The organism is Rahnella sp. CJA17(1/100) (assembly GCF_963881615.1).
Taxonomy (GTDB): Bacteria; Pseudomonadota; Gammaproteobacteria; order Enterobacterales; family Enterobacteriaceae; genus Rahnella; species Rahnella aceris.
The window spans coordinates 1-115343 of sequence record NZ_CAWOJA010000055.1 but is presented as its reverse complement, the minus strand read 5'-3'; the positions used below and the strand labels follow the sequence as shown (position 1 = coordinate 115343).

General features: G+C 51.1%; 96 protein-coding genes and 2 pseudogenes. 59 read left to right on the top strand and 39 right to left on the bottom strand.

The genetic code is table 11. The features are described 5' to 3' along the window. Nucleotides 1-1451: 1451 nt before the first annotated feature. Nucleotides 1452-2108 carry a carbonate dehydratase gene (can, locus tag AACU55_RS19610; RefSeq protein WP_013576954.1) on the bottom strand — a complete coding sequence of 219 codons (657 nt, stop codon included), beginning with the start codon at nucleotides 2106-2108 and terminating at the stop codon, nucleotides 1452-1454. A 135-nt stretch (nucleotides 2109-2243) separates the two neighbouring features. On the opposite strand from can, the gene AACU55_RS19605 reads away from it, so the two are divergent. Together AACU55_RS19605 and AACU55_RS19600 are read left to right on the top strand one after the other, a co-directional pair. Continuing rightward, on the top strand, nucleotides 2244-3167 hold the full coding sequence (locus AACU55_RS19605; RefSeq protein WP_013576953.1) for an ABC transporter ATP-binding protein: 924 nt from the start codon (nucleotides 2244-2246) through the stop codon (nucleotides 3165-3167). Next, nucleotides 3167-3937 carry an ABC transporter permease gene (locus tag AACU55_RS19600; protein ID WP_013576952.1) on the top strand — a complete coding sequence of 257 codons (771 nt, stop codon included), beginning with the start codon at nucleotides 3167-3169 and terminating at the stop codon, nucleotides 3935-3937. Before AACU55_RS19605 ends, AACU55_RS19600 begins: the two co-directional genes overlap by 1 nt. A 143-nt stretch (nucleotides 3938-4080) precedes the next feature. On the opposite strand, the gene panD is transcribed toward AACU55_RS19600, so the two are convergent. From panD to panB, 3 genes are all read right to left on the bottom strand, one after another. After that, entirely contained in the window at nucleotides 4081-4461 is a 381-nt protein-coding gene (panD, locus tag AACU55_RS19595; protein ID WP_134705961.1) for an aspartate 1-decarboxylase, read from the bottom strand. A gap of 108 nt (nucleotides 4462-4569) precedes the next feature. Beyond that, nucleotides 4570-5424 carry a pantoate--beta-alanine ligase gene (gene panC / locus AACU55_RS19590; protein WP_112150944.1) on the bottom strand — a complete coding sequence of 285 codons (855 nt, stop codon included), beginning with the start codon at nucleotides 5422-5424 and terminating at the stop codon, nucleotides 4570-4572. A gap of 14 nt (nucleotides 5425-5438) precedes the next feature. Then, nucleotides 5439-6233 (bottom strand): 3-methyl-2-oxobutanoate hydroxymethyltransferase, encoded by a 795-nt coding sequence (gene panB / locus AACU55_RS19585; RefSeq protein WP_013576949.1) that lies wholly within the window; start codon nucleotides 6231-6233, stop codon nucleotides 5439-5441. A 158-nt stretch (nucleotides 6234-6391) separates the two neighbouring features. On the opposite strand from panB, the gene qseB reads away from it, so the two are divergent. Next, the gene (qseB, locus tag AACU55_RS19580) at nucleotides 6392-7078 is read left to right on the top strand and encodes a quorum sensing response regulator transcription factor QseB (protein ID WP_121019716.1); all 687 of its coding nucleotides are present in this window, start codon (nucleotides 6392-6394) and stop codon (nucleotides 7076-7078) included. Between the two features lie 23 nt (nucleotides 7079-7101). Further along, nucleotides 7102-8460, top strand: coding sequence for a quorum sensing histidine kinase QseC (gene qseC, locus AACU55_RS19575; protein ID WP_205960130.1), 1359 nt, complete (start codon nucleotides 7102-7104; stop codon nucleotides 8458-8460). A 5-nt stretch (nucleotides 8461-8465) separates the two neighbouring features. On the opposite strand, the gene folK is transcribed toward qseC, so the two are convergent. The 6 genes from folK to thpR form a co-directional block, all read right to left on the bottom strand. After that, entirely contained in the window at nucleotides 8466-8945 is a 480-nt protein-coding gene (gene folK / locus AACU55_RS19570; RefSeq protein WP_037033383.1) for a 2-amino-4-hydroxy-6-hydroxymethyldihydropteridine diphosphokinase, read from the bottom strand. Continuing rightward, entirely contained in the window at nucleotides 8942-10267 is a 1326-nt protein-coding gene (gene pcnB / locus AACU55_RS19565) for a polynucleotide adenylyltransferase PcnB (protein WP_037033568.1), read from the bottom strand. The genes folK and pcnB overlap by 4 nt, the downstream gene beginning before the upstream one ends. Before the next feature lie 513 nt (nucleotides 10268-10780). Beyond that, a complete protein-coding gene (gene gluQRS / locus AACU55_RS19560) occupies nucleotides 10781-11656 on the bottom strand; it encodes a tRNA glutamyl-Q(34) synthetase GluQRS (protein WP_013576944.1) in 876 nt (291 codons plus the stop codon). Nucleotides 11657-11718: 62 nt separating this feature from the next. Next, complete coding sequence (dksA, locus tag AACU55_RS19555; RefSeq protein ID WP_013576943.1) at nucleotides 11719-12174, bottom strand: RNA polymerase-binding protein DksA; 456 nt, start codon at nucleotides 12172-12174, stop codon at nucleotides 11719-11721. Nucleotides 12175-12404: 230 nt separating this feature from the next. After that, nucleotides 12405-13139 carry a DNA/RNA nuclease SfsA gene (gene sfsA, locus AACU55_RS19550; RefSeq protein ID WP_134705959.1) on the bottom strand — a complete coding sequence of 245 codons (735 nt, stop codon included), beginning with the start codon at nucleotides 13137-13139 and terminating at the stop codon, nucleotides 12405-12407. 48 nt (nucleotides 13140-13187) lie between these two features. After that, nucleotides 13188-13730 carry an RNA 2',3'-cyclic phosphodiesterase gene (thpR, locus tag AACU55_RS19545; RefSeq protein WP_112150941.1) on the bottom strand — a complete coding sequence of 181 codons (543 nt, stop codon included), beginning with the start codon at nucleotides 13728-13730 and terminating at the stop codon, nucleotides 13188-13190. Between the two features lie 96 nt (nucleotides 13731-13826). Between thpR and hrpB the strand changes: the two genes are divergently transcribed. The 6 genes from hrpB (at nucleotide 13827) to fhuB (ending at nucleotide 25405) form a co-directional block, all read left to right on the top strand. After that, the gene (gene hrpB / locus AACU55_RS19540) at nucleotides 13827-16271 is read left to right on the top strand and encodes an ATP-dependent helicase HrpB (RefSeq protein WP_134705958.1); all 2445 of its coding nucleotides are present in this window, start codon (nucleotides 13827-13829) and stop codon (nucleotides 16269-16271) included. A 190-nt stretch (nucleotides 16272-16461) separates the two neighbouring features. Next, nucleotides 16462-19089 (top strand): bifunctional glycosyl transferase/transpeptidase, encoded by a 2628-nt coding sequence (gene mrcB / locus AACU55_RS19535; RefSeq protein ID WP_112150939.1) that lies wholly within the window; start codon nucleotides 16462-16464, stop codon nucleotides 19087-19089. A 296-nt stretch (nucleotides 19090-19385) separates the two neighbouring features. Beyond that, on the top strand, nucleotides 19386-21608 hold the full coding sequence (gene fhuA, locus AACU55_RS19530; RefSeq protein WP_015690406.1) for a ferrichrome porin FhuA: 2223 nt from the start codon (nucleotides 19386-19388) through the stop codon (nucleotides 21606-21608). A 95-nt stretch (nucleotides 21609-21703) separates the two neighbouring features. After that, entirely contained in the window at nucleotides 21704-22516 is an 813-nt protein-coding gene (gene fhuC / locus AACU55_RS19525) for a Fe3+-hydroxamate ABC transporter ATP-binding protein FhuC (RefSeq protein ID WP_037033376.1), read from the top strand. Between the two features lies 1 nt (nucleotide 22517). Then, nucleotides 22518-23420, top strand: coding sequence for a Fe(3+)-hydroxamate ABC transporter substrate-binding protein FhuD (gene fhuD, locus AACU55_RS19520; protein WP_134705957.1), 903 nt, complete (start codon nucleotides 22518-22520; stop codon nucleotides 23418-23420). Further along, entirely contained in the window at nucleotides 23417-25405 is a 1989-nt protein-coding gene (gene fhuB, locus AACU55_RS19515; RefSeq protein ID WP_134705956.1) for a Fe(3+)-hydroxamate ABC transporter permease FhuB, read from the top strand. Before fhuD ends, fhuB begins: the two co-directional genes overlap by 4 nt. Before the next feature lie 103 nt (nucleotides 25406-25508). On the opposite strand, the gene hemL is transcribed toward fhuB, so the two are convergent. Then, nucleotides 25509-26789 (bottom strand): glutamate-1-semialdehyde 2,1-aminomutase, encoded by a 1281-nt coding sequence (hemL, locus tag AACU55_RS19510; RefSeq protein ID WP_013576934.1) that lies wholly within the window; start codon nucleotides 26787-26789, stop codon nucleotides 25509-25511. A gap of 186 nt (nucleotides 26790-26975) precedes the next feature. Here hemL and clcA point away from each other — a divergent pair, with 186 nt between their 5' ends. After that, nucleotides 26976-28439 carry a H(+)/Cl(-) exchange transporter ClcA gene (clcA, locus tag AACU55_RS19505; protein ID WP_013576933.1) on the top strand — a complete coding sequence of 488 codons (1464 nt, stop codon included), beginning with the start codon at nucleotides 26976-26978 and terminating at the stop codon, nucleotides 28437-28439. Nucleotides 28440-28527: 88 nt separating this feature from the next. Then, nucleotides 28528-28887 carry an iron-sulfur cluster insertion protein ErpA gene (erpA, locus tag AACU55_RS19500; protein WP_013576932.1) on the top strand — a complete coding sequence of 120 codons (360 nt, stop codon included), beginning with the start codon at nucleotides 28528-28530 and terminating at the stop codon, nucleotides 28885-28887. 107 nt (nucleotides 28888-28994) lie between these two features. On the opposite strand, the gene AACU55_RS19495 is transcribed toward erpA, so the two are convergent. The 3 genes from AACU55_RS19495 to mtnN all read right to left on the bottom strand — a co-directional run bounded on the left by AACU55_RS19495 (nucleotide 28995) and on the right by mtnN (nucleotide 31078). Next, nucleotides 28995-29240: a hypothetical protein gene (locus tag AACU55_RS19495; protein WP_134705955.1), complete on the bottom strand. Its 246-nt coding sequence runs from the start codon at nucleotides 29238-29240 to the stop codon at nucleotides 28995-28997. A gap of 324 nt (nucleotides 29241-29564) precedes the next feature. Further along, a complete protein-coding gene (gene btuF / locus AACU55_RS19490) occupies nucleotides 29565-30374 on the bottom strand; it encodes a vitamin B12 ABC transporter substrate-binding protein BtuF (protein WP_134705954.1) in 810 nt (269 codons plus the stop codon). Then, nucleotides 30374-31078, bottom strand: coding sequence for a 5'-methylthioadenosine/S-adenosylhomocysteine nucleosidase (gene mtnN, locus AACU55_RS19485; RefSeq protein WP_013576929.1), 705 nt, complete (start codon nucleotides 31076-31078; stop codon nucleotides 30374-30376). The genes btuF and mtnN overlap by 1 nt, the downstream gene beginning before the upstream one ends. 183 nt (nucleotides 31079-31261) lie before the next feature. Here mtnN and dgt point away from each other — a divergent pair, with 183 nt between their 5' ends. The 6 genes from dgt (at nucleotide 31262) to gudD (ending at nucleotide 40139) form a co-directional block, all read left to right on the top strand. Further along, a complete protein-coding gene (gene dgt / locus AACU55_RS19480; RefSeq protein ID WP_013576928.1) occupies nucleotides 31262-32776 on the top strand; it encodes a dGTPase in 1515 nt (504 codons plus the stop codon). Between the two features lie 207 nt (nucleotides 32777-32983). Then, entirely contained in the window at nucleotides 32984-34435 is a 1452-nt protein-coding gene (gene degP, locus AACU55_RS19475; RefSeq protein ID WP_134705953.1) for a serine endoprotease DegP, read from the top strand. 237 nt (nucleotides 34436-34672) lie between these two features. After that, complete coding sequence (locus tag AACU55_RS19470) at nucleotides 34673-35833, top strand: CdaR family transcriptional regulator (RefSeq protein ID WP_013576926.1); 1161 nt, start codon at nucleotides 34673-34675, stop codon at nucleotides 35831-35833. 226 nt (nucleotides 35834-36059) lie between these two features. Continuing rightward, nucleotides 36060-37433 (top strand): MFS transporter, encoded by a 1374-nt coding sequence (locus AACU55_RS19465; RefSeq protein WP_013576925.1) that lies wholly within the window; start codon nucleotides 36060-36062, stop codon nucleotides 37431-37433. Continuing rightward, nucleotides 37430-38773 carry an enolase C-terminal domain-like protein gene (locus AACU55_RS19460; protein WP_205960128.1) on the top strand — a complete coding sequence of 448 codons (1344 nt, stop codon included), beginning with the start codon at nucleotides 37430-37432 and terminating at the stop codon, nucleotides 38771-38773. Before AACU55_RS19465 ends, AACU55_RS19460 begins: the two co-directional genes overlap by 4 nt. Before the next feature lie 28 nt (nucleotides 38774-38801). Beyond that, nucleotides 38802-40139, top strand: coding sequence for a glucarate dehydratase (gene gudD / locus AACU55_RS19455; RefSeq protein WP_013576923.1), 1338 nt, complete (start codon nucleotides 38802-38804; stop codon nucleotides 40137-40139). A gap of 61 nt (nucleotides 40140-40200) precedes the next feature. Here the strand turns inward: gudD and AACU55_RS19450 are convergent, their stop codons facing one another. Further along, entirely contained in the window at nucleotides 40201-41019 is an 819-nt protein-coding gene (locus tag AACU55_RS19450) for a shikimate 5-dehydrogenase (protein WP_013576922.1), read from the bottom strand. Between the two features lie 137 nt (nucleotides 41020-41156). On the opposite strand from AACU55_RS19450, the gene alkB reads away from it, so the two are divergent. Together alkB and AACU55_RS19440 are read left to right on the top strand one after the other, a co-directional pair. Then, nucleotides 41157-41810: a DNA oxidative demethylase AlkB gene (gene alkB / locus AACU55_RS19445; protein ID WP_134705951.1), complete on the top strand. Its 654-nt coding sequence runs from the start codon at nucleotides 41157-41159 to the stop codon at nucleotides 41808-41810. 109 nt (nucleotides 41811-41919) lie between these two features. Next, the gene (locus AACU55_RS19440; protein ID WP_013576920.1) at nucleotides 41920-42399 is read left to right on the top strand and encodes a cold-shock protein; all 480 of its coding nucleotides are present in this window, start codon (nucleotides 41920-41922) and stop codon (nucleotides 42397-42399) included. A gap of 56 nt (nucleotides 42400-42455) precedes the next feature. Here the strand turns inward: AACU55_RS19440 and AACU55_RS19435 are convergent, their stop codons facing one another. From AACU55_RS19435 to AACU55_RS19405, 7 genes are all read right to left on the bottom strand, one after another. Next, complete coding sequence (locus AACU55_RS19435; RefSeq protein WP_013576919.1) at nucleotides 42456-43424, bottom strand: Csu type fimbrial protein; 969 nt, start codon at nucleotides 43422-43424, stop codon at nucleotides 42456-42458. Beyond that, the gene (locus AACU55_RS19430; RefSeq protein ID WP_134705950.1) at nucleotides 43421-45868 is read right to left on the bottom strand and encodes a fimbria/pilus outer membrane usher protein; all 2448 of its coding nucleotides are present in this window, start codon (nucleotides 45866-45868) and stop codon (nucleotides 43421-43423) included. Before AACU55_RS19430 ends, AACU55_RS19435 begins: the two co-directional genes overlap by 4 nt. An 18-nt stretch (nucleotides 45869-45886) precedes the next feature. Next, entirely contained in the window at nucleotides 45887-46684 is a 798-nt protein-coding gene (locus AACU55_RS19425) for a fimbrial biogenesis chaperone (RefSeq protein ID WP_134705949.1), read from the bottom strand. A gap of 19 nt (nucleotides 46685-46703) precedes the next feature. After that, entirely contained in the window at nucleotides 46704-47249 is a 546-nt protein-coding gene (locus AACU55_RS19420; protein ID WP_134705948.1) for a Csu type fimbrial protein, read from the bottom strand. Between the two features lie 8 nt (nucleotides 47250-47257). Beyond that, nucleotides 47258-47776: a Csu type fimbrial protein gene (locus tag AACU55_RS19415; RefSeq protein ID WP_134705947.1), complete on the bottom strand. Its 519-nt coding sequence runs from the start codon at nucleotides 47774-47776 to the stop codon at nucleotides 47258-47260. A 62-nt stretch (nucleotides 47777-47838) separates the two neighbouring features. Continuing rightward, the gene (locus AACU55_RS19410; RefSeq protein ID WP_013576914.1) at nucleotides 47839-48384 is read right to left on the bottom strand and encodes a Csu type fimbrial protein; all 546 of its coding nucleotides are present in this window, start codon (nucleotides 48382-48384) and stop codon (nucleotides 47839-47841) included. Nucleotides 48385-48797: 413 nt separating this feature from the next. Then, nucleotides 48798-50294, bottom strand: coding sequence for an MFS transporter (locus AACU55_RS19405; protein WP_037033352.1), 1497 nt, complete (start codon nucleotides 50292-50294; stop codon nucleotides 48798-48800). Between the two features lie 117 nt (nucleotides 50295-50411). Here AACU55_RS19405 and AACU55_RS19400 point away from each other — a divergent pair, with 117 nt between their 5' ends. Continuing rightward, nucleotides 50412-51308, top strand: a complete 897-nt coding sequence (locus tag AACU55_RS19400) for a LysR substrate-binding domain-containing protein (RefSeq protein ID WP_037033351.1) — start codon at nucleotides 50412-50414, stop codon at nucleotides 51306-51308. A gap of 63 nt (nucleotides 51309-51371) precedes the next feature. Here the strand turns inward: AACU55_RS19400 and AACU55_RS19395 are convergent, their stop codons facing one another. After that, a complete protein-coding gene (locus tag AACU55_RS19395) occupies nucleotides 51372-53477 on the bottom strand; it encodes a glycosyl hydrolase family 18 protein (RefSeq protein ID WP_134705946.1) in 2106 nt (701 codons plus the stop codon). Between the two features lie 447 nt (nucleotides 53478-53924). On the opposite strand from AACU55_RS19395, the gene AACU55_RS19390 reads away from it, so the two are divergent. From AACU55_RS19390 to AACU55_RS19370, 5 genes are all read left to right on the top strand, one after another. Further along, the gene (locus AACU55_RS19390; protein ID WP_051930989.1) at nucleotides 53925-54371 is read left to right on the top strand and encodes a winged helix-turn-helix domain-containing protein; all 447 of its coding nucleotides are present in this window, start codon (nucleotides 53925-53927) and stop codon (nucleotides 54369-54371) included. 22 nt (nucleotides 54372-54393) lie between these two features. After that, a complete protein-coding gene (locus AACU55_RS19385; RefSeq protein ID WP_015690389.1) occupies nucleotides 54394-54936 on the top strand; it encodes a glycoside hydrolase family 108 protein in 543 nt (180 codons plus the stop codon). 142 nt (nucleotides 54937-55078) lie between these two features. Next, on the top strand, nucleotides 55079-56020 hold the full coding sequence (locus tag AACU55_RS19380) for a LysR family transcriptional regulator (protein ID WP_013576908.1): 942 nt from the start codon (nucleotides 55079-55081) through the stop codon (nucleotides 56018-56020). A 263-nt stretch (nucleotides 56021-56283) separates the two neighbouring features. After that, a complete protein-coding gene (locus tag AACU55_RS19375) occupies nucleotides 56284-56550 on the top strand; it encodes a phage holin family protein (protein ID WP_134705945.1) in 267 nt (88 codons plus the stop codon). A gap of 289 nt (nucleotides 56551-56839) precedes the next feature. After that, the gene (locus tag AACU55_RS19370; RefSeq protein WP_134705944.1) at nucleotides 56840-58624 is read left to right on the top strand and encodes a chitinase; all 1785 of its coding nucleotides are present in this window, start codon (nucleotides 56840-56842) and stop codon (nucleotides 58622-58624) included. 88 nt (nucleotides 58625-58712) lie between these two features. On the opposite strand, the gene AACU55_RS19365 is transcribed toward AACU55_RS19370, so the two are convergent. From AACU55_RS19365 to AACU55_RS19350, 4 genes are all read right to left on the bottom strand, one after another. Beyond that, a complete protein-coding gene (locus AACU55_RS19365) occupies nucleotides 58713-59855 on the bottom strand; it encodes an aminotransferase class I/II-fold pyridoxal phosphate-dependent enzyme (RefSeq protein ID WP_134705943.1) in 1143 nt (380 codons plus the stop codon). A 44-nt stretch (nucleotides 59856-59899) separates the two neighbouring features. After that, nucleotides 59900-60724 (bottom strand): amino acid ABC transporter permease, encoded by an 825-nt coding sequence (locus AACU55_RS19360; RefSeq protein WP_037033345.1) that lies wholly within the window; start codon nucleotides 60722-60724, stop codon nucleotides 59900-59902. Further along, nucleotides 60724-61542, bottom strand: coding sequence for a transporter substrate-binding domain-containing protein (locus tag AACU55_RS19355; protein WP_015690384.1), 819 nt, complete (start codon nucleotides 61540-61542; stop codon nucleotides 60724-60726). Before AACU55_RS19355 ends, AACU55_RS19360 begins: the two co-directional genes overlap by 1 nt. Nucleotides 61543-61696: 154 nt before the next feature. After that, nucleotides 61697-62356 carry a DUF1345 domain-containing protein gene (locus tag AACU55_RS19350; RefSeq protein WP_013576902.1) on the bottom strand — a complete coding sequence of 220 codons (660 nt, stop codon included), beginning with the start codon at nucleotides 62354-62356 and terminating at the stop codon, nucleotides 61697-61699. A 155-nt stretch (nucleotides 62357-62511) separates the two neighbouring features. Between AACU55_RS19350 and AACU55_RS19345 the strand changes: the two genes are divergently transcribed. After that, a complete protein-coding gene (locus AACU55_RS19345; protein WP_037033341.1) occupies nucleotides 62512-63804 on the top strand; it encodes a hypothetical protein in 1293 nt (430 codons plus the stop codon). Further along, nucleotides 63801-64439 (top strand): LysE family translocator, encoded by a 639-nt coding sequence (locus AACU55_RS19340; RefSeq protein ID WP_013576900.1) that lies wholly within the window; start codon nucleotides 63801-63803, stop codon nucleotides 64437-64439. The genes AACU55_RS19345 and AACU55_RS19340 overlap by 4 nt, the downstream gene beginning before the upstream one ends. Here AACU55_RS19340 and AACU55_RS19335 read toward each other — a convergent pair. Continuing rightward, nucleotides 64426-65232: a helix-turn-helix transcriptional regulator gene (locus AACU55_RS19335; protein WP_013576899.1), complete on the bottom strand. Its 807-nt coding sequence runs from the start codon at nucleotides 65230-65232 to the stop codon at nucleotides 64426-64428. The genes AACU55_RS19340 and AACU55_RS19335 overlap by 14 nt on opposite strands. Nucleotides 65233-65839: 607 nt before the next feature. Here AACU55_RS19335 and AACU55_RS19330 point away from each other — a divergent pair. After that, on the top strand, nucleotides 65840-67201 hold the full coding sequence (locus AACU55_RS19330; RefSeq protein ID WP_013576898.1) for an APC family permease: 1362 nt from the start codon (nucleotides 65840-65842) through the stop codon (nucleotides 67199-67201). Between the two features lie 50 nt (nucleotides 67202-67251). Here AACU55_RS19330 and AACU55_RS19325 read toward each other — a convergent pair whose 3' ends face one another. Further along, complete coding sequence (locus tag AACU55_RS19325; RefSeq protein ID WP_013576897.1) at nucleotides 67252-67575, bottom strand: AzlD domain-containing protein; 324 nt, start codon at nucleotides 67573-67575, stop codon at nucleotides 67252-67254. Beyond that, nucleotides 67572-68240 (bottom strand): AzlC family ABC transporter permease, encoded by a 669-nt coding sequence (locus AACU55_RS19320; RefSeq protein ID WP_134705942.1) that lies wholly within the window; start codon nucleotides 68238-68240, stop codon nucleotides 67572-67574. Before AACU55_RS19320 ends, AACU55_RS19325 begins: the two co-directional genes overlap by 4 nt. Before the next feature lie 98 nt (nucleotides 68241-68338). Between AACU55_RS19320 and AACU55_RS19315 the strand changes: the two genes are divergently transcribed. The 3 genes and pseudogenes from AACU55_RS19315 (at nucleotide 68339) to AACU55_RS19305 (ending at nucleotide 70279) form a co-directional block, all read left to right on the top strand. Further along, nucleotides 68339-68887 carry a helix-turn-helix domain-containing protein gene (locus tag AACU55_RS19315; RefSeq protein ID WP_013576895.1) on the top strand — a complete coding sequence of 183 codons (549 nt, stop codon included), beginning with the start codon at nucleotides 68339-68341 and terminating at the stop codon, nucleotides 68885-68887. Nucleotides 68888-69017: 130 nt separating this feature from the next. Then, nucleotides 69018-69675, top strand: a pseudogene (locus AACU55_RS19310) (hypothetical protein). Between the two features lie 349 nt (nucleotides 69676-70024). Next, nucleotides 70025-70279, top strand: coding sequence for a hypothetical protein (locus AACU55_RS19305; RefSeq protein ID WP_037033333.1), 255 nt, complete (start codon nucleotides 70025-70027; stop codon nucleotides 70277-70279). A 63-nt stretch (nucleotides 70280-70342) separates the two neighbouring features. Here the strand turns inward: AACU55_RS19305 and AACU55_RS19300 are convergent, their stop codons facing one another. Genes AACU55_RS19300 through AACU55_RS19290 form a run of 3 tightly spaced genes read right to left on the bottom strand, consistent with a single transcriptional unit; the run spans nucleotide 70343 to nucleotide 75455 of the window. Continuing rightward, a complete protein-coding gene (locus AACU55_RS19300) occupies nucleotides 70343-71308 on the bottom strand; it encodes an acyltransferase (protein WP_134705941.1) in 966 nt (321 codons plus the stop codon). Then, entirely contained in the window at nucleotides 71305-74370 is a 3066-nt protein-coding gene (locus tag AACU55_RS19295) for an efflux RND transporter permease subunit (protein WP_134705940.1), read from the bottom strand. Before AACU55_RS19295 ends, AACU55_RS19300 begins: the two co-directional genes overlap by 4 nt. Further along, nucleotides 74370-75455 carry an efflux RND transporter periplasmic adaptor subunit gene (locus AACU55_RS19290; RefSeq protein WP_134705939.1) on the bottom strand — a complete coding sequence of 362 codons (1086 nt, stop codon included), beginning with the start codon at nucleotides 75453-75455 and terminating at the stop codon, nucleotides 74370-74372. The genes AACU55_RS19295 and AACU55_RS19290 overlap by 1 nt, the downstream gene beginning before the upstream one ends. Nucleotides 75456-75745: 290 nt before the next feature. Here AACU55_RS19290 and AACU55_RS19285 point away from each other — a divergent pair, with 290 nt between their 5' ends. From AACU55_RS19285 to AACU55_RS19180, 22 genes are all read left to right on the top strand, one after another. After that, on the top strand, nucleotides 75746-78457 hold the full coding sequence (locus tag AACU55_RS19285) for a cation-transporting P-type ATPase (RefSeq protein WP_134705938.1): 2712 nt from the start codon (nucleotides 75746-75748) through the stop codon (nucleotides 78455-78457). 1110 nt (nucleotides 78458-79567) lie between these two features. Continuing rightward, the gene (locus AACU55_RS19280; RefSeq protein ID WP_240785649.1) at nucleotides 79568-80041 is read left to right on the top strand and encodes a helix-turn-helix transcriptional regulator; all 474 of its coding nucleotides are present in this window, start codon (nucleotides 79568-79570) and stop codon (nucleotides 80039-80041) included. Between the two features lie 74 nt (nucleotides 80042-80115). Beyond that, nucleotides 80116-80802 carry an EAL domain-containing protein gene (locus tag AACU55_RS19275; protein ID WP_126124278.1) on the top strand — a complete coding sequence of 229 codons (687 nt, stop codon included), beginning with the start codon at nucleotides 80116-80118 and terminating at the stop codon, nucleotides 80800-80802. Nucleotides 80803-81089: 287 nt separating this feature from the next. Next, the gene (locus AACU55_RS19270) at nucleotides 81090-81305 is read left to right on the top strand and encodes a hypothetical protein (protein WP_126124277.1); all 216 of its coding nucleotides are present in this window, start codon (nucleotides 81090-81092) and stop codon (nucleotides 81303-81305) included. Between the two features lie 74 nt (nucleotides 81306-81379). Further along, a complete protein-coding gene (locus tag AACU55_RS19265; RefSeq protein WP_126125123.1) occupies nucleotides 81380-82036 on the top strand; it encodes a YjbF family lipoprotein in 657 nt (218 codons plus the stop codon). Continuing rightward, nucleotides 82033-82776, top strand: a complete 744-nt coding sequence (locus AACU55_RS19260; RefSeq protein WP_013576882.1) for a capsule biosynthesis GfcC family protein — start codon at nucleotides 82033-82035, stop codon at nucleotides 82774-82776. The genes AACU55_RS19265 and AACU55_RS19260 overlap by 4 nt, the downstream gene beginning before the upstream one ends. Next, complete coding sequence (locus AACU55_RS19255; RefSeq protein ID WP_165497405.1) at nucleotides 82776-84866, top strand: YjbH domain-containing protein; 2091 nt, start codon at nucleotides 82776-82778, stop codon at nucleotides 84864-84866. The genes AACU55_RS19260 and AACU55_RS19255 overlap by 1 nt, the downstream gene beginning before the upstream one ends. A 170-nt stretch (nucleotides 84867-85036) precedes the next feature. Further along, on the top strand, nucleotides 85037-86467 hold the full coding sequence (gene wbaP / locus AACU55_RS19250; RefSeq protein WP_013576880.1) for an undecaprenyl-phosphate galactose phosphotransferase WbaP: 1431 nt from the start codon (nucleotides 85037-85039) through the stop codon (nucleotides 86465-86467). Nucleotides 86468-86564: 97 nt separating this feature from the next. Next, the gene (locus AACU55_RS19245; protein ID WP_126125122.1) at nucleotides 86565-87701 is read left to right on the top strand and encodes a polysaccharide export protein; all 1137 of its coding nucleotides are present in this window, start codon (nucleotides 86565-86567) and stop codon (nucleotides 87699-87701) included. After that, nucleotides 87701-88135: an arsenate reductase/protein-tyrosine-phosphatase family protein gene (locus tag AACU55_RS19240; protein WP_277351350.1), complete on the top strand. Its 435-nt coding sequence runs from the start codon at nucleotides 87701-87703 to the stop codon at nucleotides 88133-88135. Before AACU55_RS19245 ends, AACU55_RS19240 begins: the two co-directional genes overlap by 1 nt. 20 nt (nucleotides 88136-88155) lie before the next feature. Beyond that, on the top strand, nucleotides 88156-90330 hold the full coding sequence (locus AACU55_RS19235; protein WP_134705937.1) for a polysaccharide biosynthesis tyrosine autokinase: 2175 nt from the start codon (nucleotides 88156-88158) through the stop codon (nucleotides 90328-90330). 38 nt (nucleotides 90331-90368) lie between these two features. After that, nucleotides 90369-91580, top strand: coding sequence for a hypothetical protein (locus tag AACU55_RS19230; RefSeq protein WP_126125120.1), 1212 nt, complete (start codon nucleotides 90369-90371; stop codon nucleotides 91578-91580). Nucleotides 91581-91627: 47 nt separating this feature from the next. Next, the gene (locus AACU55_RS19225) at nucleotides 91628-92368 is read left to right on the top strand and encodes a glycosyltransferase family 32 protein (protein ID WP_126125119.1); all 741 of its coding nucleotides are present in this window, start codon (nucleotides 91628-91630) and stop codon (nucleotides 92366-92368) included. A gap of 64 nt (nucleotides 92369-92432) precedes the next feature. After that, complete coding sequence (locus tag AACU55_RS19220) at nucleotides 92433-93731, top strand: flippase (protein ID WP_126125118.1); 1299 nt, start codon at nucleotides 92433-92435, stop codon at nucleotides 93729-93731. Between the two features lie 39 nt (nucleotides 93732-93770). Continuing rightward, nucleotides 93771-94829, top strand: a complete 1059-nt coding sequence (locus tag AACU55_RS19215) for a glycosyltransferase (RefSeq protein WP_240785647.1) — start codon at nucleotides 93771-93773, stop codon at nucleotides 94827-94829. Nucleotides 94830-94871: 42 nt separating this feature from the next. Next, nucleotides 94872-96017, top strand: coding sequence for a cellulase family glycosylhydrolase (locus AACU55_RS19210; RefSeq protein WP_126125117.1), 1146 nt, complete (start codon nucleotides 94872-94874; stop codon nucleotides 96015-96017). 78 nt (nucleotides 96018-96095) lie between these two features. Next, entirely contained in the window at nucleotides 96096-96461 is a 366-nt protein-coding gene (locus AACU55_RS19205; protein WP_126125116.1) for a serine O-acetyltransferase, read from the top strand. An 81-nt stretch (nucleotides 96462-96542) separates the two neighbouring features. Continuing rightward, the gene (locus AACU55_RS19200) at nucleotides 96543-97598 is read left to right on the top strand and encodes a glycosyltransferase family 4 protein (protein WP_126125115.1); all 1056 of its coding nucleotides are present in this window, start codon (nucleotides 96543-96545) and stop codon (nucleotides 97596-97598) included. Between the two features lie 36 nt (nucleotides 97599-97634). Beyond that, a complete protein-coding gene (locus AACU55_RS19195) occupies nucleotides 97635-99056 on the top strand; it encodes a mannose-1-phosphate guanylyltransferase/mannose-6-phosphate isomerase (protein WP_015690363.1) in 1422 nt (473 codons plus the stop codon). 14 nt (nucleotides 99057-99070) lie between these two features. Next, nucleotides 99071-100450: a phosphomannomutase CpsG gene (gene cpsG / locus AACU55_RS19190; protein ID WP_037033310.1), complete on the top strand. Its 1380-nt coding sequence runs from the start codon at nucleotides 99071-99073 to the stop codon at nucleotides 100448-100450. An 85-nt stretch (nucleotides 100451-100535) separates the two neighbouring features. Continuing rightward, a complete protein-coding gene (locus tag AACU55_RS19185; RefSeq protein WP_037033309.1) occupies nucleotides 100536-101690 on the top strand; it encodes a glycosyltransferase family 4 protein in 1155 nt (384 codons plus the stop codon). Nucleotides 101691-101828: 138 nt separating this feature from the next. Then, on the top strand, nucleotides 101829-102899 hold the full coding sequence (locus AACU55_RS19180) for a GDP-mannose 4,6-dehydratase (protein ID WP_015690360.1): 1071 nt from the start codon (nucleotides 101829-101831) through the stop codon (nucleotides 102897-102899). Between the two features lie 87 nt (nucleotides 102900-102986). On the opposite strand, the gene AACU55_RS19175 is transcribed toward AACU55_RS19180, so the two are convergent. From AACU55_RS19175 to AACU55_RS25785, 3 genes and pseudogenes are all read right to left on the bottom strand, one after another. Then, the gene (locus AACU55_RS19175; protein WP_037033306.1) at nucleotides 102987-104000 is read right to left on the bottom strand and encodes a substrate-binding domain-containing protein; all 1014 of its coding nucleotides are present in this window, start codon (nucleotides 103998-104000) and stop codon (nucleotides 102987-102989) included. Between the two features lie 9 nt (nucleotides 104001-104009). After that, the gene (locus tag AACU55_RS25790; RefSeq protein WP_443531897.1) at nucleotides 104010-104621 is read right to left on the bottom strand and encodes a methyl-accepting chemotaxis protein; all 612 of its coding nucleotides are present in this window, start codon (nucleotides 104619-104621) and stop codon (nucleotides 104010-104012) included. A 441-nt stretch (nucleotides 104622-105062) separates the two neighbouring features. Further along, nucleotides 105063-105617, bottom strand: a pseudogene (locus AACU55_RS25785) (MCP four helix bundle domain-containing protein); the annotation flags it as partial. A gap of 551 nt (nucleotides 105618-106168) precedes the next feature. On the opposite strand from AACU55_RS25785, the gene AACU55_RS19165 reads away from it, so the two are divergent. Next, a complete protein-coding gene (locus AACU55_RS19165) occupies nucleotides 106169-107473 on the top strand; it encodes an Nramp family divalent metal transporter (protein WP_013576862.1) in 1305 nt (434 codons plus the stop codon). Between the two features lie 11 nt (nucleotides 107474-107484). Here AACU55_RS19165 and AACU55_RS19160 read toward each other — a convergent pair whose 3' ends face one another. From AACU55_RS19160 to AACU55_RS19150, 3 genes are read right to left on the bottom strand one after another with little or no spacing between them, the layout of a single operon-like run. Further along, the gene (locus AACU55_RS19160) at nucleotides 107485-108447 is read right to left on the bottom strand and encodes a lysylphosphatidylglycerol synthase domain-containing protein (RefSeq protein ID WP_134705936.1); all 963 of its coding nucleotides are present in this window, start codon (nucleotides 108445-108447) and stop codon (nucleotides 107485-107487) included. Next, nucleotides 108447-109694, bottom strand: a complete 1248-nt coding sequence (gene clsB, locus AACU55_RS19155) for a cardiolipin synthase ClsB (RefSeq protein ID WP_134705935.1) — start codon at nucleotides 109692-109694, stop codon at nucleotides 108447-108449. The genes AACU55_RS19160 and clsB overlap by 1 nt, the downstream gene beginning before the upstream one ends. After that, a complete protein-coding gene (locus tag AACU55_RS19150) occupies nucleotides 109691-110452 on the bottom strand; it encodes an endonuclease/exonuclease/phosphatase family protein (RefSeq protein ID WP_134705934.1) in 762 nt (253 codons plus the stop codon). The genes clsB and AACU55_RS19150 overlap by 4 nt, the downstream gene beginning before the upstream one ends. Nucleotides 110453-110737: 285 nt before the next feature. Here AACU55_RS19150 and rbsK point away from each other — a divergent pair, with 285 nt between their 5' ends. The 4 genes from rbsK (at nucleotide 110738) to AACU55_RS19130 (ending at nucleotide 114975) form a co-directional block, all read left to right on the top strand. Beyond that, nucleotides 110738-111952, top strand: a complete 1215-nt coding sequence (rbsK, locus tag AACU55_RS19145; protein ID WP_134705933.1) for a ribokinase — start codon at nucleotides 110738-110740, stop codon at nucleotides 111950-111952. A gap of 94 nt (nucleotides 111953-112046) precedes the next feature. Next, a complete protein-coding gene (locus tag AACU55_RS19140; protein ID WP_134705932.1) occupies nucleotides 112047-112976 on the top strand; it encodes a dihydrodipicolinate synthase family protein in 930 nt (309 codons plus the stop codon). 172 nt (nucleotides 112977-113148) lie between these two features. Further along, complete coding sequence (locus AACU55_RS19135) at nucleotides 113149-113646, top strand: YhcH/YjgK/YiaL family protein (RefSeq protein ID WP_183065363.1); 498 nt, start codon at nucleotides 113149-113151, stop codon at nucleotides 113644-113646. 15 nt (nucleotides 113647-113661) lie between these two features. Then, complete coding sequence (locus tag AACU55_RS19130) at nucleotides 113662-114975, top strand: MFS transporter (protein WP_205960129.1); 1314 nt, start codon at nucleotides 113662-113664, stop codon at nucleotides 114973-114975. Nucleotides 114976-115343 lie beyond the last annotated feature (368 nt).

The window sequence follows — 115343 nt, the reverse complement described above, 5'->3', positions numbered from 1 at the left end:
GGGTACTGCATGCAGTACTCCTCCATAAAGCCGGGGTTGGAATGCAGTGGTTTTCCCAGGAAAATAACTTCAAGTAACCTCCTCATTTACCGTCGTTACGATTTCAGACCCAAAGCGACCTCTGCGTCTGCAAAAATGTTGCCTGGTTGAATAAAGTAAGAGGGTAGAAAGAGGAGGTAACTAAATCATAGTGCTATAACCTCAGTGCCTTATATTACAAAAAATATTTTACACTAAATCAGCGGGTTCTTTTTCCTCCAAATATAGTTATCCTTGTTTTTTATTCTGAAAAATAACCATGGCATAACCCAGGCAAGTAAGAATAAAGGTATCGCTAAAATGACAGATAGATTAACAAAGTCATAGTTTTGGTAGAGTAACAGGATTAAAAGAGCTGAAATAAAAATCAAAATGATCCGTAAATATAAAATTAACTTCCTCGTAGGTCTGTCAATATAGGCCATGATTATTTCAGCACCACAATAAGGACATAGGGTACTGTTTTCCTTTAATTTACTATCACAGAATCCGCATGTAGCATGCTCATCAACATGATTACTTTTCACGTAAACCTCTCGGACTGACTTTTGCTGTGTATGAATTCTTGCTTAATGTTATTTATTTGATTTTATTATCTTAATTACTACTCTTTATCTCGAGTGTACTTTACATAATTTCTTTTGAAATTAGCAAGGGGATTTTTCTTGCAAACCGTAAGTGAATATGTGGGGGTTCTGTTAGTTTTTAGTAATGACTCCTTTTACCAAGATTGTTCTTATTTTGAATTTCTATATACAACCCTTATCTGAACAGGGGATGGGTTTTATAATATAAATTATGGCTAAGACATTTCCTAGTAAGCATGCCATATGAATTTTTATTGAATACCTTGCTGACTGCTTCTTGATGCGGCTGAAATAAAAATCGGCAGGGGTAGCGAAAAGAACAGGCCAGGAATTGGAAAAAGCTCATACGCTAATGTTTCTGACTCCCCATGTGCTGAGAGAACAAGACATTGTTCTTATTTACACATTATTTGGTCGCTTGTCTGGCATCCGGTGTCATTTAAACTCATTTTTGTTTCGTGATACTTACTCAGGGCTTTGTTTATGATTAGATTTTCTGGACAGATACAAGTGATACTAATCTCCTCTCCCTGCGTTGAACACCGACAGGCGTCGATTCTCCGTGACTGAACTTTTAGTCAACCCGCACTTATTGGCAGAACGCCGGGGCGCGCCGGAGACGCTTTTTGCGGTCAAAACCTCCGGAACAGGGGCAGAAGCAACGATGCGCTATTCTGGTGCGTGCTTATATCTCCGTCGACAATTGAGAACATCAGACTGACAGGTTCAGATACTGTTGAACGGCGCTGAGTAATAAAAAGGCACTAAAAAAGGCACATTTTTGTGCCTTTTGTTTTTTGAATTTCTGTAGAGTAGGGCGGCTTGTTATTGCGGGTCGCCGTTGAGCAGGGCGGAGACGCCCTGACGGTAGCGCTGTTCCAGTGTTTCGCGGCTGGTGGCGTCAACTTCCAGGTTGCGCAGACGTCCGTCCAGAATGCCGTAAACCCAGCCGTGCAGCGTGACTTTCTGGCCGCGTTTCCAGGCCGATTGCATCACCGTGGAGTGGCCGAGGTTGTAAACTTGCTCAACCACGTTCAGTTCACATAACTTATCGAGGCGCTTCTCTGGCGACAGTTCGCCCAGCAGGGAACTGTGTTTGTACCAGATGTCCCGGATATGCAACAACCAGTTATTAATCAAACCCAGTTCAGGGTTTTCAACCGCCGACTGCACACCGCCACAGCCGTAGTGACCGCAGATAATCACGTGTTCGACTTCCAGCACGTCGATAGCATATTGCACAACGGACAGGCAGTTAAGGTCGGTGTGGATGACCAGGTTGGCAACGTTACGGTGAACGAACAGTTCGCCTGGCTCAAGCCCTGTCAGGCGCTCGGCGGGAACACGGCTGTCAGAACAGCCAATCCACAGAAAGCGGGGTTTTTGAGATTGGGAAAGCCGCTCAAAGAAACCAGGATCTTCATCAATCATGGTTTTGGACCAGGCTGCGTTATTGCTGATGAGTCTTTCTATGTCATTCATTGATGTTAATAGCCTGTGTTACGAGCTGACTGCGATGGAGTAATATAGGGCAATGCCCCGACTTTTCAAACTGATTCGGCATCTCCGTTTACTCATTCTTACAACAGGGTTTTCACAAGAAGGTACGCTCCCTTTATGAATTATGCATTGGAACTGGAAAAGTTAACCAAAACTTACGCCGGTGGTGTACAGGCTTTGCGTGGAATCGATCTGCGCGTCGAAGCTGGCGATTTTTATGCCCTGCTTGGGCCAAACGGTGCGGGTAAATCCACCACCATTGGCATCATCAGTTCACTGGTCAACAAAACCGCCGGCAAAGTGCAGGTGTTTGGCTATGACATCGATAAAGATATCGTCAACGCTAAACGTCAGCTCGGGCTGGTGCCGCAGGAATTTAACTTCAACCCGTTTGAAACCGTCATGCAGGTGGTGGTTAATCAGGCCGGTTATTACGGCGTGCCACGTCCGCTGGCATTGCAACGTGCTGAAAAATATCTGACGCAGTTGGATCTCTGGGGCAAACGCAACGAGCGTTCGCGCATGCTGTCCGGCGGGATGAAGCGTCGTCTGATGATCGCCCGTGCGCTGATGCACGAGCCAAAATTGCTGATCCTCGATGAGCCAACGGCGGGTGTGGATATCGAATTACGTCGCTCAATGTGGGGTTTCCTGAAAGAGCTGAACGCACAGGGCACGACCATCATTCTGACCACGCACTATCTGGAAGAAGCGGAAATGCTGTGCCGTAACATCGGTATTATTCAGGGCGGCCAGTTGGTGGAAAACACCAGCATGAAGGAACTGCTCTCTAAGCTTAAATCTGAAACTTTCATTCTGGATTTAGGGGCGAAAAGCCCGCTGCCGGTGCTGGAAGGTTATCGCAGTAAGCTGACGGATACGTCAACGCTGGAAGTGGAAGTCATGCGCGAGCAGGGACTGAACTCCCTGTTCAGCCAGCTGAGCAAGCAGGGCGTGCAGGTATTGAGTATGCGTAACAAGGCGAACCGTCTGGAAGAGCTGTTTGTCACGCTGGTGAACGGCAGCGAGGAAAAGAAATAATGTCGCAATTGTATTGGGTGGCACTCAAAAGTATCTGGCTGAAAGAGATCAACCGGTTTGGTCGCATCTGGATCCAAACGCTGGTTCCGCCGGTCATCACCATGACCTTATATTTCATCATCTTTGGTAATCTGATCGGCGCACAGATTGGCAACATGCACGGTTTCACCTACATGCAGTTTATCGTGCCTGGACTTATCATGATGGCGGTGATCACTAACTCCTACGCCAACGTGGCCTCGTCGTTCTTCAGCGCCAAATTCCAGCGCAATATTGAAGAACTGCTGGTGGCTCCGGTGCCGACGCATGTCGTTATTGCCGGTTATGTCGGCGGCGGCGTGGCGCGCGGGATCTGCGTGGGGATCCTGGTCACGGCGATCTCGTTGTTCTTCGTGCCGCTGGTGATCCATTCCTGGTGGATCATTGCGCTGACACTGTTACTGACCGCAATCCTGTTTTCGCTGGGCGGTCTGCTGAACGCCGTGTTTGCAACAACGTTTGATGACATCAGCCTGATCCCGACCTTTGTGCTGACCCCGCTGACCTATCTGGGTGGCGTGTTTTACTCGCTTTCCCTGTTGCCGCCAATCTGGCAGGCGATCTCTAAGCTGAACCCGATCGTCTACATGATCAGCGGTTTCCGCTACGGTTTCCTGGGGATTTCAGACGTGCCGCTGGTGTTTACCATGAGCGTGCTGGTGGCATTTATCGCGGTGTTTTATTGGCTGGCGTGGTATCTGATCGAGCGCGGCAGAGGTTTACGTAGTTGATTTTTCTGTGCTCCCTCCCCTGTGAAGGGGAGGGCTGGGGTGGGGTATCAAGGTCAAAAACTAAATTCAAAGTGTGCTTTAACTCATTACTTTGTATTTAAAACCCCCTCCCATCCTTCCCCTTCGCAGGGGAAGGCTTTTTATCAAGCCACCTGAACCGGCACGGCTTTGGCGGTGCGTTTCAGGTGGTTTTCACCTTCGAAATAGGCCACTTTCGGTTTGTGCTGGCGGGCTTGTTCATCTGACATCTGCACGTAAGAACAGATGATCAGCAGATCGCCGACACAGGCACAACGCGCTGCCGCGCCGTTGACCGAAATAATACGCGAACCGCGTTCTGCCGCGATGGCGTATGTCGAGAAACGCTGACCGTTATCAACGTTATAAATATCAATTGCTTCGTATTCCAGAATGCCTGAGGCATCGAGAAAGTCCTGATCGATGGCGCAGGAGCCTTCGTAATGCAAATCTGCCTGAGTTACGTGAACCCGGTGCAGTTTGCCTTGCAGCATTGTACGTACCATTGCGTGTGACCCTTCGTGCGTAAATAGTCTGGGAACCCGCCGGGCTGACATAGCCAAATACTGATGTTTTCCGGCGGCCAACATAGTTGCCGATTTGACCTGCGCTGTCTACTGCGTCAGATCAACCTCCTGATTATCAATCAGTCTGGCTTTACCCAGCCAGGCCGCCATCAGGATCACCGCAGATGTACTGTCGACGGACAACTCCTGCAAGGTTTTCGCATCACGGATAAACAGTTCGTCCGGCGTGAAACCCGCTTCGCGAAGTTGCTGCGCGGTTTCCTGCAACATTTCATCGACATGGCGCTCGCCCTGGCTCAGCCGTTCAGCCAGCGCATTCATGATTTTGTTAAGCTGGGGCGCGAGTTTACGTTCCTCGGCAGTCAGATAGCCGTTGCGTGAACTCAGTGCCAGACCGTCTTTAGCGCGCACAATTGGCACGCCCACTATCTCAATATCGTAGCCCATGTCTTCCACCATGGTGCGCAGCAGCGCCAGTTGCTGGAAGTCTTTTTGCCCGAAACAGGCCACCTGCGGCTGCACCAGATTGAACAGTTTGCTGACGATGGTGGAGACGCCACGGAAATGTCCCGGACGGCTCGCACCTTCCAGAATGGTGGAAATCACCGGCACATCAACCTGTGTTTGGGTCGCCAGACCTTTCGGATAGACTTCTGCTGGTGACGGTGCAAATACCAGATCCACGCCGCGTTTGTTCAGCTTCTCGCAGTCTTCCTGCAAGGTGCGCGGATAACGCTCGAGGTCATCCGGGCGCTCGAACTGCATCGGGTTGACGAAAATACTCACCACGACCACATCGCCGCGGGCTTTGGCTTCTTCCACCAGCGTCATATGGCCTTCGTGCAGATTGCCCATGGTCGGCACCAGCGCGATACGTTTGTTATTCTTACGAAAATCCCGGATTTCGCGACGCAGCAGCGCCACGCTGTCAATTATCAACACCAGCCTTCTCCCGATTATTTAAAGGAATGTTCTTCACCCGGATACACGCCTTGCGCGACCTGATCAACATACAAACGCACCGCGCCACGAATATCGCCCGCTTCGCTGAGGAAGTCTTTGGCGAATTTTGGCGTATGGCCGCCGGTAATGCCGAATGCGTCGTGCATCACCAGAATCTGGCCGTCGGTCACATTGCCTGCGCCGATGCCGATAACCGGAATACTGAGTTCTTCGGTGACGCGGCGTGCCAGATCGACCGGCACACATTCCAGCACCAGCAACTGCGCACCCGCTTCTTCGAGCATCATCGCATCTTTGATCAGCTGATTGGCGGCGACTTCATCGCGACCCTGAACTTTGTAGCCGCCGAAAATATTCACCGACTGCGGTGTCAGCCCCAGATGGCCACACACCGGCACGGCGCGTTCGGTCAGCATTCTGACCGTATCACACAGCCAGCTTCCGCCTTCGAGTTTGACCATATTGCCGCCCGCGCGCATCAGCACGGCGGCGCTTTCAAACGCCTGCTCCGGCGTGGCGTAACTCATGAACGGCAGGTCAGCGAGCAATAACGCGTGAGGTGCGCCACGACGCACACAGCGCGTATGGTAAGCAATCTCTTCTACCGTCACTGGCAGGGTGGAATCCTGACCCTGAACGACCATGCCCAGAGAATCGCCAATCAGCATGACGCTGATCCCTTGTTCCGCAAACAGCTGCGCAAAACTGGCGTCATACGCGGTAATGGTCGCAAATTTATGTTTTTCCTGCTTCCATTGGCGAAGCTGGCTCAGCGTGGTTGGTTTCATGAACACGTTCCTTTGAATAATTCATCGGATGAATACGATGCCAGTATTCTACTGTATGAGCAGAAAGTCAGACAGCTTGTTTGATAACGGGCAGGATGATCTGTGTCTTAAGAAGTGATTAAGAAGCCTCGGCTATAATGGCAAAAACGGAGGGAACCATGCGAATTCTATTGATTGAAGACGACAAGATGATTGGCGACGGCATCAAAGCCGGGCTGGCGAAACTGGGTTTTACGCTCGACTGGTTTACCGACGGGCTGACCGGCAAGGCCGCGCTCGACAGCGCACCTTACGATGCGGTGATCCTCGATTTAAGCCTGCCGGGTATGGATGGTATGCAGCTTTTGCGTGAATGGCGAAAGGCTGGCCGGGATACGCCAGTGCTTATCCTCACCGCGCGCGATGCGCTGGAGCAGCGCGTCGGCGGGTTGCAGGCCGGTGCTGATGATTATCTGTGTAAGCCGTTCGCGCTGGTGGAAGTCGCAGCACGGTTGCAGGCGCTGATCCGCCGTCGCCACGGCGTGATAACGCCGAAGGTAACCCATGGCGCAGTGGAATTTGATCCCGCAGCCCGCAGTGTGACGCTCAGCGGAGAAGCCGTGACGCTGACCCCGCGTGAAGTGACTGTGCTGGAGTTATTTCTTCGCAACAAAGGTCGTGTGCTGGCGCGTACGCTTATTCAGGAAAAGCTCTACAGCTGGGAAGACGAGGTCAGCAGTAACGCGGTGGAAGTCCATATTCACCATCTGCGCAGCAAACTTGGCAAAGGCTTTATTCGCACCGTGCATGGCGTGGGGTACACGCTCGGGGATGAGATAAAACCGGGTGAAGGAGGGGAAGCGTGAGGCGGCTGAAGAAACTGCAAAAGCTGAACAATCTGAGTCTGCGCCTGCGCCTTATCCTGCTTTTTTCCCTGCTGGCGCTGCTGACCTGGCTGATTGCCAGCGGTGTGGCGTGGCATCAGACCCGCAAACATATCAACGAAGTTTTCGATACCCAGCAGATGCTGTTCGCCAAACGTCTGGCTGCCACCGGCTTAGGCGACCGGCTCAATCTGCAAAAAGACACTGAGCTGCCGGACACTAAAAAAATGGTCCGCAAGGGCTCACGCGGCCATACCGATGACGACGCGCTGACGTTTGCCATCTTCAATCGTCACGGGCAGATGCTGCTCAATGATGGCGAGAACGGCAAACGCATCCGTTTTGACGGTGACACGCAGGGGTTTAACGATGTTGAACTGAGAGGGGACAGAGATGTCTGGCGTATGGTCTGGCTGACTTCGCCGGACGGCCAATATCGCGTCGCGGTCGGGCAGGAACAGGATTACCGCAATGATATGGCCTGGAGCCTGGTGAGTGGTCAGCTGACGCCGTGGCTGGCTTCGTTGCCCATTTTGTTACTGGCGCTGATTGTGATGGTGACGCTTGAACTGCGGCCGCTGCGCCGCGTGGCGGAAGGTTTGCGTCAGCGCTCGCCGGAAGATGCCGCGCCCATCGAGACTCATCAGTTGCCCGGCGAGGTGTTGCCGCTGGCAAATGCGCTCAATTCTCTGTTCGACCGTACGAGTGAGATGCTGGTGCGTGAACGGCGGTTTACGTCTGATGCCGCTCATGAGCTGCGCAGTCCGCTGGCGGCTTTACGTGTGCAAACAGAAGTCGTACAGCTTTCCGGCGATGACGCTGAAATGCGCGACCATGCGCTGGAAAATCTGACGATCAGTATTGATCGCGCTACGCGGCTGGTGGATCAACTGCTGACACTTTCGCGGCTGGAAAGTTTTTCCACGCCTGAAGAGCTGGAACGTATCGACTGGCCTTCGCTGGTCGCTCAAAGTCTGGCGGAACAGGATTACCGCGCGCACGGCAAAGGTATCGAATTACGTTTTGAACAGCAGGGCGTTCCGCCTGAAATGCGTGGTCAGTCGCTGCTGCTTTCGCTGATGGTGCGCAATCTGCTGGATAACGCGATCCGTTATTCTCCGGCCGGAACCTGCGTGACGGTGCGACTGAAACCGTGGGGAATGACGGTTGAAGATCAGGGGCCGGGCATCAGCAATGAACATCTGGCAAGGCTTGGCGAGCGTTTTTACCGGCCACCGGGACAGGAACAAACGGGCAGCGGATTGGGGATTTCGATCGTACAAAGGATCGCGCAGTTACATCATCTGAAAGTGGTTTATCAAAATAGAGCAGAAGGTGGGCTGGAAGTGCGGGTAAGTCGCTGAGCGACTTACCATTGGGTCAGACCGTTAAGCGGCACGCGGGCGAGCAGAGTTTGCAAGGTTTCGCCGTCAGGGAACACCAGTTCTGGTGCCAGATCGGCCAGCGGATACAGCATGAATTCGCGGTTTTTCATGTCGTAATGTGGCACCGTTAAACGCTCGGTGTTAATCACCTGATCGCCATAAATCAGCATATCAAGATCTAACGTCCGCGGCCCCCAGCGTTCGGCTTTGCGAACGCGTCCCTGATTTTGCTCGATCCCTTGTGTGCAATCGAGCAACTCTTCCGGCGGCAGCAGCGTATCGAGCGCCACCACTGCATTCAGATAATCAGGTTGATCCTGTGGCCCCAGCGGTTTACTGCGGTAAAACGGGGATGCGGCCACAAAGCGGGTGCGCGGCAAATGTGCCAGCGCCTCCAGCGCACAGTTTACCTGGTCAAGCGGACGGGCAAGATTACTGCCCAGAGCCAGGTAAACGCGGATCATTGACCGCCATCCTTACGCGGCGCCCGTTTACGCGGACGGCGGGTACGTGCACGGCGTGCAGGTACAGCGTCGTCACCCAGCGTACCGAGCATGCTTTTCTGCGATGCCGGTGTCGCTTCCTGGAACTCGCCCCACCACTGCGCCAGACTCTGCAATTCGCGGTGCTGTTCGACTTCAGCGCGCAGTACCAGTAAATCATACGCCGCGCGGAACTTAGGATGCTCCATCAGCTTGTGCGCACGTTTGCCCTGACGACGTGACAGGCGCAGTTGCAGCGCCCAGATATCACGTACCAGCGTGGTAATACGTTTCGGAATGGCCAGCGTACGGCATTGCTCGTCGAGCACATCGTTCATTGCCAGCGCGAAGGCGTCGTAATAGGTCAGACCGCCTTCCTGCGCCAGCTTCTGTGCATGCTCGATCACCGGATACCACAGCATAGCGGCGAACAGGAACGCCGGATTGACGCGCTGATCGTTATGCAGACGGTGGTCGGTATTTTTCAGCACCTGAATCAGAATGTGTTCCATCGGGCTGTCGCCTTGCTCAGTAAACTGGCGGGCAATCAGCGGGAACAACGGCTGGAACAGCTGGTATTCACAAAGCTTTTTATACGTCTCGTAACCGTAACCGGCCTGCAACAGCTTCAGGGATTCTTCGAACAGACGCGCTGGCGGGATTTCCTGTAACAGCGTCGCCAGACGTGGGATCGGTTCGGCCGTTTCCGGGCTGATTTTCATGTCCAGTTTGGCAGCGAAACGTACTGCACGCAGCATACGCACCGGATCTTCACGATAACGGGTTTCAGGATCACCGATCAGACGGATGATGCCGTTTTCCAGGTCACGCAGACCGCCGGTGTAATCACGTACGGTGAAGTCCGCGACGCCGTAATACAGGCTGTTAATGGTGAAGTCACGGCGCTGTGCGTCGTCTTCAATGGTGCCAAAAATGTTGTCGCGCAGCAGCATGCCGTTCACAGCCTGCTGGGATACGTTTTTATCTTCGGTTTCTTCGTGCTGTTCATGGTGACCGCGGAACGTCGCCACTTCGATGATTTCCGGCCCAAACATCACGTGAGCCAGACGAAAACGACGACCAACCAGACGGCAGTTACGGAACAGCTTGCGTACCTGATCCGGCGTAGCGTTGGTGGTGATGTCGAAATCTTTGGGTTTTTTATCCAGCAGCAAATCACGCACACCGCCGCCGACCAGGAAGGCTTCAAAGCCAGACTTGTTCAGGCGGTACAAGACTTTCAGGGCGTTTTCGCTGATATCACGACGAGAAATATTGTGCTCATCGCGGGGAATAATGGTCATCGCACGGGTTTCACCGGCGTAATCGAATGAGGGGCGCGGTTTCTGTACATGTTCGACAGAAGGGCGCGGAGCGCGCTGTACGTTGCGGTCGGCGCGCGGCTCGTTATTACGATCACCACGGTTATCGCTGCGTTCACCACGCGGCGGATAAGATGAAGAAGAGCGGCGGCTGTTGTTATTGCGGCGTTCGCCTCTGTTCGCGTTGTCTTCCCGACGGCCGCGATTTTCACGACGTTCAGGATTGTTTGCCTTCACATTGCCTTCGGCCACAGGAGACGGATCACGACGGGAATTCTCCTCGCGATTAGGTTCTCCATGAAGCGCGGCTTCGTCATGAACAGCCTTTTCTTCACGAACGACTTTATCTTCACGAACTAGCACCTTACGGCAAAAATTGGCTACTCGGGTAAAAATGGTACACCTCGATAGTGACTGAAAAAATTGACGTGACGCAAAAACAGCGGCTAATCATAGCTCACGACAGGCGCTTTGAGAATGCCGAAGTCACATCTGCTACGCATTAGCGCTCTGACGCGGTATCGCTGATGGTGTCCAGTGCGTTGTCGCCCAGCGTAATAATAAAGGCAAAGTATAATCCTGCCAGTTTTCCGGCAACGTTTGCCCTAAAAATTTCAGCGCCTTAATGATAACTGGCCGCGGATCGCCTGCGGGCAGCGCCGGCGCGTGATTCTGCTTGGAAAGCTTGTTGCCTTCTTCATTGACGGCCAGTGGCAAATGCAGATATCCCGGCTGCGGATAACCCAGATGCCGGTACAGCGAAATCTGGCGCACGGTCGGTTCAATCAGATCCGCGCCGCGCACAATGTGATTCACGCCCTGAAAATGGTCATCGATCACTACTGCCAGATTATAGGCAAACAGCCCGTCGCGGCGACGGATAATAAAATCTTCTTCGGCCAGTTTAGGGCTGGCCTGTAAATGCCCCTGAAAATCATCGTCAAAACCGTACACCGGCAACGTCTGATGCAGACGTATGGCCGCATTTTCCGGGCTGAGTTGCAGGCTGCGGCAGTGGCCGTCATAGGTGCCACCGATTTGCGCAATACGCTGGCGGGTACAGGTGCAGTAATAGCTTTTCTGCTGCTGATACAGCCAGTCCAGCACGTCGCGGTAAGCGCCGTGACGTTTTGACTGCCAGAGCACATCGCCATCCCATTCCAGCCCGTAACGCTCCAGCGTTCTCAGGATACGGTCAGCAGAACCGGGGATTTCACGCGGCGGATCGATATCGTCAATGCGCACTAACCAGATGCCATTTTGTGAGCGGGCGTGCAGATAACTGCCGAGAGCGGCGATCAGGGAACCAAAATGAAGGTCACCGGAAGGTGAGGGGGCGAAACGGCCTGTGTAGTGTTGTTCTTGCGGCATACGAATGGGGACAGCGTTAAAAGGGAACGCGGTGCATGACGCACCGCGTGGAACCCGGGGACTTAGCCAGCCATCTGCTTTTCGCGGATTTCTGCCAGAGTCTTACAGTCGATACACAAATCAGCGGTAGGACGGGCTTCAAGACGGCGGATGCCGATCTCAACACCACAGGAATCGCAATAGCCGAAATCCTCGTCTTCCACTTTTTTCAGTGTTTTTTCAATCTTTTTGATCAGCTTACGTTCACGGTCACGGTTACGCAGTTCGAGGCTGAATTCTTCTTCCTGAGCGGCACGGTCTACCGGATCAGGGAAGTTTGCGGCTTCATCCTGCATGTGTGAAACGGTACGATCGACTTCATCCCTGAGCTGATTGCGCCATGCTTCAAGAATCTTTTTGAAGTGAGCCAGCTGAGCGTCGTTCATATACTCTTCGCCCGGCTTCTCTTGATACGGCTGCACCCCAGCGATAGCGAGAATGCTCAAGGACGACGTCTTACGGGTTTGGCCTTCTTGCATGATGCTTCTCCTACATAACACGCACTATGTTCATCCACTTTTCCCGTTCCGGCACAGCCGCAACGTACAGGCTTCGAACATTTCGATCCCCAACGGGGGAAAAAATCAGGCCGCTATAAATAACAGAAGGCAACGAGGTTGGCAATTATTCATCGCAGGTGCTTGACAAGCCTGTGAGGAAAAGCGTATTCGCGACCTGTTTTTTATGCCGCCGACAGGTTATTACAGGGTTATCCGAACTCTTTATGTTCACTGGCTGATATTGCCAGCAGCGGTAACCTTTTTGTGAGGCGCATACCCTCAGCAGAAAGTTCAGCACTGTAGCACATCACTTCGACACCCTTGTTTTGGACATACTTCAGTAAATCGGTATAACGCGGATCAATATGGTGTGCAGCGGATACGCTTTCAATACCTGAATGTAAAACAGCGAAGAAAAGTACCGCCCGCTGCCCCTGCTCTGCCATCGACTGTAACTCGCGTAAATGCTTCTGACCGCGCAGTGTGACTGCGTCGGGGAAGAATCCCAACCCCTCCTGCAGCAACGTGACAGACTTCACTTCAATATAGCAGTCCGGTTGATTTTCTGCCTGTAACATCAAGTCTATACGGCTGTTTTCGGCGCCGTATTTTACTTCTGTTGTTAATTTACTGTAACCGGATAATTCTGGTATTCGCTGTTCATTGATAGCCTCACGTACCAGTTGATTGGCCCGCAGCGTATTGACGCAAATCCAGTGTTTTTGTTGGGTTTCGGTCAGTTCCCAGCTGTGTGGATATTTACGTTTGAGATTGTCCGAGGTGGAATACCAGACGGTGTCGCCGGGAGTCGCGCAACCGGTCATCGCGCCGGTGTTGGCGCAGTGCAAGGTCAGTTCCGTGCCGTCCGGCGTAATCACGTCAGCGAGAAACCGTTTGTAACGTTTGATCAGCGTAGCCGATTGAAGCGCAGGCTCGAAGTGCATGAAAGTTTCCGTGTGAAATGTTCTTGTTAAAAAGAGGGCTAAAAGAGATCAGGTTGCCTGCGTATCGCCCAGCGGCCAGGTTTGCAGGCAGTGATAACGGGTGCGCCCCCGCTCAAACAGGGATTCGTACAAACTGAATTCTGTGGCGTCCAGTTGCCAGCCAGGTGTGGCCGGAGGAACCGCGACCGGACGGGTCGCATTGCGGTACAGCGACACATGCGGATGAAACGGCAGTGTACTCTGATGACAACCGTTGCGCGCAGCGTGAGATCGCAATACGGAGGCCAGTTGCAACAAGGCATTGGGCGCGCGTTTTGTGCCAATCCAGACCACGCCGGAGCCCGGCCAGTGGCCGATATCATCCAGCACTACGCTGAATTTCTGTCCCTGAATGCGCCCGGCGACGCGGGTCAGCGCGGCCTCTTTGAGGGCGCTGACTTCACCGAGAAACGCCAGCGTAATATGCAGATTAGCGGCTGTGACGGGGCGGCCAGTGTCCGCCGGGAAGTGGTCCGCGCGCCACTTAATCACCTGCTTTTGCATTTTTGCGGGCAGCGATAAGGCGAAAAACAGGCGGCGTTCGGCAGACATAGAGATTCCTGTGAAGACAAATCACGGCAACATGCCGGATGTGGGGCTAAATGCTACAATGCCCGCCGTTTAAAGTTAACTCTCATGGAGCATTCATTGTCTTCTTTGCCGGTCAGCGCCGTACTCGAACCGCTTTTAGCTGCACTGCAACAGGCTCAGCAGGTGCTGTTGCTTGCGCCAACCGGTGCCGGTAAATCCACCTGGCTGCCGTTGCAGTTGCTGAAACAGGCCAACCTGCCGGGTAAGATCCTGCTGCTTGAACCGCGCCGTCTGGCGGCGAAAAACGTCGCTTTCCGTCTGGCGCAGCAACTGAATGAAACGCCGGGGCAGACAGTGGGGTATCGCATGCGTGCAGAAAGCAAAACCAGTGCGGCGACCCGTCTTGAAGTGGTGACCGAAGGCATTCTGACCCGCATGGTACAGGCTGATCCCGAACTGACCGGCGTGTCGATGGTGATCCTTGATGAATTCCATGAGCGCAGTTTGCAGGCCGATCTGGCGCTGGCATTGTTGCTCGACGTGCAGAATGCGCTGCGCGATGATTTAAAAATTCTGATTATGTCGGCCACGCTCGACAACCTGCGCCTGTCTTCTTTACTGCCGGATGCGCCGGTGATTGAATCCGCAGGCCGCAGTTTTCCGGTCGACAGGCAGTATCTTTCTCTCGCGACACACGAACGGCTGGATGAAGGCGTGGCGCGGGTAGTCAGCCGTCTGATGAGTGAAAATCACGGCTCGATGCTGCTGTTTTTACCCGGTGTGGCGGAAATCACCCGTGTACAGAATTTGCTGACCGGCAGACTGGCGGACGACGTCGATCTCTGCCCGCTGTACGGTGCGCTGTCGCTGGAACAACAGCAAAAAGCCATTCAGCCCTCACCGGCCGGACGCCGCAAAGTGGTGCTGGCGACGAATATTGCTGAAACCAGTCTGACCATCGAAGGTATCCGTCTGGTGGTCGACAGTGGTCTGGAGCGCAGCGCGCAGTTTGACCCGCGCAGCGGCCTGACGCGGCTGGTAACACAACGCATCAGCCAGGCGTCGATGACCCAACGTGCGGGCCGTGCCGGTCGTCTGGAGCCGGGCTTGTGCTGGCATCTTTTCAGCAAAGAGCAGGCGGAACGCGCCAGTGCTCAGGCGGAAGCCGAAATTCTGCAAAGCGACCTGAGCAGTTTCTGGCTGGAGTTGTTGCAGTGGGGCTGTCAGGATCCGGCGCAACTTCAGTGGCTGGATGCGCCGCCTCCCGCTTCGCTGTCCGCCGCAAAAAATCTTTTACAGCAGCTTGGCGCAACCGATGCGCAGGGCAAACTCACCGCTGCCGGACAACGCATGGCCCGGCTTGGCTGTGAGCCGCGGCTGGCGGCGATGCTGATTGCTGCCACAGCACAAAGTCCCGATGCGCTGGCAACGTCGGCGCTGCTGGCGGCAATGCTTGAAGAACCGCCACGCGGCGGATTACCGGATATGGATTACTGGTTCAGCCGTCCGCAGGGAAACTGGCAGCGGCGGGCAAAACAACTGGCGCAGCGTACCGGCGCGAAAAACGGTGAGCCGGATGCTTCGCTCGCGCCGTGGTTACTGGCGCGGGCGTTCAGCGACCGTATTGCCCAGCGTCGCGGCGAAGATGGCCGTTATCTGCTGGCGAACGGACTGGGGGCATCCTTGCCGCAGGATGACGGATTAACCCGCGCACCGTGGCTGGTCGCGCCGCAGTTATTACAGGGCAACAACAGCCCGGATGCCCGTATTTTGCTGGCGATCACGCTGGATATTTCGCAACTTCCGTCGCGCCTGCCGGATGTCGTCAAAGAACAGACGGCGGTAGAATGGGATGAAGAAAAAGGCACGCTGCGCGCCTGGCGCCGCTGGCAGATCGGGCGTCTGGTGCTGAAAGCCAATCCGCTGGCAAAGCCGGACGACGGAGAGCTGCAACAGGCGCTGATCGACTGGATCCGCACGCAGGGTTTGCAGGCGCTGAACTGGTCGGTCGCCGCGGAGCAATTGCGCGTGCGGCTTCTTTGTGCCGCAAAATGGTTGCCGGAAGCCGACTGGCCTTCGGTTGACGATCAGGCTTTGCTCGACGGTCTGGAACGCTGGTTACAGCCTTCTTTACAGGGTGTTCGTTCGCTGAAATCGTTGCAGCAGGTTGATTTACATGATGCCTTGCTAAGGCTGCTTGACTGGCAACAGCGTCAGCGTCTGGACAGCGCATTGCCGACTCATTACACCGTGCCGACTGGCAGTCGTCTGCCAATCCGTTATCATGCAGACCAGCCACCGGCGCTCTCGGTGAGAATGCAGGAGATGTTCGGCGAGCAGCGTAGCCCGCAACTGGCGGAAGGGCGTGTTGCTGTGGTGCTGGAACTGCTGTCACCGGCACAGAGGCCGTTGCAGATCACCGCCGATCTGGCGGCATTCTGGCAGGGTTCTTATCGCGAAGTGCAGAAAGAAATGAAAGGGCGCTATCCGAAACATCCGTGGCCGGACAATCCGGCGCAGGCATTGCCGACGCGCCGTACCAAGAAGTCTTCAGCGCCATGATGAAATGTGCATGGAAAGAACAATTTTTCAGACATTTCTTCTGGGCGAAACATAAAGCGGGGCACAGAGTAAGCGCCTTGCGGCCTGAACTTCAGGCCAGATAGACTATCCATTTGAAATCAAAAATGAAAATGACTCAGCTAAGCAGAATCATTATGACGAACACAGCAGCACGTTGGGAGATTGACTGATGTCTGGCGATGATCGCGAGCCGATTGGCCGTAAAGGTAAACCTGCCGGGCGCAAGCCTGCGCGGGCTCGTCCCGTTCGCCGTAGCCGCCGGGATGACGACTACGAAGAATACGAAGAGGAAATCGATGACGAGTATGAGGATGATGATGACTACGAAGAAGAACGGGAGTCACGCATGAGCCGTAAAGCCCCGCCGCGTAAAGCGAACAAAGGCGGGAAGAAAAGCGCCAGGCGCCGTCTGTTCTGGTTATTAGTCAAACTGTTTGTCGTCTTCCTGATTTTGCTGGGGATTTACGCGGTTTATCTCAACAAGCAAATTCATGACCGCATCGATGGCGGCAAAGTCTGGCAGTTACCTGCGGCGGTGTATGGCCGTCAGGTCAATCTTGAGCCGGACATGCAAATCAGCAAAGCTGAAATGGTCGGATTGCTGGAAGGCACGCAGTATCGCGAAGTGACGCGCATCACCCGTCCGGGCGAGTTTACGGTTCACGCGAATTACATTGATTTGCTGCGCCGTCCGTTTGATTTTCCGGAAGGAAAAGAAGGGCAGGTCAACGCCCGCCTGATGTTTGACGGCAACAGTCTTTCCGAGATTAAAAACCTGGATAACCAGCGTGATTTCGGTCTGTTCCGCCTCGATCCGCGTCTGATCACTATGTTGCAGGCGTCTAACGCCAACGGTGAACAGCGTCTGTTCGTGCCACGTTCCGGCTTCCCTGATTTGCTGGTCGATACGCTGCTGGCCACGGAAGACCGTCATTTCTATGAGCATGACGGTATCAACTTCTATTCCATCGGTCGTGCCGTGGTGGCTAACCTCACCGCCGGTCATGCGGTGCAGGGGGGATCAACGCTGACGCAACAGTTGGTGAAAAACCTGTTCCTGACCAACGAACGTTCGCTGAGCCGTAAAGCGCGTGAAGCGGTGATGGCGATCCTGCTGGATGCAGATTACAGCAAAGACCGCATTCTTGAGCTGTATCTGAACGAAGTGTATCTCGGCCAGAGCGGTTCTGATCAAATCCGCGGTTTCCCGCTGGCAAGCCTGTATTACTTTGGCCGTCCGGTGAACGAACTGAGTCTGGATCAGCAGGCATTGCTGGTGGGTATGGTGAAAGGTGCCTCGCTGTACAACCCGTGGCGTAATCCGCAAATGGCCTTGCAGCGTCGTAATCTGGTGCTGCGTTTGCTGGTTGATCAGAAAGTTATCGATCAGGAACTGTATGACATGCTCAGCGCGCGTCCGCTGGGCGTGCAGCCGAAAGGCGGGGTGATTTCGCCGCAGCCTGCGTTTATGCAGATGGTGCGTCAGGAACTGCAGGCTAAACTGGGCGATAAAGTTCAGGATATGTCCGGGGTGAAAATCTTCACCACGCTGGATCCGATTTCTCAGGATGCGGCGGAAAAAGCGGTCGAGGAAGGCATTCCGTTACTGCGTAAGAAAAGCGGTTTGAATGATATCGAGACGGCGATGGTGGTGGTTGACCGTTATACCGGTGAAGTGCGGGCGATGGTCGGTGGCGCGGAAACGCAGTTCGCGGGCTTCAACCGTGCGATGCAGGCGCGACGTCAGGTTGGCTCGCTGGCGAAACCGGCGACCTATCTGACCGCGTTGTCTCAGCCGGATAAATACCGTCTCAATACCATCCTTGCCGATCAGCCGCTGACGTTGAAACTGGCGAATGGTCAGACATGGTCGCCGAAAAACGATGACCATCAGTTCCGCGGTCAGGTTCTGTTGGTGGATGCCCTGGCGCGCTCGATGAACGTCCCGACAGTCAATCTGGGGATGGCCGTTGGTCTCGACAACATCACCAAAACGCTGATTGATCTGGGGATCCCTAAAGAGTCGCTGAACCAGACGCCATCAATGTTGCTGGGTGCGATTGCGTTAACGCCAATGGAAGTTGCGCAGGAATACCAGACCATTGCCAGTGGCGGCAACAAAGCGCCACTGTCTGCGGTGCGCTCGGTAATTGCGGAAGACGGCACCGTGCTCTATCAGAGCTTCCCGCAGGCTGTGCGCGTGATCCCTTCTCAGGCAGCGTATCTGACGTTGTATGCCATGCAGCAGGTCGTGCAGGAAGGGACCTCGCGCGCGCTGGCGAACAAGTTCCCGAAACTGCATCTGGCGGCGAAAACCGGTACGTCGAACGAACTGCGTGACAGCTGGTTTGCCGGTATCGATGGCAATCAGGTAGCGATCACCTGGGTAGGCCGCGACAACAACGGCCCGTCCAAACTGTGGGGTTCTACCGGTGCGCTGGTGCTTTACGGACGGTATCTGGAAAACGGCACACCTCAGCCCCTGGATCTGCAAATGCCGGAAGGCATCAGTACGATGAATATTGATGGCAGCGGTAACTTTGTTTGTGGCAACAGCGGTGGCTTGCTGGGCGGCAGTGGCGCGGTGCGTTCAATCCCGGTCTGGACTGATTCGCCGGACGCCATGTGTCAGGCTTCTGTGAGCGCTGTTCAGCAACAGCAACAACAGATCCAGCAGCAACAGCAACAACAACAGCAGCAATCCGGACAGCAGCAACAGCCACAATCTCAGGATGAGAAGAAAGACAGCAACGGCGTGGCGGGCTGGATCAAGGATATGTTTGGTTCAGGCAACTGATAATTAATTGATTCCGTAAAGCTTAAAAGGGCGCAATGAAAATTGCGCCCTTTTTTATTTGTCATTCTTAATCCAAATTTACCCACCCCATTTCACATTTCCAGCAAGCAAGTCACATTCATTCCCGTTTAATTTATAAGCGTTTTTACCCACGTTTAACATGAGGATACTTTTTATTCATTCGGAAAAGCCATGCATTAAATAGGCTTGCAGCCGCGTAAGCATTGAGCATAATATGCAACGTTCATAATAATAATTATCGTTTACATTCCCATTACTCTTCCAGAGATTATGCAATGGCTTCTCAATGCTCGCTTTCAACTTCAGTCCAAAAAGGTGCATTTAAGCGCCGGACGTTAGCTTTAACCCTCGCCGCTGCGCTCGGCTCTGCCGCGTTTTATGCGAGTGCAGCCACCACAGCCCCGGCAAAAGAAGACACTATAAACGTGACCAGCTCGGCAATGGCCGAAGCGGCACCCGAATCTGCGTGGGGGCCGGCGGCCACTATCGCGGCAAAACACAGCGCGACCGGCACAAAAACCGACACGCCACTGGTGAAAACGCCACAATCTATTTCCGTGGTGACCCGTGAAGAAATGGACATGAAACAGCCTGCTTCAGTAAAAGAAGCCTTAGGCTACACGCCGGGCGTTTTCGCCAGCCGTGGCAGTTCCTCCACCTATGATGCGATCGCTATCCGCGGTTTCACATCGGTGAACACCAACCAGTATCTCGATGGCATCAAACTTCAGGGTGACAACTATTCTGAAGTGTCGATGGATCCGTACATGCTCGAGCGTGTTGAAGTGCTGCGCGGGCCGTCTTCCGTTCTGTACGGTAAGAGTAATCCGGGCGGCGTAGTCAGCATGGTCAGTAAACGCCCGACCACTGAACCGCTGAAAGAAGTGCAGTTCAAAATGGGTACAGACAACCTGTACCAGACCGGTTTTGATTTCAGCGACGCCATCGACGACGCGGGCGTGTATTCCTACCGTCTGACCGGCGTGGCGCACAGCCAGGATACTCAGCAGGAGATGGCGAAAGAGAAACGCTACGGTATCGCGCCGTCTTTCACCTGGCGTCCTGATGATAAAACCAGCTTCACTTTCCTGAGCAATTTCCAGAACGATCCGGATACCGGTTTCTACGGCTGGTTACCGCGTCAGGGCACCGTGGTGCCGTATTACGACGCCAACGGAAAAGCACACAAGTTGCCGACCGACTTCAACGAAGGCGAAGAAAGCAACAAGATGTCCCGCAACCAGAAAATGGTCGGTTACAGCTTCGAACACGGCTTTAACGACACCTGGACCGTGCGTCAGAACCTGCGTTACACCAAACTTGATACCCAATACAAAGGCGTTTACGGCACCGGTTATGTCGGGAATGGCGTGATGAGCCGTGCGTACGTTCAGTCAAAAGAGAAACTGGCTAACTTCGATGTGGATACCCAGGCGCAGGCTAAATTTGCCACCGCAGATGTCGATCACACCTTGCTGATGGGTGTGGATTACATGCGTATGCGTAACGACATTGATGCCGATTATGGTTCCGCCAGTAATCTGAACATGAGCAACCCGCAGTACGGCAACAGTAATGTGTCCTTGTACTTCCCGTATGAAGTTCTCAACCGTCAGGAGCAAACCGGTCTGTACGCACAGGATCAGGCGGAATGGAACAAGTGGATCCTGACCGTCGGCGGTCGTTACGATTTCGCAAAAAGCTCGACGTTTACCCGTTCAAGCAACAGCGCTACGCAAATTAATGACCAACAGTTCACCTGGCGCGGCGGTCTGAATTACCTGTTTGATAACGGTATCTCCCCGTACTTCAGCTACAGCGAATCCTTTGAACCGACAGCGGGTTCTAACAAGGATGGGAAGCCGTTTGATCCATCAATCGGTAAACAGTACGAAGCGGGTGTGAAATACATTCCGAACGATCGTCCGATCAGTCTGACGGCGGCCGTATATCAGCTGACGAAAACCAAAAACCTGACCAACGATCCTACCGATCAGACGAATACTTTCAGCGTTCAGTCAGGTGAGATTCGTTCCCGTGGTCTGGAACTGGAAGCGAAAGCCGCACTCAACGCCAACATCAACATGACGGCGTCTTACACCTATACCGATGCGAAGTACACGCACGACCTTGCTTATGAAGGCAAGCGTCCTGCTGAAGTGCCTGCGAACATGGCATCACTGTGGGCGGATTACACCTTCCACGAAACTGCACTGAGCGGTCTGACTGTGGGTTCCGGCGTTCGTTACTTCGGTTCAACCTCCAGCTTCTACACGACGGGCGATAAGACTAACGAAGCCTTTAATGTTGCCGGTTACACACTGGTTGATGCGACGATCAAATACGATCTCGCACGCTTTGGTCTGCCGGGCTCTTCCGTTGGCGTGAACGTCAATAACCTGCTGGATCGTGAGTATGTGGCAAGCTGCTACCGCGATTACGCCTGTTACTGGGGCGCGGAGCGTCAGGTGGTTGCCACCGCAACCTTCCGTTTTTAAGAGTCTTCGAATAGTCAGTATGTAAGCACTAAAATCCGGGCACGCAGGTCGTGCCCGTTTCCTGTTCTCAACCCGATGTCGACGTAGAAAATCTTATGCCTGATAACAACGTACATCCGTCTTCCCCGCTGCCAGACAGCGTCTTCCGCCTGCAGGACGTGAGTTTCAGCGTCCCGGGACGCACGCTTCTCGCGCCATTATCCCTGACCTTTGCGCAGGGGAAAGTGTGTGGCCTGATTGGTCACAACGGGTCAGGAAAGTCGACGTTATTAAAAATGCTCGGGCGGCATCAGTCTGCGACATCCGGAACGATTTACCTCAATGAAACGCCGCTGGCGCAGTGGGACAGCAAAGCCTTTGCGCGTCAGGTTGCCTATTTGCCGCAGCAGCTCCCCGCCGCAGAAGGCATGACAGTGCAGGAACTGGTGGCGATTGGCCGCTATCCGTGGCACGGCGCACTGGGTCGTTTCAAACATCAGGATAAAGAAAAGGTCGAAGAAGCCATTGCGCTGGTCGGCCTCAAACCGTTCGCCCGGCGTCTGGTGGACAGCCTCTCCGGCGGCGAACGTCAGCGTGCCTGGCTGGCGATGATGGTGGCGCAGGACAGCCGTTGCCTGCTGCTCGATGAACCGACTTCTGCGCTGGATATCGCCCATCAGAAAGATGTGCTGGCCTTGATCCAGCGTCTGAGCCGTGAGAAGGGCTTAACCGTGATCGCCGTGCTGCATGATCTGAACATGGCTGCCCGCTATTGCGATCAACTGATGGCGCTGCGCGGTGGCGAAATGATTGCCCAGGGCGCGCCGGAAGAGATGATGCGCGGCGAGGTACTGGAACAGATTTACGGCATTCCGATGGGTATTCTGCCGCATCCTGCGGGTGGCGCGCCGGTGAGCTTCGTATACTGATATGTCTGATATTTCAAATTTTTCCGGAATCACCCGTCGTCGTCTGTTGCAGATGATGGCGCTTTCTCCGTTGCTGACCTCGGTGCCTGCGCTGTCGGCATCGCGTCCCGATCTCAGCCGCATTATTGCTCTCGAATGGTTACCGGCTGAACTGCTGATCGCACTCGGCGTGATGCCCCTGGCAATTGCCGATATCCGTAATTACAACACCTGGGTGGTTGAACCACCGCTGGCACCGGGCGTGATTGATGTCGGTCAGCGTACCGAACCCAATATGGAACTTATCCAGCAGCTAAAACCTTCGCTGCTGCTGATCACCGCCGGTTATGGTCCGACGACCAGTCAGCTCGAATCCATCGCGCCGGTTCTGGGTGTCAAAGCCAATGACGGTTCGGCAAAACCGCTCAATCTGGCCATCAGTTCCCTGCATAAACTGGCGGATCGTCTCGGTTTACAGGATCGCGCCGAAACGCATTTGCAGCTGTACCGTGACACGCTGCTGCAAACCCGCGAACAGCTGAAGCCGTTCGCGCAGCAGCCGCTGCTGTTAATCACCTTTATTGATACGCGCCACGTTCTGGTGTTTGGCATGGGCAGCATGTTCCATGAAGTGATGGGTGAGCTCGGGCTGACCAACGCCTGGGCCGGGGAAGGCAGTTTCTGGGGCAGCGTATCGGTCGGCGTCGAGCGCCTGACCAGCATTAAAAACGCCCGCGTATTGTGTTTCGAACACGACAACGCCGACATGATGGAGGCAGTAGCAAAAACGCCGCTGTGGAAATCCATGCCGTTTGTGCGCGCGAACCAGTTCAGCATCGTGCCCGCCGTCTGGTATTACGGTGCAACCTTCAGCGCGATGAATTTCTGCAAAATTCTCACCAGCACTCTGGGGAAACCGGTATGAACCGCCGTTCATTCAGCGTTTCGCTGACTCTCCTGATTCTGCTGGCGCTGGCCGCCGGTGCGCTCAGTCTCTACAACCTGAATCAGCAACTGCCTTATGCGCAGTGGCGCGGGGCGTTGTGGCAGCCTGATATCAATAATGTCCAGCAGATGCTTTTCCATTACAGCCTGCTGCCGCGCGTCGCTGTGGCCTTGCTGGCTGGCGCCGGGCTGGGGCTGGTTGGTTTGCTGTTCCAGCAGGTATTACGTAATCCGCTGGCAGAGCCCGCGACGCTGGGTGTTTCGGCAGGCGCGCAGCTCGGCCTGACGGTCGCCACGTTGTGGGCGCTGCCGGGCGGGATGATTACCCAGCAGTTTGCTGCCATGGCTGGTGCGGTGGTGATTGGTGCACTGGTGTTCGGCATCGCCTGGGGCAAACGCATGTCACCGGTCACGCTGATCCTCGCCGGTCTGGTGCTGGGCTTGTATTGCGGAGCGGTGAATGGCCTGATTGGCATCTTCAACTACCAGAACCTGCAAAGTCTGTACATGTGGAGCAGCGGGGCGCTGAACCAGCAGGACTGGGATATCGCGAACTTCCTGCTGCCGCGGGTGATTATCGTCTGGCTGCTGGCGTTTCTGTTGCAGCGTCCGATGACGCTCCTGGGGCTGGATGATGGCATCGCCAAAAATCTTGGCCTCGGCCTGTCAGCGGCGCGTCTTGCTGTGCTGACGCTGGCGATTTTAATGAGTGCGCAACTGGTCAATGCGGTTGGGATCATCGGTTTTATCGGCCTGTTTGCACCGCTTCTGGCGAAAATGCTCGGTGCACGTCGTCTGGCTGCACGGCTGATCATTGCGCCGGTTATCGGTGCGCTGCTGCTTTGGCTTACCGATCAGGTGATGCAAACCATTACCACATTTTGGATGGAGATTCCGACCGGTGCCGCGACAGCGCTGGTGGGCGCGCCGCTGCTGTTATGGCTGCTGCCGCGTTTGCGCAATAACATGACACCGCCGCCAATGGATCAGGGCGATCACGTACCGGTTGAACGTCAGCATCTGGTGCGCTGGATGTCACTGGCGCTCGCCGTGCTGTTACTCGGGCTGATGGTTGCACTGATGGCCGGACGCAACGCCACTGGCTGGAGCTGGTCCACCGGTGCAGATTTACAGGCGCTGCTGCCGTGGCGTTTGCCGCGCGTGATGGCGGCGCTGGCTGCGGGTATTATGCTGGCGTCATCCGGTGTGCTGATCCAAAAACTGACCGGTAATGCGATGGCCAGCCCGGAAGTGCTGGGGATCAGTTCCGGTGCGGCGACCGGCGTGGTGGTGATGATGTTTATCGTCCCGGGCGATGCCTTTGTCTGGCTGCTGCCTGCGGGCAGTGCGGGTGCGGCGCTGACGTTGCTGGTGATTATGGTGGCCTCGGGGCTGCGAAGTTTTTCGGCCGAACGTATGTTACTGACCGGTATCGCGCTCAGTACCGCTTTCACCACGCTGATGACGTTGCTGCTGGCGAGCGGCGATCCGCGAATGGGCGGCCTGCTGACCTGGCTTTCAGGTTCAACCTATTCCGTATCCGCTGAAGCCGCCTGGCGAACGCTGATTCTGGCCGGGGTGCTGATGGTTCTTGTGCCATTCTGCCGCCGCTGGATAAATATTTTACCGCTGGGGAGCGTGACCGCAAAATCAGTCGGACTGGCGCTGACGCCCACCCGTCTGGCGATTTTACTGCTGGCGGCGGTGATGACGGCGGCGGCAACGCTGACTGTCGGGCCGCTGAGTTTTGTCGGGCTGATGGCACCCCATATGGCGCGCATGATGGGCTTTCGCCGGGCGGTTCCGCAGTGGATGGTCGCCAGTATTCTCGGCGGGTTGCTGATGGTCTTTGCGGACTGGTGCGGACGGATGATCATCTTCCCGGATCAGATCCCGGCTGGTCTGCTCGCCACCTTTATCGGTGCGCCGTACTTTATTTATCTGCTGAGAAAGCAGGCGGGATAGAGAATTTCAGCCAATAGAAAATAGGGATGTTAGAGCAGATTTTTCTTTGGACGCGGCCTTAGTTCCTCCCCTTCGCAGGGGAGGGAGCGGACTTGACTGGCGCTTAAAGCTTAGCGAAACAACGACGTGCGGCATCAATCGTGCGCTGAATATCTTCCGGCGTATGCGCGAGAGACATAAAGCCTGCTTCGAAGGCGGACGGCGCCAGATAGACGCCTTCTTCCAGCATCAGATGGAAGAACTTCTTAAAGCGCTCAACGTCGCATTTCATCACGTCCTGATAGCAGGTCACGGTTTCTGCATCGGTGAAGAACAGCCCGAACATGCCGCCTACGTGGTTCACCACGAACGGAATATTTTCTTTTTGGGCCGCGTCCAGCAAGCCTTCGGCCAGTTGGGTGGTGCGTTCGGTCAGGGTCTGATGTACGCCCGGTTGCGCGACCTGCGTCAGGCAGGCAATACCGGCCGCCATGGCAATCGGGTTACCGGAAAGCGTGCCTGCCTGATAAACCGGACCGGTCGGTGCCAGCGCTTCCATCACGTCGCGGCGTCCGCCAAATGCGCCCACCGGCATGCCGCCACCGATGATTTTACCCAGACAGGTCAGGTCAGGCATCACATCGTAATACTCCTGAGCACCACCCAGTGCGACGCGGAAACCGGTCATCACTTCGTCGATGATCAACAGTGCGCCAAATTCATCACAAATTGCGCGCAGACCCGGCAGGAATTCCGGTAATGGCGGCACGCAGTTCATGTTGCCTGCGACCGGCTCAACGATGATGCAGGCGATGTCGTCAGGGAATTGCTCGAATGCAGCACGGACGGAATCGAGATCGTTATAGGTACAGGTCAGCGTATGTTTGGCGAAATCAGCCGGGACACCGGGCGAGTTCGGCTGGCCGAGGGTCAGCGCGCCGGAACCGGCTTTCACCAGCAGGCAGTCGGCGTGGCCGTGATAGCAGCCTTCGAATTTAACGATTTTATCGCGATGGGTGAAACCACGCGCCAGACGGATCGCGCTCATCGTCGCTTCGGTGCCGGAGTTCACCATACGCACCATGTCCATGCTAGGCACCAGGCCGGTCACCAGCTCGGCCATTTTCACTTCCATCTCGGTCGGTGCACCAAAGCTCAGGCCGCGCTCAGCCGCCTCAATCACCGCATTACGGATTTCGGCGTTGTTATGGCCAAGCACCATCGGTCCCCATGAACCCACGTAGTCAATGTAGGCTTTACCATCGGCATCAAACAGGAAAGCGCCGTCAGCGCGCGCGATGAATAAGGGGACGCCGCCAACGCCGGAGAAGGCACGTACCGGCGAGTTAACACCGCCCGGGATTAGCGCTTGCGCCTGCGTGAACAGACTTTCTGACTTACTCATTATTCGGCTCCTGAATTGCTGGGTTCAATATGTCACGGAAAGATTAATGCGCCCATTCTAGTGAACTGAGCGGCGTTATCAAACCGCTAACCGTGCGGCATTTTGTTGCAGATCCTGTCAGGACGCCAATTTGTATGATTAAATCCATCCATCTTCCATAACATTTTTTATATTTCCCTTTCTGAGATGAATGAATCAGACACTGAAATTTTAGCGGATGCGCCCGTGCGCGGCCCGCGTAAACGCAGCGAAATCCTGCGCCTTTTACTGCGTCGTGATAAAACGCCGGTCACCATTTTGCTGGTCGCCGCAGTGGTCGGTACGGTTGCCGGCTTACTCGGCGTGGCTTTTGAGAAAGCAGTGAACTGGGTGATGGCGGTCCGGCTTGCCGGGCTGGGCGTCTTCAATGATTACTGGATCCTGCTGTGGCCGCTGACATTTGTGTTTTCTGCCGCGCTGGCGATGGTCGGCTATTATCTGGTCCGGTGTTATGCGCCTGAAGCGGGCGGTTCAGGGATCCCTGAAATCGAAGGCGCACTGGAGGAATTACGGCCGGTGCGCTGGTGGCGGGTGATCCCGGTGAAATTCTTTGGCGGCATGGGCACGCTGGGTGCGGGTATGGTGCTGGGAAGGGAAGGGCCAACCGTGCAGATGGGCGCGAATGTCGGGAAAATGATGGTCGATATTTTCCGGCTGCGCAGCGCGGAGGCGCGGCATTCGTTGCTGGCTACCGGCGCGGCGGCCGGGCTTTCTGCGGCATTTAACGCACCGCTCGCCGGTATCCTGTTCATTCTCGAAGAGATGCGCCTGCAGTTCCGTTACAGCCTGATCTCGATAAAAGCGGTGTTTATCGGCGTGATCATGTCGAGTATCGTTTTCCGTATTTTTAACGGCGACGGCGCGGTGATTGAAGTCGGCAGGCTGGCGAGTGCGCCGCTCAATACGCTGTGGTTGTATCTGGTGCTGGGCATGGTCTTTGGTGTGGTCGGCGTCAGTTTCAATGCGCTGATTTTCCGCACACAGGATATGTTTGCCCGTGTGCATGGCGGAAATCTGCGAAAAATCCTGATCATCGGCGGCATGTTGGGCGGATTCTGCGGCCTGCTCGGGCTGGTGCATCAGGAAGTCACCGGCGGCGGATTTGCGTTGATCCCGCTGGCGGCGGCAGGAAAATACAGCCTGATGATGTTGCTGGTGATCTTTGTTGTCCGGGTGGTGACTACGCTGCTGTGCTTCGCCTCCGGCGCACCGGGCGGGATTTTCGCTCCGATGCTGGCGCTGGGCACTTTGCTCGGCACCGCATTCGGCACCGCCGCGCTGGCGTGGTTCCCGCAATATGGTATTCAGCCTGCCACCTTTGCCATCGCCGGGATGGGCGCGTTATTTGCCGCCAGCGTGCGTGCACCGCTGACAGGTATCGTGCTGGTACTGGAGATGACCGATAATTATCAGCTGATTTTACCGATGATCATTACCTGCCTGGGCGCGACCCTGCTGGCGCAGTTTCTGGGGGGTAAACCCTTGTATTCCGCCATATTGACCCGCACCTTACAGAGGCAGGAACGTGAGAACGCGGAAAAAGCGCAGGGTGAGATCGCCGCTGAAGGCATCAATAAGCAGGACAGCGCAGCCAAAAATGCCCATACTTGAAGCATTAACTCAGGTATAAGATAATGAGTATATTATTCAGACAGTCAATCCGGCGGCCTGAACAAATGCGGATTGGGAGTGAGAAATTATGAGTGAAGCATTGTTGAATGAAACAACCGCGTTGCCGTTACAGTTTACTGAGGCCGCGGCGCGTAAGGTGAAAAACCTGATTTCCGACGAAGAAAACCCGAACCTGAAACTGCGCGTGTACATCACCGGCGGCGGTTGCAGCGGATTCCAGTACGGTTTCACCTTTGACGACAAAATTAATGACGGCGACATGACCATCGAAAAAGCCGGTGTGGCGCTGGTGGTTGACCCGATGAGCCTGCAATATCTGGTTGGCGGTTCGGTGGATTATACCGAAGGTCTGGAAGGTTCACGTTTTGTGGTGACCAACCCGAATGCAAAAACGACATGCGGTTGCGGTTCTTCCTTTAGTATCTAAATATCCGTCTTAAAGAAAAAGCCCGTTTGCTATGCAGACGGGCTTTTTTTATGTTGAAACCGTCGGTGTGAACAGGGTGCTCAGGTAAGTGAGCATTCACAAGGGGGTTACCACTCGACAGTCACCAGCTTCGAACCGATGCTAATTCCCGGCACGGCATTAAGCATGATTTCGCTGATATGCGGTTGCATCATCGTGTGGCTGGCGCAGATGACGGAAGTGCCTGTGCGCGCAGCATCAATCTTGCAACCCGGCAGGATGGTCAGGCTGACGCCAATCTGACCGCCCGCCATGCCCGCAATAGCCGACAGCGGGATCAGTGCGAGCAGCGCACTGAGTAAAAGAGCTTTCATTATTGTTATTCCTGCTGGTGTAGTTCAACAAAATCAGCCTGGCTGAAAAGGTTATCGGTCTAAATTTTACGGCCTTTAATCCAGATTTCTTATGATCGGGAAATAAGTCACGTTTTATCGTGTATCGCGCCGTTATTCTTATTATTTCGTTTGTAATACAAAGAGATAATGTTAAATCGAGGGCTGGCAACGTACGTAGGATTTTACGCCGGACATGTTACCAGATGACAGGGCAGAATTATTGATTTCGGTTAATAAAGCAACAATTCGGAAAAGTGCCATGCCGGTACTTCGCGGGGGCATGGCTAAATAATTAGTGAGCACTCACCCCTGAGGCAAGGCTGCAAGCTGCGGGCAAAGTTGTTGTGCGGCAAGAAGAATACGCGGCCCGGCGCGGCTGAACCAGTCAGGATCCAGTGCGATAACCTGCGCGCTGAGCATGGAACGCCAGTAATCCTCGATCACCTGTTTTTGTGATTTTCCGCCCGATATAACAATAACCTGAGGATGACGGCTTAAAACCTGTTCCCGGCTGACCTGAGGCCAGGGCACACGACTGTCGGCGAAAATATTTTTTGCACCACAGACGTTAAGCACTTCACTTTGCATTGTGGTCGCGGCGGCAGTAAACAGCGGCTGGGTGCCGAACTGAATAAAGGCAGAAACCGGCTTTTGGCGATGATATTTCAGCTTCAGCGCCTGCCATTGCTGGCGAAAATCAGCAGCGGCGCGTTTTGCGCTTTCCGGAGAAGGGCTGTACACCGCAAGTTGTTCCAGCGCTTGTGCCACCTGTTCCGCATTTTGCGGATCAAGATAGATAACGTGGATACCCAGCGAAATCAGCTGATCCAGCGGACGTTGCGGGTTACCGCCACGCCAGGCGAGGACTACATCAGGTTTCAGCGTCACAATACGTTCGACGTTGATTCCCTGCCAGTTCGCCACCTGCTCAAGCTTGCTGGCCTGTGGCGGGTAATCGGAGTAAGCACTAACTCCGATTATCCGGTCGCCCAGACCGGCGGCAAATGCCAGTTCTGTCAGATTGGGTGCCAGACTGATCACCCGTTGGGCCGGCGCCGCAGTTGCTGCCACAGGCAGCAGGCAACTCAGTATGAGGCAGAACCGGCGCATCATTATTCTTCGCCAGCCGCCAGCGCTGTCAGCATCGCATCTACCATCAGGGTGGATTGCTGTGCGGCAACCACCAGGAATTCTTCAAAGCTCAGGTGGGATTCACCATCAGCAACATCAGAAATTGCGCGAACGACCACGAACGGGGTACCGAACAGGTGGCAAACGTGACCGATAGCCGCGGCTTCCATTTCGACAGCAGCAACATTCGGGAAGGTTGCGCGGATACGTGCCAGAGGCGCTGCGCCATTGATGAACGCATCGCCACTGCAAACCAGACCGCGTACGGCGTTCAGGTTGAGTTCACGGATACAGTTTTCTGCCAGTTCAATCAGCGCCGGATCAGCAGTGAACGCAGGCGGGCAACCGGCCATCTGGCCCGGTTCATAGCCAAACGCGGTGACGTCAGCATCGTGATAACGCACTTCATCAGACACGACGATATCACCGACTTTCAGGGTTTTCGCCAGCCCGCCTGCGGAACCGGTATTGATCACCACGTCAGGACGGCAATGTTCCAGCAGCAATGTGGTGCCCATGGCGGCAGACACTTTACCAATGCCGGATTTAAGCAGCGCCACGTCCACACCGTTTAACTGGCCAGTATAGATTTCGCAGCCTGCGCGTTCGATAGTCTGACGGTTGATAATCTTGTCGCGCAACAGGGTCACTTCCTGCTCCATTGCACCGATAATGCCTACTTTCATATGAATACTCGCAGATGTGGTTGGAATGAGCCGCAGCGTGTGCGGAATTGACGGTTTAATCACGAAAACAATGTGCGATAGTCTATCATGGCTAAAGGTAAGAAATAATCCGTTTGGGGTGCAGGTTGTTACTGCAAAAAGCGCGTCGGTTTGATGTGTGAGTGGCTGAAAAGGTGGGAAATCATGTCCGGGATCGATTTTAAAACGAAATTCAATTTTCAGCGTCCTTTCAGCGCCCCGATCGAGGCACGCGATGACTATGATGTCGTCCGTCAGTTCGAAAGCGATCGCGGGCGCATTATCAACTCGGCTGCCATCCGCCGTCTGCAACAAAAGACTCAGGTTTTTCCGCTGGAGAAAAATGCTGCCGTCCGCAGTCGTCTGACCCATTCCCTTGAAGTTCAGCAGGTTGGTCGTCACATCGCCAAAGAGATCCTCCATCGTTTGCGCAGGCAGAACAAGCTTGAGGCTTACGGGCTGGACGAGGTGACCGATCCCTTTGAAAGCGTGGTTGAAATGGCCTGCCTGATGCACGACATCGGTAATCCGCCATTTGGCCACTTTGGTGAATCCGCCATTAACAACTGGTTTGCTAAGCGGATGGACACCGCCGGTTGCGGCGAAACACCACAGGAAACGGATGCCTGTCTGGTGACGTGTTTGCGCCTGACGCCAGACGATGCTGAACTGAACCAGCTGCGCAGTAAAATCCGCTACGACCTGTCTAATTTTGAAGGCAATGCGCAGGCCATCCGGCTGGTCTTCACCTTGCTGAAACTCAATCTGACTTACAGCCAGACCGCCTGCATTCTGAAATATACCCGCCCTGCGTATTCAATGACTAAACTTCCTTCGCATGATTACCTGATGAAAAAACCGGGTTTTTATCTGGCGGAAGAGCCGTTCATCAAAAAACTGCGCAGTGAACTCGGGCTGGGTGAATTTAACCGCTTTCCGCTTACCTACATTATGGAAGCGGCCGATGATATTTCTTACTGCATTGCCGATCTGGAAGATGCGGTTGAGAAAAGTATTTTCAGCGTGGAACAGCTTTATAATTATCTGTGCCGTGAGTGGGGCGCGATAGAGAAAAATGACTTCTTCGATAAAGTGGTTCGCACTGCTTACGAGAAAATGGATAAAGCGAAAACGTTCCGTAATCCGGTGGATTACTTCTTTATGGAACTGCGCGTTCAGACAGTAAAACAACTGGTGCCGCATGCTGCCCGCCGGTTCATTGATAATATAGAAGATATTTATCAGGGCACCTTTAATCATGCGTTGCTGGAAGATGACAGCCAGGCCAACCGGTTGTTAGAGATTTATAAAGCGGTGGCCTTCAAACAGGTATTCAATCATCACGAAGTGGAGGAGCTGGAATTACAAGGCTATCGGGTGATCAGCGGATTACTTGATATTTATAGCCCGTTGCTGGATATGCCTTTGACCGATTTTAACCAGCTAGTTCAGGAGGATACGCACAGGAAATATCCGATTGAAACCCGTCTGCTGCATAAGATTTCAGCCAAACATCGTCTGGCTTACAACAATGCCGTGGCGGCGCTGGAAGGATTACCGGTCGCGGAACATGCCGCGCAGGAGTTTTATTACCGTGCGCGAATGATTCAGGATTATATCAGCGGAATGACTGACCTTTATGCATACGATGAATACAGAAGACTCATGGCGGCTGAGTAATTTGTTTTAAAAAGACAAATTGAACTCTCTTTAATTTTCTTTACGGAACTGTTTGAAAAAACGCCATTTGTAAATGCTGACAATAATTTTTTACCATTGTCATTTCGACCCTGATGAACTTCACGCTATTAATACCATCTCAGTATCACGACTACCAAGCAATGCGACTATTTTGGTTGCCACAATAATTTTAAGAGATCCTGAAAAATGAAAAAATCGAGTTTATTCCTCAGCGCATTAGCGTTAAGCATCGGTATGGCAATGGCCCCGGTTTCTTCTGCACTGGCTGCTGAAACTGCGTCTTCCAGCACCAGCACCACTCAGCTTCCCAGCCTGGCACCTATGCTTGAAAAAGTGATGCCATCGGTGGTGAGCGTCAATGTTGAAGGCAGTGCGCCGGTAAAAACACCGCGCATGGGTCAGCAGTTCCAGCAATTCTTTGGTCAGAATTCGCCGCTGTGCCAGGACGGTTCGCCGTTCCAGGGGTCTCCGGTGTGTCAGGGCGGCGGTCAGGGGTCTGACGGTCAGCCTGCGCCTGAACAGAAAGAAGATTTCCGCGCGCTGGGTTCCGGCGTCATCATTGATGCCGACAAAGGTTATGTGGTTACCAACAACCACGTTGTTGATAACGCAACCAAAATCAGCGTACAGCTGAACGATGGCCGTAAGTTCGACGCCAAAGTCATCGGCAAGGACCCGCGTTCTGATATCGCGGTGATTCAGTTACAGAATGCGAAAAACCTGACGGCCATTAAGATGGCGGATTCCGAACAACTGCGTGTGGGCGATTACACCGTGGCTATCGGTAACCCGTATGGTCTGGGCGAAACCGTGACTTCCGGTATCGTTTCTGCATTGGGTCGTTCTGGCCTGAATATTGAGAACTACGAAAACTTCATCCAGACGGATGCCGCGATCAACCGCGGTAACTCCGGTGGTGCGCTGGTGAACCTGAATGGTGAACTGATTGGCCTTAACACGGCGATCCTGGCACCGGACGGCGGCAACATCGGTATCGGTTTTGCGATCCCAAGTAACATGGTGAAAAACCTGTCCAAACAAATGATCGAATTCGGTCAGGTGAAACGCGGCGAACTGGGCATCATGGGGACCGAGCTGAACTCTGAACTGGCGAAAGCCATGAAAGTTGACGCACAGCGCGGTGCATTCATCAGTCAGGTCATGCCGAAATCTGCCGCAGAGAAAGCGGGCATTAAAGCCGGTGACGTGATCCTGAGCATGAACGGTAAACCGATCAGCAGCTTCGCCTCGTTCCGTGCTGATATCGGCACCCTGCCAATCGGCACCAAAGTGACGCTCGGCCTGCTGCGTGAAGGCAAACCGATGAACGTTGACGTGACCATTGAGCAAAGCACTCAGACATCGAAAATCGAATCCGGCAACATTTATACCGGCATCGAAGGGGCTGAACTGAGTAACGGTGCGGCAGGTGATCAGAAAGGCGTGAAAGTCGATGAAGTGAAGCCGGGTTCAACGGCGGCGCGCATCGGCCTGAAAAAAGGCGACGTCATTTTGGGTGTGAACCAGCAGAAAGTGACCAATCTGGGCGAGCTGCGTAAAATTCTCGACACCAAACCAAACGTTCTGGCGCTGGATATTCAGCGTGGTGATACCTCAATTTACCTGCTGGCGCAGTAATTTCCGCCTGCTATACCTCACACAAAGCACGCTCCGGCGTGCTTTTTTTTGCCTGTCTTTCAGTGACTCTCATCAATCATGTGGATTTTGCCGGGCCGGTTGGGCATTTGCTTAAAAATGTGATATTCCCCGCAACTTCAATAGGTGCTTTCGCTCTTTGGGCATTTGCATAATGTATGGGCATCGCGGCCTGAGTATGCTGTTTTAACAACGATAAAACAGCAAGGCAGGGGTTCCATGTCGGCATATCATCTCGATGCAAAGCTGGCGCAACAAATTGTTGCCCGCACAATGCAAATTATTGATAGTAATGTGAATGTCATGGATGGTCGCGGACGGATTATCGGCAGCGGCGATGATCAGCGTCTTGGTGAATTGCACGAAGGCGCACTGCTGGCGATTTCGCAGGAGCGCATTGTCGACATCGACGAGGGCGTTGCACGGCATTTGCACGGTGTACGTCCGGGCATCAACCTGCCGTTGCGTATTGACGGTCAGATCGTGGGCGTTATCGGCCTGACGGGCAATCCGTCCCAGTTGCGTCAGTATGGCGAGCTGGTGTGTATGACCGCCGAAATGATGCTCGAACAGGCGCGTCTGCTGCACATGCTGGCGCAGGACAGCCGTCTGCGGGAAGAACTGGTGCTTAACCTGATTCGTGTGGATGAACTCTCTCCGGCGCTGATGGAGTGGGCGCAGCGTCTGGGCATCGACCTCAACCGGCCACGTGTCGCGGCGGTGGTGGAAGTCGACAGCGGCCAGCTCGGCGTCGACTCTGCCATGGCAGAACTGCAACAACTGCAAACTTTACTGACCACGCCGGAGCGTGACAACCTGATCGCTATCGTTTCCCTCACCGAAATGGTGGTGCTGAAACCGGCCCTGAACAGCTACGATCGCTGGGATCCGGAGGGCCACCGCCAGCGCATTGATCATCTGCTGTCGCGCATGACCGAAACCGGTCGTCTGCGCGTGCGCATTTCCCTTGGCAACTTTTTTACCGGCCCTGGCAGCATCGCCCGTTCTTATCGCACCGCACGTACCACCATGAGTGTGGGCAAACAGCGGATGCCGGAACAGCGGTGTTACTTCTATCAGGATCTGATCTTACCCGTGCTGCTCGACAGCCTGCGCGGTGGCTGGCAGGCCGATGAACTGGTGCGTCCGCTGGCGCGTCTGAAAGCGACGGATGGCAACGGATTACTGCGCCGCACGCTGACGTCGTGGTTCCACCATAATGTTCAGCCGACCGCTACGTCTAAGGCACTGTATATTCATCGTAATACGCTGGAATATCGCCTCAACCGTATCTCGGAATTAACCGGCCTGGATCTGGGGAACTTCGACGATCGTTTATTGCTGTACGTGGCCCTGCAATTAGATAACAACCATCTGTGACCGCCATCACAGCCGTTTCATTTTTTGTGAAACAACTCGCACGTCGCTGGGCATTTGCCTCAGGATAAATGCAAAGGGCTATTTATGCTTGGTTGATTGCCCAATGAGTAAAGGGAATGTTGTTCATATACTGGCTGCGTTCCTTCCTCTCTGAACCCTACAGTTCTGTGAATGGAATGACTTTTATCTCTGTTTAGAGGCGTTGTCATTAATTCCGGAGAACACCATGGAAACTACCGTTTCAGCAGCCAGTGCCGTCAAAAAAAGAACTAACGCGCGCTACTGGATAGTGGTGATGTTATTTATTGTCACCTCATTTAATTACGGCGATCGTGCCACGTTATCCATTGCCGGTTCGGCGATGGCCAAAGATATCGGGCTGGATTCCGTCGGGATGGGTTATATCTTCTCGGCATTTTCCTGGGCATATGTCATCGGGCAAATACCCGGTGGCTGGCTGCTCGATAAATTCGGTTCGAAAAAAGTTTATTTCTACAGCATTTTCATCTGGTCGTTATTCACCCTGCTGCAAGGCTTTGTCGATGTCTTCAGCGGCTTCGGCATTGTGGTATCGCTGTTTGCTTTACGTTTTCTGGTTGGCCTGGCCGAAGCGCCGTCCTTCCCCGGCAACAGCCGTATCGTCGCAGCCTGGTTCCCGGCTCAGGAACGTGGCACCGCAGTCTCTATTTTTAACTCAGCGCAGTACTTCGCCACGGTTATTTTCGCCCCGATCATGGGCTGGCTGACGCACGAAGTGGGCTGGTCACACGTCTTCTTCTTCATGGGCGGTCTGGGGATCGTGCTGAGTTTCATCTGGCTGAAAGTGATCCACGATCCTAAAGATCATCCGGGCGTAAATCAGGCCGAACTTGATTACATGGAAGCCGGTGGTGCGCTGATCAATATGGATCAGAAAATCACCAAAAAAGCCGTCGTAAAAGGTGAAAAAACCTTCCAGATGAAACAGTTACTGAAATCCCGCATGATGATTGGCATTTACATCGGCCAGTACTGCATCAACGCGCTGACCTATTTCTTCATCACCTGGTTCCCGGTGTATCTGGTTCAGGCGCGCGGTATGTCGATACTTAAAGCAGGCATGGTGGCCTCAGTACCGGCGATTTGCGGATTCCTCGGCGGCGTACTGGGTGGAATTATCTCCGACTGGCTGATGCGCAGAACCAGCAACCTGACACTGTCGCGCAAGGCTCCGATTGTGATCGGTATGCTCTTGTCGATGTCGATGATTTTCTGCAACTACGTCGATACCGAATGGATGGTGGTTGGCATTATGGCATTCGCCTTCTTCGGTAAAGGTCTGGGTGCGCTGGGCTGGGCGGTGATGGCCGATACCGCACCGAAAGAAATCAGCGGGCTGAGCGGCGGATTGTTCAACATGTTCGGTAACGTCTCCGGCATCATCACGCCGATCGCTATCGGCTACATTATCGGGACCACCGGTTCCTTCAATGGCGCGCTGATTTATGTCGGCATCCACGCACTGCTCGCCGTCGTCAGTTACGTGTTTATTGTCGGAAAAATCGAACGTATTCAGCTTCGCCCGTACCACGGTACAGGCACAGTAAAAGGGGAAAGATGATGAGTACGCAATCCTCACCGGTTATCACGGATATGCAGGTCATTCCTGTGGCAGGGCATGACAGCATGCTGATGAATATTGGTGGCGCGCACGGTGCTTACTTCACCCGCAATATCGTTATCCTCAAGGACAGCGCCGGGAACATCGGTGTCGGCGAAGCGCCGGGCGGGGAGGTGATTTACAACACGCTGGTGGAGGCCATTGCTCAGGTGAAAGGCCAGGAAGTGGCGCGCATGAACCGGCTGGTGCATCAGATCCACGTCGGCAATCAGTCATCGGATTTTGACTCTTTCGGTAAAGGTGCGTGGACGTTCGAACTGCGCGTTAACGCCGTCGCCGCACTGGAAGCCGCGCTGCTGGATCTGATGGGCAAATTCCTCGGCGTGCCGGTGTGTGAACTGCTCGGGCCGGGCAAACAGCGCGACGAAGTCACGGTGCTCGGTTATCTGTTTTATATCGGTGACCGGCAGAAAACCGATTTGCCGTATCAGGAAGGGGAACGCAGCCATCACGACTGGTATCACCTGCGTCATCAGGAAGCGATGAACAGTGAGGCGGTGGTGCGGCTGGCCGAAGCGGCGCAGGATCGCTATGGCTTCAAAGATTTCAAACTCAAAGGCGGCGTGCTGCCGGGCGAGCAGGAGATCGAGGCGGTTAAAGCACTGGCAAAACGCTTCCCTGATGCGCGGATCACGGTTGATCCGAACGGCGCGTGGCTGCTGGATGAAGCAATCGACCTGTGCAAAGACCTGCACGGTATCCTCAGTTATGCCGAAGATCCGTGCGGTGCGGAGCAGGGTTTTTCCGGCCGCGAAGTGATGGCGGAATTCCGCCGTGCCACCGGTTTGCCGGTCGCCACAAACATGATTGCCACTAACTGGCGCGAGATGCAGCACGCGGTGATGTTGCAGTCGGTGGATATTCCGCTGGCGGATCCGCATTTCTGGACCATGCATGGCGCGGTGCGGGTCGCACAACTTTGTGATGAGTGGGGCCTGACGTGGGGCTGCCATTCGAATAACCATTTCGACATTTCGCTGGCGATGTTTACCCATGTCGGTGCAGCCGTACCGGGTAAACCGACAGCGATAGATACGCACTGGATCTGGCAGGAAGGCAACCAGCGCCTGACCAAAGAGCCGCTGCAAATTGTGAACGGGAAAATCAAAGTGCCTGAAAAACCGGGGCTGGGCGTGGAGATCGACATGGATCAAATCCATCGCGCCCACGAGCTGCACCGGAAACTGCCGACCGGTGCGCGCAACGATGCCGCCGCGATGCAGTATCTGATCCCCGGCTGGACATTCGATCGCAAGCGCCCGGCACTGGGGCGTGGTTAACGGAATCTGAATTCACTAAGGAGTAAGCATGACCTCTTCATCTACACCTAAAATTGTCTCCATGCAGGTGATCCCGGTGGCCGGGCACGACAGCATGTTGCTTAATCTCAGCGGCGCACATGCCCCTTTCTTCACCCGCAACATCCTGATCCTCAAGGACAGCAGCGGTAACACCGGCGTCGGTGAAGTGCCGGGCGGCGAGAAAATTCGTCAGACGCTGGATGATTCCGCGTTGCTGGTGATTGGCAAAACGCTGGGTGAATACAAAAATGTGATGACCGCCGTGCGGGAAAAATTCGCCGACCGTGATGCCTCTGGCCGCGGTTTGCAGACTTTTGATTTGCGTACCACTATCCACGTCGTGACGGCGATCGAAGCCGCGATGCTGGACTTGCTCGGCAAGCATCTGGGCGTCACCGTGGCATCATTGCTGGGCGACGGGCAGCAACGTGATGAAGTCGAAATGCTCGGCTATCTGTTCTACGTCGGCGACCGTAACAAAACCTCACTGGGCTATCAGAGCCAGCCGGGCGACAGTTGCGACTGGTATCGCCTGCGCCATGAAGAGGCGCTGACACCGGCGGCGGTGGTGCGTCTGGCGGAAGCAGCATATGAAAAATACGGCTTTAATGATTTCAAACTGAAAGGCGGCGTACTGGCAGGCAGCGAAGAGGCTGAAGCCGTGACGGCGCTGGCGCAACGTTTCCCGCAGGCGCGGATCACGCTTGATCCCAACGGTGCCTGGTCGCTGAATGAAGCGATTGCGCTCGGCAAACAACTGCGCGGTGTGCTGGCGTATGCGGAAGATCCATGCGGTGCAGAGCAGGGCTTCTCCGGGCGCGAAGTGATGGCCGAATTCCGTCAGGCAACCGGTTTGCCGACGGCCACCAATATGATCGCCACCGACTGGCGTCAGATGGGGCATACCATCCAGCTGAAATCCGTGGATATTCCGCTGGCGGATCCGCACTTCTGGACGATGCAGGGGTCAGTTCGCGTCGCGCAGATGTGCCACGAATGGGGGCTGACCTGGGGTTCGCACTCTAACAATCACTTTGATATTTCACTGGCGATGTTTACCCAGGTGGCCGCCGCTGCGCCGGGTAAAATCACTGCCATCGATACGCACTGGATCTGGCAGGAAGGCAATCAGCGCCTGACCAAAGAACCGTTGCAGATCAAAGGCGGTAAGGTGCGCGTGCCGGAACAACCGGGTCTGGGCGTTGAGCTGGATATGGATCAGGTGATGAAGGCGCACGAGCTGTACAAAGGCATGGGGCTGGGTGCCCGTGACGATGCGCAGGGCATGCAGTTCCTGGTGCCGGACTGGAAGTTTGATCCGAAAAAACCGTGTCTGGTGCGGTAAGTGATATGCAACTATAAAAAAGCCTCTCCGGTGAGAGGCTTTTTACGTTCTGACAGGAAACTCAGCCCCGTGCGTGTGCCGCGGCCTTTTCTATCTGTTCATCCGAAGGGCGTACACCGGTATACAGCACGAACTGCTCGACGGCCTGCAGTGTGGCGACTTCCGCACCGGTAATCACTTTCTTGCCGTGTTCGCGGCCGTAGCGGATCAGCGGGGTTTCTACCGGCAGCGCGACGACGTCAAAGACGATGCTGGCGCGGTCAATCACCGCAGGTTCAAAGGCCAGTGAATCCACTTCCGGCCCGCCCGCCATGCCGATTGGCGTGACATTCACCACCATATCCACGGCAACATCGCCGACTTCTGCTTTCCATTCATAACCGTATTCTTCTGCCAGCGCACGGCCGTTAGCTTCGTTGCGGGCAATGATGTAGCCCTTTTTGAAACCGGCATCACGAATGGCCGCGACCACGGCTTTGCCCATGCCGCCGCTGCCGCGCAGGGCGAAAACGGCATCACGCGGCACCTGATGGCTGTCGAGCAGTTTGGCGACCGCGATGTAATCCGTGTTGTAGGCGCGCAGGAAGCCGTCGTCATTGACGATGGTATTCACCGACTGAATGGCTGTCGCGGAAGGATCCAACTCATCGAGGAAAGGAATGCAGGCTTCCTTGAACGGCATCGAGACCGCGCAGCCGCGAATGCCCAGTGCGCGTACGCCTTTCACTGCGGCTTCGATGTCTTGGGTGGAAAATGCTTTGTAGACGAAGTTCAGGTCTAACGCCTGATAAAGGCTGTTATGAAAACGGGTACCGAAATTGCCCGGACGACCGGAAAGGGACATACACAACTGCGTGTCTTTGTTAATTTCCCGACTCATTTCATTCTCCTTTTAAGATGTTCTTTATGACCTTACGGCCTCTTAATGAACCTTAGCTGAAACGATCCGCCCCGACAATCTGCCTCTGTCTCAAATCGGCTGTTATACTTAACAGATGCGTGAACACGGAGGCTGATATGAATTTGGACTTGTTTGATCACCCCGATTTTCACCCCAACTGGCGCGAAGAACTGTGCCCGGGCGCGGTGGTATTGCGCGGTGCGGCGCTGGCAGAGGATGTCGCGTTGCTGGCGGAAATCGACCGGATCGCCGGGCTGGTGCCTTTTCAGTATCGCGCCACGCCGGGCGGTTATGCGATGTCGGTGGCAATGACCAATTGCGGTGATCTCGGCTGGGTGACGGACAGGGCGGGTTATCGCTACCAGGCCACCTCGCCGGAAAGTCATCAGCAATGGCCGCCGATGCCGGAATTGTTTCGTTCGCTTGCCGTCAGCGCGGCGGAACAGGCGGGTTTTGCAGGCTTTGAGCCAGATGCCTGTCTGATCAACCGCTATCAGCCGGGGGCGAAAATGAGCCTGCATCAGGACAAAGACGAGCACGATTTCGGCCAGCCGATCGTCTCTGTCTCACTGGGCTTACCGGCTGTTTTCCAGTTTGGCGGCATGGAGCGCAGTGATAAAACCCAGCGTGTGCCGCTGATGCATGGCGATATTGTGGTGTGGGGCGGCCCGTCGCGGCTGCGTTATCACGGCGTATTGCCACTGAAAGCGGGCGAGCATCCGCTGACCGGATCGTACCGGTTTAATCTTACGTTCCGTAAAGCGACGTAATTCCGTGGGGATCAGGCAGTAAAGCACAGGACTTTGTCCGCATTCTGCTTTACACTGCCGCCCTGCAAAAAATGACATGTTGAATAAATAATTACTTAGGCGGTAAGCGATGAACGGCGTAATCACAACCTGGTTTGAAGATAAAGGTTTCGGTTTTATCAAAGATGAAAACGGCGATAACCGTTATTTCCACGTGATTAAAGTTGCAAACCCTGAGCTGATTAAAAAAGATGCGGCAGTCACCTTTGAGCCGACCACCAACAACAAAGGCCTTTCCGCCTTTGCGGTGAAAGTCGAGCCGGAGAGCAAATACATCTTTATTGCCGGTGAGCGTATCAAAATCACCAGCATCAAATCCTTCCTGGCGTTTAACGAAGAGGTTCCTGCTGAAACCAAAATCGACAAAGAAAACGCTGTGCTTTCCGTCGGATTGTTGATGAACCGTATCCGCCCGCAGGAAGAAGAAAAAAAAGCGGAGATGCGCACCATGAAAAAGTTGCTGATCACCACTTTCCAGAACAGCACCTATGTGTTCACTGAAGATGAAATTGACGTGGATGCCACCGTCAAGACGCTGAAAGCGCTGTAATATCCCTTCTCAAACCGGTGCACATCCGTGGCACCGGTTCTGCTTTCCCTTCTTTCTTAATATGTCACCGTGACCGTCACCATATCGCTGTAGTTACCTGCGGGCTGATTGCTTTGCGCCAGATTTACGGATGCGGTATATGGAAACGATTGTGAAGTGCCGGTGCCGGTTGCGCTGCTGTCGGTGGAAGCCGTCCATACCGTGCTGTCACCTTTAAATATCTGATATTGCAGATAACGGGTGGTGCCGCCGACGGTGGAGGCCATCTGCCGGTATTGTCCGGACACCGGCACGCTGCTGGTCAGGTTGACGGAATAGCTGGCGTTCAGGGTGCAGCGTACGCTGATAGTATTTGCTACCACGGTGGTCAGGCCGGAAGGCAGTGCAGCACTGCCGAAACCCACATTGGGCGCGCTGTCGATATAACAGAAATTGGTGACATTGAGCGTCAGGGCGACATTGCCCGACACGTTACCGGAGTCTGCGAGACACAGTAAGGTGCCGATAGCCACTGAACACATATTCCATGTCCATGAGATGGGAATGACATCGGTATAAGTGCCTGCGGCCAGATTGGAAATGGCGACCGGCCGGACGTAGAGAGGTAAGGTGCTGTTGGGGCCGGAAAACAAGCCGAGTAATCCCAGCGCCGTGGTGCTGCTCCAGCTGATGGTATCGCCCTGATTATAAACGGCACTGCAGCTGGCATCCTTGCACAGGCTGTAGGGTAAATACTGCCCCGTTGTCCCGCTGTAAAGTCTGGGCTGCGAGTTGCTGGGATGCTGAGTCACGCCGATAAACGCGGTGATGGTATTGGTGCCTGCGATGTTAAGCAGCCCGCCAGTACAACTTAATCCGCTGCCCCCTGAGGTGATCAGCGGCGATGAACTGACTGCAAACGAGTTTTGTGTGCCCAGCGTAATGCTCCCGGGCGCCGTCGTGCATCCCGCTTTTGCCCACCACGTTGTACCCAGCAACAGCATCAGCAATAATCCGCGATGCATCTGCTGCCTGAAAATCCTCATGATTTATCTCCTGCCGTTGTTTTCGCTGTGCCGCCGGGGCATGTCAGCGGGCCGACCTGCTCAATGCTGTGACGGGCAGGGTTCAGGGTGAAACTGACCCGGCAAAGCGAATGATCTTCCGTCTGGATATTCAGCACGTTGTTTTCCTGTAAGTGCGAGAAGTACACCAGCCCGTCGTAACCGGTGACGGTGGTCTGTTCTGTGTTTTGTTCCGTAACCAGCGTGCCGGGCTTCAGTGGCTGTCCGGCGGCGTCATGCAGGGTGATATTGGCGGACAGCACTTTTTCGACGCTGAATTTCACCACCACGCCGCTGCCTTGTTTCACCGCGATGCGGTCATTAACGTTACTGGCGACCACATCGGCGGGCAGCGGCAGGGTGTCGATTTCCACTTTGGCCGGATAATACGAACTGACGGTCGGGATCAGCAGGTGGCCGTTTTTATCCGTTTTGCCCATTTTCTGATTCTCGAACAGCACGGGAACATCCGCGTAATGATCGGTATCTACCACGATAAAGGCATCGTTGATCTTATCCGACAGGAACCAGTCATTGGCCATGAACACCACGGATCCGCTCAGATCTGCCCAGTGGGTGTAATCGCCCCGATTGCCGTAGAACCCACCCTGCAGGGTCGCGTAGCGGGATTTCCAGGTGGCGTCGGCCTGCTGATACGGATTGTTGCCGCCGCTGTAAGCCAGATTCCAGCCCAGACCGCCGTCGGTTGGCGCGGCTTTGCTGGCACCGGTTTGCTCCTGATAATTACCCGCACTGTCGCGCTGTACGCCCGCATTCATATTGATGTTGGTGCCAATCGGAATGATGAACTGCAACTGCGCGCTGTAGCCGGTATCGCCCAGCGTTTTATTGAGGGATAAAAACATGCTGCTTTGTCCCCACAGCGAGCGGCTGTAAGAAAAATTCACCAGCCGCGTATGCGAATTGTCATAGGCTTCGACATCGTAATATCCGATGCCCATCGTGCCGTTAGCGTTCCCGAACGGCGACGCGCTGAACGTCACCTGATCTGCCTGACGGCTTAACCGCGTGTCGCTGGTGTAAGACGTGATGTCCTGATAACCCGCCGTGCGTTTTGAGCGCAGAGCAGACAGGCTGAATACCGTCGAATAGTAGGAATAGCCCAGCGTGTATTGGCTGCCGTCTTTTTTATCGGTCACGTTCTCGCCCCGCGCACGGTCGGCTTTACTCTGGCTGCCTGAAACACTCAGTGTGCCCCAGGTGCTGACCGCGATATCGGTGCCCAATCCGCCCAGCGCCAGACCCTGTACGATTTCGGAATGGCCGGACAGCGTCAGGTAATCGCTCAGCCCGTATCGGTAAATCCCGCTGAATGCGGCATCTGAATAGTCACCGTTGGTGACGCCATAATTATTACGTACAGCCCCGAGCGAGAAATCGAAATCGCTGAGGCTTTTGCGCAGCAACGTGTTGGAAACGTAAAACGGCACGCTGGTCGAGACCTGACGTCCGACCGCATCGGTGGTCACAATCGTCGCTTCACCGGCGCCATTGATATACGGCACGTTGGTCAGGGTAAAAGGCCCGGAATTGAGGTTATTACTGCTGGCCTTGTAGCCATTCAGAAACAAATCAACCGTGGTCGGTACCGCCGCCGTGCCGCTGTATTGCAGCAACGGGTAGGTCACCAGATCCGGACGCACGCCAAAGTTACGGCTGATACGCAGGCCACCCATCCGCGCCGAATTACTCCACGTCAGGGAATCGCTGACGAAATCCCCGACCTGATAGCTGATCAGATTTTTCTCGTCGGTGAAACGCCAGAACGTGTCGTAGCGCAGATAGCCGTCCTGCGTGGTCTGGCCGCCGTTGCTGTTGTCGGCGTTATCAATGTTGTAGCGGTAAGTGCCGGTATTGGTGACCAGTCCGAGGCTGCTGAATAACCGTTGCTCCATCCAGGTGGCGACAGACTTCGCACCGCCGGGTGGATCGGTGTAGTACGAATCATAGTTAAACAACAGGCCGGTGCTGCTTTGCGACGGCGTGTAATTCATCAGCGGATCGCCGCTGACATTCTGGTTCGGCAGCCAGGCATCTGGCACCGTTAACACCAGTTGCTGGGTGGCCGAATCGTATCTGGCTTTTACGTCCGGCAATTCGCCGACATTGATCAGCCCCTGCCGGCCATTAATGTGGATGTGATTCTTCGCCAGAACACCGGCTTCGACGAAGTAGGCGTTATTGCGATACGTCACCGGCACGACCTGATTATCTGTCTGACCGTTGACCACAACCGACAGATAAAACATGGCGTCCGTGACCACCGGTGCCGCACGCGGGGCATCAGGCAGTGAAGAATATTCCTGCGCCTGTGCACTGAGCGTACTCAGGCATATCAGGCACAGGCTTCCCCGGAAATAAAGCGGTCGCTGATGACCTTCCCGGAGAAGACGTCTGATTGTCATTCGTTGCGGCTCCTGCTGTTACTGGCCGCGTGGAATGACAATCGGTTGGGTGTTATCGGCAATCTGCGCATTGAGTTGCGCCCCTGGCGTCACACCTGCGGGCACCGGCCAGCGCATTTGTTGTCCCGGCAATACATAACCCATAAAGCCGCCCACCATGGTTTTTACGCCTTGTTTCTGGTTACCCGTCGCCGACCAGAAAACGTTACTCAGGCGCGCATGGACGAGGCCGGTATTACTCACCTGCAAATAGGTTTTCCCGCCCTCGGACACCGTACGCCAGGTGAGGATCGGGCGCGTCGCCGTGGAAGGGTCGCGTTTCATATCCGCGCGATCGTTGGTCCACAAATTGCCGCCATCCATAAACAGCGGCAGTAAATAACGCATCTGCAATTGCAGACCGACGACCGCTTTGTCTTTGCCCTCACCGGCACTGTTCAGCGGAGAAGGGATTTCATCAATAATGATGCGATACGCCTGCTCGGTATTGGCCGGAACCGGGATATTGCGGATCAGGCGGATCAACTGACGCTGCCCCGGTGGCACGGTAGCAAATGGCGGGCTGGCGACCACGTTGGTCTGATCGGCATACTTCTCGTTAAAATTCTCCTGCTTCCAGGCCAGTACGCGCACCTGCAAGGACACCGGTTCCGCGCCACGGTTTTCCAGCCACAGGGCAGATCCGTTCTGATCGGATTCAATAATCTGATAGACCGGCCAGACCAGCACCGAACTGGCAGCCTGTGCATTCACGCAAGACAGAAAGGCACCGAGCAATGCGGCGGTGGTGAAAAGGCGTAGAAACAGTGTCTTCATATTTTTATATCCTGATGATTCAATAAGTTAACGTGACAGTGACGGTATCGGTATACGTCCCGGCGGAAGGCAGAGGGGTCACAGCGTATAAACGTGCATAAACCGGGTAGGTTTGCGAGGTATCCGGAAAACTGGGGATGGACATCACCAGCGCGCCATTGCCCCAGACCAGACTGCGGGCGGCATCGCGGAAAAGCTGGTAGCCCAGCAGATCGGTATTGGTGGTGTTTTGCATATAGCGACGTGTGGCGGTGCCGCCGTGAGTGCCGTAATCCATGGCAATACTGACGGAGGTACCCGGCGTGCAGGTGACGACCACGGAACCTGCGCCCGCGCTGCTGACAATATCGACGTTGCTGGCGATGTCCGACAGGGAGCCGAAGTTGAGGGTGCCGAGACTGGAGATCGGGCTGGCAAGCGAGCTGCCAAATACGCAGCCATTGGTGAGGGTCGCCGAAACGGTAAACGTCGTGGTTGCCGTGGCGGCACGCGCTGAACTGCACAATATCAGCAGCAATAACATCATCGGTAACAACACGGACGGAAAACGCAGGCTGGCAGGCATCGTCACCTCTACCAGGATACGGTGACATTCACCGTATCCTGATAAACACCGGCGGCAGGCGTGGTCTGTGCCGGAACGCGGCCATAGACCGTGCTCCACTGATCCGCGCCGTTACCGGTGCCGCTGACGCCGGTGGTGTTGTCCCACACGGTGGTGCGTGCCGCCGAGGTGTAAAGGTTGTACTGCAACGTCTCGGCGCTGTTGGTGGTATTGACCATTCTGCGGGCGGTAACCACACCGCTGCTGCCGCCATCCATGACAATTTTGTAGGTCAGCCCGCTCACACATTTTACGCGGATCGAACCCGCCAGTTGTGCGCTGGTAGCATTCACCGCGCTGGTGAGCGACGCATAATTGCCAAAATTCAGCGTACCGAAACGGGTGCTGCCGGACGTCGTGGTTCCCGCTTCACAGGCGGGCAGCAACGTGGCACTGATGCCTATCGTTGCCGCCTGACTCAGCGGAATGTGCAACTGCACCGACACCAGCAGGGTGGCAGGCAGTAGCCGCAGTACCTTGATGTCCATGATTTTTCCTTCCTTGAACCGAAAGCCAGTCAGAGCCGGACCCGGCGCTGAGGGAAAAACGCTTACCAGGAAAGAGTGGCAACAACGGTATCGTTATAGGTTCCTGCAGCCGGCGTGGTGCTGGTCTGGTCAGCAGGCAGCACACGACCGTAAATCGGGATATTTTGCGCCGTGGTCCCTGTGGTGAGCGTAATTGGCGTATTAATCGCGATTTCGGTGGTACGTGCGGTATCGGAATAGAGGCGGTAAGGAATACTGTTGCCGCTGGATGTCATGGAACGCAGCCCGCCGGTTGCCGCCAGTCCGCCGTTCAGTGACAGCGTCGGGGTCAGTCCTGTGCTACAGGCGATGGTGACGGCACCGGTGCCGTCAGCGCCGAATACGGTCCCGTTAATAACGCTGGTCAGATCCGCGTAGTTACCAAAATTCAGCGTACCCCACTGGTTGGTTCCCCCCGTTGATGTGCCGTTACCGACAGTACAACCTGTGCTGATGGTGAGCTGAACGCCTACCTGGCCTGTTAAGGTACCGGCGGCCTGTGCACCTGCGACTAAAGTCAGCGTCGCCGCAGAAAGCACGGCCAGTAATAATGATTTTTTTTCGCCCATGATGACTCCCAAAATAACTTACACGGATGTGTATTCATGCAACGGCGTTGCATGTGGAAATCCTCTGGTGGTTAATAGTTAACGCAAAAAACGGCAAGAAAAGCCGGTAATAAACAGCGTGCAGGCCGGGTATTATGTTTTCCCTTCACAACGGAGCGGAGCCCTGACCTTATGTGCATGATGAAAAACGCAGTCATGGTTAAATATAAGTTAATAAATTTACCTTAAGGGACTCTTTTCATTATTTTTGTCAATAAGGATAAAAATTCTATAAATTACAAATTATAAAATTTTAATCCTGTTTATATTGATTTTTATTGGTTAATTATTGTGTTACCTAAACAAAAAGATGAGGGTGTTTAACATTTACTTTTGTATGGACATGGGTTTCTTCCCGCGATTGGTTAACAGTGCTACTGATGTTTACCGCGCAGCGCCAGCAACACCAGCAGCGCAGAGAACAGCGTAATCGCCATCAGACACAACAGTAAGGGATGCAATGAGACGGCATAAAGCTGCTGAAGCTGCGCCGTACTGGCTTGTGTAATAAGCTGCTGTGCCACGGTAAGATTACCGGTCGCCAGCCGTTGCGCCGCCTGGCTGATGGCCTCCGGACTGATCGCATCGCCGGTAAAGCGGGCCGCCAGTGCGTTGTGCGTTAACATCGACAGAATAGCGCCGACAATCGCCAGCGAGATGCCTTCTCCGGCCACGCGTGTGGTGCTGAAAATGCCGGTTGCCATGCCCGCCCGTTCTTTCGGCACCACGCTCACCGACAATCCATCCATCAGCCCCCATGGCAAACCGGTACCGATGCCGACAACCACCATCGGCGCAATCATGCCAGTGACATCCTGCGCCAGCACCGCCTGACTGAGCCAGCCCAAACCGGCGGCGGCAATCACTAAACCTGATGTGCACAACACGCCTGCCGAAATCCAGCGCGTCAGCCACGCGGCCAGCAGTGGCACAATCAGCATCGGGACAGAAAGTGCCATCATCATCAGCCCGGCGCGTTCTTCGCTCAGTCCGGAGACCCCGATAAATAGCATCGGCAACACCACCAGCAGCACCACGAAACAGAAACCCGTCGCCAGCGGAAGTGCCTGCACACCGATAAAACGGATATAACGGAACAGGGATAAATCCAGCATCGGGTTTTTCACCCGCAGCTCAACAACCACAAATACCGCCAGCAACAGCGCCGCGCCTCCCAGCAGGGAAAGTACCCGTGTACTGTGCAGACCAGACTGTGGAATTTCCATAAGCGCCCAGGTCAGCAATGCCAGCATGGCGGTAAAGGACAGCGTCCCCGGCCAGTCGATGCCGGTTGCCTGCGGATTCCGCGTTTCACGCATTTTTCCGGCGCCCGTTATCAGGGAAAGAACGGCAATCACCGTCGCGGAGAAAAACACCGAACGCCAGCCGAAGTTTGCGATAAGCACGCCCGCGAGAAAGGGGCCGAAGGCCAGTCCGACGCCAAAACTGCTGCCCATCAGGCTGAAAGCCCGGGTACGCGCTGCGCCATCGAATTCCTGCGCCAGAGCAGCCGCACCACCGGCCAGCGCACCGGCAGCAGCAATACCCTGTGCGGCGCGCAGTAAATCAATCCACAGCAAACTGCTGCTGAAAGCCTGGAGTAACGACAACAGCGCAAACAGCGAAACGCCGCTGACGAACACTTTTTTGCGCCCCAGTTCATCGGCCAGCGCCCCGGCCGCCATCAGAAAACAGCCGAATGTGAGCATGAACGAATTGGTGATCCAGCTCAGTGCCTGGGCGCTGCCGCCAAGTTCACGGGCAATGGCGGGTGTTGCCACCGCACCGCTGACAAAATTGAGCGGCAAAATTACCGCCGCCAGACACACGGTAAATAGCACCTGCAGGCTGCCTGATGAAGATGAGGTCATTGTTCGCTTTCCTGATATTGGGGTATAACAGTGATGATAAATTGTCTTGAATATGGCGGAAACAGGCTGTAAGTCCGAGAATTACGGACTAAATCGCTCGAATAAACAGGAGTGAAAATGGAAAATCTCAACGGCCTGCTGGCCTTTGTTCGCGCTGCCCAAAGTCAGAGTTTTGCCGCAGCAGCGGAGCGCATGGGCATTTCGGCCTCGGCGGTGGGGAAAAGCGTGGCGCGCCTTGAGGAAAAACTCAGTGTGCGACTCTTCAACCGCAGTACGCGGCGTATCAGCCTGACCGATGAGGGCCAGCTATTTTTTGAACGCTGCCAGCATATTGTTTCGCAACTGGAAGAGGCAGAGCAGGAACTGGTAAGGATCTCTGCTGTGCCGCGCGGCAAATTACGCATCACCGCGCCGGCCATCGGCTATCGCATACTGCTGCCGCATTTGCCGGAATTCCGTCAGCGTTATCCCGATGTCGAGCTGGATCTGGATTTCAGTGATCGCATGGTGGATGTCATTGATGAAGGATTTGATATCGCCATCCGCAGCGGGGAACTGAACAGTTCGCAGATGATGTCGCGACGCCTCGGGCCGTTTCGTTTTGCGATTGTCGGCGCGCCACATTATTTCGCCGGACATCCTGCGCCGCTTACGCCTGACGACCTTTATCAGCACGCTTGTTTGCGCTACCGCTTTCCGGGCAACGGACAATGGCAGGAATGGGAGATGACCAGCGTGACACCGCCGGAACTGCCGCTGGCACTGAGCAGTAACAATCTGGAGTCGATTTTACAGGCGACGATACAGGGACTGGGACTGGCGTATGTGCCGGAATTCATCGTGCGGCCATATCTTGAATCCGGTGAGCTTATTTCGGTACTGCCTGCGTATCTTAAAGAAGGCGGGAAGTTTTCGGTGGTCTGGCCGAGCAGCCGCCATATGCTGCCAAAAGTGCGGGTGTTTATTGATTTTCTGACCGAAAAACAGGTCCTGGGAGATATCACAACCGCATAAAAAAAACGGGGCACAAGGCCCCGTGAGAATTTTTAACGCGCATCAGAACATGTCACCAAGAGATCAGATTTGCTTCCACTGTGACCATTCGCCGGTAAATTCGGCTTTGCCCGGCTGATTGCCCTGCGTCCAGTAGTTGGCCTGGTAGTCTTTACCGTTCAGGCTGACTTTGTCGCCGGTGTTGTACACTTTGCTGGCATCCCAGGTGGCATATTTGCCCGCCGGAGAAGGCGTTGGTGTAGGTTCTGGCGTTGGCACAGGCGTTGGCACAGGCGTTGGCACAGGCGTTGGCACAGGCGTAGGTTCTGGCGTTGGCTCCGGTGTCGGTTCCGGTGTTGGCTCTGGCTCAACGGCTGCGTTACCCAGCACTGTTACCACGATGCTTTTCGATACCGATTTTTCACCGTGTTCATCGGTGACTACCAGTGTGAAGTTGAAGTCAGATTTACTGACCAGCTCTGGTGCGGTGAAGTCTGCGGATACCGCATCGTACGAGGACAGTGCGATGGCGGCTGGTGCAGTCCATTTGTAGGTGAGTTTATCGTTGTCTTTATCGGCAGAACCTGCCGCGCTCAGACGCACTTTGGCACCGCTGAACACCTGCAGGGCAATATCACCGGTAGGCGCAGTATTGGTTTCTGAAGGGACTTCATCTTCCGGAACCTGACCGTCGATATTGACACCTTCAAAGTAGAAAGGCGCCATATCGATAACCTGATTCTGGATAGTACAACCCAGACCTTCGCGTGCCGCATTGACCAGCAGACCGTTGTCCTGATCGATAGTCCAGGTGAACAGTGCGCCCAGTCCTTTTTCAACCACATAACGGCCTTTTTCACGCACGGTACGTGGGGTATCAATGGACATGAAAATGCCGGTGTCTTTGTTATAAAGATAATCAGCATCAGCGACCTGATCGGTATACACCTGGAAGCCATTGCGTCCTGACTGATTTTCCAGATCCAGGTAGTTATTCACCATGTCGTACCATTCGGTGGTACCGCTTTCGAATGTACCGACAGTGGTTTTACCTTCAACAGGAGTATAGGTACCTTCTAAAGGAGAATAGCTTTCCAGTACCGCATTTTGCGCGTTACGGGAATAGGCCGCATAGCCGACATTCATGCGGTCAGCCGGGAACCCTTTCGACAGCAGATAGTTAATGATGGTGTCAATGCCCCAGCCGCCTTCAACCAATGCATGTAAATTGGTGTGATGCGACAATTTTTCTGCCCACGGCGTACCGAAAAAGTCATAGGTCATCAGGTTAACGCCGTACAGACCGGCTTCAAGCAGGGCCGGAACGTTGGATTTTTCCAAAATAGTGACCACGGCGGAGCTGGCAATACTGATTTTTACATCAGAACGTTTGATGGCGGCCATCTGTTTGGTGATTTCAGCAATCAGCAGCGCATAGTTCGCGCCATCATTATCATCATACGGGTTGTTATTCCCGGTGTTGCCCGGGTATTCCCAGTCGATATCCACTTCGCTGAACATCGGGAAACGGGTGAACAGACTGGCAATACTTTTCGCGAAGATGGTACGACCTTCTGCGGTTTTTGCCATATTGTGGAAGCCGTTACTCAACGTCCAGCCACCAATACTCATCGAAAGCACCAGATCATGACCCACTGCTTTGGCGCGTTTTTGCAGGTCACGTAAGCCACCGACCAGACCTTTTACATTGGCTTGCGTCGCGCTGGCCGGAGAAAGTTCCACCCAGCCCGGATTGTCCAGGTTGTTATTGACGGAGGAGCCAAAGTCACCCCACGGATCCAGGAACGTCGCCTGATGGGTGGTTTTACCCAGTTGTTGTGCGGCATTGGCCACGGTATTGGCTTTTTCACCCTGGTCGCCAACAATCCCAACGAAACCAAAGATGATTTTGTCGTAAGCAGTCGGTGGAATGTTTGCGAGGTCAAAACCACGGCCACGGGCTTCTTTGCCAGCCTGCGAATTCTGCAGACGGCCATCATATTGTGACCAGTCGGTGTAATAGCCAAATACTTTTGGCTTATTCGCCGTATTGTATTTGTTATAAACCGGTTTCGTCACACGTGCCGACGTATAGCTGTAATTTTCAGTTTCTGTGGCTGGATTAAAACCGTCCAGAGTATAAGAGGATTGGGTTAACTCATCGGTCTTAATGATTTTGCTGGTAGACATAGTGTTTTCCTAAATTTTGAATGAGTACATAAACAGCCGGTTGCTGCTGGTGGATATATTCGATCCGGAAATAAAAACCGACAAATCATATTGAGATATAAATAAAATTGACTAATATAAAATTTATGGTTGTTTTTTGAACGGCGAAATTTAGCGGGTTTTATCGTCATCAATAATCACGTTGATGATAAAAAGACATATCACAAATTAATCATAAAAAGCATTGATTTTCAGCTTGTTGAATGCTTTCTGCATGTTGAGTGAGAATTAAGTGGTTTTTGAGTTTTACTTAATATCCCCCCGTTTTTTTTGATTCAGTCACATCTTAACTAAAATACTTAATATTAATCCTATTGCCTGTGGTGAAAATAATAAAAACAGATACGCTTAATCATCAGCAAAGATTAAGGGGCAACTACAAATGGCTGAAATAATGGAGGGGAGAGGATGATGGCTGTATATCTTATAAATGGCGAATATGTCTTTAATGAAAAAACCAAGGAGTTTAAAAAACTTCACAGTGATGTGAATATTAAACTGACCTCAATGAGAGCACGTTGCCTGAGTTATATTATTGAACATGCAAAAGATGAAGTGATCGAAAAAGAGGCCATCTCTGTCGCGTTATGGGGAAGCCGCAGTAAATTCACCAGCGATGCCAGTTTGACCCAGACCCTTTATTTAATCCGCCGCGATCTTAAATTTGCCGGGCTGGATGAATTCTTCATTACTGTGCCGAAATCAGGCATTCGTGTCAGTACCTCGGCCACTGTGGAAGTCATGGAAGAGAAGGTATCACCGGTTAAGAACCTCAGACCGTGGATACTGATGTTTGGTTTTTTGGTGTCGGTACTGTTGCTTGGTACCGCGTTGTTTCTGACGTTTCAACTTTAACTGTTGTCCGGAGGAAGACCTTATGTTTACCAACCCTGTGATTAATTCCGTACTGAAAAACGAAGGTGGCTATGTAGACCACCCGAATGATACCGGTGGCCCGACGCATTGGGGTATCACCGAAAAAACGGCCCGCAGTTATGGCTATACCGGAAAAATGACCGATTTCACGAAAGAAGATGCTTATCTGATCCTTGAAAAGAATTACTGGTATCAGCCGGGATTCGACAAAGTGTATGCCATTGCGCCAGGTCTGGCGCTGGAACTGTGCGACACCGGCACCAACATGGGACCGGCAGTGGGTATCCGTTGGTTGCAGCGCTGGCTGAATGTATTTAATCACGGTGAAGCATATTATGGTGATATCGTCGTGGACGGCAAAATCGGCCCCGGTACGCTAAAGGCGTTAACACAGTTCATTGAGAAGCGTGGCACCGAAGGAGCGGGCGTGTTAATCACTTCTATTAATTGCAGTCAGGGGCAACGTTACCTGGAGTTGGCAGAAGGGCGTAGTGCGAATGAGTCGTTTGTTTACGGCTGGATGAAGGGGCGGATAACGCTTTAAATATGCTCGGGATATGTGATTAATACGTACGCAACTCAAAACGCTTCACAATATTAAAGGTGGATTTTTATGAAAACTGAATGCATAAAGAGCTGTATTATTTATTTCGAAGCAAACGCCCCCTTTATCTGGAGAGTAAATAATGAACGAGTCAAGTACAATTAACTTTGATTACAATCTTATCAAGATAATGAATGAAGTGATTGTTTCTGGGAATATTTCAAAAGCAGCAGAAAATTTGAATCTTACACCTTCCGCAGTAAGCTTATCGATAAATAAGCTCAGACGACATCTGGGTGAAGAACTGTTTTACCGCACGGCTACGGGTCTGAAACCCACCGCCACTGCGCTGGATATCCATGATTCTTTTGTCAACGCCATTACGATTATTGAAGATGTTTTACAGTCCTCAAGAACCGAAGGGCCATCGGGTGCCATATTGCGGGTAATGTGTCCGGATGTTCTGGAGGACTATTATTTTAACCGGATGTATAAGAACGAAAGTGGAAAGTCAGTAAAGGTCGAATTTTCTAATTCAACGAATATTAAGAGTGATGAAATGGTAAGGAGTTTGTTACAGGCAAATATCGATGTTGTTATTTCGCATCATGCTCTAAATCATGAGAAAATCACCTCAATAAAAATTGATGCCATGGATGAGTTTGTTATCCTGTGCGGTGCTAGCAGTTTATTGTCCAACCAGAGAGAACTGGCGTTAATGCATTACTACGCATTACCTCACGCTGTCTATAACGACGGTATTTATAATGATTTTACCGGTCTTCTCGGCACGACGTTGACGATTAACGCACCTTACGCGGGTCTGGTTAAAGTCATTTACCGCTCTTCTTCCATCAACGGTATCATCAGCGCGCTCGAACGCAGTGATATGCTCACTGTGTTACCCAGGGTGCTGGCGGATTACTTTATCAGGGAGCGGCATTGCAAGTTAAAGTGCTTTGATCTACCTAAAGAAATTTCAATAAAGGACTCCCCGGTCTACATGAATTACCTTTCAAACAGCAGTAAGCGACGCTATGTTCATCTGGTGATGTCACAGCTGAAAAGCGCGGAATCAATATGAAGGATGTGGCAAGAAATGCAGTTAACGTGATTTAAGAGAGTGTTTGTTTATTTTTTAATGATTTTTTTAATAAAAAATCAGCGCCGGATTGTTAAAATTAATTATTGAGCTGAAGTGATTATGGCTTTGATGATGGCCGGATTATCATTGTCGCAGTTATCTCAATCTTTATTAGTTAATCTATGAGGTTTTTCGTCATGATCAGTCTTCATGCTAACGAAGTTGTGTTTATATAATTTGAGTTATTAGTTTCTATATTAGTTATGTCATCCTGGGGTGGCCTGGTGCGATTTATCATGCGCTGCAAAAGTAAGCCCACTGTGGAGGATGTTTATAAATGTTTTACGCAAATCGTTGTGTCGTGTTTCACAGGTTTCCTGCTAAGCATCGTTTTCATCGAAAGGGATATGGGTTTTAACATGATCCTGATGACCTCCGGTATAGGCGGTGTGTTAGGCGGGCCACTATTAATTCTGGTAGGGGACCGGGTGAAGAAATTGGCGGGAACTTTTACACTGGCCCAACGGTAAACAACTTTATTCACTAAGTATTCAAAGTTTGTTCATAAGTATGTGGACTGATTCCGGGTGATCAGTCCGCATTTTTTATTGTTCTTCGAATAAATTTATAAGTGGTTTTTAATAAATATCATCCGTTTTTTATGATGTTTATGGCTTTGTTTTTATTAGCCTGTATGCGCTTATGCGATTAGCCTTTTGACTGACAGGGCAGGGGGCAGTACAGAAACTCTGACCGGTTAATGTTATGCAGAAATAATTTTCAGCATTTAACTTCGACTATTTATATAAGGTTGTCCTTATGCGCAGAACTAAAGATAAATACCTTTTGAATCTTATTACACTCTCCTGTCTGATGGCCTGTGTTGCTCCGGCAATGGCAGCCGATACGTCGGATCCCTATGTCATCAAAGAAAGTGATCTGATTAAAAAAGAAAACAGCCTGACTCAAAACCCGCTGATGCAGGAGGTTAAGGCGTCTATCCGCACACTGGATAATGCTTCCGTCGATAAAATCGCCCCCGGCCGCAGCGATAACCCGGCTAACGTGAAGCGGGTGGACAGCATTCTGGGCGGTGATAAGTGGGAACACATTTTCCCGCTGCGTGACCCGAGCTATACCTACACCAAATTCCTGCAGGCCATCGGCAAGTTCCCGGCCGTGTGCGGAACGTATACCGACGGACGCGATTCGGATGCCATTTGCCGTAAAGGCCTTGCCACCATGTTTGCACACTTCGCACAGGAAACCGGCGGCCACGAGAGCTGGCGCCCGGAAGCCGAATGGCGTCAGGGGCTGGTCTATCTGCGAGAAATGGGCTGGAAAGAAGGGCAGAAAGGCGGCTATAACGGCGAATGTAATCCGAATGTCTGGCAGGGACAAACCTGGCCTTGCGGCAAAGATGCCGACGGCGATTTTGTCAGCTACTTCGGTCGCGGTGCCAAACAACTTTCTTATAACTATAACTACGGCCCGTTCTCCGATGCGATGTTCGGCACGGTCAGAACCCTGCTGGATAAACCGGAACTGGTGGCGGATACCTGGCTGAACCTTGCCAGTGCGGTGTTCTTCTACGTCACGCCGCAGGCACCGAAGCCGAGTATGCTGCATGTGATCGACGGCACCTGGCAGCCGAACGATCGTGACAAAGCCAACGGTCTGGTGCCGGGATTCGGCGTGACTATTCAGATCATCAATGGCGGTGTTGAGTGCGGTGGCTCGCAGGAAATCGCGCAGGGCCTGAACCGTATCTCCTACTACAAAAGCGAAGCGGAATACCTGAAAGTGCCGGTTCCGGCTAATGAAGTGCTGGGCTGTAAAAACATGAAACAGTTTGATGAAGGTGGAGCCGGTGCGCTGCCGCAGTACTGGGAACAGGACTGGGGATGGTCATCAGAAACGCCAACTGGCCTGACGTATTCCTGTCAGCTGGTCGGTTATCAGACACCGTTCTCCGCGTTCAAAGAGGGCGATTACAAACGCTGCGTCCAGCACTTCTTTAACGTGAAAGTGGTCGATGATGCCGGTAAAGAAGAAGCGGTGACACCTGCTCCTGAACCGACGCCAGCACCAACACCGGAACCGACGCCAGCCCCGGCTGACGGCAATTCAGCGCCGGTGGCAAAACTCTCCGGTCCGATTGGTGATGTGGAAAGCCAGGCGAATGTGACGCTCAATGCAGCAGAATCTACCGACGCTGACGGCGATAAACTGACCTACAGCTGGTTGCTGCCGAACGGGTCCACCCTCGCCGGTAACGATCGTGAATCGCTGAGTTTTGTCGCACCCGTGGTCACCACTAAGCAAAGCTTCAACTTTACCCTCACCGTGTCCGACGGGAAGAAAAGCAGTGTGGCCACCTACGTGCTGACGGTCACACCGAAGGTATTGCCGATCCCTGATGAAGGCACCAGCACCGGCTGCGCTGACAACTGGGATGCCGGTAAAGTGTATAACGGCGGAGAAAGTGTTAACTGGAAAGGTAAGGAGTATCTCGCGAATTACTGGACTCAGAACAATGAGCCAGGTAACCCGTCGTTCACTGGCGAATGGTCACAGTGGAAAGAGATCAAAGCCTGTAAGTAACGTGTAAGTCATTAACAAATCAATGGCAAGTCCGGTTTCCGTTCATCGGGGAAAACTAAAATGGGTGCGATTTCCGCGCCCATTTTTTTCATCCCTGCTGGCCGCGTTTGTCCAGCCATCTCCCCGTTTCACCCAGTGCTTCATCAAGATTTTCGCGACCAAAACCTATGCGCAGGAAATCTTCCGACACTCTGTTCAGTTCTGACGCGTAGGCGACAGAAGGGATCACCATCACACCGGCTTCTTCCACCAGCTGTGTGGCAAAGGCTTCTGCGCCTTGCTCACCGGTAAAACGTGGGAACGCCAGCACACCGGCTTTCGGCACGCTGAGCCTGAACAGGTGCGGGTATTGCGCCAGAAATTGAGTCAGTGTTACGAGCTGGCGGCGCGAGCGTTCCATCACCCGTTCAAGGATCGGTGCGCGGGCATTGAGTGCCACCGTGGTGAGAAACTCGCCGGGCATGGAATTACAGATCGACAGATACTGCTTCATGCGCTCGAGTTCCCGCATCCACGCTTTATCCTGACAGGCCACCCAGCCGATGCGCAGCCCCGGTAATCCGTAAGCTTTGGAGGTCACGTTCAGCGAAATGCCACGTTCGTAAATATCCGCCAGTTGCGGCAGCCGGTCTGCCGGATCAAACTCTGTCAGCCGGTACACTTCGTCCGAGAAAATCCAGATCCCGCGATCGCGGCATAACACGATCAGTTCGTCGAGTTGCTGACGGCTAATCAGCGCGCCGGTCGGATTGTGCGGAAAGTTAATCACCAGCACTTTGGTATTGGCGCGCAGCGCGTCGCGGACTTTGCCGGTATCCAGCGCCCAGTCGTTATTTTCATCAAGCGCCACGCCGGTGACCTCGCACAGCGATAACGGCACGCTTTCCAGCGACTGATAATTTGGGGTGATCACCACGGCGTGATCGCCGGATTTGAGCAACATCTGAAAACTGGCGTAAATCGCTTCGTCGGCACCGGCAAAACTGATGACGTCCTGCGCGGTGACATTTTTATAGGTCGAGGCGATGGCGTCGAGCAGTTCCGGCGTTCCGCGCAGTGGCGGATAATCCAGCATGGTCTGCATGAACGGCGCGCGGTGCTCTTTCCCTGCCAGTTCAAATAACGTATCCAGGCTCATCGATTCAGGATAGGAAGAGGACAGCGGAAAACGCACAGCGTGTTCGAGGCGCGAGAGATAGCTGATTAAACGGAAATCTTCAGGAAAAGCCATGATATACCTGCGATAAGAAGTCAGAGCATTTGAAAATAAAAAGTTTAGCGGCGGTGGCCTTGTGCAAAACGGCGCTCAAGGCGGCTTTGCAGCAGTTCCAGCACGATCGACATAATCCAGTATATTGCCGCCGCAGTCGCCAGCATTTCCATATAACGATAGGTGCTGCGCCCGTAGGATTGCGCCAGAAAATTCAGCTCCCACAGCCCCATCAGTGACACCAGAGACGAATCTTTCAGCATCGAAATAAACATCGACCCGGCGGGCGGGATAATGATGCGCAGTGCCTGCGGCGCGGTGACGTGAACGGCCACCGTCCAGCGTGACACGCCGAGCGCCAGCGCGGCTTCCTGCTGACCGCGTGGCACCGAGAGCACGCCGCTGCGGATAGTTTCCGCCAGATACGCGCCGTAGTTCATCGACAGAGCGATAATGCCCGAGCTGAGCGCCCCGAGCACAATTCCCACCTGCGGCAGCGCCAGATAGATAATCAGCACCTGCACCAGCAGCGGCGTGCCGCGAAACAGCGAGGCGTAAAACGTCGCACAACCAAACGCCAGCGCATTTTCAGACATCCGGCCGAGCGCGGTAATCAGGCCAATCAGCAGACAGAAAAACATCGAGCAGGCGGTGATCATAATGGTCAGCGCCGCACCCTGAATAAAGCCGTCCGGCGACAGGCGCAGGCCAAGCAGGAACGGCAATTTCTGCCCAATCAGGCTCCAGTCCAGCCCCATTTTGCTGAACGCGCCGAGCAGCAGGCTGAGCAAAATCAGCCACGTCAGCCCGGTTTTAAATTTAAACGCATGTGCGTGGTGCCAGCGCTCCGGCGTTTCCACTTTCGGTTGGCTGTCCGGGATTTGTGGCATTACGGTACCTCGTGGGTAATATCTTCACCCAGCCAGTGCTGAGAGATTTTCGCCAGCGTGCCATCGTCGCGCAGCGATTTGATGGTATCGGCCACTTTCTTGTCCCATTCGGCGTCACCTTTGTCGGTGGCTACCCAGTTCGGTTCAGCATAAAGCTCGGTGACAATTTTAAACACTGGCGCACGTTTGATGCGGGCATTCGCGGTGGCTAAATCTGACACCACGCCGTCGAGGCGCACACCCGGCCCGAGCGCCAGATTCTGGAACGCCACTTCTTCGTCGCTTGGGATCACGTGTACGTTATCGAACGGGAATGTGATGGGTTTGCTGCCCGGGATCACCAGCGTTTTTTGCAGATAAGTTTCGTAGGTTGAACCAATGCCGACGCCAATCTTTTTATTGCTCAGATCGGCCGCCGATTTAATGCGGTCGTCTTTCTTATTGACCACTAAGACCGCCGGAGAGTTGTAATACGGCGTCGGAAAATCCAGTACTTTGGCGCGCTCGGTGTTTGGCGTCATCGAGCAGATACAGGTATCCCAGCGACCCTGCCATTTGCCGCCGACAATCGTTTCCCAGCCCGGTGCGATGATTTCAAGTTTTACGCCCATGCGCTGCGCCACCGCTTTCGCCACATCCACGTCAAAACCGGCCAGCTGGTTATTATCATCAATAAAACCAAACGGCGGGTAATCGTTAACGATCGCATTGCGCAGCACACCGGTTTGGGTCACGCGATCCAGCGTCGCACCGGCAAATGAGGCAGCAGAAAACAGTGTGGCGGCAAGGAGAGTCACAGCTACAAACGGAGTGCGCATAAATGGAGTTCCTTAAACGTAACCAGAATGGGAATTTATTGTGAAAACCTACACTAACTTTTAGACGTATAGAAGTCTAAATTAAACCTTTTCTGACTTACAGTGAACTCTGCGGGAAATCCTCCCAATGACAGCGCATTACTTCAACCCAGGGTTAACTCAGTAATCCCGCCCCGACGTTAATGGACAACCCTAGAATCGCCAGATTAAAGACAAAGGAAATGACCGACTGCAACAGGGCAATCTGGCGCATATCGGTGGTGCCGGTCGCGACGTCGGCGGTTTGTGAGGCGACGGCGATGGTGAAGGAGAAATAGAGAAAATCCCAGTAGCCGGGCTGCTCAGGCTTTTCCGGGAAGATCATCGGCGTGATGTCTTTTGTCTGCCGCAGATAGTGATGATGCGCGTAATGCATGGCGAAAGAGGTCGGCAGCAACGCCCACGAGGCAATCAGCGTAGTCGCGGTCAGCAAGATATGCAGGGTTTTTGCACTTCCCGTCAGCGCTTTAAGCGAGCCGAGTTCCATCAGGATCGCCAGAATGCTCACCAGGCAGGTGAGCGTGACCAGCGTCAGCACCAGACTGGCGCTTTCATCCTGCGTTTTAGCGATGTGCGGGATATCCTTCGCTTCGGTGCGAAGCATGCGAAACCACAGAAAAAACAGATACATCCATGCCAGCACATTCCAGCCAATCATCAGCCGCTGCAAAATTCCCAGATGCGGGGGAAGCGCGAAGAAGCAAATCAGACCAGCAACAATAGAAATCAGTAAACGGCCACGAACGTGCAGATAATGGCGCAGAGAGAAACTCATGATGTCAGGCACCTGGTAAAAGAAACGGGGATAGATTAACTGTAGTCGCCGGGGGCAATATCCGGCGTGCAGACTTATGCGCAATTTCTTCCAATACCCCGCCGCAGGGGAGTGTTTAAGTAGTTTCTCTCCATTGCGCTCAAGGGTTTGAAACTATGTTTACGACATCATTTTGGCCAGTCGCCCCGGCATATCAGGTATCCATGATGGATCTGGATGCCCCGGAAAATTTAAGTCCTAAAGCTTTGCAAACGATTCATTATTGCCTGCGTCTGACCGAAGCCATCAACCAGCTGGAAGCGGCCTGTGAAAGCCGTTTGCTGGATGCCCTGCGTGAAGAGATGTCGATTCAGTGTTTCCGTTTAGCGCCGCTGTTTGATGATCCCGATACCCGGCGCGGACTGTTTTTACGGGCGGAAATGCTGGCAGATGACAGTTGCGGAAAAACGGTACTACCGCAAATTGCTGGCCTGAAGGAACAGCAACTGGTGCTGGGCATCGGTAACACGTCCACCTGGGTGGGGAAATCCAAACAGAGTTTTTATTCGTCGTGGTTTGGTGAACCTGCCCCGGTTTTGCAGGAAGTTTCCGACGTGATGGACAGCCTGTTTCCGGAAAGCTTACTGTATCTGCAAAAGGAAATCGCCGCCGATTTACTGGCGATGCCGGGCTGTGCATACAAAATTATCAACCTCTTTGGCATTGCCGGTGAAGCCAATACCTATCCCAAACATTTTGCCTATTTCTTCCCGGAAGACGAGGGGCTGAAGTATTCGCCGGTCAAACGCACGGTGGTGTTTGCCAATACGTATCAGCAATTGTTCGAGCTGTTTTCACGTACCGAAGCCGCCAAAATGGGCTGGGCCGAAGACATGCTGCCAGACAGTGATGTGTGCCAGCGTTATCTGATTGCCTGGTTCCGCGGGCACGACCTCGGGCATTCTCTGGTGCGTAACGAGAACGTCTTTCCGAAACTCAGCAAAATTGATCGCTGGGGATCGATGATAGTGCAGGAAGCGCTGGCCGATCAGTTTGGTTTACTGATGTGCCTCACGCCGCAGGTGGCCACCGGTTTGCAGCTCGACCGGACCGTGCTGGCGCGGATCTATTTCCTCGAAATGTTGCGCTATCTGCGCCGCGGCCCGTCAAGTTATCCGGATGCTGGCGCGGCCTGGATCCAGTTCAACTATCTGCGCGAACACGGTTGCATTGAGCTGTCGGCGGAGACGCTTGATTTCCATCCGGCGCTGTTTTACCCGCAAATGGCCGATCTGACCCGCCTGATGAGCGAAGCGCTGCTGGGGGGCGATGCGGAGCGTGCGCAGGCGTTCATGCTGCAACATTGTCCGCACACTAATCCGGAAGATGTCGAAATCCTGATGGCGCGCCTCGGTACAACCAATGACATGATTGAATACAACCAGTTAATTAAGAGAGTCCCGTTATGATGCCGTTTTCAAATGGATTTTTACTCAGCCTGTCGCTGTGTCTGGACATTGGGATTGCTAATATCGCCATGATGACGCTGGCGATGCAGCGGGGGTATTTTCATGGATTCTGGCTGGGCATCGGCACCTGCATCGGCGACTTAATTTACGCGGTGCTGGCGCTGGCCGGGATGACCATTTTGCTGCAATACCAGAGTGTGCGCTGGGTGCTGTGGGTCGGCGGTTCACTGATGCTGATGTGGTTTACCTACAAAATGATCCGCGCCGCGCTCGCGCCTGCGGAGGATCTGAGCGCCGGTGACAGCGCGCAGCCACGTTCTGTTATTCGTAATTTTGGTCGCGGCATCGTACTGGCAATGTCTTCACCCACCGCTATTTTGTGGTTTGCCGCCGTCGGCGGGGCACTGATCTCCCGCATGGGGCAGGGAAGCACGGCGAATGCCTCGTGGTTCCTGGGCGGCTTCTTTATTGCAGGCGTGTTCTGGACGATGGTCATCTGTTCCGTCGGCAGCCTTGGCGGAAAAATGCTGGGCACCAAAATGCTGAAATATTCTTATGTGGCCTCAGCGGCGATCTTCTCTTACTTTGCGCTGTATGTGGTGATCAGCGGTTATCGGGAGTTCATCTTGGTATAAGCACCTGCGATGCGTGAAGTGACTGCGAATAAAGATGGGGAGTGATCCCCATCATCTTACGGAACGTATTGATGAAATGGCTTTGATCATAAAAGCCCAGCCCTATCGCCACATCCAGCGCATTATTATTTTTACGCAGCTGATTTCTGGCCTCGAGCAAACGCAGTTGCATATGGTATTGCAGCGGCGGCATGCCGATGTGCTGGCGGAACAGGCGGACAAAGTGAAACTTGCTCAGTCCGCTGATTTGCGCCAGCGTATCGAGATGGATTTTGCGGGTCAGATGGTCGCGCATAAAATCGAGCGCCAGCGTAATCGGCCGCAAAGACTGTTCCTGCTCTCTGGCGGGTTCTTCCAGCAATGCCCCCAGCAGCCACAACAAATTTTGTTCCTGATCGTCGTCATTCAGCGTGCGTTTGTAATGGCACAGTGCCGAAAACAGCGCGGGATTACTCAGCACGCCTTCGGTTAACACCGGCGCGCAGTGATCGGAACGCAGATTGTGATCGACCGACACCTGACGCAGTAAAGCCTGCGGAATATGCACGCTGAGAAATTCGACCTTGTCGTTACCGAACAGCGACGACTGAACGGTGGCCGGGTTGTAAATCGTGATATCGCCGCCGCGCACAAGTTCGGTTTTGCCGTGCAGCCAGATTTCTTCCGTACCGGTCAGATTGGCACTGATGACATATTCGTCGTGAGTATGACGCGGAAATGAAGAATTGCTCGCTGTCAGGTGCGAGCATTCAATCTCATTAGCCATCGTCCATTCAGAAATAGAAAGAGACACGTTGCACTCCGAAAATCTTTGCTGTGCGGAAAAGAGGCTACATTGGTTTTTCTTATATGAAATTTATAGCACAAATTGTTAACAACAAAAGCGAGGAAAATTCATCTCTCATCGCAACAGGCTAAATTTTCAGATTTTGCCCATTAGTCAATCCGGGCAGCGGGACCCGGCGGAATGTTGTATGAATGTTGATTAATAGCCGCAGACGTTATTTTCACCCACGCGCTGCCGATATTTGATAACGGCAATAACGGGGAATTCATTTTTGTTTTACAGGATAAAAACAATTAGCAAAACCACCGGCAAACGACTTTGGCAATACGTGCTCGTTTTGACTGCCTGTTTTATTTATTGACCGTGTTTATTCTTATCCGGCTTGTAAATTCAATACTTAATAAGGCAAAATATGCGCCCCGCAAAACGGGGATGACTCATTTTTCGTTCATTGCACTACGCATTCTTCATTAAGCAAACCTTCAAATACCAGAGGCCGGGCTAAGTACCGGATAGATATTTACTTTCAGATACCGACAGTCTTGTCGCAAGGAATCATAAATGGTGCAGCACTCTTTATATGCAGCGTTCTCCGTCATGGGAAATCAACATCATGTCGGATAACCTCGTCACAGGGTCCCCTTCCCGCGTGGAATTACGTAAAAGCCTTACGCTGATTCCGGTTGTCATGATAGGTCTGGCCTATATGCAACCCATGACACTGTTCGATACGTTCGGTATTGTCTCCGGCCTGACGGACGGCCATGTGCCGACGGCGTATGCCTTTGCGCTGATCGCCGTGCTGTTCACCGCGCTGAGTTACGGCAAGCTGGTGCGCCGCTATCCTTCCGCCGGTTCTGCGTATACCTACGCGCAAAAAGCCATTCATCCTGTGGTCGGTTTTATGGTCGGCTGGTCGTCGCTGCTTGATTACTTATTCGCGCCCATGATCAATATTCTGCTGGCAAAAATCTATTTTGAAGCGCTGGTACCGTCGGTGCCGTCGTGGATATTTGTCGTCGTACTGGTCAGCTTTATGACGCTGTCGAATTTGCGCAGTATCAAAACGGTCGCCAACATTAATACGCTGGTTGTTGTCTTGCAGATTGTGCTGATCACGGTGATCACCGGCATGGTGATTTATGGCGTGAATCACGGCACCGGCTATGGCACGCTCGCCAGCACCCAACCGTTCTGGGGTGAAAATGCGCATACCGTGCCGATGATTACCGGCGCGACCATTTTGTGTTTCTCCTTCACCGGTTTTGACGGCATCAGTAATTTGTCGGAAGAAACCAAAGACGCAGAACGGGTGATCCCGCGGGCGATATTCCTGACCGCTTTAATTGGTGGCGTGATCTTTATTGCGGCGACCTATTTCCTGCAACTCTATTTCCCGGATATCTCCAGCTTTAAAGACCCGGACGCCTCACAGCCGGAAATCATGCTGCAGGTGGCAGGCCGGGCGTTCCAGTTTGGCGCGCTGATTTTCTCCAGCATCACCGTGCTGGCCTCCGGTATGGCAGCGCACGCGGGCGTTTCCCGCCTGATGTATGTGATGGGGCGTGATGGTGTGTTCCCGAAACGCTTCTTCGGCTATATCCATCCGACATGGCGCACCCCGTCTTTCAACGTGCTGCTGGTCGGCGCCATTGCCTTGCTGGCGATTAATTTCGATCTGGTCACCGCCACGGCGCTGATTAACTTTGGTGCGCTGGTGGCATTCACGTTTGTGAACCTGTCGGTGATTTCGCAATTCTGGATCCGCGAGCAGCGCAACAAAACCGTTGTGGATCATATTCAGTATTTGCTATTGCCGCTGTGCGGTGCGCTGACCGTTGGTGCGTTGTGGGTGAATCTGGAAGAAGGCTCGATGGTGCTCGGCCTGATCTGGGGCGCAATCGGCTTTATCTATCTGGCCTGCATGACCAAAAGCTTCCGCAATCCGGTACCGCAATACGAAGACGTAGCGTAACTCATCACTGGTGTGAAAATGGCTCCTGCGGGAGCCATTCTTGTTTCTGCCTACTGAATACCGAACCCGCGCAGCAGCGCCGTCACTGCTGCTGCCGCAATAATAATCACCATCAGCGGCGCTTTTCTCCAGGCTAAAAACAACGCCACGCTGACGCCGGTGACCCGCGCGTATCCGGCGAAATGCTGACCTTCGAACAGCGCCGACGTAGCGGCCACCGCCAGCAATAAGGTGGTGGCCGCATCCGATAACATTGTCTGAGTTGCAGGGGAGAAATTCAGGCGTGAACCCAGCCGGTAACCGGCCACGCGCATCAGAAATGTTCCGGCGGCGAGCACCGCAATTCCCGCGATCATCAGGCTGTGTGAGGTCATTTTCGGTTCCTCCACGCCAGCAATCCGAGCAGGGAAAACAGCACCGGCATACCGGCCGGAACGAAAGGCACCGCAGCCAGCGAAATCAGCGCACCGGAGGTAGCGGGTATGCGCGTTCTGCGGCTGCGCAGCGCCGGGAAAATCAACCCCAGCAAAATGGCCGGGAACACGGCATCAAGGCCGATGGCTTTGATATCCGGAATGAACTGGCCGATGTACGCCCCGGCCATCACACTGACCGGCCAGAATAAGGCGATACCTGCACCGCATAACCAGTAGGCGGTTTTGCGTTTTTCATGGGTAGATTGCGAGATGCCAAACACCACGCTTTCATCGTTCATGATGTGACAACCCAGCCAGCTCATGGCTTTGCTGCCGACCAGATCCTTCACCGCAATCCCGAACGGTAAATGGCGCGCATTGACCAGCAATCCGGCCGCCGCCGCCGCAAACGGGCTGCCACCCCCGCCGACGATGGCGATAAATAGAAACTCCGACGCCCCTGCCAGCACCAGCAGCGAAAGCATCAGCGGCACCCACAGCGGGAAACCGCCTGCGACCGCCAGTGAACCATAAGAAATGCCGACCAGACCATCGGCCAGACACACCAGAAAGATGGCTTTAAGCACATCATTCCCCAACGGTGAAAAGAAACGCGCAAACATAATTCCATCCCATAACGAACAAGTATCCATTATAATGAACGCATCTGCATCGTTCTTCAAGTCGAACGATCGTTCGTTATACTGATCATGAGGCGGTTATGTCACAACCTATTAGCGTTATTTCGAAGGGACTGGTTCGTGAACGCCAGCGGGCTGGCCTGTCACTGGCGGAAGTCGCCCGCCGTGCCGGTATCGCCAAATCGACGCTTTCCCAGCTTGAAGCGGGCAACGGGAATCCGAGTCTGGAAACCCTGTGGGCGCTGTGTGTGGCGCTGAACATTCCTTTTGCGCGACTGATGGAGCCGGAAGTGAATAAAATGCAGGTGATCCGCCGGGGTGAAGGTCCGGCGGTAGTGGCCGAACTGGCGGATTATAAAGCGGTATTACTCGCGACCTGTCCGCCCGCTGCACGCCGGGATATTTATCTGCTGACCACGCAACCGGGCGCTGACCGTATCTCCAGCCCGCATCCGCAGGGCTCGGTCGAGCACATCATCATCACCCAGGGACGCGCCCTCGTCGGGCTGGTTGACTCACCAGTGGAACTGAATGCCGGAGATTACATTTCCTATCCCGCCGACGTCGAACATATCTTTCGCGCGCTGGAACCGGACACCATGGCGGTGCTGGTATCGGAGCAGAGTTAAGATTTTGTGTTGATGAGCAATCTGTGATCCCGGAGGTACTGCGCGGCAGATATATACAATAAAGAGTCTGGTTGCTGAGTTATTAATGTCCTACAATTTGCGCGGGAATTATTAATGGCTAAGGGATGACATGGCTGACATTGATGATATTGCAACGCGCATTGCCGGGATTATTCTTTCCCCTGATTCTGTATATGGCACTGATAAACGGTGCACTGACCGTTCCGGTTGATTTTGGATACATGGTGTATGGGATATTTGATACCGGTTCACGTTACATACATGAAACGATGCGAATACGTATGGCGGATGCCATCAGAAACGACATTCTGAATCATCACCATATCTCTGAAGCCGTTAAGCTGGTTTTTACCGAGTTTAATAAATATGTTTCAGAAACTGAGCAAGACAAAATTTACAGGGAGGTTTTTACTTCATTCATTGGACGAATGGGAACCAACATAATAATTGCGCTGATAACTGCCTCAGTATTAGAACGAGTCTCTTTCATCTCTGCCAGTTTTCGCTATCAGCCGATATCTGCATTAACCGGCGTTTTGCTAATAGGAGGCATGACAGAGCGTTCAATACGAACATCAGAAGCTCTTGAAACTGAGGATCCTGAAGTCTATAAACTCCTCAGACCGAGGGATTACGACCTTCTATATTTTTTGTTTAAGCCTTCAGTACAACCCTTTGTCGATGCGATACATGTCAGGGTGACACAGGGGGAATCCGCATTCAGAAAGATAATGGACACGGTGAGGAGGAAACTCAATGCCGCATAATAACCCATTTATACAATTTATCCGGTCCCTGCTCTACATCGCTTATAAGATAATTACCTTCACGATAAGTCATAGTCTCGAAGCACTTATTGGCCCACTGATCGTTATTGGCTCAATACTTTGCATTATGTTTATCGAACCCTAGCCGGTGAAGTTTGTCAGCATCGGAGTATGGCTGGTGTTTCTCTATTTTCTGTCTAAGGCGATTGATAAAATCACTGGCAGAGATAAACGTGATAATTAACTTGATAAGGACATGATATGGCGGTTCCTATTCCCATTGGCATTATATCTATCAAGGGCATATGTAGGGATCATGCATTCAGGGAAACAATGAGGCGTAAAATAAATGTCAACCAATAGCCGCTTATTGGAATTTATTAATTTTCTGATTATCAAAGTAAAAAATATGGTGGCTTTTATAGTCTATCATTCGTTTGGCTTTGCATTTGCCCCGTTAGTTATTTTTGGCCCAATACTTTGCATTATGTTTGTCGAACCCTGGCCGTTGAAGTTTGTCAGTATCGGAGTATGGCTGGTGTTCCTCTATTTTCTGTCAAAAGTGATTGATAAAATCACTGGCAGAGATAAACGTGATAATTAATTTCCTTGATAAGGCCCCTCCATTTGCAGGGCTCATATTTGATCCCTGCCTCAGACTGCCTTCTCAAAACGTAATCAGCTTCTTCGTCACGCTATTCTTCAGCAGCAGCATTGAAGACAACACTGAAAGCAGAAAAGTCAGCAGGATGACGAACAGTTTGGCGGTCAGGGAGTTGATCGGGATCCACTGGATTAATAAATTGAAAAAGGTGTAGTGGAGAATATAAACGCCGGTCATGGTTTTCCCCAGCGAACTGACCATTTCACTGACAGGCAACCGCGTGGCGTCCTGTTTCACGCCATTGGCCGCGATAATGATCAATACCACCAGAATATAGACCTGCGATCCGGTCAGAATAAAGCTGTTGCGCTCAAGGTTGAAGATGGAAAAGAAGAAGTGTTTTTCATAATACCAGGTGAAAATATAGACAAAAGGAATGGCGATGGCGGCGATTTTCGCTACCCGCGGGCGACCGTACAGGGCGGAAACCACCGGGTCATATAACAACTGGCCGGTCAGATAATAAAGTACCCAGGTCCAGATGCGGAACTGCGCGGGGGTTGAAAAAGATTTATGTTCAGTGAAATAGATCGCCAGCAGATCATACGCAAAGGAAAAAATCAGCAGGCTGGCGACCAGTGCCGCAAGAATAACCCGTCTTTTAGCCAGCCATTCCACCAGCGGATGAAAGGTGTAAATAATCACCAGCGTAAAGATAAACCACGGCTGAATCAGATAACCTTTCTGGTAAGGCTCCCATAAATAATAAATCGAAAACCAGAAAATGAAGAGGGTTAAGATGCTGCGTATTTTCTTCAGTTGCCATTCTGCCGTGTGCTGTGAACCGGCATCCATATAACCGGTAACCACAAAAAACAGCGGTGTGGCAATGGTGGAAATAAAGGTCAGGAAAGCCAGAATAGTGTCGTAGTTATAATTGTAATTGTCGTAAGTGTTATAAACGGTGAAAAAGGTCACGGCGGTCAGGCAACCGAGCGTTTTAATAATATTCAGTCCCGTGGTGTTCATTGTGTACGTCGTTGCCCTTCACGATGGAAACAGTTGTAAATCACCGGCAGCGCCAGCAGCGTCAGCACGGTGGCAAATCCCAGCCCGAACATGATAACAACCGCCATGCTCTGGAAAAAGACATCAAGCAACAACGGCGCGAGGCCGAGCACGGTGGTAAACGCCGTCAGCAGGATCGGGCGCAGACGCGAAGTGGCCGCGTAGATAATCGCGTCGGTCTGGTTTTTCTCTTTTTTCTGCTGACCAATTTCTTCCACCAGCACGATGCCGTTACGGATTAACATCCCGCTCAGGCTGAGCAGGCCGATCAGCGCCATAAAGCCAAACGGAATACCGGTCAGCAGGAAGCCAAAGGTGACGCCAATCAGAGCCAGCGGCACGGTCAGCCAGATGGCGATGGCGTTTTTCACCGAGCTGAACATCAGTACAGTAATGATAAACATCATCAGGAATCCAACCGGCAGGGTGGTAAACAGCCCCTGCTGCGCCTCGGCGGAGTTTTCCGCGTCGCCGCCCCATTCGATGCTGTAACCGTGCGGTAATTTCAGCGCCTCAACCTGCGGTTTAATACGCGCCAGCATATCGCCGGAGGTTTCACCGCTGGCCGGATCCGGATCGGTCTGTACGGTGAGCACCCGCGAGCGGTCGCGCCGCATGATCAGCGGATCTTCCCATTCAACCTTGAAATCACTGACCACGTTACTCAGCGGGATAAATTGCTGACGCGTCTGGCTCCAGACCATGATATTGGCCATATGATCGACATCCAGCCGCTCCGATGATGGCGGGCGTAAAACAATCGGCATCAGCGTCGAGCCATCGCGGAAAATCCCCACGGTGCTGCCGCTGAAATTCATCTGTAATGCGCTGTCGGTTTCGCCTTTGTCCACACCGAGTTCACGTCCCAGATACGGCGAAAACACCGGGCGAACCATTTTGCTGCGATCCTGCCAGTCGTTACGCACCCCGTCGGCCGCGCCGTCATCGAGGATAATCTTATCCACCTGACTGGCGATATTACGCAACTGGTCGGGATCGGAACCTTTAATCCGCACTTCAATCGCACTGTCACCGGACGGCCCGAACATGATGCGTTTCAGGCTGGCGTTGACTTCAGGATAATGATTGCGGATGTTCTGTTCGGTGCTGTGGGCCAGCGCGGCGATTTTTCGCTGGTCATCCATGCGCACCATAATTTGCGCATAGTTGGAATATTGCCGCTGGCCGTTGTAGGTGAGGATAAAACGCATCCCGCCCTGACCGACGGTGGTGACAGTGTTTTCCACGCCTTCCTGCTTGTTAATATCTTTTTCGATTTCACCGGCGATGCGCGCGGTGTAATTAATGTCCGTGCCGTAGGGCAGCCACAAATCGACGAAGAAAATCGGTGTATTAGAGGAAGGGAAAAAGTTCTGCCGCACGGCACCAAAACCCCACACCGAAGCCATCAGCAGCGCAGCCAGAACGCTGAGCGTGAGGGCCTGATGTGCAAGCAGTGCGGAAAGCATCCGCCGGTAGACGCGAAATATCCTGCCACCGTAAGGGTCAATCTGTTCGTCCGGTTTTTTATCCGCCACTTTCATATTGGCGAAGGCCCATTTCACCAGGACCGGCGTCAGCGTCAGCGCGGTCACCCAACTGAGCATCAGCGAAATCAGCAGCACCTGGAACAGCGATTTACAGTATTCACCGGTCGAATCTTGTGACAGCCCGATGGGCGCAAACGCCAGAATGGCGATCACCGTCGCGCCGAGCAGCGGCAGCGCGGAACGCTTAATGATTTGCGAGATGGCGTTCATCAGCGGGTTACCCTGCTGGCGCGAAATCAGCACGCCTTCCACCACCACAATCGCGTTATCCACCAGCATACTGAGCGCGATAATCAGCGCCCCGAGCGAAATGCGCTGCAGTTCGATGCCGGACAAATACATGATCAGCAGCGTGCCGAGCACGTTCAGCGCCAGCGACACGGCAATAATAATCCCACTGCGTAATCCCATGAAAATCAGCAACACGCCGACCACAATTGCCAGCGCCATCAGGAAGTTAATGATGAAACCATCGACGGATTTCTTCACTTCAGCAGCCTGATCGTAAAACACTTTCAGCTGGATCCCGGCCGGTTTATCGGCTTCAAGCTGATGCATTCTGGCTTCTATCGCCCGGCCAATGTTCATGACATTCACGCCGGGAATATAAGAGACACCAATTGTCAGCGCATTACGGCCATTGGCGTGATAAATATTGCCCGGATGATCGGTGATCCCCTGCGAGATGGTGGCGATATCACGCAGATAAATGCTGTGCGTCGAACCGGCGGGGCTGATCAGCACATTATTCAGCTCGTCAATATTTTCAAAGCCACCGGTCGGATGCAAACGGATCGACTCGCTGCCGACCGTCATGCTGCCCGCATCTGACACCATATTCTGGCGATTCAGCACGTCGGCAAGGCGCGGCAACGTGACGCCATAGGCGGCCATTTTAGCCCGTGAGATCTCAATGTTGACCTGTTCAGGAAGGACGCCGCCAATCGCGACTTTACCCACGCCGGGCACCAGCACCAGTTCACGGCGCAGTTGTTCGGCATATTTACGCAGTTCCGGGTTGCTAAAGTTGTCGCCATAAATCGAGAAAAAATAGCCGTACACATCACCGAAATCATCGTTCACAAACGGCGGGCTGACACCGGGCGGAAACTGCAACGTGGCGTCGTTGACGCGGCGGCGCAGTTCATCCCAGATTTGCGGCAGTTCGGAGGAGTGATAACGGGAATCGATATTGACGGTAATTTGCGATAAGCCGACGGCAGAGATCGAGGAAATATTATCGACGTAAGGCAGGCGTTGCAGGGCATTTTCCAGCGGCAGCGTGACTTCTTCCTCAACCTGCTGGGATGACGCGCCGGGATATTGCACTGCAACCACCGCGGTTTTAATGGTAAACGCCGGGTCTTCCAGCCGCCCGATATTGAACAACGCAATCAGCCCGCCCACGCCGAGCAGCAGGATCACCAGCCAGATGCGCGTCGGATTATTAATGAAGCTTTCGTTAATTCCCATCACAGACCCCGCTCTCTGGTCCAGATGCGAACCGGCTGCTGAGCGTGTAATTCCCCGACGCCCGCCGCCACCACTCTGTCGCCTTTTTGCAGTCCGGCGGTGATTTCAATGCCCTGAGACGTCAGCTCACCGACAGTGACTTTACGGTCTTCGACGTGCAGGGTATCGCCTTCACCGGCCACTACCCAGACGTGTGCGTCATTACGCTGGCTGCTGTCCGGATTAAAAACGGCTTCGACCGGGATAACCAGCGTACTGACCGGCGTTGCCGTGGCGAGATTGGCCGGATTCACCGTGACCGTGCCGCTTAATCCGGCCACCGCCGGGAAGTTTTCCGGACGCGGCATGACCAGCGTCACCTGCCAGGTCAGCGTATTGGCTTCGCTGCTGGCGGTGTGTTCTTTATAGGTTGCGGTGAATTCCCGGTCGGGAAGGTTGTTGATACGCACCCGCGGGCGGTAATCGACATTGCGTACATCCAGGCTGGTAAACAGATTTTCCGGCACGCTGAACACCACATCCAGCACGTCGGAACGGCTTATGGTTGCCACCGGCTGACCGGCGGCAACAACCTGATGATTGCGCACAGACAGCCGCGCAATGACGCCGCTGAACGGTGCTGTGAGGTTCAGATCGTTAAGTTCTTCCTGCGCAATTTTCAGTGCGGCAGCGGCGGAATCCCGGCTGGCTTTATGCACCTCGAGTTCGGCCTGCGACACCACGTTGCGCCGTGCCAGCGTCTGATAACGTTCAAACTGGCGCTGCGCCAGCGTGGCGGCGATCTGACGATCGTTAAGGCGCTGACGGGCATCGTTGTTGGTCAGCCGGGCGAGAATTTGTCCTTGTTTTACCGCTTCGCCTTCGCGGACGTCCAGCGTTTGCAACTGGCCTGCACGTTTGAAAGCAATGTCGGTGTTATCACCGGCTAAAATACGCGCCGGAAAAACGCGGGTGCTGAGCGGGCTGGCGGCTTCTGCCGTCGCAATTTTAACCTGTCGCGGCGGGGAGGGTGTATCCGGGGCTTTCTGGTCACAGGCGCTTATCAGAAATAGGATGAGCAGAGCGGGAGAGAAACGAATGTCCATAATACTTCCCCTCATAAACAACACACGAAATAATAAATTAAGACAGAATATATAAGGACATTTAATGTGCTGTGCCAATATATTATATCTCTGACCTATTCTTATTGAGACTCTGGTTATCTGTTGTTTTTGTTAATCTAATTGTTTTTTCAAAGCCGGGAATTAACACTATTTAACACGGTATATTATAGTTTATACAGCTTTACGTATCTTGCCAGAAATTAACATCACAATTCTTGCATTACCCGCATCATTCATGAACCCTTTCAGGGATCAAGGAGTCAGGCATCATGAATAATCCAGCGCCATATTCCGTGAATAAAACAACAGAAACACTGTGGTATCAGCAAAGCGTAGACGAAAGCCTTACCGGGCTACAGTCCGGGCCTGACGGGCTCTCACCCGAAGACGCGAAAAATAAACTCCACCATTACGGTCCTAACGTCCTGCCGCAAAAAGAAGGTAAATCTCTGTTTATTAAGTTTATCTCGCACTTTAAAGATATTCTTATCTATATATTATTAGCGGCCGCTGTCGTCACGGCCATTATGGGGCACTGGGTTGATACGCTGGTGATATTAGGTGTGGCGGTCATCAATGCCTTAATTGGTTTCATCCAGGAAAATAATGCTGAGAAATCATTGAAAAGCATTCAGAATATGCTTTCCAGTGAAGCGCTGGTATTACGCGGCGGACAACAGGTCACCGTCGGTACCGATGAAATCGTGCCGGGAGATATTGTTCTGCTGCGCCCCGGTGACAAAATCCCTGCCGATTTACGTCTGATTGACGTGCATAACTTACGTGTCGAAGAAGCCATTCTGACCGGCGAATCGACCGTGGTTTCGAAAAAGACCGGGGTGCTGGAAGGTGAGAAATCCATCGGCGACCGCAAAAATCTCGCATTTTCAGGCACCACCGTCAGTTCCGGCACCGCCAGCGGCGTGGTGTTTGCCACCGGCGGCCAGACCGAACTCGGCCATATCAATGAAATGTTGTCCTCCATTGAAGACAACAAAACGCCGCTATTGGTGCAGATAGATAAACTGGGGAAATCCATTTTTGTCATTATTCTGTTCATGATGGTGGCATTGCTGATTTTTGGTTATCTGCTGCGCGACATTCCGTTTGCCGAGCTGTTGCTGTCAGTGATCAGCCTGGCGGTGGCGGCGGTGCCGGAAGGGTTACCGGCGATCATTTCGATTATTCTTTCGCTCGGCGTACAGGCGATGGCACGTTCCAAAGCCATTATCCGCAAGCTGCCCACAGTGGAAACACTGGGCGCGATGTCAGTGATTTGCTCGGATAAAACCGGCACGCTGACCATGAACGAAATGACCGTCAAGGCAGTGATTCTGGCGGATAATGTCTGGACGGTAGAAGGCAACAGTTACGAGCCGATGGGCAGCTTTTCCATTGCCGGTTCGGCGTCGCCGCTGCCTGCGGATTCTTCGCCTTTGCTGACCCAGTTCCTGCGTACGGTAGATATCTGTAACGACAGCACACTGTCGCAGGATGCGCAGGGGCACTGGGGTATTACCGGCGGCCCGACGGAAGGGGCGCTGAAAGTGCTGGCAGCCAAGGCGCATTTGCCAGAATTGCCGTTTAACCTCAGCAGTAAAATCCCGTTCGATTCTCTCTATAAATATATGGCGGTGGCCGGTGAGAAAAACGGCCAGTCGCAGATCATGCTGACCGGCGCACCGGACGTGCTGCTCAAACTGTGTCAGTTCCAGCAGACGCCGGAAGGGGCGGTGCCGCTGGATCACGCTTACTGGGAATCAGCGATCACGCAATATGCCAGTGAAGGATTACGCATAGTCGCAGCGGCCTGGAAGCCGGTCGATCAGCCGGTTGCTGCACTCGATCATCCGGAACTCAGTCACGGCATGGTGCTGATCGGCATTGCGGGCATGATGGATCCGCCGCGGCCGGAAGCGATTGTGGCGATTGGCGAATGCCAGCAGGCGGGGATCCGCGTCAAGATGATCACCGGTGACCATCAGGAAACCGCGATGGCGATCGGTAAAATGCTCGGCATCGGTAACAGCGAGAATTCCATCACCGGCTATGAGCTGGAACATATGGATGATACGCAGCTGAGAACGGCGGCGAAGCAGTTTGATATTTTCGCCCGCACCAGTCCGGAACATAAACTGCGTCTGGTCAAAGCGTTGCAGGATACCGGAGAAATTGTCGGCATGACCGGCGACGGCGTGAATGATGCACCGGCGCTGAAACAGGCCAACGTCGGCATTGCGATGGGGATTAAGGGTACGGAAGTAACCAAAGAATCTGCCGACATGATCCTGGTGGACGACAACTTTGCCACCATCGCCAACGCGGTCAGGGAAGGGCGGCGGGTTTACGACAACCTGAAAAAAACCATCCTGTTTATTATGCCGACCAACCTGGCGCAGGGGCTGCTGATCATTATCGCCATTCTGATGGGCAATCTGCTGCCGTTAACACCCGTGCAAATCCTCTGGATGAACATGGCGACTTCCGCCACGTTGTCCTTCGGGCTGGCATTTGAGAAGGCTGAAAGCCGCGTGATGCGCCGTCCGCCGCGTAACGTCAGCGCACACGTCATGGATAAATACGCCATCTGGCGCGTGGCCTTTGTCGGGCTGCTGATTTCCATCAGCGCCTTCCTGCTGGAAGCCTGGCTGCAGCCGCGCGGTTATGAACCTGAATTCATCCGCACCGTGCTGTTGCAGACGCTGGTTACCGCGCAGTGGGTGTACATGATCAACTGCCGCGATTCGGATAACTTCTCGCTCAGCCGCGGTCTGCTGCACAATAAAGGCATCTGGATTGTCACCCTGGTGCTGTTTGCGTTGCAGGCGATCATTATCTATGTGCCGCTGATGAACACGCTGTTCGGTACGCGTCCGCTGCCGTTCATCTATTGGATCATCGGCCTGATGATCGGTGTGGCGCTGTTTGTGATTGTTGAAATAGAAAAAGTGCTGACCCGCCGCTGGCGCAAAGCGAGTTAAGGCAAGCCCCTGGGATATTTTCCTCTCAGGGGCCTGTATATTACCGCAGAGAAAATACTCACCCGCTCACCTTCCCGCGCTTCAGCAGCCCGCACAAAAAACATCAACCAGCCGAAAGGCTGGTTTTTTATTGCGCATTCACCTCTCTTAATTGTCTGTAAATTCAACATATTGAAAAATTTACTTTTTAATGTTTATCCGAGTTATCTGATAGCCACAATGATTTAAATGCTAATTACCCTGATTTATCTGCACCAATTTACGTTAAAAAGGCATTTTTATAAGAATAGTCTTGGTATTAACAGGTCTGGATAATCAAATAATCATTATTATTTACATGAAAATAAAGAATTAATTCTGTCTTCCCTATGAGTTAGGAATGTTCTTGGGTAAATTAGGGTTTACTGGCCCGGTTAATCGCTATGCATAAATGTGTATAAAAGAGCAATAGGTTAGTTTTTTTGAGCGGTTTTTCAGATAATGACTCAATAATGAAATTTGAATGTTTAGTTTTCGTAAAAAGCAAAATCTGAAATCACACTTAAAAAAGTGAAAAATCCTGTTTTAAAACAAAAATGCAGACAGTTAAGTGTGTTAATGGAGTTGTTTAAATGAGAGAGATTCCTACTGAGATTGTTCTTAGATTTTGGGGGCGCTTAACCTTAAAAGCGTCGTATACGTCACATTTTGATTACTAATTAGGAATAATTGTAAGAATGCGCCTAGAAAACAGGCATGCATTTAACGATAAGAAAGTGTAAATCGATCGGTCAAACCTATTGTTAGGTCTTATTATGAGCGAGAAAAACGATTTGAAGAGTTTCGGCTGCGTATTACTCTACGTACAGATACTGAAAAGTTTTAAATATGATTTAGAGCGGATCTAAACATTCTTTTTTCTTATCTCTTTCTGAGAGTGCTTTATTCTTCCCCGGATTAACGAGGCAGAATTTGAGCGTTTTTAAAACCACATAATTAGGCGGCCCAATGCCTCGGGTAATAATCTGGAGTGAGTGCCAATTTACTAAGTTGGCGTTGAAAGAAATAATCTCCAAGAAGCTGCCTTACGTAGACAATGTCATCTCATTTGACCAGAATGAAGGGATGAATTTGTTTGCGAAAGATTACTTGATCATCGATCCTTCAGGCGGTGGCTTCCACAGGTGTTATGAGTTTTTAAGAGAAAATCTGAATATATTGGACCCGGAGAGAATTTTGATTGTGTCTTCAGCGGTTGATATGTTAATGCTCGAGCTTTTACTGAAAAAGGAGTTTAAATTCCTTAAAAAGAAGAGTGGTCTGGCTGATGTTGAGAGATCCATTGAGCAATTCATACAACTTCAGGGCAGCGCGATTAACAAGGAAGAATTCAATTATAATATTACCAAAATGGAAGAAAAAGTTTTGGTGATGATGATGTCTGGTCTGTCTGTCACCAGCATTTCAAATATTTTAAAGCTCAGTGTTAAAACGATTAGTGTTCATAAATGCAACTCATTAAGAAAAATAGGCGTTGATGCCAGCAGCAGTTCAGCTTTGTTCTTTTTGCACAAACACGCCGTGGGTAACAGAATTGTCAGATAACAAAAATATTTTTTAAGCTGACCTTGCACCGTGCAGGTACGCGCCAGACGTTGCTATTTTTTCAGGGGTATGAAATGCGATCACTCAAAAGAAGTCATCCTGGCTTCCTGTATGAACCCATTGTGTCCGTCTCGGGAGTGATACTTGGTTTTGAGCTGGTTAAGAAAAAGAACATAAAGGAAAGCAACGAGTATTCAGAGGATTACGCATTACCTCTTTCTGCTGAAGAGAAGGTGAAGGACTTCTTTGAGCAGGTCACCACAGCGTGTGTGAATGAAAGTATCTTTATCGCTAACGGCTTTTTATTGTCGATCAATATTGACTATGAGATTGCGGTGCATATTGCCAGCAATCAGGCGATACAAAAGGTTTTACAGCAGCACAAATATATAAGACTGGAGGTAAGTGAGGATTTTCACGAATTCAATGCCGGCCAGGAACGCCCTGTGCTTCAGTCTTTAGCTGCATGCTGCCCTTTATGGCTGGATAATTTTGGCGCAGGTAACACCAGTCTTACGCTGGTGATGAGCGAAAAGTTTGAATATATTAAAATCAGTAAGACCTTTTTTTGGCAACACCAGGGAACTCAATCTCTAAGAAAAGTGATCGCCCATCTCAGGCCCTATTGCCGTGGCATTATTATCAATGGTGTCGAGAATTCGCAGCATATTGAGTACTTAAGCGGCAGTGATATTCTTGCTATGCAAGGTGCGTTATGGCTGCCTTATAGTCAGGATGAATTAATACAGTCATTTTTTTGAAAAAATGACTTTTAAAATAACGCTGTAATAAGCACGAATAGCTAATTGCTGTGGTTGTTTTAAATGTACTTGAACCTATCGCCTGACTTATTTTTGGCGAGGGGAACCTGTGCGAATTATTACCGGAATTATCGTTTGGCAAATTGGTGGCCGTAAACCAGGGGCGGTAGCATAGCTAAAATATATACCGGTCTTAAATTGTACAATAATTATTTTCTATTGATATACTCAAAGGGCCCATTGGTTATTGGGTGAACAATTCGTTTGTCAATTGAAGAGGAGTAATTATGAGAAAACTCATGTTTTCTGTTATTGCCCTGATGCTGCTGCCGCTATATTCGCAGACAACATCTGCTGCTGAACTCAGCTCAGGGGCAACAGTGGCGGCAGTGGTCGGTACCAGCGGCGCAATATTAGCCGCTGGTCTGATTGCTGTAGGTAACGATGATAGTGATGGTAACAGCAACACCAATACCTCAACTACCACCACAACCTCACGCTAATAATTCACTTAATTATAACCACACATCCGTGTGGTTATTTTCCCACATGATAATAATGATATAGGGAATCACTTGTGCGCTATTCCTTATTGTTCCTTTGCCTCTTGTTACAAGCATGTACCCCCTCGCAAAACAGTCTGGTTGATACTTTTAAAGTTGCCGTTAAAGGGACACAGGATGTTGTGGTACCACCCCAAAGAATTGCCGCTATTCCTTACGGCAGCATTTATCTAAAACTGCCCACATCTGCACAAATCTTTGTGGTCGGTTATCTCCAGGATGGCTTTGAAAAATGGAGTACCGGCGACCAGGTCGTATTTATTACCCAAAATGGTCGCCTGGTCCGGTCGGCCGGTTATTCGCAAGGGGATCTGCTGGAAGTCACCAATCTGCAACAAGACCCGCTGTTGCATGCAGCAAATTTGCGTGAAGGGGCGGGCTGGACACGTCTGATGCGCTGGACGGAGAACCGGCAGCCATTGTCATCCGTTGTAACATCCCGTTTCAGCCGTCAGGACGACGAAACCCTGACACTTCCCGGGAGAGTCGTCGCCTGTCAGGTGTGGCGCGAGGATGTGACGCTTGAGGCCACGGGTGACCGCTGGCAAAACACTTTCTGGGTAGATCCGCACAGCGGATTGGTGCTCAAGAGCAATCAGAGGTTGGGAGCAGATATGCCGGTGAGTATGACGTTGCTCAAACCTGCCAATGCGGGGATCCCACCAGCATGAAAATAAAAACGCTTTTATTCATTTTTAGCGCTTTGCCGGGGATGGCATTTTCCGAGGGCAACGTGGCCGTTTACACCAGCGCCTCTCAGGGGCAGCCTGCCCAGGTACTCAGCCATATTAAAGATATGCGCCAGATGATGGCGGAGTCCGATCTGATCCGCCAATCCTGGTCGCCCGGCACCGTGATTGCTGTGCCTGCCGCAACGCCTGAGGCGCAGCAACAGTATCTGTCCATGCAGAACCAGCTCAAGGCCTGGCGTGCCACGGAGAGTGGCGATACGCAGCAGACCATTAACCGCGTCATTCAGCAGTTGCAGGGGTTGCAGGTTACCGGTCGTCAGTTTACCCCGATGGATGCGGATTTGATCCTCAACAACAATGCCGCTAACCGCCAGTTACAGGGGGATTATCGCGTCTATACCGCAACGCGTCCCAACAGCGTGTTGTTGCTGGGTGCGGTGAGTGGTGCGGGAAAACAGCCGTGGGTTGCAGGTCGTACGATTCGTGAATATCTCGCAGACCATCAATTTCTTTCTGGTGCCAATCTGAATGAAGCCGTGGTGATTGATCCCAATGGAACCATCCGGGTCGTGCCGGTCGCGTACTGGAATTATCGCCACGCTGAAGCCCAGCCGGGCAGTATCATTTGGGTCGGTTTTTCTGACTGGACGCTGCCGCGCCAGTTTAAAAACCTTAATCAGCACATCGTCTCTGTTTTGGCGCACCGGATCCCTGAATGATGAAACCAAAATATCTTCTCAGCCTGCTTGCTGTGTCCGTGGTTTACGCTAATTCCGTCCGGGCGCAAACGTATGATGAACCCCTTGGTCCTTCACAGTCCGATTTCGGCGGCGCGGGACTTTTACAAACACCGACGGCGCGGGTCCCGAAAGAAGGGGAGTTCAGTGCCAACTACCGCGATAATGATGCCTACCGTTTTTATTCGGTCTCGATGGCGTTGTTTCCCTGGCTGGAGACCACGTTGCGTTATACCGACGTGCGTGACCGGCTTTACAGTAGTGATCCAAACTTCAGCGGCAATCAAACCTATAAAGACAAGTCTTTCGATGTGAAATTAAGGCTGTGGGAAGAGGGCTACTATCTTCCGCAGGTTGCGTTGGGCAAGCGCGATATCGGCGGCACGGGGTTGTTTGACAGTGAATATCTGGTCGCCAGTAAAGCGGCCGGACCGCTAGATTTCACGCTGGGGATAGGCTGGGGTTATATCGGCAACAGCGGCAATATCACGAACCCTTTCTGCAAAGCCAGCGATAAATATTGTACCCGCGCGCAAAGCCATTCCACCGGCGATATTTCACTCAATGATATGTTCCGCGGCCCTGCGGGGGTATTCGGCGGCGTGGAGTATCAGACCCCCTGGCAGCCGTTGCGCCTGAAGATGGAATACGATGGTAATAACTACCGCGATGATTTTGCCGGGGCACTAAAACAGAACAGTAAGTTTAACTTCGGTGCTGTTTATCGCCTGGCAAGCTGGATGGATGTCAACGCCAGCTACGAGCGTGGCAATACCTTTATGTTCGGGTTTACCCTGCGCAGTAACATGAACGATTGGGTTCCTCATCAGATTGATGATCCGGTTCCTGCCTATCAGCCGCAGCCGCAAAGTGCGGGAATGGTTAATTACAGCGTCGCGACCGGGCAACTGGCTCAGCTGAAAGGCAATGCCGGGTTTAGCGAACCGCGTATCGACATCCGTGACGACACCCTCAACGTTACGGGTCAGCAGGATAAATATCGCAATACGTCCAAAGGCGTAGAGCGTGCCAATCTCATCATGCTGAATAATCTGCCGGAGAATGTCGACACACTGGATGTTACCCAAAACCGCTTTGGTATGCCGATGGTCACCACACGTACCCGCGTGGCGAGCCTGCGTCAGCAGCAACAGGGTTATCCGCTGGGGCAGGAACAGTCCCTGAACCAGCAACGGATTGAACCGGTCACAGACGTCGGTCAGGGATTCTTTATCGGCAAGGACCGGTTTAATTACAGCCTGTCGCCGGTATTAAGACAATCTGTCGGCGGCCCTGAAAACTTTTATATGTATCAGATCGGGGTGCTGGCGGATGCCAACTACTGGCTGACAGATCACCTGCTTGTCGATGGCGGCGTGTTTGGCAACGTTGCCAATAACTACGATAAGTTCCGCTATGACGGCGTCAGTAATGACTCTTCTCTGCCACGCGTACGAACGCATATCCGTGAATACGTTCAGAACGATGTCTATGTGAATAACCTGCAAGCCAACTACTTCCGTTATCTGGGCAACGGTTTCTACGGACAGCTTTATGGCGGTTATCTGGAGATGATGTACGGCGGCGTCGGGGGCGAAGTGCTCTACCGGCCACTGGATTCTGACTGGGCACTGGGTATTGATGCTAACTATGTCAAACAGCGCGACTGGGACGACATGATGCGTTTTACCGATTACAAAGCCGCGACCGGCAACCTGACAGCCTACTGGCGGCCGGCATTTATGGATGATGTGCTGGTGAAAATGAGTGTCGGGCAATATCTGGCTAAAGACAAAGGCGGCACGTTGGATCTCTCCAAACGCTTTGACAGCGGTGTCACCGTGGGAGCCTATGCGACGCTGACGAATGTCTCTAAACAGGAATACGGTGAAGGCTCCTTTACTAAAGGCTTCTACATCTCTGTTCCGCTGGACTTGCTGACGGTCAAACCGACACGCAGTACACCAACCGTCAGCTGGACACCACTGACGCGTGATGGTGGCCAGATGCTGGGCAGACAGTACGGCTTGTACGGTATTACTTCAGACAGAGATTCGCCGCAGTTGCCTTAATGAAAGGTTGTGCCTGACTGCAACAGTCAGGCACCTACAAAATGACTTATTTATTATTTTTCTGATATGTCAGCATGTCAGGAGACAGTTAATGAAGTCCATTATTATAAGCCTATTAACCTGATGTCCTCAGGTAATAATTATTTTTTGATACTTGTTGTGAGGGAAATATGACATTTCTCACCAGAAATTTTTACTCAAGCCTGTTTCTTGCTCTTTCGGATTTCGTCAGTTTTACCCTGTCGATTTATGTCGCTAAAATATTATTGAGCTTCATGCTCAAAGAGTTTGATGACTATATTCCCGCTCAACATGTTACTGCCCTGGTTTTATTACACTGGACGCTGGCATTTTGTTGTGTTGGCTGGTTCTCCATGCGCTTGCGGCATTATTACTACCGCAAAACCTTCTGGTTTGAACTGAAAGAAATTTTACGCACGCTGGTCATTTTTGCCGTTATTGAGATCGCGGTGATGGCTTTCGCGGAGTGGAATTTTTCCCGCTATATGTGGATCCTCACCTGGCTGTTGGTGCTGATATTTGTACCTTGTGCCCGCATGATGACTAAGCGTGTATTAACGGTTCTGGGTATCTGGCAACGCGATGCCATTATTATTGGTACCGGTAAAAATGCTCACGAGGCTTACAAAGCGATTCAAAGCGAAAAGAATCTCGGGCTGAACGTCACCGGATTTATTTCCAGCGAACTGACTGACAAGCCGGGGGACAGCATTGATGGCATTCCGATCATATTCTGCGATGACCTGTGGTTATTAACCCCGTGCGACAAGAAAACCCAGTTTATTGTCGCCGTGGAAGCACACCAGAGCGATATCCGTAACTACTGGCTGCGGGTGTTTATGATCCACGGTTACCGTTATGTCTCGGTGATCCCGACCCTGCGCGGCATGCCGCTCGACAGTACGGATATGTCGTTTATTTTCAGCCACGAAGTGATGATCTTACGTGTTCATCAGAACCTGGCGAAATGGTCATCACGCTTCCTGAAACGTGCTTTCGATATTGTGGCTTCACTGGGGATTATTGCCATATTGTCTCCGCTGCTGCTGTATATCAGCTTCAAAGTGAGGAAAGATGGCGGCCCGGCAATTTATGGCCATGAGCGTATTGGTAAAGGCGGCCGTCCTTTCAAATGTCTTAAATTCCGCTCAATGGTAATTAATTCCAAGGAAGTGCTTGAGGAATTGCTGGCAAATAACCCGGAAGCACGCGCTGAGTGGGATGAGACATTTAAGCTGAAAAACGATCCACGTATTACGCGCATCGGGCATTTATTGCGTAAAACCAGCATGGATGAATTGCCGCAGTTATTTAATGTATTAAAAGGAGAGATGAGCCTTGTTGGTCCGAGGCCTATTATTAACGCTGAACTGGAGCGTTACAGTGATGAGGTGGATTATTACTTGCTGAGCAAACCGGGAATGACCGGATTATGGCAGGTGAGTGGTCGCAGTGATGTGGATTACGAGACCCGCGTCTATCTTGACGCCTGGTATGTAAAAAACTGGTCGATGTGGAATGACATTGCCATCTTATTTAAAACAGTAAGTGTTGTGCTTAGAAAAGACGGTGCTTATTAACAGTCATTTAAATAATGCATCACCCTCATGTATTGGCTGCTAGTTATTAGCGTCATGGCCAACATCAATTTCTGTTGAACCACATGATATGGATTTTATGAAAAATAAAACGTTTAAGATTTCTGCATTATTCGGGGCTTTGTTACTGAGCGGATGTACGGTTATTCCAGGGCAGTCGTTAAGTACCACGGACAAAGATGTTGTTCAACCTACTGATAGCAATTATGACATTGATAAATTAGTGAACGTGTATCCGATGACGCCCGGCCTGATCGATCAGCTGCGCCCTGACAGCGTTCAGGCACGGCCAAATCCTCAGCTGGATATACAACTGCAAAACTACCAATACCGTATTGGGGTTGGTGATGTGCTGATGGTTACCGTCTGGGATCACCCGGAACTGACCACCCCGGCAGGCCAGTACCGCAGTGCCAGTGATACCGGTAACTGGGTTAATGCCGACGGGACAATTTTCTATCCTTATATCGGGAAACTGAAGGTCACCGGAAAAACTGTCAGTGAAGTACGTCAGGAGATCAGTAGCCGCCTGGCAACGTACATTGAAAGTCCGCAGGTTGACGTCAGCATTGCGGCGTTCCGTTCGCAGAAAATTTATACCACCGGTGAAGTCATCAAGTCCGGACAACAGCCTATTACCAATATTCCGCTTACCGTGATTGATGCGATTAATGCCGCAGGGGGCTTAGCACCTGATGCTGACTGGCGTAACGTGGTGCTCAATCACAACGGTCAGGATACACAGATTTCTCTTCAGGCCCTGATGCAGAAAGGTGACCTCACACAGAACCGCTTGCTTTACCCTGGCGATATTCTGTTTGTACCACGAAATGATGACCTGAAAGTGTTTGTGATGGGTGAAGTCACCAAACAGAGCACGTTGAAAATGGACCGGAGCGGGATGACTCTCGCCGAGGCATTAGGCAACTCAGACGGGATTGCTCAAAGTATGGCAGATGCTTCCGGGATATTTGTTATTCGTCCGCTGAAGGGAAGCCAGAAAGGTAAAATCGCCAATATTTATCAGCTGAATGCCAAAGATGCCTCTTCTATGGTGATGAGTACCGAATTCCAGCTTCAGCCTTACGATATTGTTTATGTCACCACTGCGCCGATTGTTCGCTGGAATCGTGTCATTTCGCAGATTGTCCCGACCATTACGGGAGTGCATGACATGATTGAAGCGGGACGCTTTGTACGGCAATGGAATCCATAATGTTTGACTCAATATTAATTGTCTGTACCGGAAATATATGTCGTTCTCCGATTGCCGAGAGACTGCTGAGGCGATTATTACCGGACAAGAAAATAGACTCGGCTGGAATGGCTGCTTTGGTTGGTCACTCTGCAGATGAGGGGGCGATTGTGGCAGCAGGGAAACATCAGCTGTTACTTGATAACCACCGGGCGACTCAATTTACTTCCGCGCTCGGGCGCCAGTATGACCTTATTTTGGTAATGGAAAAATTCCACCAAGAGCAGATTAGTCGTATCTCCCCTGAAGCTCGCGGGAAGATAATGTTGCTGGGCCATTGGCTCGGACAGAGGGAGATTCCGGATCCTTACCGTAAGAGTCAGGAAGCATTTGAGTCTGTTTACCGATTAATTGATCAGGCGTGTCAGTCCTGGTTGCAAAAGCTGAACGGATAACTTCATCAGGGAAACTACGTATGCCTCCAGTAATTTCGAAAACCCCCGCTTCACCAGATTCAGACGAAATCGACCTGGGTCGTTTGATTGGTGAAATCATTGACCACCGTAAACTTATTATTATCATCACATCCGTATTTACGGTGCTGGCTATTATATATGTTCTTTTTGCCACGCCTATTTATCAGGCTGATGCATTGATCCAGGTGGAACAGAAACAAGGGAATGCGATTCTTGAAAGTTTGAGCCAGGTGTTACCTGATTCTCAGCCGCAATCCGCGCCGGAAATTGCTTTATTACAGTCACGGATGATTTTAGGCAAAACAGTAGATGACCTGAATCTGCAAGCGTTGCTAAAACAAAAGTATTTTCCGGTGTTTGGACGTGGATGGGCGAGAATGACAGGAGATGTGCCCGGTAAACTTTCGATTGGTCGCTTGTATTTACCCGCAACTAGCGGTGATATACCAAAAATCACGATTAAGGTCATTGATAATAACAATTATCTGGTTGAAGGTGATGGTTTTGAAATCAAAGGAACAGTTGGAAATCTTCTTAATGAGAAAGGGGTTTCCTTATTGGTAAATGATATTCAAAGCGCACCAGGCACCCAGTTTGATGTATATTATCGGACTCGGCTACGAGCAATTAATGATTTACTCGATGCTTTTAGCGTAAATGATCAGGGTAAGGACACGGGTATTCTGAATCTTTCGCTGAATGGTGATAATCAGGAACTTATTGCAGCCACACTGAACAGCATTAGCCAAAATTACCTCGATCAAAATATTGCGCGTCAGGCTGCTCAGGATGCCAAAAGCCTTGATTTTCTTGAACGCCAACTTCCTCAGGTGCGTACTGACCTTAATACATCAGAAGATGCATTGAATGCCTATCGCAGGCAGAAAGACTCGGTAGACCTGTCTCTTGAGGCAAAATCTGTGCTGGATCAAATCGTCAACGTCGAAAGTCAGTTAAATGAACTGACTTTCCGTGAAGCGGAAATTTCGCAGCTCTACACTAAAGACCACCCTACATATAAAGCGCTTCTTGAGAAACGTCAGACATTGCTTAAAGAGAGGGATCGGCTAAATAAAAGTGTTTCCGCCATGCCAGGGACACAACAAGAAGTGGCCAGATTGAGCCGGGATGCAGAATCCAACCGTGCAATTTATATGCAGTTACTTAATCGTCAGCAGGAATTGAGTATTGCAAAATCCAGTGCAATAGGAAATGTGAGGATAATTGACTCAGCCGTCACTGAACCTAAAGCGGTGAAGCCTAAAAAGGTATTGATTGTATTAATTGGTCTTATTCTTGGGGCGCTGACTTCTATTAGTCTGGTATTCTTGCGCGTATTCCTGCGAAAAGGTATTGATTCACCGGAGCAACTGGAAGAAAAGGGAATCAATGTTTATGCAAGCATACCGTTATCAGAATGGCTGACTAAGAAAGGTAAATTCGGTAAAAACCAATCGTCTAAAACGAAGCGAAGCGGACCACAAACCAACTTTCTTGCGGTGGAGAACTCAGCCGACCTCGCTATAGAAGCTATACGCAGTTTGCGTACGAGCTTGCATTTCGCGATGATGGAGGCGAAAAATAACGTCCTTATGATATCAGGACCGAGCCAGAGTGCTGGTAAAACATTTATAAGCAGTAATCTGGCTGCGGTAATTTCTCAAGCTAATAAAAAAGTTCTTTTAATTGATGCAGACATGCGAAGAGGCTATTCTCATAAACTCTTCAAGGTCGGTTTGGAGAACGGACTTTCAGCTATTTTATCCGGGAAAATCAATCAGGAATCAGCGCCTGTAAACATACCTGCAGTGGGTATCGATTTTATATCCCGTGGGGAATCACCACCGAATCCTGCTGAACTCTTGATGCATCCGCGTTTCGAAACACTGATTAACTGGGCTTCGAAAAATTATGACCTCGTAATTGTGGATACACCACCCATTCTGGCAGTTACAGACGCCGCTATTATAGGCCGTTATGTGGGAACAACATTATTAGTAGCCCGATTTGAGATGAATACCGTCAAAGAGGTTGAGGTCAGCATCAGGCGCTTTGAGCAAAGCGGTATTGTGGTTAAAGGTTGCATCATCAACAGTGTCATTAAAAAAGCCAGCAGTTACTATGGCTATGGATATACAAACTACGATTACTCTTATTCAGCGAAAAATGACTAACTCTCTCATTTATCAGTCAATAAATAACTGGATACGATATGAATATCGAAAGAATTGCATTTCCAACATTTATCTTATTTGTGTTTGTGAAGGCTTTCTCTGGTCCAATAGGTATGATTGCCCCATTCGTTAACTATAGTGCAGTAGCAGTAATGCTACTGCTACTAGTCTACAGATGGGTAAGGAATCTATTTATGATTCCTTCTCTTATAATAATTACTTGTTTTTTCGTTTTCTATATCATACTTGGAACACTAAACGGCGGGTTGATTCAGGCTATGTTTGGGGTTTATATATTTATCCCATTCATGTTCAGTCTTGCTTATTCAGCAGAGATATTTGAAAAGCTACTTCACTCATCTCAACGGTTTTTTTTGTTTTTCGGTATCACATGCATATTAGGCGTCTTATATGTCAATGCATTTGGTGCTCCATGGTTGGGCAGTGTCATGGATATTGGTGGTTATTCAAAGGTGCTATCGCGGGACTGGACCGCAGGAGGCGCTCTAAGAAATCCAGGATTTACCGGGGCATCATTTGATGCTGCAACACTAATGTTGATTAGTTTCTTTTTTATTTTGTATCATTTGAGAAGTAAAAAAAAATGGATTAGTTATATATTGGTTTCTGTGATTCCGTTGTACCCTATTTATCTGACTACTACTAAAACTACTATCCTAATCTATATTATTGTTTCAGTAGTAATGATTCTACCTGCAATTGTAGTAATGACGTTTTCAAAAATATCAATAATATTCAGTGTGCTATTTTCTTATTACTATATGCTACCGAGCGCTAACCAAGTTAAGTATGATAAAACTAATACGTTCTTACAAAGGATGTATGAAACTTGGCCGGATGCAATGGGATTATTGAAAGATAATTATTCTTTCCTAATAGGTAAAGGTATCGGAAATATAGGCACTCCTTCATTGTTATTCTCTCCACAGAGTTATAATCCTGCTGATAATGCAATAGTGTATTTATATGTTATTGGTGGGGCAATTAGTGTTGTCTTCATTTTTATTTTTTTGATGAGATTTGTATTTTCTAGTTTTCATGATAGATCTTCAGGGATGATATATTATTCATTTGCTTTTTGTATATTTACAGGTGGTGTCACTTATAATCTCTTTGAATCTGTTTTTTATGCACCTTTTGCTGGCGTACTTGTTGGTGTGATATTTAACCGGGGTTTTTGTACAATGCGTAAATATGGATTGTATAAAGAGTCAGTTACAAATAATTAGTAATAACGTTTAATGTATTAGTAAAATATATGAGATAAGGAGCAAATGTGATCCCTAAAGTCATACATTATTGCTGGTTTGGTAGGGCTGAAAAACCAAAGTCTGTTCAAAAATATCTCGCTGCCTTTCATCAACTCGAATATGATGGATATAAAATAATTGAATGGAATGAGGATAATTTTGATTTAACGAGCAACAGCTATATTCGTAATGCTTATGGGCAAAAAAAATGGGCTCATGTCTCTGATTTTGTCAGGTTGGATGTTTTATACAACTATGGTGGAATTTATCTAGATACCGACATTGAGATAGTTTCCGGTTTTGAGGATTTATTGGATTTAGATTTCTTTATAGGATTTATGTGGGATTGTAATCTTGGCACGGCTGTAATTGGAGCTTGCCAAGGTAATGGCATTATAAATGAGTTGCTTTCAAAGTATTTGAATGAGGAAATATCTCTCACATCCCCTAATAACGACTTATTTACACGTTATTTTTTAGAAGCACTACCTGATTTTAAATTGAATGGAAGAGAACAGCTTCTTACTGGAAATATAAGAATTTTAAATAAATGTGTTTTTGAACACCCATCATTATTTAAAAGAAAAAATAGAACAATACATCATTTTTCTCAGTCGTGGAAAAAAAATAACAAGCTTAAGTCTAAAATAAAAAAATTCGTTATATATATTATTGGGCTGTATATATATAGAAAATATATATGTAGGAAATCGTTACGAATGTCCCCATTTTATGAACGCTATAAAATTGATCTCAAGGCAAAGTAATACATTCATTCGGTACAATTTAAGGGATGGAAATGTCGAAATGTTATTTTATAAATAAACTATTATGAAAAAATACCTAGCAAATTCATTTTGGGTTTTATCAGAAAAAATAATAAGGCTAACAGTAGTGTTTTGCCTATTTTCATATGTTTCACAGAAATTAACTGTATATGAATTTGGTGTTTTTTCTTTAGCGCAAACCATAGCTTCCCTTATGATTGGGGTTGTCGCATTCGGATTTGATAACGTACTTATTAAGGAGTTTTCTGCTTCAAATAGAGTTAATGAGGTCTTGTCTACTTCATTAATTTTCAGAATGATGTTGTCTATTTTTACGGTTTTAATTTTTTCAATTGTCATACTTCTAACTGATTATAATAATACTTATAAGGCAGTTTTTATTATATCTTCATTTAGTGTTTTTTTTCAGGCTCAAACTATTTACTACTCTTATTACCAGGCAATCTCTAAATCAGAAGTTATTACAAAAACTAGTATCGTAGCTTTAATAATATCTTCGATAATAAAATTAACAATACTTTATCTAAACTTGGGAGTGGTTTATTATACATTGTCATTTTGCTTAGATTACTTATTTTCATTTTTGCTGATCTTTCTTGTTTCAAGAAAAGGTGGCTTAAATGTTAATTTTAAGTTTTTTAATATAAAAAAACTAACATCATTAGTTAAGCAATCATTTCCTATTCTGGTTTCAACATTGATAGTTATGATTTATACCCGTATAGATCAATTCATGCTTGCTAAAATGATCGGTATGGATGAAGTTGCTAAATTTAATGTGGCGATTAGGATTTCAGATGCTTATATGTTTATTCCTCTAGCTATTGCTGCTTCATTTTTTCCAATGGTGGCAAATAATAGTTCACCTAGTAATATAAAAAAATATTTCTATGTTACGCATCTTTTTACATCAATATCTGGTGCTCTAGTTATTCTTCTTACACCATTTATTGTAAATGCTTTCTTCGGGGTACGATATCAAGAATCAATTTCAGTAATATATATTATAGTTATAGCTAACATAATATCATCGCTAGGTTCTGTGAGTTCTAATATTCTAATTATTAGAGATGTATCCTACTTAAGGATTTATAGGGCAATTTATGGATTAGTTATTAATGTGGTTTTAAATGTCATACTCATACCCAAATACGGAATGATTGGTGCTGCCTATGCCTCACTATTCAGCCAAGTTGTAGCTGCTTGGATAAGCAATATATTCTCCGTAAAAACAAGAGACTGTTTTTATTATCAGACGTTGGCTCTAGTCACTTTTGGCATCCCTGTTATCAAAGAGATATTTATAACAATGAGGAAAACTACAAAAAAACGTCATAAATAAAATATAGATTTTCTACAGATTATAATTTCGGGGATTAAGATGAAAAATGTACTTTTTATTATGCCATTTCTTGGTAGAACAGGTGCGGAACGTGTAATATTTAATCTTGTTAATAATATAAACTCTAAAGAATATAAACCCCATATACTTTTATATGCAGATGAGCCTGAAAGGAATTCACTTTTACGAAGTTTACGCGAAGATATACCCGTAACTTTTCTGAATGTAAAAGGAAGAGCAAGATATAATTTGCACAAAATTATATTTGGTATTAGACGATATTGTATTAATGAAAAAATTGATACAATGTTAATTAGTGACGGTACTGCGAACGCATTTATATCTCCTTTTCTTTTTTTACTAGGTGATAACGTCAAAAAAATTGCACGAGAATCTAATCTTCCAAGTTTGTATGAAAAAAATATTTTGGCAAAGTTTCTGTACAAATCCTGCTATAAAAATTATGACACTATCGTCGTGCAAAGCAACGACATGCTTGAAGATATGACATTACAAATGGGTCTTCCTGAGTCAAAGTTAATTAAAATAAATAATCCAGTTGATATTAAATTTATTCATGAAATGTGTGGTAAAACTCCTGATTTCTCCTACCCTAAGGATAAAATTAATCTTCTTACGATGGGCAGAATGACTTATCAAAAGGGGTTTGATATTTTACTCAATTCTTTTTCAAAAATTAATCATGAAAAGTTTCATCTCACTATTGTAGGAACTGGCGAGGAAAAAGAAAATCTGCTAAAACAGGTTGAATTGTTAAAGTTAGATTCTAGTATTACTTTTATACCCTCTACGGATAATCCCTATGCACTCATGAAGCATGCCGACGTGTTTATCTCAAGTTCTCGTTGGGAAGGATATCCAAATGTTGTAATCGAATCACTTGCGTGTGGTACACCCGTAGTTGCAAATAACTATCTTGGAGGTATTAATGAGATTATTACAGCAACGAACGGGATTATTTGTGATATTGAAACTGAACTTTCTAATGCGTTAAATTATGTTTCTTCTCTGTCAGATGTTGGCATTGATAATGATAAAATACTAAAAATATATAAAGAATACGAATCCATATTATAACGGATAGATTACAATTATCTTTTCAATATAGGATCTTTGATTATGTTCGCTAAAATTTTATTGCTAACTCTTTTATTAAGCCCATTTTATGTTTTAGCTAACCTAGATATAGGAATAGGTACTCATCTTAATAACTATAAAAATTCTTCTAAACATTATGGCGAACTAATTAAAGGTTATGGCTTTACTTCAGTTCGTGATGGATTCTCCTGGAATTCTATACAAACTAATCCAGCTAGAATGAATGTCACGGAAAAGACTCTTAATGCTGATGCATTTTTTTCTAATTACAATAATGAATCTAATGGCGTTAATTCACTTTTTGTATTGGGATATGGCAGCAATTTTTATACAGAAGGGGGTTATCCACAAAACAGGGAACAAGTTAACAAATTCGTGGATTATGTTGGATGGGTAGTAAACCGTTATAAGGGAAAAGTGAAATATTATGAAATATGGAATGAGTGGTTACTGGGTACGGGAATAGGAAGGGGAAAAACCAGGCCAAAAGATGATTTATTTTTATATTTAGTTCAGCAATCCTACAAAAAAATTAAGGAAATTGATCCAAATGCCATAGTTATCGCCGGTTCAATTAATCCATTACATAAGAATGAAGTCACGTGGTTGAATGGTTTAGTAAAACAAGGATTAATGAGTTACGTCGATGGTATTTCAATACATCCTTATGCTTTTAATGAACCTAAAAGTGTTAGAGATCCAGAGGGTAGTTTCATTGCTATAGATAAGTTTGAGGCATCTTTATCTAAATTGACTGGAAAGAACGTTCCTTTGTATATCACCGAAATGGGATATCCTACAGGTACTGAGTTTTCCGGCGGGGTTTCAAATATCCAAGCAGCACAGAATATAGTTAAATATACACTTCTTGCTGCTTCACGAAATTATATAAAAGGACTTTGGTGGTATGATTTAATAGATGACGGCTCAGATCAAGATAATAAAGAACATAACTTTGGATTGTTATATCAAAACGAAAAAAGTAAAGAAGCGGCAGTTTTGTTGAAAGCTCTTCTTCCCATAATTAAGAAAAATGATATTACTACAACAAGTGATAATGAGAATTATGTTGTTTCTGTGAAAGGGATTGGGCAAGTAACTTGGATAAGAGGTGAAAATTATTCTTATCAGGAGTGGCTCATGAAAATTAACAAACTCAATAATTAATTCTGAGGTGTAAAATTGAGGAACTTGCTACGTGGTGTTTATTTGATCATATTAAAATGTATCAAAGTGATTTATTGTATGTATTTTTTTAATGATGGCAGAGTTGCTTTATATAGTGAACTGACTATCGGGCTTACTACACTTAAGAAAAAAAGAACAAAAATACCACACCCTTTCGGGGTAGTAATAGGAAAAGGTGTCACAATAGGTTATGACTGTAGGATCTATCAAGGAGTTACTATTGGGGCCAAATTAGAAGATGGTATTTCCTATCCGGTCATTGGAAATAATGTAACGATATACGCTAACAGCGTAATCGTTGGGGATATCATTATAGGAAATAATGTTATTATTGGTGCTTCCACTTTGGTTATTATAGATGTCCCCGATAACTCAGTTGTTGTAGGTAATCCGGCAAGAATTTTAAGTAGGCATCCTCAATAGTAACTTAGGTTTGAGTGGGGGGGTTATATTAACCACTTCGATTGATTAATATATTTAGAATAAACCTGGATTGAATATATAATGATATATGTCAATGGGCGTTTTTTAACTCAAAATATTACTGGTGTCCAGAGATTTGCAGAAGAAATTTCACTGGAGCTTATTAAGATTCGTAGCGACGTTATATTTTTAGTCCCTGATCTAAATGCTGTAAAAAAGAAAGAGTTATTAAATGTTATTAAAATTGAAGAGGTATGTGGTTTAAGTGGACATCTGTGGGAACAGATCACTTTACCTCTATATCTTTATAAAAATAAAAGGCCTCTCTTAATTAACTTATGTAATACTGCGCCAGTGTCTTACCCTAACCAAATAGTAACCCATCATGATATAACATACTTGAAGTTTCCGAAAAGTTTCCCGTTCTCGTTTCGTTTGTTATATAGGTTAATTGCCCCGCTCATTCTAAAAAATAGCAAACATATAATAACCGTTAGTGATTTCTCTAAAAAAGAAATTGTGACCAATTACCGCTGTCCGTTAGATAAGATATCTGTAATACCGAACGCTTACTCTGATATTTTCAAACCTTACATTACAAAAACAGATTTACAAAAAAAAGAAAATTATCTATTAGCTGTTTCTTCAACGAATTTTCACAAGAATTTCCATGGGTTAATTGATGCTTTTTTAAGTGCTGATATTGATATGGATTTAAAAATTATTGGTGGCAGCGCTGATGTTTTTAAAAAACTAGAACTTGATCAAAGCCATCCACGAATTCATTTTATGGGAAGGGTTGATGATGATCAATTGGTTGCTTTATACCAAAATGCAAATGCATTTGTATTTCCTTCTTTTTATGAGGGGTTTGGGATTCCCCCTCTCGAAGCTCAGGCATGTGGTTGTCCGGTTATATCCTCAAACAGTGCTTCAATGCCGGAGGTATTGGGTGATAGTGTGTTGTATTTCAATCCTCAATCCAAATCTGAAATAGTTAAAGCACTCGAACTGATTGCTGATAATCACGAATTAAGAAATAAACTTGTAACGTATGGCTTTAAAAATATTAAGCGTTTTTCTTGGGTTAAGTCCGCTAATAAACTGAATAATATTATCCAGAATTTTAATGGTTAAATATTAATTTCAGATTTTTTCTTGTCAGGGGTAATCATGATCCTTCCAGTAATCATGGCTGGCGGCACCGGTAGCCGTTTGTGGCCAATGTCTCGTGAGCTTTATCCAAAACAATTTCTTCGTCTGCATGGCGATAATTCCATGTTGCAGGAAACGGTCACCCGTTTAAAAGGGCTGGACGTTTCTGCACCGCTGGTTATTTGTAATGAAGAGCATCGTTTTCTTGTTGCCGAACAATTACGACAAATAGACCAGCTCTCCGACAATATTATTCTTGAGCCTGTCGGGCGCAATACGGCGCCTGCTATTACGCTGGCTGCGCTCAGTGCCATCGACAACGGTTCTGATCCGTTACTGTTGGTGCTTGCTGCCGACCATGTGATCGAGTCTCCGGATGCCTTCCATCAGGCCGTGCAGAATGCTATTCCGTTCGCTGAGCAGGGGAAACTGGTCACGTTCGGTATCGTGCCAACAGGCCCTGAAACCGGTTACGGTTATATCCAGCGGGGAACAGAATTCAGCAGTGATGCCGATCCTGTTTTTCGGGTGCAGCGTTTTGTCGAGAAACCGAATCTTGAGACCGCATTGCAATATCTGGAAAGCGGCGAGTATTACTGGAACAGCGGTATGTTTTTGTTCCGCGCCAGACGTTTTCTTGAAGAGATGGCGAAATTCAGGCCGGACATACTCGAAGCCTGTCAGAAAGCGATTGAAACTTCGCATACTGATGAGCAGCAAGATTTTATTCGTGTAGATAAAGCGGCATTTATTTCCTGCCCGGATGAATCGGTTGATTATGCCGTAATGGAAAAAACCACGGATGCGATTGTTGTTCCGTTAGATGCGGGCTGGAATGATGTGGGTTCCTGGTCGGCGCTTTGGGAAGTGAATGATAAAAACGCTGAAGGGAATGCCATCAATGGCGATGTATTTACCCATAATGCGAACAATTGTTATATCAACACCGATGAGAAATTGGTGGCCGCCATTGGTGTGGATAATCTGGTCATCGTAAATACGAAAGATGCCGTTTTAGTGATTGATAAAAACCAGGTGCAGGACGTTAAAAAAGTCGTCGAATATTTAAAAAATAATAAACGACGGGAATATCGTTTGCACCGCGAATCCTATCGCCCGTGGGGCCGTAACGATAATGTCGTGACTGCACCCCGTTATCATGTGAACCGCATCACCGTTAAACCGGGCGGACAGTTCTCATTACAAATGCACCATCACCGCGCGGAGCACTGGGTTATTCTGTCGGGCACCGCCAGAGTTATTCTCGAAGATAAAAATTATCTGCTCAGTGAAAATGAATCAACGTTTATCCCTATTGGGGCTCAGCATATGTTAGAGAACCCGGGAAAAATTCCTCTGGAACTTCTGGAAATTCAGTCAGGATCCTATCTGGAAGATGACGATATTATCCGTATAAAAGATCACTATGGTCGCTGTTAATTTGGGGATGAAATATGTCAGGTACATTAACTTGCTTTAAAGCTTACGATATCCGCGGTGAATTAGGCGTCGAATTAAATGAAGATATTGCCTATCGCATAGGGCGTGCTTACGGGGAATATTTAAAACCTAATAAAATGGTATTGGGGGGCGATGTCCGCTTAACCAGCGAAGCATTAAAACTTGCGCTGGCGAAAGGTTTGCAGGATGCGGGAACCGACGTTGTTGATATCGGCGTGACCGGTACAGAAGAAATCTATTTTGCGACGTCTTATTTGTGCCTTGATGGCGGCATTGAAGTGACGGCCAGCCACAATCCGATGAACTACAACGGCATGAAACTGGTGCGTGAAGATTCCCGTCCGATCAGCGGTGATACCGGCTTACGTGATATTCAGGCGCTGGCGGAAGCTAATAATTTTCCACCGGTCGATCAGGCTAAGCGCGGCAGTTACGAGAAAGCCTCTGTGTTGGATGAGTATGTCGATAAGCTGCTCAGCTTTATCAATGTAGAGAACTTTACCCGCCCTTTAAAACTGGTGTTTAACTCCGGTAATGGGGCCGCGGGCCATGTTGTTGATGCCATCGAACAGCGGTTTATTGCAGCCGGTGTGCCGGTTGAATTTATCAAAGTTCACCATGAGGCAGACGGCACATTCCCGAACGGTATTCCTAACCCGTTATTGCCGGAGTGCCGTCAGGACACGACGGATGCCATCATTAAGCACAACGCAGATATGGGGATCGCTTTTGACGGTGATTTTGACAGATGTTTTCTCTTTGATGATGCCGGTAATTTTATCGAAGGGTATTACATCGTCGGTCTGCTTGCCGATGCCTTCCTCGAAAAATATCCCAACTCAAGAATTATCCATGACCCGCGTCTGAGCTGGAATACCATTGATATTGTCACCGGTGCGGGCGGCGTGCCTGTTATGTCGAAAACCGGCCATGCTTTTATTAAAGAGCGTATGCGTCAGGAAGATGCGGTCTATGGCGGTGAGATGAGCGCCCATCATTACTTCCGCGATTTCTATTATTGCGACAGTGGGATGATCCCCTGGCTGCTGGTCGCTGAATTATTGCATCTGAAAGGCAAGTCTCTGCGGCAACTGATTAATGACCGGATCACGGCCTATCCTGCGTCCGGCGAAATTAACAGCTATTTGCAGCAGCCTAAAGAATCCATTGCCCGTGTATTAGCCATGTATGAAGGTGAGGCGGTTAACGTCGATCATACTGACGGGATCAGTCTTGAGTTTGACGAATGGCGTTTCAATCTCCGCAGTTCTAATACAGAACCTGTTGTACGGTTGAATGTTGAATCCCGCGCAAATACAAAACTCATGCAGGAACAAACCAGAAGAATTCTTTCTATCCTCCGCAGTATGTAATTATTAAAAATATCTTATTTAAGTGAGTAATGATAACTCGCTGTGGGTTTGTATTACTCACTTTTCATTTTATAAGGTTTAAATTATGTCACATGATGTGAGTGTTGGGATTGTTGCTGACTGGTTGGTGACATTTGCAGGGTCAGAAAAAGTTATTGCAGAGTTTATTAAATTATACCCAAATGCTGATGTTTATTCTGTTGTCGATTTTCTTTCTGATGAATCCCGGAAGAAATTCTATGGAAAAGAAGCGACGACCTCTTTTATACAGCGGTTACCTTTTGCGAAGAAGAAATATCAGCAGTATCTACCTTTAATGCCGCTGGCTATCGAGCAGCTTGATGTGACGGGGCATGACATTGTGCTTTCCAGCAGTCATGCGGTGGCTAAAGGGGTATTGACCGGCCCTGATCAGTTGCACATCAGTTATGTGCATTCTCCGATCCGCTATGCCTGGGATTTTCAGCACCAGTATTTGCGTGAGTCGGGGCTGAACAAAGGCCTGAAAGGGAAACTGGCCCGCTGGTTCCTGCATAAAATCAGGATTTGGGATTACCGGACAGCCAATGGCGTGGATCACTTTATCGCTAATTCCCAGTTTATTGCCCGGCGAATCAAGAAGGTCTATGGCCGGGATGCGGATGTTATTTATCCTCCTGTCGATGTAGAACGTTTTACTTTGCAGGAGAATAAAGAAGACTTCTATTTTACCGCCTCCCGCATGGTGCCTTATAAGCGTATCGACCTGATTGTTGAAGCATTCAGTCAGATGCCGGATAAGAAACTGGTGGTGATCGGTGACGGTTCTGAAATGGCGAAAATAAAATCCCGGGCTGGCAGCAATATCGAAATTCTGGGTTATCAGCCTGACGATGTAATGCAAGATTACATGCGGCGCACCCGGGCGTTTGTTTTTGCTGCTGAAGAGGATTTTGGCATTACGCCGGTCGAAGCACAGGCCAGCGGGACGCCGGTTATTGCCTTTGGCAAAGGCGGTGTTCTGGAGACCATCAGACCTTATGGCGAACGTAATGCCACCGGGGTATTTTTCTCAGAGCAAACGGCGGAATCACTGATTAACGCCGTGCGTCACTTTGATACGATTAAAGACTCTATCCTGCCGAAGGACTGCCGCGAAAACGCTTTAAAGTTCTCTGCACAAAGATTTCATGATGAGCTGGATGAGTATATCAAAACAAAATGGCATGACTTCAATGAACGTAAACGCATCGTTTATTAATTTGTATCCTTTTTAATATTGTTCTTTTTTCTGTCGTTGACTGTTTATTCTGCGATTCATCTTACTCAACATAACCTTGCAATTATAATCGTGCATCTGTCCGGATGCGTTTTTTAAATTGTAATCTAAGGGTTTACTATGTCTAAGGTCGCTCTTATTACCAATATCTCCGGGCAGGACGGGTCTTATCTGACTGAGCTTTTGCTTAAAAAAGGCTATACAGTCCATGGGATTATCCTGCACAGCCCGGTACCCGATACTGAATTTGTCACTGATGATTTACATGCAAATAATCCTGATTTCCATATTCATCATTATGGCTGGGGTGAAATCTTAGATCTGAGGAGTTTGCTGGCGTTAATTCGCCCGGATGAAATTTATAATCTGGATATCACCAGTGAAACTACCGCGCATTCTACATTTCCTGTAACCGGGATCAGTGCGCTGAGAATGCTGGAGGCTATCCGTTCTGAGGGGCTGGAGCGCACAACCCGTTATTATCATGCTTCATCTTCCGCGTTGTGCGGGCTGGTTAACGGGATGACCATCAATGAAATGGTGACGTTTAATCTTCCGCCTTCGGAGACCGTCGCCAGAGTCAGTGATTTCTGGACAGCCGTGAATTACCGGGAAACATTCGGTATGTATGCCTGTAACGGCATTTTGTTTAACCATGAGTCGCCGCGGCGCAGCGAAAGTTTTGTCACGCGTAAAATCACACGCGGGCTGGCGAACATTACTCAGGGGCTGGAGAAGTGCCTTTATCTGGGCAATCTGAATGCTTTACGTGACTGGGGGCATGCCAGAGATTACGTCAAAATGCAGTGGCTGATGCTGCAGCAGGACAAACCGGAGGACTTCGTCATTGCAACGGGCGTGCAGTTTACGGTGCGTCAGTTCGTGACTTTTGCGGCCCTTGAACTGGGGATCAAACTGCGGTTTGTCGGCAAAGGCGTGGAGGAAAAAGGCGTGATTGCGGCGATTATCAGCCCGGTCGCGGCAGCGCTGAAAGTCGGAGATGTGATTGTCGCCGTCGATCCGCGTTATATGCGCCCGTCGGAGGTCAGCAAGGTTTCGGTTAATCCGTCAAAAGCACGGCGTCAGTTAGGCTGGGCACCTGAAACCTCATTACAGGATCTGGTGATTGAGATGGTGCAGGCGGATCTGGCCTTCGCCAAAAAAGCGGCGCGTCTGAAGCTGTACGGCTAACGCCAGTCGCTGTTTCTGACGATGTACGAAAAAAGCCGGAGAATGCGCTGACATTCTCCGGCTTTTTTTTGTCTTCAGGAAAGCTGTTTATTTAGCGCCAAAACAGGCATCCAGCCCTGCCTGAGTATCTTTGCTTGCCAGACCTGGCATGGGTTTATCTGCGATAAGCGTGACGCCGGTATCGACATACCCGGAAACCTTTTTGCCGTGTCTGGCATAGGCAACGGCAGCATCAACACCCATCGCCGCCATCGTTAAAGGATACTGCTGGGCCGTGGCGGCAATCTTGCCTTCACGTACGTAATTTACCCCCGCACACCCGCCATCAACAGAGAGAATCATGGCATTCTTTTGTTTACCTGCTTCCTGCAAGGCTTTGTAGGCTCCGGCTGCGGCCGGTTCGTTGACGGTGTAAACCAGATTAATGTCCGGATGGGCTTTCAGGCAATTTGTCATGACCTCGTAGCCTTGTTTCTCTGCCCCTTCGCTATAGCCTGCACACACAATTTCGGGTGCGGCGGACAGTTCACTGGATTCGGCACCTGCCGCAGTTAACCCCAATCCTTTCATAAACCCGTTGTGTCTTCTTGCCCCTACCAGATGTCCTGGCGATAAATCCAGCATCGCTATTTTGAGGGGTTGCCCCGCGAACGTCAGCGGCATGGCCGCCTGAGCATACTGGCCAATCAATTCGCCAGCTTTATAGTTATCGGTGGCGAAGAGGGCATCGACGGCACTGATCGGATCCGTCGGGGAATCGAGGGCGATAACCTGCACGCCTTTCGCCCGGACCTCATCGAGTGCGGGCACAATGGCCTTAGCATCGCTCGGCGTAATGAGCAACGTGGTCGCGCCAGAGGCCACCATGGACTGAATTGCGATGATCTGTGAAGGATAATCGCTGTCTTCTTTACCGGCTGCGGTAAGCAGTTTGACCCCGTGTACGGTGGCCCCCAGCATGGCACCTTCTTTCATTTTCAAAAAGAACGGGTTGGTGTCTGTTTTAGTAATCAGGCCTATCGTGATGTTCTCATTGCTGCTGGCAAGAGCTGCCGATGTCAGCAGGGTTGTCGCCACGGCAAAAACGCAGGAAATTTTCATGTAAATACCTTAGCGGGTGGCTGTTGCAGTGACATTAAGATTTCCCGCACGTGAAATATCAAATGCAGAAATCCCCTCCAGCAAGATATGGGCCTGTTGTTTTAAACTGTCTGCTGCTGCCGCACTTTGTTCTACTAACGCGGCATTCTGCTGCGTCGCCTCGTCCATGTTGACCACGGCTTTATTGACCTGATCGATGCCAGTATGCTGTTCGCTTGAGGCAAGGGTAATCTCAGCCATCAGGCTGTTGACGCCTTTGACCGCATTCACCACTTCCATCATGGTGGTGCCCGCTTCATCCACCAGCTTAGAACCGACGTTAATCCTTTCAACAGACTCGCTAATCAGGTTTTTAATTTCCTTGGCGGCATTGGCGCTGCGCTGTGCCAGCGTTCGCACTTCACCGGCAACCACCGCAAAACCACGCCCTTGCTCACCGGCACGGGCTGCTTCAACGGCGGCGTTAAGCGCCAGAATATTGGTCTGGAAAGCAATGCCTTCAATGACCGTGATGATTTGTGTCACTTTGCCTGAGCTTTCGGCGATTTCATGCATGGTGCTGACGACGCGTTCAACGACGTTGCCACCGCGTTGCGCCACTTGTGACGCACTTGTGGCCATCAGATTCCCCTGATGGGCATTGTCGGCGTTGTGTTTCACTGTCGCGGTCAGTTCCTCCATGCTTGCTGATGTCTGTTCCAGCGAGGAAGCCTGGGCTTCGGTCCGGCGACTCAGATCCTCATTGCCCAACGTAATTTCGGTGGATGCACTGACAATGCTTTCAGCGGAATTAGCCACCTGGTTGATTAACTGATGCAGTTTCGCCTGCATTCCGCCAAGCTCTGCCAGGACGCTGTTTTGTGGTGCGTTTTCCGCGCCTTTCACTTCACTGAGATCACCCGCAGCAATACGTTGTACCACCTGACCTAAAACAAGCGGTTCTTCACCCAGTGCACGGAACAGGGAACGGATAATAATGCCCCCCAGAATAACCGCCAGACTCAGTGCGACCAGGCTGATAACGATGAAAATGAGGCGGGTTTGTTGATACGCATCTTGTGCGGTATTCAGGCTCTCTTTAGCCCGTACGTTACTGTACTGGAGATAGTCATTGGTCGTATTCAGCAGCAGCGCCAACTGAGGTCGTAGCTCGCGATTCATGCGGTCAATCGCTTCAGCTTTCTTTTCTTCAAGGGCCAGATCAACAATATGTTTAGCCACCGGCCGGTATCCTTCTTCCGCATTAGAAATCGCGGTCACGAATTGCCGATCCTTATCTGTGACATCTGAGTGTTCTTTGATTGCCGCCTGAAGCCGGTTCAGCGCGGCTGCGGTTTTCTCTTCTGCAGCAGCGACTTGTCTTTTACCTGCTTCGATATCAGCAGCCTCACTGACCAGCACCAGCCCGTAAATATTCAATGAACTGTCTTTTACGCCGCTGAGAATTAAATTCACAGCCGCCTCACGGGCGGAAACCTGCTGTACGTGAGTTTTGAATCTGTTGTTGGCCTGGCTTAACGCGTTGATAGAGAGCAGGACTACTGCGAGAACAATGACGACTAAAACGCCAAATCCCAGCGTAAGCTGGGTGCGTACAGTAGTGTGTTTAAAAGACATAGTGGTAACTCCCTGAAATTGCGATTAAAAAGGTGCAGGCACCTTAAGTCCTTAAGTTATGACAACATTTCAATCAGTCTCGTGCGTAAAATGTCGTTACCGGAGTAGCCTGTCAGGAAACACAGGATAGAAATCTGTCGGGAAGAAACTGAAGTTGGTCACGTGAACCGAATGAGTTTTAGTGATTAAGTTAACGGCACACTGGCGAGGAAACTTGATAGCAGGGGGCGGGCAGCCGGTTTGTTTGTCAGAAAAGTGTGATGTATGTCAGATTTTTATGCCGGCCAATTTTGGCACGCGCTGTTGCGCATAACCTCTGAACGAAAGGCGCAGGCACAGGGCCGTCAGTGTGGCCGTCACGCCGGATTCATCATCAGAAAAATCATTCCATTTTTATAATCTCAGGCAATGATTCAAGTTTCATATTTTGAAACATAAAGCCCTTAATAACCCTCAAACTAAGCTTGCACTATAGAGTATAGCCAGTGCTATATTCGTCTTTGCCGGATAAAATTCACACAAAAATAACAAGCAAGAACAGGGCGGGCAGTATGCGTGGAACAGGCCAGACTTCTTCTCTAACCGACAGAACCAATGCGGCGATTGCTAACGCCATGTCCGGCCGCAAACGCGGCCTGATGACACCGCTGTTGTTTGCGGGTCCTGCGGTGATCGCCTCGATCGCCTATATGGATCCGGGTAATTTTGCGACCAATATTCAGGCTGGCTCGCGCTATGGCTACGCGCTCCTGTGGGTGGTCGTCATGGCCAATATGATCGCCATGCTGTTTCAGGCGCTCTCCGCCAGACTGGGGATCGTCACCAACAGAAATCTGGCGGAAATGTGTCGCGACCAGTTCTCCAGACCCGTGGTTTGGGGGATGTGGGTGGGCAGCGAAATCGCCGCAATGGCGACCGATCTGGCCGAATTCCTCGGGGGGGCTTTAGCCCTGTCGTTACTGTTCCATATGCCGTTACTGGCCGGGATGGGTATCACGGCGCTGGTTACCTACGGTCTTTTGATGGTGGAAAAGCGTGGTTTCCGCCCTGTTGAGCTGATGATCGGCGGGTTAGTGGCGGTGATTGCGCTGTGTTATCTGGTCGAAATGTTTATTGCGCAGGTTGACTGGGCCGCAGCCGGTCTGGGCATGGTGACACCGCAACTGCCCGACGCGCAGGCGCTGACCATTGCCGTGGGGATCATCGGAGCCACCGTGATGCCACATGCGATCTTCCTGCACTCGGGGCTGACTCAGCACCGTACCCATGCCAGGAATCCGGGCGAACGTCGTACACTGCTGCGTTTTTCCAATATTGAAGTGGTGATCGCGCTGACCCTCGCCGGATTGGTGAATATCGCGATGGTGATTATGGCCGCCAGTGCCTTCCATGCCGGCCACAGCGATGTGGCGGAAATCGAAACGGCCTATCACACCCTGACTCCGCTGTTAGGGGCGGGGGCGGCAGGTTTCTTTCTGCTGTCATTGATTGCTTCCGGTATTTCCAGTTCAGTGGTAGGCACTATGGCAGGTCAGATGATCATGCAGGGCTTCGTCGGTTTTCGTATTCCTGTCTGGTTGCGCCGTCTGGTCACCATGATCCCTGCGTTTATCGTGGTAGCAATGGGCGTTAATGCCACCGACGCGCTGGTATACAGCCAGGTGGTGCTCAGCCTGGCGTTGCCTGCGCCGATGATTGCATTGGTGATATTCACCAGCCGTCGCGACATCATGGGGGAGTTTGTTAACAGCCGCCTGACTGTCGTGACTTCCATCATCGGCACCGTGGTGATTGTGGCGCTCAATATCATCCTGCTGCTGCAAACATTTGGTGTGAATATCCCCGGTCTGGAATAATGCCAGAAGGCTTACTTCGCCATCGCCTTCTGGTTCTTCGCCCGCAATTTCTTCGCCCGACTCTCCAGCATCAAATAGCACACCAGCGCCAGCAGCAGCGGCAGGAAGTAGTAGAGCATACGGTAGGCCAGCAGGGCGGCGATAATCGTGCCCTGCGAAGTATGTTCTCCGGCCAGCAGGGCGATAAACACCGCTTCCAGCACGCCGATCCCCGCCGGAATATGCACAATCACCCCGGCGATACTGCTGACTAACAGCACGCCCAGCACAAAGAAATAGTTCACATCCTCGCCTAACAGCAGCCAGATAATCGCCCCCATGGCCATCCAGTTGGCGCTGGAAATTACCATCTGCGCCAGCGCAAATTTAAACGACGGTAGCACCAGTTTTTGCCCTTTCACCGTCATATGGCGGCGTTTAGCATAGGCGCAGAACCAGACGTAAGTGGCCACCATCGCCAGCAGCACAATGCCCATAATGCGCAGTGTGCCTTCGTCGATGTACCAGTGCAAAGGCAGCTCCACGACGCCGAAGGTGAAGATAATGCCGCCGAGCAAAATATAGCCAAGCCAGTTGGTGGTAATGCTCAGTGAGAAAATGCGGGTGATCGTGGCGCCGGGCAGACCCAGACGGGAGTAGAGCCGGTAACGCATGCCGATGCCGCCAACCCAGGTGCTGAGCGTGAGGTTAAAGGCGTAGCAGATAAATGACACCAGCATCACCTGACGGGCCGCGAGTTTGTGCCCGCAATAAGCGCGCGCCAGCAGATCGTAACAGCCGTACAGCAGATAGCTGATGATCACCAGCACCACTGATATCAGCAGTGGCGTGCGGTTGTAATTGCGAATGACTTTCCACACGTCTTCCCAGTTGACCGTGCGGGCGTAAACCACCAGCAGCACAGCCACGGCGATAAAGAAAATCCAGGTGAGTATTTTTTTCGCCAGACGCCACTTCGGATGTGATGCAGACATTATGATTTCACCTCTGAATTCTCTGACGTCACCCGATCCTGCGTTTCAATTTCGGGTTGTACGGGCGGCTTTACCTGGGCAAGCCTTGGCGTGTGCGCCGGTAGCCAGCCGACCATGGCCGGGAATTTACGCAGGAAGTGAAACGCCACCACGCTTTTCGCCAGGTTCCACCAGGTGCGTTTCGGGGCCATAGTTTGATCCACGCGCTGGCAGTCTCTGGCGATAATACCGTGCAGGTTCTCGCGCAGCGTCTGGTTAAACGTCCGGTCGTGGATAATCAGATTGGCTTCAAGATTGAGCGACAGGCTCAGCGGATCGAGATTACTGGAGCCGATCGTCGCCCAGTGAGCATCCATCAGCGCGACCTTGCCGTGCAGCGGACGACGGCGATATTCATACACCTGCACACCGCCTTTCAGCAGATAGTTGTACAGCAGCTCTGCACCGACTTTTACAATCGGCATATCCGGCTCGCCCTGCACGATAAGTTTTACCTGCACGCCGCGGCGGGCTGCATTGCGCATGGCGTGAAGCAGACGGTAACCAGGAAAGAAATAGGCGTTGGCGATAATCACTTCTCGCCTGGCGCTGGCCAGCATTTTCAGATAGTGACGCTCAATATCATCCCGGTGATCGTCATTATCGCGCCAGACAAACAGCGCCTGCGCCTCGCCGGGATTGCGATTTTCCGCCGCATGATAGCGGCGACGTTGCTGCCACCATCGGTGGGTATGCGCGTGACCGGGCAGATTCTCCAGCTCAAACTGCAAAATGTCATCCACCACCGGGCCTTCCACCCGTACGGCGTAATCCTGCTTGGCCTCAGGACCGTAATCGGACATGTGCTCGGCGGAGTAATTAATCCCGCCGACAAACGCCACTGTATTGTCGATGACAACAATTTTACGGTGCATACGGCGGAAGAGATTAGTTCGCATACCGAACAGCGGCGGGCGCGGGTCGTAATAGCGAAACACCACGCCTGCTGAAGTCAGTTCGCCGACGAAATCATCGCTCAAATCAGGCGATCCGTAGCCGTCGAGCAGCACTTCAACCCCGATACCGCGCTGTGCGGCGCGCAGGAGCACCGCGTGTAACTGGCGACCCACGTCATCCTCAAACCAGATAAAGGTTTCGAGAATCACTTTACGCTGAGCGTTATCGATAGCGTCAAATACCGCCGGGTAATATTCGTCGCCATTTTCCAGAAGCTGGATGCGGTTGCCTTCCCGCCATGCGGTTTTCATAGATGGATCTCCGCGCTTAACGGGGCATGATCGGACAGATGACGCCAGTTACGCAGCGGCAGCACCGCAGGCGCGCTGGCATTGGCATTTTTCACATAGATCCTGTCAAGACGCAGAAGCGGCATCCTGACCGGGAAAGTGCGCGCCGGGCGGCCTTTTGCGCGGGTGAAAATCTCATCGAGTCCCGCCTGTACTTTAAGCGGGCGATTGGCTTTTTGCCGCCAGTCGTTGAAATCGCCCGCCACCAGCACCGGTTCTCCCTGCGGGAAAGCGTTAACCCAGTCGGCCAGCATCTTGAGCTGCGCCTGGCGGTGCGCTTCGCGCAGACCCAGATGTACGCAAATCACGTGGACAGGGGACCCAAGCTGCGGGGGCACGATACGGCAGTACAACAGGCCGCGATTCTCACTACCCGCGACCGACACGTCGCGATTCTCGTAATGTTCAATGGGATAGCGTGAAAGGACGGCATTGCCGTGATGACCTTCCGGGTAGACCGCGTTGCGTCCGTAGGCGAAGTCGCTCCACATGCTGTCAGCAAGAAACTCGTAATGGGGGATGTCCGGCCAGCTTTCCACATGCAACGAATGCACATCATGTGCGCCCGTCACTTCCTGCAGGCAGACGATATCGGCACCGACGGTGCGTACCGCGTCGCGCAGCTCGGGTAAAATGAAGCGTTTATTAAACGCGGTGAAGCCCTTGTGAGTATTAATCGTCAGTACTTTCAATGAAAATTGCGGTCTTTGTTGGGTCATTCTTTATCCTGCCAGCGTCACTATCCTGATGAAAATAAAGTATAGTTTCTGTTACGAAAAGAGGCGGCGTCATGTGTGTCCGGGTGAAACGAGCACCGGGGTGATGCGCGCCCTCTTGTGACAGCCCCTCACTTTCGATGGCTCTTTTCTGCTCCTTTCTTCTCACTTCGCCAAATCAAAAATTCCCATTTTTGTTTACTTCCGTTTTGCTGGTTAAGCTATGAGCATCATCACTCTTTAATCAGTTTCGTGCACTTATTCTGAATACAGAGAAGGCGGGTGGATATGTTTCTTGAAGAACGTCGGCAGCAAATCCTGGAATATCTGGATAAAAACGAGCGGGTAAAAGTGGAGGTTTTGGCGTCCCTGTTTGCGGTGACCAGAGAGACCATTCGCAGTGATCTGAATGCCCTGGCGGCTGAAAAATTGGTTCAGCGATGTCATGGCGGTGCAATGGTGATACGGCGGAGTTTGCAGTCAAAGCTAATTGCTGACACCGGTGGCAACTTTGAAGTGTTGTTGCAACGGCTGCAGAGTCAGAAAAGAAAGCAGAGCGTACAACAGGGGAAAGGAAAGAACATGAAAGGTAAGGTTTGCATTCTGGGTTCATTTAACGTCGATATCGTGGCGAAGGTTGAACGTTTTCCAAAAGGCGGAGAATCCCTGTTGGCGCTGGGCAGCACGCTCGGCCCCGGCGGCAAAGGGGCGAATCAGGCCACGGCGGTCAGTCGTGCGGGTGCCAGAGTGCATTTCGTTTCCAAGGTGGGTAAGGATCAGTTCAGCCAGTTTGCTTATGATCACCTGACCTCCTCGGAGATCCACTCCTTTACCCTTTATCAGTCGGACACTGAGCCGACCGGCAACGCCATCATTTATGTCTCGCAGGAAAACGGCGAGAACATGATTGCCATTTATTCCGGTGCCAATAAAACCATCAGCGAAGACGAAGTGGCAGCGATTGCCCCCGAACTGGAAGATTCGGACGTGCTGCTCGTACAGCTCGAAAACAATTTTGCCGCTACCCTGAGCGCGATGAAATTGGCCAAAGCGCTGGGCGTGAAGGTGATTCTCAACCCGGCCCCTTTCTCGAGCCATGCGCTTGAGTGTTTTGAATATGTTGACGTTATTACACCTAATGAAACTGAGGCATCGCAGCTTTCCGGCATTGACGTGAAGGATTTAGCCAGCGCCAAAGAGGCTGCACAGCGTATCGTCAGCCAGGGGGCGAGGCGGGTGATTATTACCATGGGATCGCGCGGCGCGTTGCTGTTTGACGGTAATCAGTTCCAGCACATTCCGGCCTTCCCGGCGCTGAGCGTCGATACCACCGGTGCAGGCGATGCTTTCAACGGCGCGCTGGCTTCAAGTATTGCCAATGGACAAAGTCTGGTTCAGGCGGCGACCTATGCCGCGGCGTTTGCCTCGCTGGCCGTCGAGCGTGAAGGTGCATCAAACATGCCTGATAAGGCCCAGGTTTCAGCACGTCTGGCGCAGCGATAAATGCGGCGGTAATTCTTTAGTTTCTTGTGACGGTCGCTGCCTTGATGCATTGAGTTTAGCGGCCACGTAATCGATTCCGTCTTAAGGAGCAGTCATGACTAAAAGTATTGAAGGCATCGTGCCGGTGATGTTGACCCCTTTCACCGAAGACAACCAGATTGACTATCCGGGCCTGACCCGTTTGATCGACTGGTATCTTGAGAAAGGTGTAGATGCGTTGTTCGCCGTGTGTCAGTCGAGCGAAATGCAGTTTCTGACCCTCGAAGAGCGCGTTGCGCTGGCCGGGTTTGTGGTGAAGCACGTCGCGGGGCGCGTGCCGGTGATTGCCTCGGGCCATATCAGTGATGATATCAATGACCAAATCAGTGAGCTGAGTGCGATGGCGAAAACCGGAGCCGACGCACTGGTGCTGGTCACCAACCATCTCGATCCGAAAAATCAGGGCAGTGAGACCTTCTTTGCCACGCTGGATAAGTTGCTGAGTGCCTTGCCTGAATCCATGCCGCTGGGTTTGTATGAGTGTCCTGCACCGTATCGCCGTCTGCTGACCGACGAAGAGCTCACTTACTGCGCCAACACCGGCCGCTTCGTTGTACTGAAAGACGTGAGCTGTGACCTGACAACCGTTACCCGCCGCGTGAAGCTGGTGGCAAATACGCCGTTGAACATCATTAATGCTAATGCCGCGATTGCTTATCCGGCGATGCAGGCGGGGTCTAAAGGATTCAGCGGCGTGTTCACCAATTTCCACCCCGAGCTATACAGCTGGCTGTATCACAAGGCGGCAAGCCAGCCGCAACTCGCCGACGAGTTAGCCATTTTCCTGTCGCTGGGCGCGGTGACTGAAACACTGGGGTATCCGAAGAATGCCAAGATTTATCATCAGCGTCTGGGTACTTTCGACAGCGAGTTCTGCCGTGTGAATAAAGACAATGTGCTGGAAAAGTTCTGGGGGCTGACCGTATTGCTGGATCAAATTCACAGCGGCACGGCGCTGTGGCAGAAAAAAATCGCCGCCGTATAAGGTGAGATAGCCATGAGTGAGTGATGCGGATGAGCTGACATCTTATCCGCTGATTAATGGCCTGGTCGGATATTCAATGTACATGATGATGCTGCCAGGCCGTCAGTTTCAAATCTATAACCTTTTTAGCCGTAATCCGACCCTGAATATAAATATAAAAGGATTATTCAACATGATCGTATGTTGCCTGAGAGACTGGGAACGTGAAAAATTCGCTTTCCATCCGATTATTAATAAAGGTATTGAGTATATTACTCAAACTGATTTTACCACGCTGACACCAGGGAAATTCGATATTATTCCGGACAAGATGTTTTGCCTTCTGCAGGAAATGAATACCGTTCCTGCTCATGAAATGCGGGCTGAGTCACATTTCAAGTTTGCAGATATTCAATTTCTCTTGCAGGGAGAAGAAACCATCGGTGTGGCGCGCGGTGCGGCGGAGCACGAGGTGGCAGAAGACCGGGCGGAGAAGCATGACATCGTGTTTTATCAGGAAACGAATAATGAATCGCTGATTCGTTTGGAACCCGGCATGTTTGCCGTTTTCTTTCCGCAAGATTTACATCGCCCTTGCTGTAATACCCGAAGTCAGTCTTTTATTCGTAAAGCTGTGATTAAAATTCACCTGAGTCTGTTCAATGATGACTTATTTATGAATAACCAATAGTGGATAATTAAAATGATGAAAGACGCTACCTCTCCTCCCGATACATCTTTGGTTAAAACGGCTGCTCCTGTTGTTTCACGCTTGCGCTGGGGCATTATTTTTATTTTATTAATGGCGGCGGTCATTAATTATCTCGACCGTGCCAATTTAAGTATTGCTAATACCACCATTGCGAAAGAGTTTGGTTTCAGCCAGACGGAAATGGGCTTGCTGCTGTCTGCTTTCCTGTGGCCATATGCGCTGGCAAACCTGCCTGCGGGCTGGTTGGTTGACCGTTTCGGTCCTAAAAAAATGTTCTCGTGGGGCGTGGGGCTGTGGTCCACCTTCACGGTGATGGCAGGTTTCGTTAATGGTTATTCCATGTTCTATGCCCTGCGCATGCTGCTGGGTATTTCCGAATCACCGTTCTTTACCTCCGGCATCAAGATTACTCACCGCTGGTTCTCTGATAAAGAGCGTGCGCTGCCGACCTCGATCATCAATACCGGTTCGCAGATTGCCAATGCCATTGCGCCGCCAATCCTGACCGTGCTGCTGTTAACGCTCGGCTGGCGCGGCATGTTTATTGCCATTGGCCTGGCGGGGATCCCGCTGCTGCTGGTATGGCTGAAATTCTACCGCAATCCGACCGATCGCGAAGAAAAGGTGATCCACGCCAATTCTCAGCTGGTGCAGAAGTCGGTGACCGAAGTTAACGGCAATAACAAGGCGAGTTGGGGAGCGTTGTTCAGGCATAAAACCACCTGGTTTATGGTGATCGGCAACTTTTCTATCATGTTCACTATCTGGGTTTACCTGACCTGGCTGCCGGGCTACCTGGAAAAATCGCTGGGTTTTAGCCTGAAACAAACAGGCTGGCTGGCGGCCATTCCGTTCCTGGCGGGGATTTTAGGTGTGCTGTGCGGCGGGGCTATCTCTGACCGTCTTATCCGTCGCGGTGTGAAGACGATTACCGCGCGTAAGGTGCCGATTGTGGCCGGTGCAGCGCTGGCGGCCTGCTTTGTGGCGCCGATTCCTTTTGTACACAACACAACACTGAGTATCGCGCTGCTGTCAGTTGGCTACTTCTTCTCGCAACTGCCGCAGGGTGTCATCTGGACGCTGGCCTCAGACATTGCGCCGAAAGAGCAGGTGGCATCGATGGGCGCCATTCAGAACTTTGGTGGTTTTCTGGGGGCGGCCTGTGCGCCGATTGTCACCGGACTTATTCTGGATGCAACCGGGCAGTTCACCAACGTCTTCTTTCTCGGTGCCGGTTTACTGATGCTGGGCGCGTTAAGCTACGGGTTGTTCGTGAAAAAGCCTATTTTGGTGACAATGTCGAAATAGCGACAATCGTAAACTTCATTAAACGCCTGGCTATCGGGGCGTTTAATGAGTACGGGTTTCCCTGACACACTGAAGAAGTCCGTATCTCTGAAAGCAAAAAACCCGCCATAGGCGGGTTTCTTTAAATATGGTGCCCGGACTCGGACTAACGCCGCAGGCGTTTGAACAACGGCTTTGCCGTTGGCCCGCAGGGCGAGCCTGTCAAGGCGAGTCATCGAACGGAGTTCGATGGAGAGTCCGCATCTCTGAAAGCAAAAAACCCGCCATAGGCGGGTTTCTTTAAATATGGTGCCCGGACTCGGACTAACGCCGCAGGCGTTTGAACAACGGCTTTGCCGTTGGCCCGCAGGGCGAGCCTGTCAAGGCGA

Coding starts and splice junctions, on each gene's coding strand:
- AACU55_RS25790 (WP_443531897.1), bottom strand. CDS start 104,621: ATGGCCACAAGTGCGTCACAAGTGGCGCAACGCGGTGGCAACGTCGTT.
- folK (WP_037033383.1), bottom strand. CDS start 8,945: ATGATCCGCGTTTACCTGGCTCTGGGCAGTAATCTTGCCCGTCCGCTT.
- AACU55_RS19395 (WP_134705946.1), bottom strand. CDS start 53,477: ATGTCTACCAGCAAAATCATTAAGACCGATGAGTTAACCCAATCCTCT.
- erpA (WP_013576932.1), top strand. CDS start 28,528: ATGAGTGAAGCATTGTTGAATGAAACAACCGCGTTGCCGTTACAGTTT.
- AACU55_RS19405 (WP_037033352.1), bottom strand. CDS start 50,294: ATGACCTCATCTTCATCAGGCAGCCTGCAGGTGCTATTTACCGTGTGT.
- AACU55_RS19150 (WP_134705934.1), bottom strand. CDS start 110,452: ATGACCCAACAAAGACCGCAATTTTCATTGAAAGTACTGACGATTAAT.
- AACU55_RS19430 (WP_134705950.1), bottom strand. CDS start 45,868: ATGACAATCAGACGTCTTCTCCGGGAAGGTCATCAGCGACCGCTTTAT.
- btuF (WP_134705954.1), bottom strand. CDS start 30,374: ATGATGCGCCGGTTCTGCCTCATACTGAGTTGCCTGCTGCCTGTGGCA.
- AACU55_RS19230 (WP_126125120.1), top strand. CDS start 90,369: ATGAATATCGAAAGAATTGCATTTCCAACATTTATCTTATTTGTGTTT.
- AACU55_RS19465 (WP_013576925.1), top strand. CDS start 36,060: ATGGAAACTACCGTTTCAGCAGCCAGTGCCGTCAAAAAAAGAACTAAC.
- AACU55_RS19245 (WP_126125122.1), top strand. CDS start 86,565: ATGAAAAATAAAACGTTTAAGATTTCTGCATTATTCGGGGCTTTGTTA.
- AACU55_RS19385 (WP_015690389.1), top strand. CDS start 54,394: ATGTTTACCAACCCTGTGATTAATTCCGTACTGAAAAACGAAGGTGGC.
- AACU55_RS19165 (WP_013576862.1), top strand. CDS start 106,169: ATGCGTGGAACAGGCCAGACTTCTTCTCTAACCGACAGAACCAATGCG.
- AACU55_RS19215 (WP_240785647.1), top strand. CDS start 93,771: ATGAAAAATGTACTTTTTATTATGCCATTTCTTGGTAGAACAGGTGCG.
- can (WP_013576954.1), bottom strand. CDS start 2,108: ATGAATGACATAGAAAGACTCATCAGCAATAACGCAGCCTGGTCCAAA.
- AACU55_RS19205 (WP_126125116.1), top strand. CDS start 96,096: ATGTATTTTTTTAATGATGGCAGAGTTGCTTTATATAGTGAACTGACT.
- hemL (WP_013576934.1), bottom strand. CDS start 26,789: ATGAGTAAGTCAGAAAGTCTGTTCACGCAGGCGCAAGCGCTAATCCCG.
- AACU55_RS19495 (WP_134705955.1), bottom strand. CDS start 29,240: ATGAAAGCTCTTTTACTCAGTGCGCTGCTCGCACTGATCCCGCTGTCG.
- AACU55_RS19345 (WP_037033341.1), top strand. CDS start 62,512: ATGTTTACGACATCATTTTGGCCAGTCGCCCCGGCATATCAGGTATCC.
- AACU55_RS19370 (WP_134705944.1), top strand. CDS start 56,840: ATGCGCAGAACTAAAGATAAATACCTTTTGAATCTTATTACACTCTCC.
- gluQRS (WP_013576944.1), bottom strand. CDS start 11,656: ATGCCGCAAGAACAACACTACACAGGCCGTTTCGCCCCCTCACCTTCC.
- AACU55_RS19240 (WP_277351350.1), top strand. CDS start 87,701: ATGTTTGACTCAATATTAATTGTCTGTACCGGAAATATATGTCGTTCT.
- dksA (WP_013576943.1), bottom strand. CDS start 12,174: ATGCAAGAAGGCCAAACCCGTAAGACGTCGTCCTTGAGCATTCTCGCT.
- AACU55_RS19340 (WP_013576900.1), top strand. CDS start 63,801: ATGATGCCGTTTTCAAATGGATTTTTACTCAGCCTGTCGCTGTGTCTG.
- clcA (WP_013576933.1), top strand. CDS start 26,976: ATGAATGAATCAGACACTGAAATTTTAGCGGATGCGCCCGTGCGCGGC.
- AACU55_RS19380 (WP_013576908.1), top strand. CDS start 55,079: ATGAACGAGTCAAGTACAATTAACTTTGATTACAATCTTATCAAGATA.
- fhuD (WP_134705957.1), top strand. CDS start 22,518: ATGTCTGATATTTCAAATTTTTCCGGAATCACCCGTCGTCGTCTGTTG.
- AACU55_RS19220 (WP_126125118.1), top strand. CDS start 92,433: ATGAAAAAATACCTAGCAAATTCATTTTGGGTTTTATCAGAAAAAATA.
- panB (WP_013576949.1), bottom strand. CDS start 6,233: ATGAAACCAACCACGCTGAGCCAGCTTCGCCAATGGAAGCAGGAAAAA.
- AACU55_RS19425 (WP_134705949.1), bottom strand. CDS start 46,684: ATGAAGACACTGTTTCTACGCCTTTTCACCACCGCCGCATTGCTCGGT.
- fhuA (WP_015690406.1), top strand. CDS start 19,386: ATGGCTTCTCAATGCTCGCTTTCAACTTCAGTCCAAAAAGGTGCATTT.
- thpR (WP_112150941.1), bottom strand. CDS start 13,730: ATGTCTGCCGAACGCCGCCTGTTTTTCGCCTTATCGCTGCCCGCAAAA.
- AACU55_RS19420 (WP_134705948.1), bottom strand. CDS start 47,249: ATGCCTGCCAGCCTGCGTTTTCCGTCCGTGTTGTTACCGATGATGTTA.
- AACU55_RS19300 (WP_134705941.1), bottom strand. CDS start 71,308: ATGAACACCACGGGACTGAATATTATTAAAACGCTCGGTTGCCTGACC.
- AACU55_RS19210 (WP_126125117.1), top strand. CDS start 94,872: ATGTTCGCTAAAATTTTATTGCTAACTCTTTTATTAAGCCCATTTTAT.
- fhuB (WP_134705956.1), top strand. CDS start 23,417: ATGAACCGCCGTTCATTCAGCGTTTCGCTGACTCTCCTGATTCTGCTG.
- AACU55_RS19160 (WP_134705936.1), bottom strand. CDS start 108,447: ATGTCTGCATCACATCCGAAGTGGCGTCTGGCGAAAAAAATACTCACC.
- AACU55_RS19195 (WP_015690363.1), top strand. CDS start 97,635: ATGATCCTTCCAGTAATCATGGCTGGCGGCACCGGTAGCCGTTTGTGG.
- AACU55_RS19390 (WP_051930989.1), top strand. CDS start 53,925: ATGATGGCTGTATATCTTATAAATGGCGAATATGTCTTTAATGAAAAA.
- gudD (WP_013576923.1), top strand. CDS start 38,802: ATGACCTCTTCATCTACACCTAAAATTGTCTCCATGCAGGTGATCCCG.
- AACU55_RS19440 (WP_013576920.1), top strand. CDS start 41,920: ATGAACGGCGTAATCACAACCTGGTTTGAAGATAAAGGTTTCGGTTTT.
- AACU55_RS19350 (WP_013576902.1), bottom strand. CDS start 62,356: ATGAGTTTCTCTCTGCGCCATTATCTGCACGTTCGTGGCCGTTTACTG.
- AACU55_RS19140 (WP_134705932.1), top strand. CDS start 112,047: ATGACTAAAAGTATTGAAGGCATCGTGCCGGTGATGTTGACCCCTTTC.
- AACU55_RS19605 (WP_013576953.1), top strand. CDS start 2,244: ATGAATTATGCATTGGAACTGGAAAAGTTAACCAAAACTTACGCCGGT.
- cpsG (WP_037033310.1), top strand. CDS start 99,071: ATGTCAGGTACATTAACTTGCTTTAAAGCTTACGATATCCGCGGTGAA.
- AACU55_RS19235 (WP_134705937.1), top strand. CDS start 88,156: ATGCCTCCAGTAATTTCGAAAACCCCCGCTTCACCAGATTCAGACGAA.
- AACU55_RS19600 (WP_013576952.1), top strand. CDS start 3,167: ATGTCGCAATTGTATTGGGTGGCACTCAAAAGTATCTGGCTGAAAGAG.
- AACU55_RS19470 (WP_013576926.1), top strand. CDS start 34,673: ATGTCGGCATATCATCTCGATGCAAAGCTGGCGCAACAAATTGTTGCC.
- clsB (WP_134705935.1), bottom strand. CDS start 109,694: ATGAAAACCGCATGGCGGGAAGGCAACCGCATCCAGCTTCTGGAAAAT.
- wbaP (WP_013576880.1), top strand. CDS start 85,037: ATGACATTTCTCACCAGAAATTTTTACTCAAGCCTGTTTCTTGCTCTT.
- AACU55_RS19365 (WP_134705943.1), bottom strand. CDS start 59,855: ATGGCTTTTCCTGAAGATTTCCGTTTAATCAGCTATCTCTCGCGCCTC.
- pcnB (WP_037033568.1), bottom strand. CDS start 10,267: ATGACCATTATTCCCCGCGATGAGCACAATATTTCTCGTCGTGATATC.
- AACU55_RS19305 (WP_037033333.1), top strand. CDS start 70,025: ATGTCAACCAATAGCCGCTTATTGGAATTTATTAATTTTCTGATTATC.
- AACU55_RS19460 (WP_205960128.1), top strand. CDS start 37,430: ATGATGAGTACGCAATCCTCACCGGTTATCACGGATATGCAGGTCATT.
- AACU55_RS19355 (WP_015690384.1), bottom strand. CDS start 61,542: ATGCGCACTCCGTTTGTAGCTGTGACTCTCCTTGCCGCCACACTGTTT.
- AACU55_RS19285 (WP_134705938.1), top strand. CDS start 75,746: ATGAATAATCCAGCGCCATATTCCGTGAATAAAACAACAGAAACACTG.
- AACU55_RS19135 (WP_183065363.1), top strand. CDS start 113,149: ATGATCGTATGTTGCCTGAGAGACTGGGAACGTGAAAAATTCGCTTTC.
- mrcB (WP_112150939.1), top strand. CDS start 16,462: ATGTCTGGCGATGATCGCGAGCCGATTGGCCGTAAAGGTAAACCTGCC.
- AACU55_RS19325 (WP_013576897.1), bottom strand. CDS start 67,575: ATGACCTCACACAGCCTGATGATCGCGGGAATTGCGGTGCTCGCCGCC.
- AACU55_RS19200 (WP_126125115.1), top strand. CDS start 96,543: ATGATATATGTCAATGGGCGTTTTTTAACTCAAAATATTACTGGTGTC.
- AACU55_RS19130 (WP_205960129.1), top strand. CDS start 113,662: ATGAAAGACGCTACCTCTCCTCCCGATACATCTTTGGTTAAAACGGCT.
- AACU55_RS19255 (WP_165497405.1), top strand. CDS start 82,776: ATGAAACCAAAATATCTTCTCAGCCTGCTTGCTGTGTCCGTGGTTTAC.
- AACU55_RS19450 (WP_013576922.1), bottom strand. CDS start 41,019: ATGAGTCGGGAAATTAACAAAGACACGCAGTTGTGTATGTCCCTTTCC.
- sfsA (WP_134705959.1), bottom strand. CDS start 13,139: ATGCACTTCGAGCCTGCGCTTCAATCGGCTACGCTGATCAAACGTTAC.
- alkB (WP_134705951.1), top strand. CDS start 41,157: ATGAATTTGGACTTGTTTGATCACCCCGATTTTCACCCCAACTGGCGC.
- AACU55_RS19185 (WP_037033309.1), top strand. CDS start 100,536: ATGTCACATGATGTGAGTGTTGGGATTGTTGCTGACTGGTTGGTGACA.
- AACU55_RS19330 (WP_013576898.1), top strand. CDS start 65,840: ATGTCGGATAACCTCGTCACAGGGTCCCCTTCCCGCGTGGAATTACGT.
- AACU55_RS19270 (WP_126124277.1), top strand. CDS start 81,090: ATGAGAAAACTCATGTTTTCTGTTATTGCCCTGATGCTGCTGCCGCTA.
- AACU55_RS19320 (WP_134705942.1), bottom strand. CDS start 68,240: ATGTTTGCGCGTTTCTTTTCACCGTTGGGGAATGATGTGCTTAAAGCC.
- AACU55_RS19295 (WP_134705940.1), bottom strand. CDS start 74,370: ATGGGAATTAACGAAAGCTTCATTAATAATCCGACGCGCATCTGGCTG.
- dgt (WP_013576928.1), top strand. CDS start 31,262: ATGTCCGGGATCGATTTTAAAACGAAATTCAATTTTCAGCGTCCTTTC.
- AACU55_RS19435 (WP_013576919.1), bottom strand. CDS start 43,424: ATGAGGATTTTCAGGCAGCAGATGCATCGCGGATTATTGCTGATGCTG.
- AACU55_RS19290 (WP_134705939.1), bottom strand. CDS start 75,455: ATGGACATTCGTTTCTCTCCCGCTCTGCTCATCCTATTTCTGATAAGC.
- AACU55_RS19175 (WP_037033306.1), bottom strand. CDS start 104,000: ATGAAAATTTCCTGCGTTTTTGCCGTGGCGACAACCCTGCTGACATCG.
- AACU55_RS19410 (WP_013576914.1), bottom strand. CDS start 48,384: ATGGGCGAAAAAAAATCATTATTACTGGCCGTGCTTTCTGCGGCGACG.
- AACU55_RS19375 (WP_134705945.1), top strand. CDS start 56,284: ATGTCATCCTGGGGTGGCCTGGTGCGATTTATCATGCGCTGCAAAAGT.
- AACU55_RS19260 (WP_013576882.1), top strand. CDS start 82,033: ATGAAAATAAAAACGCTTTTATTCATTTTTAGCGCTTTGCCGGGGATG.
- degP (WP_134705953.1), top strand. CDS start 32,984: ATGAAAAAATCGAGTTTATTCCTCAGCGCATTAGCGTTAAGCATCGGT.
- AACU55_RS19180 (WP_015690360.1), top strand. CDS start 101,829: ATGTCTAAGGTCGCTCTTATTACCAATATCTCCGGGCAGGACGGGTCT.
- AACU55_RS19315 (WP_013576895.1), top strand. CDS start 68,339: ATGTCACAACCTATTAGCGTTATTTCGAAGGGACTGGTTCGTGAACGC.
- fhuC (WP_037033376.1), top strand. CDS start 21,704: ATGCCTGATAACAACGTACATCCGTCTTCCCCGCTGCCAGACAGCGTC.
- mtnN (WP_013576929.1), bottom strand. CDS start 31,078: ATGAAAGTAGGCATTATCGGTGCAATGGAGCAGGAAGTGACCCTGTTG.
- AACU55_RS19275 (WP_126124278.1), top strand. CDS start 80,116: ATGCGATCACTCAAAAGAAGTCATCCTGGCTTCCTGTATGAACCCATT.
- AACU55_RS19415 (WP_134705947.1), bottom strand. CDS start 47,776: ATGGACATCAAGGTACTGCGGCTACTGCCTGCCACCCTGCTGGTGTCG.
- rbsK (WP_134705933.1), top strand. CDS start 110,738: ATGTTTCTTGAAGAACGTCGGCAGCAAATCCTGGAATATCTGGATAAA.
- panD (WP_134705961.1), bottom strand. CDS start 4,461: ATGGTACGTACAATGCTGCAAGGCAAACTGCACCGGGTTCACGTAACT.
- qseB (WP_121019716.1), top strand. CDS start 6,392: ATGCGAATTCTATTGATTGAAGACGACAAGATGATTGGCGACGGCATC.
- AACU55_RS19400 (WP_037033351.1), top strand. CDS start 50,412: ATGGAAAATCTCAACGGCCTGCTGGCCTTTGTTCGCGCTGCCCAAAGT.
- AACU55_RS19360 (WP_037033345.1), bottom strand. CDS start 60,724: ATGCCACAAATCCCGGACAGCCAACCGAAAGTGGAAACGCCGGAGCGC.